The organism is Saccharothrix australiensis, from assembly GCF_003634935.1.
Classification (GTDB): Bacteria; Actinomycetota; Actinomycetes; order Mycobacteriales; family Pseudonocardiaceae; genus Actinosynnema; species Actinosynnema australiense.
Genome location: NZ_RBXO01000001.1, coordinates 6,846,005 through 6,961,347 on the forward strand (window position 1 = coordinate 6,846,005; position 115,343 = coordinate 6,961,347).

At 73.0% G+C, this 115,343-nt stretch carries 96 protein-coding genes, 2 tRNA genes and 1 CRISPR repeat array (2 of these 99 running past the window's edge); of the genes, 40 read left to right on the top strand and 58 right to left on the bottom strand.

The window, feature by feature from the left end; translation table 11 throughout:
• A protein-coding gene (locus tag C8E97_RS29070; RefSeq protein WP_121008592.1) for an RNA degradosome polyphosphate kinase crosses the window boundary here: on the top strand, nucleotides 1-2,259 show its 3' portion. It extends 9 nt beyond the left edge of the window; 2,259 of the gene's 2,268 nt are visible here — the last part of the coding sequence; its start codon lies beyond the left edge, outside the window; its stop codon occupies nucleotides 2,257-2,259.
• Nucleotides 2,259-3,170: an NUDIX hydrolase gene (locus C8E97_RS29075; RefSeq protein WP_170212170.1), complete on the top strand. Its 912-nt coding sequence runs from the start codon at nucleotides 2,259-2,261 to the stop codon at nucleotides 3,168-3,170. Before C8E97_RS29070 ends, C8E97_RS29075 begins: the two co-directional genes overlap by 1 nt.
• Nucleotides 3,171-4,296: 1,126 nt before the next feature.
• On the opposite strand, the gene C8E97_RS29080 is transcribed toward C8E97_RS29075, so the two are convergent.
• From C8E97_RS29080 to leuC, 3 genes are all read right to left on the bottom strand, one after another.
• Nucleotides 4,297-4,977 carry an HU family DNA-binding protein gene (locus tag C8E97_RS29080; protein ID WP_121008596.1) on the bottom strand — a complete coding sequence of 227 codons (681 nt, stop codon included), beginning with the start codon at nucleotides 4,975-4,977 and terminating at the stop codon, nucleotides 4,297-4,299.
• 207 nt (nucleotides 4,978-5,184) lie between these two features.
• Nucleotides 5,185-5,787 (bottom strand): 3-isopropylmalate dehydratase small subunit, encoded by a 603-nt coding sequence (leuD, locus tag C8E97_RS29085; protein WP_121008598.1) that lies wholly within the window; start codon nucleotides 5,785-5,787, stop codon nucleotides 5,185-5,187.
• Nucleotides 5,788-5,800: 13 nt separating this feature from the next.
• Nucleotides 5,801-7,204, bottom strand: a complete 1,404-nt coding sequence (leuC, locus tag C8E97_RS29090) for a 3-isopropylmalate dehydratase large subunit (RefSeq protein ID WP_121008600.1) — start codon at nucleotides 7,202-7,204, stop codon at nucleotides 5,801-5,803.
• A gap of 70 nt (nucleotides 7,205-7,274) precedes the next feature.
• Here leuC and C8E97_RS29095 point away from each other — a divergent pair, with 70 nt between their 5' ends.
• Nucleotides 7,275-7,976, top strand: a complete 702-nt coding sequence (locus tag C8E97_RS29095) for an IclR family transcriptional regulator (protein WP_170212023.1) — start codon at nucleotides 7,275-7,277, stop codon at nucleotides 7,974-7,976.
• A gap of 285 nt (nucleotides 7,977-8,261) precedes the next feature.
• On the opposite strand, the gene C8E97_RS29100 is transcribed toward C8E97_RS29095, so the two are convergent.
• The 4 genes from C8E97_RS29100 to gltX all read right to left on the bottom strand — a co-directional run bounded on the left by C8E97_RS29100 (nucleotide 8,262) and on the right by gltX (nucleotide 10,933).
• Nucleotides 8,262-8,334: transfer RNA gene (locus C8E97_RS29100), tRNA-Glu, on the bottom strand.
• Between the two features lie 95 nt (nucleotides 8,335-8,429).
• Nucleotides 8,430-8,501: transfer RNA gene (locus C8E97_RS29105), tRNA-Gln, on the bottom strand.
• 102 nt (nucleotides 8,502-8,603) lie between these two features.
• Complete coding sequence (locus C8E97_RS29110) at nucleotides 8,604-9,287, bottom strand: HAD family hydrolase (protein ID WP_121008602.1); 684 nt, start codon at nucleotides 9,285-9,287, stop codon at nucleotides 8,604-8,606.
• A gap of 158 nt (nucleotides 9,288-9,445) precedes the next feature.
• Nucleotides 9,446-10,933, bottom strand: coding sequence for a glutamate--tRNA ligase (gltX, locus tag C8E97_RS29115; protein ID WP_121008604.1), 1,488 nt, complete (start codon nucleotides 10,931-10,933; stop codon nucleotides 9,446-9,448).
• A gap of 87 nt (nucleotides 10,934-11,020) precedes the next feature.
• Here gltX and C8E97_RS29120 point away from each other — a divergent pair, with 87 nt between their 5' ends.
• A complete protein-coding gene (locus C8E97_RS29120; RefSeq protein WP_121008606.1) occupies nucleotides 11,021-12,265 on the top strand; it encodes an FAD-dependent oxidoreductase in 1,245 nt (414 codons plus the stop codon).
• A 113-nt stretch (nucleotides 12,266-12,378) separates the two neighbouring features.
• On the opposite strand, the gene C8E97_RS29125 is transcribed toward C8E97_RS29120, so the two are convergent.
• Complete coding sequence (locus C8E97_RS29125; protein WP_121008608.1) at nucleotides 12,379-13,149, bottom strand: fumarylacetoacetate hydrolase family protein; 771 nt, start codon at nucleotides 13,147-13,149, stop codon at nucleotides 12,379-12,381.
• Nucleotides 13,150-13,205: 56 nt separating this feature from the next.
• Here C8E97_RS29125 and C8E97_RS29130 point away from each other — a divergent pair, with 56 nt between their 5' ends.
• Nucleotides 13,206-13,859 carry a S1 family peptidase gene (locus C8E97_RS29130; protein ID WP_121008610.1) on the top strand — a complete coding sequence of 218 codons (654 nt, stop codon included), beginning with the start codon at nucleotides 13,206-13,208 and terminating at the stop codon, nucleotides 13,857-13,859.
• Here C8E97_RS29130 and cimA read toward each other — a convergent pair.
• The 8 genes from cimA to C8E97_RS29170 form a co-directional block, all read right to left on the bottom strand.
• On the bottom strand, nucleotides 13,840-15,450 hold the full coding sequence (gene cimA, locus C8E97_RS29135) for a citramalate synthase (protein WP_121008612.1): 1,611 nt from the start codon (nucleotides 15,448-15,450) through the stop codon (nucleotides 13,840-13,842). The genes C8E97_RS29130 and cimA overlap by 20 nt on opposite strands.
• 334 nt (nucleotides 15,451-15,784) lie before the next feature.
• A complete protein-coding gene (locus tag C8E97_RS29140) occupies nucleotides 15,785-16,768 on the bottom strand; it encodes an ABC transporter substrate-binding protein (protein ID WP_121008614.1) in 984 nt (327 codons plus the stop codon).
• Nucleotides 16,765-17,529, bottom strand: a complete 765-nt coding sequence (locus tag C8E97_RS29145) for a heme ABC transporter ATP-binding protein (protein WP_121008616.1) — start codon at nucleotides 17,527-17,529, stop codon at nucleotides 16,765-16,767. The genes C8E97_RS29140 and C8E97_RS29145 overlap by 4 nt, the downstream gene beginning before the upstream one ends.
• Nucleotides 17,529-18,605, bottom strand: coding sequence for a FecCD family ABC transporter permease (locus C8E97_RS29150; RefSeq protein WP_121008618.1), 1,077 nt, complete (start codon nucleotides 18,603-18,605; stop codon nucleotides 17,529-17,531). Before C8E97_RS29150 ends, C8E97_RS29145 begins: the two co-directional genes overlap by 1 nt.
• 445 nt (nucleotides 18,606-19,050) lie before the next feature.
• On the bottom strand, nucleotides 19,051-20,091 hold the full coding sequence (locus tag C8E97_RS29155; RefSeq protein ID WP_121008620.1) for a 3-isopropylmalate dehydrogenase: 1,041 nt from the start codon (nucleotides 20,089-20,091) through the stop codon (nucleotides 19,051-19,053).
• Nucleotides 20,092-20,318: 227 nt separating this feature from the next.
• Nucleotides 20,319-23,600, bottom strand: coding sequence for a S8 family peptidase (locus C8E97_RS29160; protein ID WP_121012654.1), 3,282 nt, complete (start codon nucleotides 23,598-23,600; stop codon nucleotides 20,319-20,321).
• A gap of 312 nt (nucleotides 23,601-23,912) precedes the next feature.
• Nucleotides 23,913-25,502 carry a phosphoglycerate dehydrogenase gene (gene serA, locus C8E97_RS29165; RefSeq protein ID WP_121008622.1) on the bottom strand — a complete coding sequence of 530 codons (1,590 nt, stop codon included), beginning with the start codon at nucleotides 25,500-25,502 and terminating at the stop codon, nucleotides 23,913-23,915.
• A gap of 207 nt (nucleotides 25,503-25,709) precedes the next feature.
• A complete protein-coding gene (locus C8E97_RS29170; RefSeq protein ID WP_121008624.1) occupies nucleotides 25,710-26,684 on the bottom strand; it encodes a helix-turn-helix transcriptional regulator in 975 nt (324 codons plus the stop codon).
• A 138-nt stretch (nucleotides 26,685-26,822) separates the two neighbouring features.
• On the opposite strand from C8E97_RS29170, the gene C8E97_RS29175 reads away from it, so the two are divergent.
• Entirely contained in the window at nucleotides 26,823-27,218 is a 396-nt protein-coding gene (locus tag C8E97_RS29175) for a RidA family protein (RefSeq protein WP_121008626.1), read from the top strand.
• A gap of 372 nt (nucleotides 27,219-27,590) precedes the next feature.
• Here the strand turns inward: C8E97_RS29175 and C8E97_RS29180 are convergent, their stop codons facing one another.
• From C8E97_RS29180 to C8E97_RS29195, 4 genes are all read right to left on the bottom strand, one after another.
• Nucleotides 27,591-27,860 (bottom strand): DUF397 domain-containing protein, encoded by a 270-nt coding sequence (locus tag C8E97_RS29180; RefSeq protein ID WP_121008628.1) that lies wholly within the window; start codon nucleotides 27,858-27,860, stop codon nucleotides 27,591-27,593.
• A gap of 63 nt (nucleotides 27,861-27,923) precedes the next feature.
• Entirely contained in the window at nucleotides 27,924-28,937 is a 1,014-nt protein-coding gene (ilvC, locus tag C8E97_RS29185) for a ketol-acid reductoisomerase (RefSeq protein WP_121008630.1), read from the bottom strand.
• Nucleotides 28,938-29,007: 70 nt separating this feature from the next.
• Nucleotides 29,008-29,514 (bottom strand): acetolactate synthase small subunit, encoded by a 507-nt coding sequence (gene ilvN / locus C8E97_RS29190; RefSeq protein WP_121008632.1) that lies wholly within the window; start codon nucleotides 29,512-29,514, stop codon nucleotides 29,008-29,010.
• 2 nt (nucleotides 29,515-29,516) lie between these two features.
• Complete coding sequence (locus C8E97_RS29195; protein ID WP_121008634.1) at nucleotides 29,517-31,355, bottom strand: acetolactate synthase large subunit; 1,839 nt, start codon at nucleotides 31,353-31,355, stop codon at nucleotides 29,517-29,519.
• Nucleotides 31,356-31,678: 323 nt separating this feature from the next.
• On the opposite strand from C8E97_RS29195, the gene C8E97_RS34990 reads away from it, so the two are divergent.
• From C8E97_RS34990 to ilvD, 3 genes are all read left to right on the top strand, one after another.
• Nucleotides 31,679-32,284 (top strand): PH domain-containing protein, encoded by a 606-nt coding sequence (locus C8E97_RS34990; protein ID WP_170212024.1) that lies wholly within the window; start codon nucleotides 31,679-31,681, stop codon nucleotides 32,282-32,284.
• Nucleotides 32,285-32,311: 27 nt separating this feature from the next.
• A complete protein-coding gene (locus tag C8E97_RS29205) occupies nucleotides 32,312-32,761 on the top strand; it encodes a vitamin K epoxide reductase family protein (protein ID WP_246019252.1) in 450 nt (149 codons plus the stop codon).
• A gap of 74 nt (nucleotides 32,762-32,835) precedes the next feature.
• A complete protein-coding gene (gene ilvD, locus C8E97_RS29210; protein ID WP_121008640.1) occupies nucleotides 32,836-34,680 on the top strand; it encodes a dihydroxy-acid dehydratase in 1,845 nt (614 codons plus the stop codon).
• 784 nt (nucleotides 34,681-35,464) lie between these two features.
• On the opposite strand, the gene C8E97_RS29215 is transcribed toward ilvD, so the two are convergent.
• Nucleotides 35,465-36,253 (bottom strand): DoxX family protein, encoded by a 789-nt coding sequence (locus C8E97_RS29215; RefSeq protein ID WP_170212025.1) that lies wholly within the window; start codon nucleotides 36,251-36,253, stop codon nucleotides 35,465-35,467.
• 269 nt (nucleotides 36,254-36,522) lie between these two features.
• The gene (locus tag C8E97_RS29220; RefSeq protein WP_170212026.1) at nucleotides 36,523-37,437 is read right to left on the bottom strand and encodes a 2-hydroxyacid dehydrogenase; all 915 of its coding nucleotides are present in this window, start codon (nucleotides 37,435-37,437) and stop codon (nucleotides 36,523-36,525) included.
• Between the two features lie 28 nt (nucleotides 37,438-37,465).
• Here C8E97_RS29220 and C8E97_RS29225 point away from each other — a divergent pair, with 28 nt between their 5' ends.
• Both C8E97_RS29225 and C8E97_RS29230 read left to right on the top strand, forming a co-directional pair.
• A complete protein-coding gene (locus tag C8E97_RS29225; protein WP_246019253.1) occupies nucleotides 37,466-38,335 on the top strand; it encodes an alpha/beta fold hydrolase in 870 nt (289 codons plus the stop codon).
• Between the two features lie 11 nt (nucleotides 38,336-38,346).
• Nucleotides 38,347-39,534 carry a PQQ-dependent sugar dehydrogenase gene (locus C8E97_RS29230; protein WP_121008648.1) on the top strand — a complete coding sequence of 396 codons (1,188 nt, stop codon included), beginning with the start codon at nucleotides 38,347-38,349 and terminating at the stop codon, nucleotides 39,532-39,534.
• A gap of 117 nt (nucleotides 39,535-39,651) precedes the next feature.
• On the opposite strand, the gene C8E97_RS29235 is transcribed toward C8E97_RS29230, so the two are convergent.
• A complete protein-coding gene (locus tag C8E97_RS29235; RefSeq protein WP_121008650.1) occupies nucleotides 39,652-42,177 on the bottom strand; it encodes a M14 family zinc carboxypeptidase in 2,526 nt (841 codons plus the stop codon).
• Nucleotides 42,178-42,800: 623 nt separating this feature from the next.
• Between C8E97_RS29235 and C8E97_RS29240 the strand changes: the two genes are divergently transcribed.
• Nucleotides 42,801-43,274 carry a carboxymuconolactone decarboxylase family protein gene (locus tag C8E97_RS29240; RefSeq protein WP_121008652.1) on the top strand — a complete coding sequence of 158 codons (474 nt, stop codon included), beginning with the start codon at nucleotides 42,801-42,803 and terminating at the stop codon, nucleotides 43,272-43,274.
• A gap of 247 nt (nucleotides 43,275-43,521) precedes the next feature.
• Here the strand turns inward: C8E97_RS29240 and C8E97_RS29245 are convergent, their stop codons facing one another.
• From C8E97_RS29245 to gatC, 6 genes are all read right to left on the bottom strand, one after another.
• Nucleotides 43,522-46,056: a CHAT domain-containing protein gene (locus C8E97_RS29245; protein WP_246019254.1), complete on the bottom strand. Its 2,535-nt coding sequence runs from the start codon at nucleotides 46,054-46,056 to the stop codon at nucleotides 43,522-43,524.
• A 186-nt stretch (nucleotides 46,057-46,242) separates the two neighbouring features.
• Nucleotides 46,243-46,662 carry a hypothetical protein gene (locus tag C8E97_RS29250; protein WP_121008656.1) on the bottom strand — a complete coding sequence of 140 codons (420 nt, stop codon included), beginning with the start codon at nucleotides 46,660-46,662 and terminating at the stop codon, nucleotides 46,243-46,245.
• Between the two features lie 609 nt (nucleotides 46,663-47,271).
• Nucleotides 47,272-48,774 carry an Asp-tRNA(Asn)/Glu-tRNA(Gln) amidotransferase subunit GatB gene (gene gatB / locus C8E97_RS29255; RefSeq protein ID WP_121008658.1) on the bottom strand — a complete coding sequence of 501 codons (1,503 nt, stop codon included), beginning with the start codon at nucleotides 48,772-48,774 and terminating at the stop codon, nucleotides 47,272-47,274.
• The gene (locus tag C8E97_RS29260; RefSeq protein WP_121008660.1) at nucleotides 48,771-48,962 is read right to left on the bottom strand and encodes a hypothetical protein; all 192 of its coding nucleotides are present in this window, start codon (nucleotides 48,960-48,962) and stop codon (nucleotides 48,771-48,773) included. Before C8E97_RS29260 ends, gatB begins: the two co-directional genes overlap by 4 nt.
• The gene (gene gatA / locus C8E97_RS29265) at nucleotides 48,959-50,458 is read right to left on the bottom strand and encodes an Asp-tRNA(Asn)/Glu-tRNA(Gln) amidotransferase subunit GatA (protein WP_121008662.1); all 1,500 of its coding nucleotides are present in this window, start codon (nucleotides 50,456-50,458) and stop codon (nucleotides 48,959-48,961) included. Before gatA ends, C8E97_RS29260 begins: the two co-directional genes overlap by 4 nt.
• A gap of 34 nt (nucleotides 50,459-50,492) precedes the next feature.
• Nucleotides 50,493-50,792 carry an Asp-tRNA(Asn)/Glu-tRNA(Gln) amidotransferase subunit GatC gene (gene gatC, locus C8E97_RS29270; protein ID WP_015804727.1) on the bottom strand — a complete coding sequence of 100 codons (300 nt, stop codon included), beginning with the start codon at nucleotides 50,790-50,792 and terminating at the stop codon, nucleotides 50,493-50,495.
• Nucleotides 50,793-51,189: 397 nt separating this feature from the next.
• On the opposite strand from gatC, the gene C8E97_RS29275 reads away from it, so the two are divergent.
• A complete protein-coding gene (locus C8E97_RS29275; RefSeq protein ID WP_211347300.1) occupies nucleotides 51,190-51,843 on the top strand; it encodes an ACT domain-containing protein in 654 nt (217 codons plus the stop codon).
• A 79-nt stretch (nucleotides 51,844-51,922) separates the two neighbouring features.
• Here C8E97_RS29275 and C8E97_RS29280 read toward each other — a convergent pair whose 3' ends face one another.
• Nucleotides 51,923-52,648 (bottom strand): 3-keto-5-aminohexanoate cleavage protein, encoded by a 726-nt coding sequence (locus tag C8E97_RS29280; protein WP_121008666.1) that lies wholly within the window; start codon nucleotides 52,646-52,648, stop codon nucleotides 51,923-51,925.
• Between the two features lie 365 nt (nucleotides 52,649-53,013).
• Between C8E97_RS29280 and C8E97_RS29285 the strand changes: the two genes are divergently transcribed.
• A complete protein-coding gene (locus C8E97_RS29285) occupies nucleotides 53,014-53,445 on the top strand; it encodes a phosphatase domain-containing protein (protein WP_121008668.1) in 432 nt (143 codons plus the stop codon).
• Between the two features lie 81 nt (nucleotides 53,446-53,526).
• Here the strand turns inward: C8E97_RS29285 and ligA are convergent, their stop codons facing one another.
• The 3 genes from ligA to C8E97_RS29300 are packed head-to-tail and all read right to left on the bottom strand — an operon-like array spanning nucleotide 53,527 to nucleotide 57,363.
• The gene (gene ligA / locus C8E97_RS29290) at nucleotides 53,527-55,791 is read right to left on the bottom strand and encodes an NAD-dependent DNA ligase LigA (protein WP_121008670.1); all 2,265 of its coding nucleotides are present in this window, start codon (nucleotides 55,789-55,791) and stop codon (nucleotides 53,527-53,529) included.
• A 31-nt stretch (nucleotides 55,792-55,822) separates the two neighbouring features.
• Nucleotides 55,823-56,473 (bottom strand): hypothetical protein, encoded by a 651-nt coding sequence (locus tag C8E97_RS29295; protein ID WP_121008672.1) that lies wholly within the window; start codon nucleotides 56,471-56,473, stop codon nucleotides 55,823-55,825.
• On the bottom strand, nucleotides 56,470-57,363 hold the full coding sequence (locus C8E97_RS29300) for a LysR family transcriptional regulator (protein ID WP_121008674.1): 894 nt from the start codon (nucleotides 57,361-57,363) through the stop codon (nucleotides 56,470-56,472). Before C8E97_RS29300 ends, C8E97_RS29295 begins: the two co-directional genes overlap by 4 nt.
• Nucleotides 57,364-57,382: 19 nt before the next feature.
• On the opposite strand from C8E97_RS29300, the gene C8E97_RS29305 reads away from it, so the two are divergent.
• Nucleotides 57,383-58,222 (top strand): YeiH family protein, encoded by an 840-nt coding sequence (locus C8E97_RS29305; protein ID WP_121012657.1) that lies wholly within the window; start codon nucleotides 57,383-57,385, stop codon nucleotides 58,220-58,222.
• On the opposite strand, the gene C8E97_RS29310 is transcribed toward C8E97_RS29305, so the two are convergent.
• Genes C8E97_RS29310 through C8E97_RS29320 form a run of 3 tightly spaced genes read right to left on the bottom strand, consistent with a single transcriptional unit; the run spans nucleotide 58,198 to nucleotide 61,482 of the window.
• A complete protein-coding gene (locus C8E97_RS29310) occupies nucleotides 58,198-58,944 on the bottom strand; it encodes a succinate dehydrogenase/fumarate reductase iron-sulfur subunit (protein ID WP_121008676.1) in 747 nt (248 codons plus the stop codon). The two genes, C8E97_RS29305 and C8E97_RS29310, sit on opposite strands and share 25 nt — an antisense overlap.
• Entirely contained in the window at nucleotides 58,941-60,851 is a 1,911-nt protein-coding gene (locus tag C8E97_RS29315; RefSeq protein ID WP_121008678.1) for a fumarate reductase/succinate dehydrogenase flavoprotein subunit, read from the bottom strand. The genes C8E97_RS29310 and C8E97_RS29315 overlap by 4 nt, the downstream gene beginning before the upstream one ends.
• A gap of 1 nt (nucleotide 60,852) precedes the next feature.
• Nucleotides 60,853-61,482, bottom strand: a complete 630-nt coding sequence (locus C8E97_RS29320; protein ID WP_281275482.1) for a succinate dehydrogenase cytochrome b subunit — start codon at nucleotides 61,480-61,482, stop codon at nucleotides 60,853-60,855.
• A 72-nt stretch (nucleotides 61,483-61,554) separates the two neighbouring features.
• Here C8E97_RS29320 and C8E97_RS29325 point away from each other — a divergent pair, with 72 nt between their 5' ends.
• Both C8E97_RS29325 and C8E97_RS29330 read left to right on the top strand, forming a co-directional pair.
• The gene (locus tag C8E97_RS29325) at nucleotides 61,555-62,460 is read left to right on the top strand and encodes a LysR family transcriptional regulator (protein WP_121008680.1); all 906 of its coding nucleotides are present in this window, start codon (nucleotides 61,555-61,557) and stop codon (nucleotides 62,458-62,460) included.
• Between the two features lie 157 nt (nucleotides 62,461-62,617).
• On the top strand, nucleotides 62,618-63,124 hold the full coding sequence (locus tag C8E97_RS29330; protein ID WP_121008682.1) for a GNAT family N-acetyltransferase: 507 nt from the start codon (nucleotides 62,618-62,620) through the stop codon (nucleotides 63,122-63,124).
• A 64-nt stretch (nucleotides 63,125-63,188) separates the two neighbouring features.
• Here the strand turns inward: C8E97_RS29330 and C8E97_RS29335 are convergent, their stop codons facing one another.
• Both C8E97_RS29335 and C8E97_RS29340 read right to left on the bottom strand, forming a co-directional pair.
• On the bottom strand, nucleotides 63,189-65,036 hold the full coding sequence (locus C8E97_RS29335) for a glycoside hydrolase family 9 protein (RefSeq protein WP_121008684.1): 1,848 nt from the start codon (nucleotides 65,034-65,036) through the stop codon (nucleotides 63,189-63,191).
• Between the two features lie 84 nt (nucleotides 65,037-65,120).
• Nucleotides 65,121-66,131, bottom strand: coding sequence for a methionine synthase (locus tag C8E97_RS29340; RefSeq protein WP_121008686.1), 1,011 nt, complete (start codon nucleotides 66,129-66,131; stop codon nucleotides 65,121-65,123).
• A gap of 205 nt (nucleotides 66,132-66,336) precedes the next feature.
• Between C8E97_RS29340 and C8E97_RS29345 the strand changes: the two genes are divergently transcribed.
• From C8E97_RS29345 to C8E97_RS29375, 7 genes are all read left to right on the top strand, one after another.
• Nucleotides 66,337-67,716: a cellulose binding domain-containing protein gene (locus C8E97_RS29345; RefSeq protein ID WP_121008688.1), complete on the top strand. Its 1,380-nt coding sequence runs from the start codon at nucleotides 66,337-66,339 to the stop codon at nucleotides 67,714-67,716.
• A 145-nt stretch (nucleotides 67,717-67,861) separates the two neighbouring features.
• The gene (locus tag C8E97_RS34995; RefSeq protein ID WP_246019255.1) at nucleotides 67,862-68,146 is read left to right on the top strand and encodes a DUF5919 domain-containing protein; all 285 of its coding nucleotides are present in this window, start codon (nucleotides 67,862-67,864) and stop codon (nucleotides 68,144-68,146) included.
• On the top strand, nucleotides 68,146-68,940 hold the full coding sequence (locus tag C8E97_RS29355; RefSeq protein WP_121008692.1) for an inositol monophosphatase family protein: 795 nt from the start codon (nucleotides 68,146-68,148) through the stop codon (nucleotides 68,938-68,940). Before C8E97_RS34995 ends, C8E97_RS29355 begins: the two co-directional genes overlap by 1 nt.
• Nucleotides 68,941-69,264: 324 nt before the next feature.
• A CRISPR array of direct repeats spans nucleotides 69,265-69,964; the repeat unit is 28 nt; unit sequence GGACCACCCCCGCGTGCGCGGGGAAGAC.
• 1,005 nt (nucleotides 69,965-70,969) lie between these two features.
• Entirely contained in the window at nucleotides 70,970-71,359 is a 390-nt protein-coding gene (gene paaI / locus C8E97_RS29360; protein WP_121008694.1) for a hydroxyphenylacetyl-CoA thioesterase PaaI, read from the top strand.
• 119 nt (nucleotides 71,360-71,478) lie between these two features.
• Nucleotides 71,479-71,979 (top strand): DUF6584 family protein, encoded by a 501-nt coding sequence (locus tag C8E97_RS29365; RefSeq protein ID WP_121008696.1) that lies wholly within the window; start codon nucleotides 71,479-71,481, stop codon nucleotides 71,977-71,979.
• A gap of 15 nt (nucleotides 71,980-71,994) precedes the next feature.
• On the top strand, nucleotides 71,995-72,864 hold the full coding sequence (locus C8E97_RS29370) for a serine/threonine dehydratase (protein WP_246019256.1): 870 nt from the start codon (nucleotides 71,995-71,997) through the stop codon (nucleotides 72,862-72,864).
• Between the two features lie 157 nt (nucleotides 72,865-73,021).
• Nucleotides 73,022-73,687, top strand: coding sequence for a hypothetical protein (locus C8E97_RS29375; RefSeq protein WP_121008700.1), 666 nt, complete (start codon nucleotides 73,022-73,024; stop codon nucleotides 73,685-73,687).
• Nucleotides 73,688-73,783: 96 nt separating this feature from the next.
• Here C8E97_RS29375 and mnmA read toward each other — a convergent pair whose 3' ends face one another.
• The 7 genes from mnmA to C8E97_RS29410 form a co-directional block, all read right to left on the bottom strand.
• Nucleotides 73,784-74,866, bottom strand: coding sequence for a tRNA 2-thiouridine(34) synthase MnmA (mnmA, locus tag C8E97_RS29380; RefSeq protein ID WP_121008702.1), 1,083 nt, complete (start codon nucleotides 74,864-74,866; stop codon nucleotides 73,784-73,786).
• A gap of 5 nt (nucleotides 74,867-74,871) precedes the next feature.
• Nucleotides 74,872-76,068, bottom strand: coding sequence for a cysteine desulfurase family protein (locus C8E97_RS29385; protein ID WP_121008704.1), 1,197 nt, complete (start codon nucleotides 76,066-76,068; stop codon nucleotides 74,872-74,874).
• Nucleotides 76,068-77,453 carry an MFS transporter gene (locus tag C8E97_RS29390; protein ID WP_121008706.1) on the bottom strand — a complete coding sequence of 462 codons (1,386 nt, stop codon included), beginning with the start codon at nucleotides 77,451-77,453 and terminating at the stop codon, nucleotides 76,068-76,070. The genes C8E97_RS29385 and C8E97_RS29390 overlap by 1 nt, the downstream gene beginning before the upstream one ends.
• Before the next feature lie 757 nt (nucleotides 77,454-78,210).
• Nucleotides 78,211-79,083 (bottom strand): lysophospholipid acyltransferase family protein, encoded by an 873-nt coding sequence (locus C8E97_RS29395; protein ID WP_121008709.1) that lies wholly within the window; start codon nucleotides 79,081-79,083, stop codon nucleotides 78,211-78,213.
• Nucleotides 79,080-79,850 carry a GNAT family N-acetyltransferase gene (locus tag C8E97_RS29400; protein ID WP_121008711.1) on the bottom strand — a complete coding sequence of 257 codons (771 nt, stop codon included), beginning with the start codon at nucleotides 79,848-79,850 and terminating at the stop codon, nucleotides 79,080-79,082. The genes C8E97_RS29395 and C8E97_RS29400 overlap by 4 nt, the downstream gene beginning before the upstream one ends.
• Before the next feature lie 146 nt (nucleotides 79,851-79,996).
• On the bottom strand, nucleotides 79,997-80,956 hold the full coding sequence (locus tag C8E97_RS29405) for an electron transfer flavoprotein subunit alpha/FixB family protein (RefSeq protein ID WP_121008713.1): 960 nt from the start codon (nucleotides 80,954-80,956) through the stop codon (nucleotides 79,997-79,999).
• Nucleotides 80,957-80,973: 17 nt separating this feature from the next.
• Entirely contained in the window at nucleotides 80,974-81,756 is a 783-nt protein-coding gene (locus tag C8E97_RS29410; RefSeq protein ID WP_121008716.1) for an electron transfer flavoprotein subunit beta/FixA family protein, read from the bottom strand.
• Nucleotides 81,757-82,045: 289 nt separating this feature from the next.
• Here C8E97_RS29410 and C8E97_RS29415 point away from each other — a divergent pair, with 289 nt between their 5' ends.
• Entirely contained in the window at nucleotides 82,046-82,888 is an 843-nt protein-coding gene (locus tag C8E97_RS29415) for a DegV family protein (RefSeq protein WP_121008718.1), read from the top strand.
• Nucleotides 82,889-82,937: 49 nt separating this feature from the next.
• A complete protein-coding gene (locus C8E97_RS35000; RefSeq protein ID WP_170212028.1) occupies nucleotides 82,938-83,081 on the top strand; it encodes a hypothetical protein in 144 nt (47 codons plus the stop codon).
• A 4-nt stretch (nucleotides 83,082-83,085) separates the two neighbouring features.
• On the opposite strand, the gene C8E97_RS29420 is transcribed toward C8E97_RS35000, so the two are convergent.
• The 3 genes from C8E97_RS29420 to C8E97_RS29430 are packed head-to-tail and all read right to left on the bottom strand — an operon-like array spanning nucleotide 83,086 to nucleotide 85,632.
• Entirely contained in the window at nucleotides 83,086-83,769 is a 684-nt protein-coding gene (locus C8E97_RS29420) for a hypothetical protein (protein ID WP_121008720.1), read from the bottom strand.
• Between the two features lie 7 nt (nucleotides 83,770-83,776).
• Nucleotides 83,777-84,367, bottom strand: a complete 591-nt coding sequence (locus C8E97_RS29425) for an OmpA family protein (protein ID WP_147455268.1) — start codon at nucleotides 84,365-84,367, stop codon at nucleotides 83,777-83,779.
• Nucleotides 84,367-85,632 (bottom strand): coiled-coil domain-containing protein, encoded by a 1,266-nt coding sequence (locus tag C8E97_RS29430; protein ID WP_147455269.1) that lies wholly within the window; start codon nucleotides 85,630-85,632, stop codon nucleotides 84,367-84,369. Before C8E97_RS29430 ends, C8E97_RS29425 begins: the two co-directional genes overlap by 1 nt.
• 316 nt (nucleotides 85,633-85,948) lie before the next feature.
• On the opposite strand from C8E97_RS29430, the gene C8E97_RS29435 reads away from it, so the two are divergent.
• Nucleotides 85,949-86,695 carry a class I SAM-dependent methyltransferase gene (locus tag C8E97_RS29435; protein ID WP_121008726.1) on the top strand — a complete coding sequence of 249 codons (747 nt, stop codon included), beginning with the start codon at nucleotides 85,949-85,951 and terminating at the stop codon, nucleotides 86,693-86,695.
• Nucleotides 86,692-88,161 carry a 1,4-alpha-glucan branching protein domain-containing protein gene (locus tag C8E97_RS29440; protein WP_121008728.1) on the top strand — a complete coding sequence of 490 codons (1,470 nt, stop codon included), beginning with the start codon at nucleotides 86,692-86,694 and terminating at the stop codon, nucleotides 88,159-88,161. Before C8E97_RS29435 ends, C8E97_RS29440 begins: the two co-directional genes overlap by 4 nt.
• A 125-nt stretch (nucleotides 88,162-88,286) precedes the next feature.
• Here C8E97_RS29440 and C8E97_RS35645 read toward each other — a convergent pair whose 3' ends face one another.
• Nucleotides 88,287-88,496 carry a hypothetical protein gene (locus C8E97_RS35645; protein ID WP_211347152.1) on the bottom strand — a complete coding sequence of 70 codons (210 nt, stop codon included), beginning with the start codon at nucleotides 88,494-88,496 and terminating at the stop codon, nucleotides 88,287-88,289.
• Nucleotides 88,497-88,547: 51 nt separating this feature from the next.
• Here C8E97_RS35645 and C8E97_RS29450 point away from each other — a divergent pair, with 51 nt between their 5' ends.
• Entirely contained in the window at nucleotides 88,548-89,798 is a 1,251-nt protein-coding gene (locus C8E97_RS29450) for a glycosyltransferase family 4 protein (RefSeq protein WP_121008730.1), read from the top strand.
• A gap of 220 nt (nucleotides 89,799-90,018) precedes the next feature.
• On the opposite strand, the gene C8E97_RS29455 is transcribed toward C8E97_RS29450, so the two are convergent.
• Together C8E97_RS29455 and C8E97_RS29460 are read right to left on the bottom strand one after the other, a co-directional pair.
• The gene (locus C8E97_RS29455) at nucleotides 90,019-90,765 is read right to left on the bottom strand and encodes an acyltransferase (protein WP_121008732.1); all 747 of its coding nucleotides are present in this window, start codon (nucleotides 90,763-90,765) and stop codon (nucleotides 90,019-90,021) included.
• The gene (locus C8E97_RS29460) at nucleotides 90,762-91,184 is read right to left on the bottom strand and encodes a GNAT family N-acetyltransferase (protein WP_121008734.1); all 423 of its coding nucleotides are present in this window, start codon (nucleotides 91,182-91,184) and stop codon (nucleotides 90,762-90,764) included. Before C8E97_RS29460 ends, C8E97_RS29455 begins: the two co-directional genes overlap by 4 nt.
• Before the next feature lie 177 nt (nucleotides 91,185-91,361).
• On the opposite strand from C8E97_RS29460, the gene C8E97_RS29465 reads away from it, so the two are divergent.
• Nucleotides 91,362-92,309 (top strand): nucleoside hydrolase, encoded by a 948-nt coding sequence (locus C8E97_RS29465; RefSeq protein ID WP_121012665.1) that lies wholly within the window; start codon nucleotides 91,362-91,364, stop codon nucleotides 92,307-92,309.
• Here C8E97_RS29465 and C8E97_RS29470 read toward each other — a convergent pair.
• The 4 genes from C8E97_RS29470 to C8E97_RS29485 all read right to left on the bottom strand — a co-directional run bounded on the left by C8E97_RS29470 (nucleotide 92,283) and on the right by C8E97_RS29485 (nucleotide 96,204).
• A complete protein-coding gene (locus C8E97_RS29470; protein WP_121008736.1) occupies nucleotides 92,283-93,437 on the bottom strand; it encodes a THUMP-like domain-containing protein in 1,155 nt (384 codons plus the stop codon). The two genes, C8E97_RS29465 and C8E97_RS29470, sit on opposite strands and share 27 nt — an antisense overlap.
• Nucleotide 93,438: 1 nt before the next feature.
• Entirely contained in the window at nucleotides 93,439-94,407 is a 969-nt protein-coding gene (locus C8E97_RS29475) for a class I SAM-dependent methyltransferase (RefSeq protein ID WP_246019257.1), read from the bottom strand.
• Nucleotides 94,397-95,176, bottom strand: a complete 780-nt coding sequence (locus C8E97_RS29480) for an enoyl-CoA hydratase/isomerase family protein (RefSeq protein WP_121008738.1) — start codon at nucleotides 95,174-95,176, stop codon at nucleotides 94,397-94,399. The genes C8E97_RS29475 and C8E97_RS29480 overlap by 11 nt, the downstream gene beginning before the upstream one ends.
• 251 nt (nucleotides 95,177-95,427) lie before the next feature.
• Entirely contained in the window at nucleotides 95,428-96,204 is a 777-nt protein-coding gene (locus tag C8E97_RS29485; protein WP_121008740.1) for an ABC transporter ATP-binding protein, read from the bottom strand.
• A 143-nt stretch (nucleotides 96,205-96,347) separates the two neighbouring features.
• On the opposite strand from C8E97_RS29485, the gene glgX reads away from it, so the two are divergent.
• From glgX to C8E97_RS29505, 4 genes are all read left to right on the top strand, one after another.
• Nucleotides 96,348-98,471, top strand: a complete 2,124-nt coding sequence (gene glgX / locus C8E97_RS29490) for a glycogen debranching protein GlgX (protein WP_121008742.1) — start codon at nucleotides 96,348-96,350, stop codon at nucleotides 98,469-98,471.
• 277 nt (nucleotides 98,472-98,748) lie between these two features.
• Complete coding sequence (locus C8E97_RS29495) at nucleotides 98,749-99,330, top strand: cysteine dioxygenase (protein ID WP_170212171.1); 582 nt, start codon at nucleotides 98,749-98,751, stop codon at nucleotides 99,328-99,330.
• A complete protein-coding gene (locus C8E97_RS29500) occupies nucleotides 99,327-99,713 on the top strand; it encodes a rhodanese-like domain-containing protein (RefSeq protein ID WP_121008746.1) in 387 nt (128 codons plus the stop codon). The genes C8E97_RS29495 and C8E97_RS29500 overlap by 4 nt, the downstream gene beginning before the upstream one ends.
• A gap of 89 nt (nucleotides 99,714-99,802) precedes the next feature.
• Entirely contained in the window at nucleotides 99,803-100,918 is a 1,116-nt protein-coding gene (locus tag C8E97_RS29505) for a tetratricopeptide repeat protein (RefSeq protein ID WP_121008748.1), read from the top strand.
• A 76-nt stretch (nucleotides 100,919-100,994) separates the two neighbouring features.
• On the opposite strand, the gene glgP is transcribed toward C8E97_RS29505, so the two are convergent.
• A complete protein-coding gene (glgP, locus tag C8E97_RS29510; RefSeq protein WP_121008750.1) occupies nucleotides 100,995-103,565 on the bottom strand; it encodes an alpha-glucan family phosphorylase in 2,571 nt (856 codons plus the stop codon).
• Between the two features lie 450 nt (nucleotides 103,566-104,015).
• Between glgP and C8E97_RS29515 the strand changes: the two genes are divergently transcribed.
• From C8E97_RS29515 to C8E97_RS29540, 6 genes are all read left to right on the top strand, one after another.
• A complete protein-coding gene (locus C8E97_RS29515; protein ID WP_121008752.1) occupies nucleotides 104,016-105,995 on the top strand; it encodes an alpha-1,4-glucan--maltose-1-phosphate maltosyltransferase in 1,980 nt (659 codons plus the stop codon).
• Nucleotides 105,996-106,087: 92 nt separating this feature from the next.
• Nucleotides 106,088-107,899 (top strand): maltose alpha-D-glucosyltransferase, encoded by a 1,812-nt coding sequence (gene treS, locus C8E97_RS29520; RefSeq protein ID WP_121012671.1) that lies wholly within the window; start codon nucleotides 106,088-106,090, stop codon nucleotides 107,897-107,899.
• A 5-nt stretch (nucleotides 107,900-107,904) separates the two neighbouring features.
• A complete protein-coding gene (locus C8E97_RS29525) occupies nucleotides 107,905-109,236 on the top strand; it encodes a maltokinase N-terminal cap-like domain-containing protein (RefSeq protein ID WP_121008754.1) in 1,332 nt (443 codons plus the stop codon).
• A complete protein-coding gene (gene glgB, locus C8E97_RS29530; RefSeq protein ID WP_121008756.1) occupies nucleotides 109,233-111,413 on the top strand; it encodes a 1,4-alpha-glucan branching protein GlgB in 2,181 nt (726 codons plus the stop codon). Before C8E97_RS29525 ends, glgB begins: the two co-directional genes overlap by 4 nt.
• Before the next feature lie 49 nt (nucleotides 111,414-111,462).
• Nucleotides 111,463-112,659, top strand: coding sequence for an RNA-binding domain-containing protein (locus C8E97_RS29535; protein WP_121008758.1), 1,197 nt, complete (start codon nucleotides 111,463-111,465; stop codon nucleotides 112,657-112,659).
• Nucleotides 112,656-113,651, top strand: coding sequence for a ParA family protein (locus C8E97_RS29540; RefSeq protein ID WP_211347153.1), 996 nt, complete (start codon nucleotides 112,656-112,658; stop codon nucleotides 113,649-113,651). Before C8E97_RS29535 ends, C8E97_RS29540 begins: the two co-directional genes overlap by 4 nt.
• Here C8E97_RS29540 and C8E97_RS29545 read toward each other — a convergent pair.
• Both C8E97_RS29545 and C8E97_RS29550 read right to left on the bottom strand, forming a co-directional pair.
• Nucleotides 113,604-114,398: a TolB-like translocation protein gene (locus C8E97_RS29545; protein ID WP_246019258.1), complete on the bottom strand. Its 795-nt coding sequence runs from the start codon at nucleotides 114,396-114,398 to the stop codon at nucleotides 113,604-113,606. The two genes, C8E97_RS29540 and C8E97_RS29545, sit on opposite strands and share 48 nt — an antisense overlap.
• On the bottom strand, nucleotides 114,395-115,343 hold the 3' portion of the coding sequence (locus C8E97_RS29550) for an MFS transporter (RefSeq protein ID WP_121008762.1). The gene runs 248 nt beyond the window's last position; the window shows 949 of its 1,197 coding nt (coding positions 249-1,197); its start codon lies off the right edge, out of view; the stop codon is at nucleotides 114,395-114,397. The genes C8E97_RS29545 and C8E97_RS29550 overlap by 4 nt, the downstream gene beginning before the upstream one ends.

Here is a 115,343-nt window from a genome sequence, read left to right on the forward strand (position 1 = left end):
GTGAGCACGGACAACACCCCCGAGAAGCCCGCGCCCAAGCGACGGACGAGGACGCCGCGGACGCAACCCTCCGCGAGCGCGCCCCGCCGTCGCCCACGTCCGGCCGTCCGACGCGGCGGAACCCGCGCCGCCACCCCGCCGGAGCCGCCGCAGCGCTCGTTCCCCAGCTCACCGCCCGCCGTCACGGCGACCGAGGCGCAGGCCGACCTGCCCGACGACCGGTACTTCAACCGGGAGCTGTCCTGGCTGGACTTCAACGCCAGGGTGCTCGCGCTCGCCGAGGACGCCTCCCAGCCGCTGCTGGAGCGGGCCAAGTTCCTCGCCATCTTCGCCTCGAACCTGGACGAGTTCTACATGGTCCGGGTGGCGGGCCTGAAGCGCCGCGACGAGACCGGCCTGTCCGTGCGCAGCGCCGACGGCCTCACCCCGCGCGAGCAGCTCGCCGCGATCGCCAAGCGCACCCAGGAGCTGGTCGAGCAGCACGCCCGCGCGTTCATCGACCACGTGCAGCCGGAGCTGGAGAAGCACGCGATCTCCATCGTCAACTGGGCCCAGTTGACCGAGTTCGAGCAGCTGCGGCTGTCCAACTACTTCACCGACCAGGTGTTCCCGGTGCTCACCCCGCTCGCGGTGGACGCGGCGCACCCGTTCCCCTACATCTCCGGCCTGTCGCTGAACCTGGCCGTGACCGTGCGCGACCCCGAAGGCGGCGCGGAGCGGTTCGCCCGCATCAAGGTCCCGGACAACGTGCCGCGCCTGGTGCGCGTCGAGCAGGACCGTTCCAGCCCGACGGCGACGTTCCTGCCGCTGGAGGAACTCATCGCCGCGCACCTCGGCGAGCTGTTCGCGGGCATGGAGGTCATCGAGTGCCACGCCTTCCGGGTCACCCGCAACGCGGACCTGGAGGTCGAGGAGGACCAGGACGAGGACCTGCTGAAGTCGCTGGAGCGGGAGCTGGTCCGCCGCCGGTTCGGCCCGCCGGTGCGGCTGGAGATCGCCGACGACATGACCGAGCACATGCTGGAGCGGCTGCTGCGCGAGCTGGAGGTCGACCCGCACGACGTCGTCCAGGTGCCGGGCCTGCTGGACCTGTCGTCGCTGTGGCAGCTCTACAGCGTCGACCGCAAGCAGCTCAAGGACGCGCCGTTCGTGCCCGCCACGCACCCGGCGTTCGGCGAGCGCGAGACGCCCAAGAGCATCTTCGCGACCCTTCGCGAGGGCGACGTGCTGGTGCACCACCCGTACGACTCGTTCTCCACCTCCGTGCAGCGGTTCATCGAGCAGGCGGCGGCCGACCCGCGCGTGCTCGCGATCAAGCAGACGCTGTACCGCACGTCGGGCGACTCCCCGATCGTGGACGCGCTGATCGACGCCGCCGAGGCGGGCAAGCAGGTCGTGGCGCTCGTGGAGATCAAGGCGCGGTTCGACGAGCAGGCGAACATCAAGTGGGCGCGTGCGCTGGAGAAGGCGGGCGTGCACGTCGTGTACGGCCTGATGGGCCTCAAGACGCACTGCAAGACGTCGCTCGTGGTGCGCCAGGAGGGCTCCCGCATCCAGCGGTACTGCCACATCGGCACCGGCAACTACAACCCGAAGACCGCGCGGCTGTACGAGGACATCGGGCTGCTGACCGCCGAGCCGACCATCGGCGCCGACCTGACCGACCTGTTCAACGTCCTCACCGGCTACGCCCGGCAGGACCACTACCGCAGCCTGCTGGTCGCGCCCTACGGCGTGCGGCGGGGCATCGTGGAGCGCATCGAGCGCGAGATCGAGCACGCGCGGGCCGGTGAGCGGGCCGGCGTGCGGATCAAGGTGAACTCGCTGGTGGACGAGCAGGTCATCGACTCGCTCTACCGGGCGTCGCAGGCGGGCGTGCGGGTGGACGTCGTGGTGCGCGGGGTGTGCGCGCTCAAGCCGGGCATCAAGGGCCTGTCGGAGAACATCCACGTGCGCTCCATCCTGGGCCGCTTCCTGGAGCACTCGCGGGTGTTCCACTTCGTCGGCTCCGGCGAGCGCTGGATCGGCAGCGCCGACATGATGCACCGCAACCTCGACCGCCGGGTGGAGGTGCAGGTGCGGGTGACCGACCCCAAGCTCGTCGCGCAGCTCGACGACGTCCTGGACTCGGCGCTGGAGCCGACCACGCGGTGCTGGGTGCTGCGGCCCGACGGGGAGTGGGAGGCGTCGCCGTCCGACGGGAGCCGGGTGCGCGACCACCAGACCGAGCTGCTGCGCGTGCACCGCGCACTCGGGTGATCCGCGCGGCGGGCGCGGTCCTGTGGCGCGACGGCTCCGTCGCCGTCGTGCACCGGCCGCGCTACGACGACTGGTCCCTGCCCAAGGGCAAGCTCGACCCCGGTGAGACCGCGCCGGCGGCGGCGGTGCGCGAGGTGCTGGAGGAGACCGGCTACCGGGCCGTGCTCGGGCGGCACCTGCGGACCGTGGAGTACCCGGCGTTCGGCGAGCGGAAGACCGTCGACTACTTCAGCGCCCGCGCCGAGGGCGGTTCGTTCACGCCCAACGACGAGGTCGACGAGCTGCGCTGGGTGCCGGTGGCGACGGCGTCCGACCTGGTGACCCGCGACGCGGACCGCGAGGTGCTGGCGGCGTTCGCGTCCGCGCCCGCCGACCTGGCGACCGTGCTGCTGGTGCGGCACGCGAAGGCGGGCAAGCGCGACCACTGGCCGGGCGACGACGACCTGCGGCCGTTGAGCTCGGCGGGTCGGCGGCAGGCGGAGGGGCTGCGGTCGATGCTGCCCCTGTGGGCGCCGTCGCGGGTCCACTCCGCGCCGCGCGTGCGGTGCGTGGACACCGTGCGGGGCGTGGCCGACGACGTCGGGGTGGGCGTGCTGCTGGAGCCGAGGCTGTCGGAGGAGGGCTACTGGCCCGACCGCGAGGCGGGGCTGGTCCGGCTGCTGGAGATCGCCGACGGCGTGGGCGTGCCGGTGGTGTGCAGCCAGGGCGGCGTCATCCCGGACGTGGTGTCGACCCTGGCGTCCCTGTCGGGGCTGCCGGTGGCCGAGGTGCCGTGCAAGAAGGGCAGCGTGTGGCTGCTGTCCTTCCGGCGGCCGGAGCCGGGCTGGTCCACATCGGACACGACCGGCAGCTGGCCCCGGCTGGTGTCGGCGCACTACCTCCCGAGCCCCCTGGCGACCCCGCGACCGTGAACCCCCGCCGCGCTGCACGGAGGCGCGGTTTTCCACGGGCACGCGGAATCACTGGGCCGAACGAGTGCCACCCACCCCGCCCGCGCACGGGAGGGACGAAGATGGGCCCCGGCCGGGACAGCGCCCTCCCGCCGGGGCCGACCACGCCCGCCGGCCCGCAACCACGCCCTCCGCCGCACGGCACGGTTCTCACGGCCCTCCCCCGGCGGCCCCTCGTGCCGCTTCGCGTCCTTCGCAGCCGCCACGGCCGGACCCGACGGCCTCCACGGCCTCCACGGCCTCCACGGCCTCCACGGCCAGGAACGCGACCTCTCAGCCACGATCGCGCGAGGCGGGCTGTCGGCCACCTGGGATTGTCGGTGACAAGTGGGAGGACGAGCCCCAGGGGCGCTCCGGACCGGATTGTCGGTAGGCCCGAATGCACGCCGGCGACCCACCCTCGCGGCGGTTCCGGAGGACAGGCCCGCGGGCGGTTCGGGAGCGGTTGGTCCGGGAGCGGTTGGTTCGGGACCCCGCGTCGGCGGTGCTCCGTTCGCTCGGCTTTCCGCGGCCTCACGGGCTCGCTTCGCACCACGCCTCCGCCGATGGCGATTCCGGCGCGCCGACCGATCCCGTTGAGACGCGTTTCCCGCCGGCGGTTCGGTCGTCCCGCCGGAACCCGTTCACCGGCTTTCCACCGACGGCTGTTCGGGTGACGGCATTGCGGCAGGCGGCGTTCCGCCCGGTGACACTCCGTCCCACGCGTGTCGCGCATCCGGCACGGCGCCTCCAATAACAAACCCGCCGGAAGAGGAGTCCGACCGCCAGGAGCCGCCTCAGGCCCGGCAACCCGCATCCCGAAGGCACGTTCCCACCCGAACCAAGCCCGCCACGCCACGAACCCCGAAATCCGCGCCTCAAACCACACTTCCGAAGGCACGCCGACCCCGGTCCTCACACCGAAGCCCACTCCTCGCCGCGCCCACTCCCCGCGCCCACTCCCCTCCGCGCCCATTCCGAAGGCGCAGCCGAACCGCAGGGGTGCGGACGGACACCCCGCGGACACGTCCAGGGCCCGGTACGCGTCCGCACCGGGCCCTGGGCATGGGTTACCGCTTCTCCCTCCGGGCACCGGCCCGGCCGGGACTCACTTCTTCGCCGCGGTCTTTCGCGCCGCCGGCTTCTTGGCCGGGGTGGCCTTCGCCGTGGTCGCCTTCGCGGCCGCCGGCTTCTTCGCCGCCGCCGCCTTCGGGGCGGCCGCCGCCTTCGCCGTCGACGCCTTGGCCGTGGTCGCCTTCGGCGTGGTGGCCTTGGCCGCGCCTGCCGCGGGCTTGGCGGCCGTCGTCGTCTTGGCCGCGGCCGCGGTCCGGCGGGTGGCCGGGGCCTTGGTCGCCGCCGCGGCGGTGCGCGCGGTGGTGGTGCGCGCCGTGCGCGTCGTCGTGGTGCGCGCGGTGGTGCTGCGCGTGGCCGGGGCCTTCGTGGACGCGGCGGACTTCGCGGCGGTGGTCGACTTCGCCGCCGCGGGCTTGGCGGCGGTGGCCTTCGGCAGCTTCTTCGTGCCGCTGATGACGTCCTTGAACGTCGAACCCGCGCGGAACGCGGGAACGTTGGTCTTCTTGACCTTCACGGTCTCACCGGTGCGCGGGTTGCGAGCGGTGCGGGCCGCGCGGGCACGCTTCTCGAAGACACCGAAACCGGTGATGTTGACCTTCTCGCCCTTGTGGACGCTGCGGACGATCACGTCGACGATGCCGTCGACAGCGGCAGCGGCGTTCTTCTTGTCGCCAAGGCGCTCGGCGAGCGCCTCGATGAGCTGGGCCTTGTTCACCTTCAGTCCCTCCCAGGACGCTCACGGCCCTAGTCGGGCCGACTGATGGCCACGGTAAGCCCATATGCAAGGAAATACCAATCGCCACGCCAGATTTTTCGTTGTGGCGTGGGCAATTACGACCTGTCGAGGGACACCGGAACGGCCCTCGCGGGCCCGGTCGGGGCCGGATTCCCGCTGGCAGAGGGGGAATCCGGCCCCTTCGGACTAGCGCACGGGGACCGGTTCGGTGGTGGGCAACCAACCGGGGCGGTTCCGCTCGAACGTGGTGATGTCGTCGGCGTGCCGCAGGGTCAGCGCGATGTCGTCCAAACCCTCCAGCAGCCGCCAGCGGGTGTACTCGTCGATCGAGAAGGGCGCGGTGAAGTCCTTCGCCACAACCGTGTTCCGGGTGAGGTCCACGGTCACCTCGGCGCCGGGGTCGTTCTCCAGGAGCTTCCACAGCAATTCGACATCGGACTGCGCGCACTGGGCGGCCACGAGGCCCTGCTTGCCCGCGTTGCCCCGGAAGATGTCGGCGAACCGGGAGGAGATGACCACCCGGAAGCCGTAGTCCAGCAACGCCCAGACGGCGTGCTCGCGGGAGGAGCCGGTGCCGAAGTCGGGCCCGGCGACCAGCACGCTGCCCGCCCGGAACGGTTCCCGGTTGAGCACGAACTGCTCGTCGCCGCGCCAGGCCGCGAACAGCCCGTCCTCGAAACCCGAGCGGGTGACGCGCTTGAGGTAGACGGCGGGGATGATCTGGTCGGTGTCCACGTTGGACCGGCGCAGGGGCACCCCGACCCCGGTGTGGGTGGTGAACGCTTCCATGGCGACTAGCTCCTCAGACCAGGTCGGCGGGCGACGACAGGGTGCCGCGCACGGCGGTGGCGGCGGCCACGAGTGGCGAGACCAGGTGGGTGCGGCCACCCTTGCCCTGCCTGCCCTCGAAGTTGCGGTTGGAGGTGGACGCGCTGCGCTCACCCGGCTTGAGCTGATCCGGGTTCATGCCCAGGCACATCGAGCACCCGGCCTGCCGCCACTCGGCGCCCGCCGCGAGGAACACCTCGTGCAGCCCCTCGGACTCGGCCTGGGCGCGCACCCGCATGGAGCCGGGCACCACCAGCATTCGGACGCCGTCGGCGACGCGGTGTCCGCGCAGGACGTCGGCGGCGGCGCGCAGGTCCTCGATGCGGCCGTTCGTGCACGAGCCGAGGAAGACGGTGTCGACGTGGATGTCGCGGAGCGGTGTGCCGGGCGCCAGCCCCATGTACGCCAGCGCCTTCTCGGCGGCCACGCGCTCGTTCTCGTCGGCGATGGCGGCCGGGTCGGGCACGCGGTCGGCCAGCGGCAGGCCCTGGCCGGGGTTGGTGCCCCACGTGACGAACGGCGTCAGCTCGTCGGCGTCCAGCCGCACCTCGGCGTCGAACTCGGCGCCTTCGTCGGTGCGCAGCGACTTCCAGTGCTCGACCGCGGCGTCCCAGTCCGCGCCGGTCGGGGCGTGCGGCCGGCCGCGCAGGTAGTCGAACGTGGTCTGGTCGGGCGCGATCATGCCGGCGCGCGCGCCCGCCTCGATGGACATGTTGCAGACGGTCATGCGGGCTTCCATCGACAGCGCCTCGATCGCGCTGCCCCGGTACTCCAGCACGTAGCCCTGGCCGCCGCCGGTGCCGATCCGGGCGATCACGGCGAGGATCACGTCCTTCGCCGTGACGCCCGGCCGCAGCGTGCCGTCGACCGTGATGGCCATCGTCTTGAACGGCTTGAGCGGCAGCGTCTGCGTCGCCATCACGTGCTCGACCTCGGACGTGCCGATGCCGAACGCCAGCGCGCCGAACGCGCCGTGCGTGGAGGTGTGGCTGTCACCGCAGACGACGGTCATGCCGGGCTGGGTGAGCCCGAGCTGCGGGCCGACCACGTGGACGATGCCCTGCTCGGCGTCGCCCATCGGGTGCAGCCGCACCCCGAACTCGGCGCAGTTCTTGCGCAGCGTCTCGACCTGGGTGCGCGACACCGGGTCGGCGATCGGCAGCTCGATGTCGAGCGTCGGGACGTTGTGGTCCTCGGTGGCGATGGTCAGGTCCGGGCGGCGGAGCCGCCTGCCCGACAGGCGCAGGCCGTCGAACGCCTGCGGGCTGGTCACTTCGTGCAGCAGGTGGAGGTCGATGTAGAGCAGATCGGGCTCCGCGCCACTGCCGTGGCGCACCACGTGCGCTTCCCACACCTTCTCCGCGAGCGTGCGGCTCATCGCTATCTCCCAGGATCTGGACAGTCGATAGATCTGGACTTCCCAGACAGTGGGAAGTTAGTATCGGCTTGTGGGACAGCATAGCGGGATCGGCGTGCTGGACAAGGCAGTGGCCGTCTTGAACGCCGTCGCAAAGGATCCGTGTGGGCTCGCCGAGCTGTGCAACCGGACGGGGTTGCCGCGCGCGACCGCGCACCGGTTGGCCGTGGGGCTAGAGGTGCACCGGTTGCTGCGACGGGGTTCCGACGGCCGGTGGCGTCCGGGCGCGGCACTGGCGGAATTGGCGGGCGGGGCCACGGACCCGTTGCTCGACGCGGCGTCCTCGGTGCTGCCGAGGCTCCGCGACATCACGGGCGAGAGCGTGCAGCTGTACCGCCGGGATGGAATGCAGCGCGTCTGCGTGTCGTCGGCGGAGCCGCCGAGCGGGCTGCGCGACACCGTCCCGGTGGGTGCGCGGCTGCCGATGACGGCGGGTTCGGGCGCGAAGGTGCTGGCGGCGTGGGCCGACCCTGGCACGCAGCGCGGCGTCCTGGCCGACGCGGTCTACGGCGAGCGCACCCTCCTGGAGGTCCGCCGCCGAGGCTGGGCGCAAAGCGTGGCGGAACGCGAGCCGGGCGTGGCCAGCGTCTCGGCCCCGGTCCGCGACAGCACCGGCGCCGTAGTGGCCGCGGTGTCCGTCTCGGGCCCCATCGACCGCATGGGCCGCCGCCCAGGGGCCCGCTGGGCAGCCGACCTGCTGGCCGCAGCGGAAGCCCTGCAATCCCGCCTATAACCCCGACCCGCCTTCGCCGCGCCCTGCCACACTCGCGCACCACCCGCCAGGCAGGGCGCGGCCCGGAACCTCCATACGAACACCGACCCGCGAAACACGCCCCGACCGGCCCCGAAACCGCGCACAGGCACCCCCAGCCAGACACCCCAGCCGGGGTCCGGGGCAGGCGCCCCGCCGGGGGTCCGGGGGCGGGAGCCCTCCGGCCGGGGTCCGGGGGTAGGACCCCCGGAACAAATGCGAAAGATCCCCGTGTCGCCGCAGCGACACAGGGATCTCCCCGATCTGTAGCCCCGATGGGATTCGAACCCACGCTACCGCCTTGAGAGGGCGGCGTCCTAGGCCGCTAGACGACGGGGCCCCAGGTGGTTCGACCTGGCCGACTGGCCCGATCTCGCCGGTATTCGGTTTATCTTGCTGCGGTAGCCTACCACATCTATTTCCTACCGCTAGCAGCTGGGGTACCAGGACTCGAACCTAGACTAACTGAACCAGAATCAGTCGTGCTGCCAATTACACCATACCCCATTGGCTTTCCGATCAACTTCCTCGCAACCGGGGCTGTCGAGGGGCTGTCCGTTCCGCCGGGAGGAATAGTAGACCAAGTACCCGGCGGAACGGAAATCGGGGTCAGGCCGAGGCCGCCGACAGCTCGCAGACCAGCAGTTCCGGCAGCTCAGCGAGGCTGCTGATGGCGGCGATGCCGGCGGGCAGCGCGCCCTCGCGCGGGCCCTGCCGGTTCAGCCACACGCCCTTCATGCCCGCGTCGCGCGCGCCGATGGCGTCGGCGTGGAGGCGGTCGCCGATGTGCACGGTGTCACCCTGCGGCACCCCGAGGTCGGCGCACGCGGTGTCGAAGATCACGCGGTCCGGTTTGGCCGCGCCCACTTCACCCGCGATGAGCACGGTGTCGAAATACTGCGCCAGGCCGAGGGCCGCGATCTTCACTCGTTGGTGTCTGCCGGACGCGTTGCTGACGGCCGCGAGCGGCAATCCGGTCGCGCGCAGCCATTCCAGGCACGGCACCACGTCCGGGAACAGCCGCCAGCCCGCCGCGAGCACTTCCTGCCGGAACAACTCGCGCCGGGTCGCCTCGGTCAGGTCGAGTTCCTCGCCCAGCGCGGCGAAGAAGGCGCGGGTGCGGATGTTGCGCATGGACTCGTATTCCAGCTCGCCCGCGAGCAGCCGGGAACAGTGTTCATCGGTGATGCGCTGCCACAGCGACCAGTTGTCGGCGTTGCCGACCATCGCGGCGAGCGCGGCCCGCGATGAGGTGCTGTAGTCGACGAGCGTGTCGTCCACATCGAGGCTCACCGCGCGGATCTCGCCGGTTCTCCGGGGGGTGAAAGTCGGGGCTGCGGTTGTCACCCAGTGAGGCTAGGTGCGCACGCCCCCCGTCCGACTCGACCAGAGAGGTGATATCTCGGGGTTCTTGCACGGTCAAGCACCCCTGAAGCCGCCGATCGAACCAGTCAGCTTGCCCCGAGCGCCCGCCGCAAGCGACCGATCGAGCGATCCCGGCCCACCAACTCCATCGATTCGTACAGCGGTGGCGAGACGGTACGGCCCGTCACGGCGACCCGGATCGGCGCGTACGCCTTGCGCGGCTTGAGGCCGAGTCCGTCCACAAGGGACGTCTTCAGCGCCTCCTCGATGGACGCCGCCGTCCAGTCCTCCAGCGACTCCAGAGCGGTGATACCCGCCGTCAGCACGGGACGCGCGTCCTCGCCCAGCGCCTTCGCCGCCGACTCCTCCTCCGGCGCGAACGACTCCTCGTCCGTGAAGAGGAAGCGCACCATGCCGGACGCCTCGGAGAGCACCACCAAGCGCTCCTGCACGAGGGGGGCCACCCCGCGCAGCGTGGCCAGCTCCTCCTCGGTGGGGTCCACCAGGAGGCCGTCGGCCGCCAGGTACGGCAGCACGCGGCTGACGAAGTCCTCCGCGGACAGCGCGCGCAGGTGCGTGGCGTTGATCGCCTCGGCCTTCTTCAGGTCGAACCGGGCCGGGTTGGCGCTGACCTTCTCCAGGCTGAACGCCTCGACCAGCTCGGCCACCGAGAACACGTCCCGGTCGTCCGCGATGGACCAGCCCAGCAGCGCGAGGTAGTTGAGCAGGCCCTCGGGCAGGAAGCCGCGTTCCCGGTAGTGGAACAGGTTCGACTGCGGGTCTCGCTTGGAGAGCTTCTTGTTGCCCTCGCCCATCACGTAGGGCATGTGCCCGAAGCGCGGGGTGAAGTCCGTCACGCCGATCCGCCTCAGCGCGGCGTAGAGGCCGAGCTGGCGCGGCGTGGACGGCAGCAGGTCTTCGCCGCGCAGCACGTGCGTCACGCGCATCAGGGCGTCGTCCACCGGGTTGGTGAACGTGTACAGCGGGTCCCCGTTGGCGCGCACGAGCACCGGGTCGGGCGTCGCGCCCGCCTTGAACGTGATCTCGCCGCGGATCAGGTCGTCCCAGGTGAAGTCCTCGTCGGGCAGCCGCAGGCGCAGCACCGGCTCCCGGCCCTCGGCGCGGAACGCGGCCTTCTGCTCGTCGGTGAGGTCGCGGTCGTACCCGTCGTAGCCGAGCTTGGGGTCCTGGCCGGCGGCCTTGCGCCGCTCCTCGACCTCGGCGGGCGTGGAGAACGACTCGTACAGCTCCCCCGCGTCGAGCAGCCTGCGCGCGATGTCGGCGTAGATGTCGCGGCGCTCGCTCTGGCGGTACGGGCCGTGCGGTCCGCCGACCTCGGGGCCCTCGTCCCAGTCGAGGCCGAGCCAGCGCATGGCGTCCAGCAGCTGCTCGTACGACTCCTGCGAGTCGCGGGCCGCGTCGGTGTCCTCGATGCGGAACACCATCGAACCGCCGGTGTGGCGTGCGTAGGCCCAGTTGAACAGTGCGGTGCGGATCATGCCCACGTGCGGCGTGCCGGTCGGCGACGGGCAGAAGCGGACGCGGACCTCTGGGGTGACTGCTGATGCGCTCATGACCCGATCAGCGTATCCGCCTTGACCGGCCTCGCCGACAGGAGCATCCTGAACTTATTCAACTACTGTTGAAAACGAGGTGGGGACATGGAGAAGACCACGGTCGCGGTCATCGGGGGAGGACCGGCGGGGATGGTGTTCGCGCTGCTCATGGCACGTGCGGGCGTCGAGGTCACGGTCCTGGAGAAGCACGGCGACTTCCTGCGCGACTTCCGCGGCGACACGGTGCACGCGTCCACGCTGACGCTGCTGGACGAGCTGGGGCTCGGCCCGTCGTTCGCCGAGGTGCCGCACCAGCTCGTGGACAAGGCGCAGGTGCTGCTGGACACGGGCCCGGTCACGATGGCCGACCTGTCGCGGCTGCGCGGGCCGCACAAGCACATCGCGTTCGTGCCGCAGTGGGACTTCCTCGACCTGCTCGCCGACGCGGGCAAGCGGGAGCCCGCGTTCACGCTCCGGATGAACGCCGAGTTCACCGGCCTGCGCCGCACCGGCGGGCGGGTCACGGGCGTCCGCTACCGCACGCCCGAGGGCGAGGCGACGCTGAGCGCCGACCTCGTGGTGGCGGCCGACGGCCGGCACTCGGCGGTGCGGCGGGAAGCCGGCCTGCCGGTGCGCTCGTTCGGCGCGCCGATGGACGTGTGGTGGTTCCGCGTGCCGCGGGTCGAGGGGGAGCACAGCGGCGGCCTGGCCCGGTTCGCGCGCGGCACGGCCCTGGTGATGATCCCGCGCGGCGACTACTACCAGTGCGCGTTCCTCATCCGGAAGGGGACGGACGAGCAGTTGCGCGCGGAGGGCGTCGAGGCGTTCCGCGCCCGCGTGGTGAAGCTCGTCCCGTGGCTGGCGGGGCGCATGGCGACCGTCGGGTCGCTGGACGACGTGAAGCTGCTCGACGTGAAGCTCGACCGGCTGGGGCGGTGGCACGCCGACGGCGTCCTGTGCATCGGCGACGCCGCGCACGCCATGTCGCCTATCGGCGGCGTCGGCATCAACCTGGCCGTGCAGGACGCGGTGGCCGCGGCGGCGATCGTGGCGGCGCCCGCCCGCCGGGGCCGGATCACGCCCGACGTGCTGGCGAAGGTGCGGCGCAGGCGGTGGCTGCCGACCGTGCTGACGCAGGCCGTCCAGCGGCGCATCCAGGACGCGTTCCTGCGGCCGACGCTGACCGGCGCGTCGGCGGGCACGACCGGGCGGGTGCCGCGGCCGGTGGCGCTGATGCAGCGGTTCCCGTGGTTGCAGGTGGTGCCGGCGTACCTGTTCGGGGTCGGGCTGCGGCCGGAGCACGCGCCGCCGTTCGCCCGCCGGGCGCCGGAGCGCATCGCGCGGAGCTGACGAGGGCCGGGTGACGCCGGGGCGGTCCCGCTGGGGGTGGGCCGCCCCGCGTCACGTCGGGGAGAACCGACTCCCCGGCCGATCCCCGTGCCGGCCGGCCGCGGGCACGGGGATCAGCGGCGGCCCACCGTATTGGTCAGCGTGCCGAGCCCCTCCACCGTCACCGAGACGGTCTGCCCGGCGGACAGCGGCCCGACGCCGGCGGGCGTGCCGGTGAGGATCACGTCCAGCGGCCGCAGGGTCATCACCGAGGAGATGTACTCGATCAGCTCCGGGACGTCGTGCAGCAGCGCCGAGGTCCGCGAGTCCTGCCGCACCTCGCCGTCCACCTCGGTCCGGATCGCCACGTCGGTCGGGTCGAACTCGGTCTCCACCCACGGCCCGAGCGGGCAGAAGGTGTCGAAGCCCTTGGCGCGCGTCCACTGCCCGTCGGACTGCTGGAGGTCGCGCGCCGTCACGTCGTTGGCGATTGTGCAGCCGAGGATCGACTGCCGGGCGCGGGACGCCGGGATGTCCCGCCCGCCCACGCCGACGACGACGGCCAGCTCGCCCTCGAAGTCGACCCGCTCGGACACCGCCGGGAGCTTGATCTCCGCGTTCGGCCCGATCACCGCGGTGTTGGGCTTGAGGAACAGCAGCGGCTCGCGCGGCGCGTCGTTGCCGAGTTCCGCGGCGTGCTCGGCGTAGTTCCGGCCGACGCCCACGATCTTGGGCGGCAGGAACGGCGCGAGCAGCCGGACCTCGGACAGCGGCCACCGGCGTCCGGTGAACTTGGGGTTCGCGAACGGGTCGTCGGCGATCTCGACGGCGGTCAGGTCGTCACCCTCGCCTTCGATCGCGGCGAAAGCGAGGCCATCCGGACGAGCGATACGGGCGATGCGCACGGGAATCACCCTAACCGGCGGCTTGTGCGGGCACCCGGCGTCCCTAGCGTCGAACCATGCGAACCCTGCTGCCAGTCCTCTTCGCGTTCCTCGCGCTCGTCGCGACGGCGATGCCCGCCTCGGCGACGCCCGCCTCAGCGACGCCCCCCTCGGCGACGCCCGCCTCGGCGGCGACACCGCTGGAGGCGGGCACCGCCCTCACCGGCCCCGGAGGCGGCCGGTGCGTCAACGGCTTCAACGTCCGGGGCCACCTGCTGGTCTCGGCGCGCTGCGCGGGCGCGGGCGGCGTCGTGCGCGGGCCGGGCGGTGGCGTCATCGGTCCCGTCACCGCCGTCCGCGACGTCTACGGCGTCGTGCGCGTCGCCGACCCCTCGGCCTGGGACCAGCTGCCCCGCGTGGCCGGCCTGTCGACGCCCGTCGCGGGCGCGGCGGAGGCCCCGGTCGGCGCGACGGTGTGCGCGGCGGGCCGCCGCACCGGCTGGCACTGCGGCACGGTGCAGGCGAAGAACCAGTCGGTCCACTACCCCGAGGGCACCATCACCGGGCTGACCCGCGCGAACCTGTGCGTCCAACCCGGTGACGACTGGCTGCCGGTGGTGAGCGGCGACCAGGCCCAGGGCCACCTCGTGGGCGGCTCCGGCTGCACGGCGTACTTCTACCCCGTCAATCGCATCCTGGCGGCGGAGGGCTTCACGCTCGTGACGGCGTGACGCGGCTCGCCTTGTGCGCCAGCGCGTCGCACAGGGCGAGCCAGCTCGCCTCCACGATGTTGCCGTGGACGCCGACGGTGGTCCACTCGCGCTCGCCGTCGGTGGACTCCACCAGCACGCGGGTGACGGCGTCGGTGCCGTGCTCGGCCGCCCGGTGCGGCCGGTTGAGGATGCGCACCTTGTAGTCGTTCAGCTGCACGCTGTCCAACCAGGACAGGTGCGGCAGCAGCGCCTTGCGCAGCGCCGCGTCCAGCGCGTGCACCGGCCCGTTGCCCTCGGCGGTGGCGATCACCCGCTCGCCCGCGACGTGCACCTTCACCGTCGCCTCGGACACGATCGTCCCGTCGTGGGTGTGGTCGAGCACCACGCGGTAGGACTCCAGCGCGAACGGCGGGCTGTCCAGTTCGGACAGCTGGTCCTTGAGCAGCAGCTCCAGCGACGCGTCGGCGGCCTCGAACGACCAGCCGCCCGCCTCCAGCTCCTTCACCCTGCGCACGGCGCTGGTCAGCGCCTCGGGCCGACGGGCCAGGTCAATCCCGAACTCACGTCCCTTGAGTTCGAGGCTGGCCCGGCCCGCCATCTCGGTGACCAGCACCCGCATGTCGTTGCCGACGGTGTCCGGATCGATGTGGTTGTACAGCTCCGGATCGACCTTGATCGCGCTCGCGTGCAGCCCCGCCTTGTGGGCGAAGGCCGACGACCCGACGTACGCCTGGTGGGTGTCGGGTGCGATGTTCGCGATCTCGGCAAGGGCATGGGAGACGCGGGTGAGCTCGGCCAGCGATTCGGGCGGTAGCACCGGCAGGCCGAGCTTGGTCACGAGGTTCCCGACGACGGCGAACAGGTCCGCGTTGCCCGCTCGCTCGCCGTAGCCGTTGGCGGTGCACTGGACGTGGGTCGCCCCCGCCTGCACCGCGGCGACGGTGTTGGCCACCGCGCAGGACGTGTCGTCCTGGCAGTGGATGCCGACGCGGAAACCCGTGCGGGCCACCACGTCGGACACGGTCTCGGCCAGCCCCAGCGGGAGTTGGCCGCCGTTGGTGTCGCAGAGGACGACGACGTCCGCGCCACCCTCCACAGCGGACTCCAGCGTGCGCAGCGCCGTGTCCGGGTCGAACGCGAACCCGTCGAAGAAGTGCTCGGCGTCGAGGAACACCCGGCGGCCCTCGTCGACCAGGAACCGGACGGTGTCGCGGACCATCGCGCGGTTCTCCGCCACGTCGGTCCGCAGCGCGCGCTCGACGTGCCGCCGGTCCGCCTTGGCGACCAGCGTGACGACCGGGGCCTGGCTGTCCAGCAGCGCCCTGACCTGCGGGTCCTGGTCGACCCTCACCCCGGCCTTGCGGGTCGCGCCGAACGCGACGAGCTGCGCGTGCTTCAGCGTCAGGTCGCCCGCGGCGGCCCGCGCGAAGAACTCGGTGTCCTTGGGCAGCGCGCCCGGCCAGCCGCCCTCGATGAAGCCGACGCCGAGCCCGTCCAGCAGCCGCGCGACCGCGAGCTTGTCCGTCACCGAGTAGGAGATGCCCTCGCGCTGGGCACCGTCCCGCAAGGTCGTGTCGTACACGTGGAAGGAATCGCCGAGCGTGGTCACGAGGGTCTCCTAGAAGAACTCGGAAAACAAAAAGACCCCCCGCAGGATGCGAGAGGTCGGCGCGCCGGGTGCGGTGGGACGCACTACCCGGCGCGCTGGGCAATAATGATCACGGCGTGGAGAGCCACGGGTCGGATACTGCCACACGCCGTCCGCGCTGTCCAAGCCACGGACGGGTCGTCCCACACCCTGAGCGGCGGGCAACGCTCGCGAACCCCCGACCGGGTGTCCCACGGGGAGCGCGGACCGGGGCGGGCGCGGCCACCGCGTGCGCCCGGTCCGCCGTGGACCGCTCCGCTCGGTGCCCGCGCGCCGCCGGCGCGGCCCGCCCCGCTCAGCCCCGCGCCAGGAACCGGGCGAACGACTCGATGGCGGCCGGGTTGCGCGGCCCCTCCACGAGCGCCGCGTACGGCAGCACGAAGAACCTCTTGTCCCGGATGGCGGGCACCTCGCGCAGCGGCGCGTGCGACTCCAGGAACGCCTGCTTCTGCGCGGGCGTGGTGGCGTCGCCGTCCGCGTAGTCGTTGATCAGGACGACGTCCGGCGCGCGCGACACCACGGCCTCCCACCCGACCGCGGTCCAGCTGTCGTCCAGGTCGCCGAAGATGTTGTCGCCGCCCGCCTTGCTGATGACGTCCTGCGGCGCGCCGTTCCTCCCCGACGTGAAAGGCTGGTCCAAACCGCTGTCGTACAGGAAGACCTTCGGCCGCGGCTTGCCCTGCAACAACTTCTCCGCGTCGGCGACCTGCTTCCGGTACCCGGCGATCAGCTCCTCGGCCCGGTCGGGCACCCGGAAGATCGCGCCCAGGTTCCGCAGGTCCGTGTAGAGCGCCTCCAGCGGCGGCATGATCCCGCGCTGCTTGCCCACGCCGTTCCGGCACGACTCGGTGAGCAGGTAACTGGCGATCCCCTGCTCCTTCAACACGTCCGGGGTGAAACCGGTGCTCTCGGAGAAGCCGTAGTTCCAGCCGGCGAACACCAGGTCCGCGCCCGCGCCCTGGACGACCTCCTTGTTGATCTTCTCGGCCAGCCGGGGGACCCTGGCGAAGTCCTCCTTCCACGGTGAACCGGCCACGTCGCCCGCCTTGTGGCCCTCCGAGACGACGTAGCCCGCCATCCGGTCGGCGAGCCCCAGCGCGAACATCAGCTCGGTGATGCCGGTGTCGTTCGTGACGACGCGGCTCGGCACCCGGTCGTACGTGACGTCCTGGCCGCAGTTGCGCACGGTGACCTTGGTCTCGCCGGGCTCCTGCTGCGCGATGGTCGCGCCGCAGCCGGTCGTCGACAGGACCAGGGCGAGGGCGACGAGCTTTCTCACGGGATGACCTCCTGGTGCTCGAACAGCAGTTGCGGCACGCCGCTGGTCGGGTGCGGCACGACGTGCGCCTCGACGTGGAACACGTCCCGCAGCACTTGCGGGACGAGCACGTCCGCGGGCTTGCCGCCGGCCACCACCCGGCCGCCGTCCAACACGTGGATGCGGTCGCAGTACGCGGCGGCCAGGTTCAGGTCGTGCAGGACGGTGAGGACGGTGACGCCCAGGCTCCGGGTCAGGGCGAGCACGGCCAGCTGGTGGCTGATGTCGAGGTGGTTGGTCGGCTCGTCCAGCAGCAGCACCTTCGGCTGCTGCGCCAGGGCCCGCGCGATCAGCACCCGCTGGCGCTCGCCGCCGGACAGGCTCAGGTAGCTGCGGTCGGCCAGGTGCGCGACGTCCATCCTGGACAGCGCGTCGGCGCAGATCGCCCGGTCCTCGTCCGTTTCCCGGTCGAACCCGGCCTGGTGGGGCAGCCGGCCCATCGCGACGACCTCGGTCACCGTGAAGTCGAACTCCACGTGGCTGTCCTGGGTGAGCGCGGCCAGCTCGCGCGCGGTGTCGCGGATCGGCACGGCGTGCAGGTCCCGGCCGCCGAGGCGGACCACTCCCCCGGTCGGCCGGAGCGCCCGGTAGAGGCACCGCAGCGTGGTGGACTTGCCGCTGCCGTTGGGCCCGACGATGCCGTGCACCTCGCCGCCGCGCGCGGTCAGCGTGATGTCGTGCAGGATGTGGCGCACGGCGAGCCCGTCCAGTTCGACGTCCATCACTTGCCCCCGAAGACGTAGCCGCGACCGCGCATGAGGAAGACGAAGCAGGGCACGCCCAGCGCCGCCGTGATGACGCCCAGCGGCAGCTCCTCCGGCGCGGCGAGGAGCCGGGCCGCGACGTCGACCCAGATCAGGAAGCACGCGCCGGCCAGGGGCGCGACGGCCAGCACCCGCCGGTGGTCCGCGCCCACGACCAGGCGGACCAGGTGCGGCAGCATCAGGCCGACGAACCCGACCGCGCCGCTGACCGCGACCAGCACGCCGGTCATGGCCGCGGTGACCACGAAGAGGACCTTGCGCAGGCCCGCCACGTCCACGCCCAGGGTGGTGGCGGTCTCGTCGCCCATCGACAGGGCGTTGAGCTGCTTGGCGCGCGTCTGGAGGTAGACCGTGCCCGCGACGACGGTCACCGCCGCCACCGGCAGCGAACCCCACGTCACCCCGCCCAGGCTGCCCAGCAGCCAGAAGATCGCGGCCTGGGCGGCTTCACCGCGCGGCGACTGGAAGATCAGCAGCGTGCTGACGGCGGAGAACCCGTACGCCATCGCGGTGCCGGTGAGCACGAGGCGCAGCGGCGTCAGCCCGCCCCGGCGCGCGGCCAGGTACACCAGGGTCATCGCCGCCAGCGCGGAGAGGAACGCGGCCGTGGACAGGGCGTAGATGCCCAGCGAGGCGAACAGCCCCAGCGTGGCCACCGCCGTGGCGCCGACGCTCGCGCCGGACGAGATGCCCAGCACGTACGGGTCGGCCAGCGCGTTGCGCACCATCGCCTGGATCGCGACGCCCACCACCGCCAGCCCCGCGCCGACGACGGCCGCCAGCAGCACGCGCGGCAGCCGGATGTCCCACACGATCCGGTACGGCCCGGCCTCCTCGGGCGCGATGACGCCGCCGACCGCGGCCTCCTTGAGCAGCCGCAGGACGTCGCCGAACGGGATGCTCACCGGTCCCAGGGCGACACCGCACACGATGGACAGGGCCAGGAGCGCGATCAGCCCGGCGCACAGCCGTTTGGTCACCGGTCGCCTTTCGGACGGGTGGCCGTCGGCACGCAGCCCGGTGGACCGGCGCATCCGTCCCGCAGACCACGGCAGGAGTTGTGCTCGTTTCCGCCGCCTGCGGGTGATCGGGCTCGCCCCCTCGCGGGGACCTACCGTTGCGGGTCAGCGCCGGACTTCGACCGGACTTCCCCCACAGGAGACGCGGGTGACACTACGGGTCATCCCCCGTTCGGGCCACCTCCGGGTGGTGGCTCCGGGCACTCGGGCCGCCGAGTGCCAGGTGACCGGCGCGCGGCAGGTCGGGAACCCGAACGGGGCGCGGGCGGCCGGGGTGTGGGCCGCGCCACCGCGCCGACCAGGGGACCTGGGCGGGGGTGCGTCGGGGACCTCCGCGATCCGCGCGCGTCCCACGGCCCGCGTTCCCGCGACCCCCCGGCGGCCGTGCCGGAAAGCCGGAAAAGCCCGGAGGCCGCCTCGGTCCGAGGCGGCCTCCGGGTGCGTGCGGTGCTGCGGGCGGTCAGGCCCCCGTGCGGACGTTGGAGCTGACCAGCGCGGCCAGGCGGTCGCCCACCGCGTAGGTCGCGCCGGGCGACGCGTGGTCCCTCGTCGCCAGGTCGAAGGCCACCGACGCCTCGATGCGGCGCGCCGCCTCCTGCTCGCCGAGGTGGTCGAGCATCAGGGCGACGGACAGCACGGCCGCCGTCGGGTCCGCGATGCCCTGCCCGGCGATGTCCGGCGCGCTGCCGTGCACCGGCTCGAACATGCTCGGGTTGCGGCGGGTCACGTCCAGGTTGCCGCTGGCCGCCAGCCCGATGCCGCCGGTCACGGCCGCCGCCAGGTCGGTCAGGATGTCGCCGAACAGGTTGTCGGTGACGATCACGTCGTACCGGGCCGGGTCGGTGACCAGGTGGATCGTCGCGGCGTCCACGTGCTGGTAGGCGACCGTCACGTCCGGGTGCTGGAGCGAGACCTCCTCCACCACCCGCGACCACAGCGAACCGGCGTGGGTCAGCACGTTGGTCTTGTGCACCAGCGTCAGGTGCCTGCGCGGCCGGTTGGCCGCCCGCGCGAACGCGTCGCGCACCACCCGCTCCACGCCGAAGCTGGTGTTGATGCTCACCTCGGTCGCGATCTCGTGCGGGGTGTCCTTGCGCAGGAGGCCGCCGTTGCCCGCGTACAGGCCCTCGGTGCCCTCCCGCACGACCACCATGTCGATCTCCGGCGGGTCGGCGATCGGGCTGCGCACGCCCGGGTACAGCCGGGCCGGGCGCAGGTTCACGTGGTGGTCCAGTTCGAACCGCAGGCGGAGCAGGAGGCCGCGTTCCAGGATGCCGCTGGGGACCGAGGGGTCGCCGACCGCACCGAGGAGGATGGCGTCGTGCTGGCGCAGCTCGCCCAGCACCGACTCCGGCAAGAGCTCACCTGTGGCGTGCCAGCGCGCCGCGCCGAGGTCGTAGCGGGTGATCTCCGCCGCCGGGACGACCTCACCGAGCACCTTCAGGGCCTCGGCGACGACCTCGGGCCCGATCCCGTCTCCTGGGATCACTGCGAGCCGCATCCACACACCTCCCAGGTATCAGTCCCATTGCGCGGGACTAGTTTCCTTTGCGAAAGGCTACCGGTCGCCGACCCGATCGCCGCACCCGGAACACCCTTCAGTGGCCATGTCTCCCGGACTGCGGGACACCCGAACGGTTCAGTGCCGCCGAATGGCGGTCACCCGATGCGCTTAAACGGCTCTGGCCGGCCGGGGTAGCCCCCGACCGGCCAGAGTGGCGTACGGCGTCAGTCCCCGGAACGACCGCCCCGGTTCGCCTTCACCTTGACCACGTCCGCCCGGTCACCGGTGGCGTTGTGGTGGTGGAGCACCAGCAGGCTGTCCGCGCCGTCGGCGGCCTGGGCCGCCGCGTCCCGGTTGACCACCAGCGCGGTGCCGGGGCGGGCCACGTAGGACAGCGCGGCGTCGCCGCCGCCCTGCACCCACAGGCCGGGCTTGAGCGGGTCGAACGACGACGGCGCGTCGATCGCGTCGATCAGGCCGTTCGTCGCGCCCGGCGCGACGTAGAAGCCGGACACGCCCGTCGTGTACGAGATGCGCGCCGTGTCGCCGGCCGGGTCGATCCCCAGCGCGGTCAGCAGCACCGGCAGGACGACCACGTTGGTGTCGGACACGTTGGTGTCCACGTCGCCGAACTGGCCGTTGACGGCCTGGACGTCGACCGTCGCGCCGGTGGCGAGGTTCACCGTGGTGGCCACCAGCAGGTCGGTGTCGGTCAGCTTGTTCGCGTACACCTCGAAGTCGGGCTTGCCGTCGCCCGTGGTGTCGATGTCGACGAACGGGATGGTGTTCTTGCCGAGGCTGTACCAGTTGCCCCAGGTCGCGATGCCGAACGCGAGCAGCGCGCTCTGCGGCTCGCCCTGGGCCTTGGCCAGCGGCGCGGTGGACGTGACGCCCACGTACCGGAGGTCGCCGCCCTTGGCGGTGTCGTTGAGCGTGCAGTCGGTCGTCACGTTGCGGCGGCACTCGCGCAGCTTCGGCGAGGACTTCTGCAGCTCCAGCACGCTGACGAGCGACCTGTACGCGCCCTGGTTGACGCCCCGGCCGGTCAGGTTGAGCACCGACTGGGCCGCGTCGCCGCGGAAGGTCACGCGGTCCGGCGTGGTGATGTCCGCCACCGGCTTGGGCGCGGAGTACACCGGTACGCGCAGGGCGACCGTCGAGCCGTTCCGCGGGGTGAGCACGACCCGGCCCGACGCGTCGGCCAGGAACTGGCGCGGCGTGCCGAGGTGCAGCGGCTCCACCGTCGGGTCGACGGTCTTGCGCAGCGCGGCCGGGTTGTCGATCCTCAGCGTCACCTTGACCTTCGCGACGCCGCGCGGGCTGAGGCGCACGGTGCTCTGCGACAGCTCGTAGCGGACGCCGGGGATCTCGGTCAGCGCCTGGTAGTCGACGGCGTAGTCGACCCACTTCGTGGACTTGTTGACCACCTTGATGGTCTTGGCGACCGCCACGGGCCGGGCGACCTCGACGACGCCGAAGGACGCGCTGACCGCGCCCGGGTCGTCCTGCACGTAGGCCAGCACCTGGTTGTCCAGCGCCGCCTTGCCGTCGATGCGGCCCGAGCCGACGCGGTTGGGCGCGTAGGTCTTCCCGCCCGCCTTCACGTCGGCCGACGCGCTGTTCATGATCGCGGCCTTGACCTCTTCCGGCGTCCAGTCCGGGTGGGCCTGGCGGACCAGCGCGGCGATGCCCGTGGTGTGCGGCGCGGCCATCGACGTGCCGCTGAGCACCGAGGTCTTGTTGCCCGAGCCGACCGACGCCGAGGCGATGGTGTCACCGGGCGCGGCGACGTCGGGCTTCACGACCGGGCCGCGCACGCCGCGCGAGGTGAACGTGCTCGGCGTGTCGGCGATGGACTGGTCCCTGGTCGGGAACACGGTCCGCAGGTCGCCCGCGAGGCGGACGGCGAGCGTGCCCGCCGCCAGGGCCGGGCGCAGCGCGGCGGTGGCGCCGCCGGTCAGCTGGATGACCGGGATGGCGGCGTTGCCCGAGATGCCCGCGCCGAAGTGCTCCAGGGTGGAGCTGAACACCGCGCCGGCCGCGCCCGCGGCGGTCACGTTGTTCGCCCGCGCGACCGAGCCGCAGCGCCGGCTCGCGTCGTTGTCGTCCCACTCCAGCCAGGCGATGTTGCCCCGCACGGCGGCCTGGTCGGCGGCCGACAGCGGGAGGCAGCCGTCCTTGTTGGCCGGGTCGCCCAGCGGCACGACCCGTCCCGTCACGGACTTGCCCTCGTAGTCGTAGCTCTGGCTGTACTGGCCGGGCTTGCGGCCCGCGGCGTCCGCGGGCGCGGTCACCTCGGCCGCGTCGCGCAGCACGTACGCGTCGCGGGTGGACGCCACGGTCAGCGCCTCGGGGGTGCTGCCCGGCGAGCCGCCGATGTCGTACAGGTCGCCGCCGTTGCCCGCGGAGAACACGGTCACCACGCCGGAGGCGTTGAGCTTGCGCACGAACAGCGAGTCGGGGTCGTCCGGCGCGCCGTAGTCGGAGCCCAGGGACAGGTTGACCACGTCGAGGTGGTCGGAGAAGTCGCCGTCGCCGTCCGGGTCGAGCGACCAGTCCAGCGCCTGCGCGGTGACGTTGGTCGAGCCGTCGCAGCCGAACACCTTCAGCGCGTACAGCAGGGCCTTCGGCGCGGTGCCGGGACCGATGCGCATCGCGTCGAGCGCGTCCGGGGTGAGCTTGGTGTAGTCGCCCTTGAAGGTGGAGCCGTCGGCGTTGACGCCGAAGCCCGCCGAGGTGCCGGCGACGTGCGAGCCGTGGCCGTTGCAGTCGATCGGGTTCGGGTCGGGCTTGGGGGTGTTGACCGCCGGGTCGGCGCTCGCGCCGTCGTAGGCGTTGCCCACGAAGTCGTAGCCGCCGACGACCTTGGCGGTCGGGAAGTAGGAGGGGTCGACCTTGGTCTCGTCGATCGCCCGGAACGCCTCGACCGTGCCCGGTCCGCCGAAGTCGGCGTGCGTGTAGTCGATGCCGGTGTCGATGATGCCGACGCGGGTGTCCTCGCCGAGCCTGCCGTACTGCTGCCACGCCTTGAGCGTGTTGGTCAGCTGCACGGCGGACGAGTTCTGCCGCGACTTCGGCACGACCGTCCGCACCGACTTGACGTCGCCGCGCCCGGCCAGTTCCCGCACCTTCGCGGCGTCGGCCGTGACGACCACGCCGGGCACGCCGTTGGCGGTGCGATACACCTCCGCGGTCGCGGAGTCCTTGCCCTTCAGGTCGCCCACCACGGCGTCGACGACCTTGGCGGTCTCGTCCCTGGTGGCCTTCGCGGCGGCCTTGGCCTGCTGCTTGGTCGCGCCCCGGCCGGTCTGCTCGGCGTAGGCGTCGACGGCCGGCTTGGCCTCCAGCTCCACGAACGCGGTGACCTTGCCCTGCGCGGCGGACAGCCGCTTGCCCACCTTGGGCTGCAACGCGCCCGCGTCCAGCCCGCGCGCGGCGGCGACGGACGGCGCCAACCGGTCTTCCGCGCCCAGCGCGGTGCCCGCGGTGGCGCCCGCGACGAGCATCGCGGTCACCACCGGTACGGCTGATCTGGCGAATACGCGAGATCGGCTCACAACGTGCCCCTACCGAGGCCGGATTCGACCCGGCGGGCAGCGCCGCAACAGTCCGGTAGGGGGAGCTGCCCACGTGGTGCCGTGCCCTCTACGGCACCGGGTCGACCTCGTGGGTGGAACCTAATCCGTTGGCCGAGCTGATCAATTAGTCCGAACGAGTGACGACGCCCACAGATTTGACAATCAACCGTCAACTGTTACGCCGCCGGGACCTGCGACGACATCCTCGGGAAGAGGTCCCGGCGGCACAGCGGGCCGCGCTCAGTCGAAGGTGACCGACCGGGCCGTGCGGGCGCCGACCGCGGCGCCGATCGGGTTCAGCACGGCGGTGTCCACCGGGCGGTCGACGCGCAGCAGCATGAACGCGTCCGCGCCGTCCTTGGTCTGGCTGATCTGCGCGGCCTCGACGTTCACGCCCGCCTCGCCCAGCAGGGTGCCGACGGTGCCCATCACGCCGGGGCGGTCCGGGTACTCCAGCAGCAGCACGTTCCCCTCGGCGCGCAGGTCGAAGCCGCGCCCGTTGACGCCCACGAGCTTCTCCACCTGGTCCAGGCCCGTCAGGGTGCCCGAGACGGTGATCACCGCGCCGTCGGCCTGCACCGCGCGCACCGTGACCAGGCTGCGGTGGTTCGCGCTCTCCGGCTCCTTCACCAGGTCGACGGACACGCCGAGGTTGGCCGCCAGGTTCGGCGCGTTGACGAAGGTGACCTGCTCCTCCACCACGCTGGAGAACACGCCGCGCAGCGCCGCCAGCGGCAGCACCGCCACGTCCTCGTTGGACAGCTCGCCGCGCACCTCGACCGTGACGCTCGTCGGGGCCTTCGCGGACAGCGCCGCGACGACCGCGCCCAGCTTCTGCACCAGCGGCAGGTAGGGGCGGACCTCCTCGCCGACCACGCCGCCGCCCTGCACGTTCACGGCGTCGGGCACGAAGTCGCCCCGCAGCGCGAGCAGCACCGACCGGGCGACGTCCGTGCCCGCGCGGTCCTGCGCCTCGGCGGTGGACGCGCCCAGGTGCGGCGTCACGACCACGTTCGGCAGGCCGAACAGCGGGCTCTCGGTGGTGGGCTCGGTGCTGAACACGTCGATGCCCGCGCCGCCGACCCGGCCCTCCTTGACGGCCTCCGCGAGCGCCTCCTCGTCGACCAGGCCGCCGCGCGCCGCGTTCACGATGATCACGCCCGGCTTGACCTTGGCGAGCTGCTCCGCGCCGATCAGGCCCTTGGTCTCGGGCGTCTTCGGCAGGTGGATGGAGATCGCGTCGGCGCGCTCCAGCAGCTCGTCCAGCGTCACCAGCTCGATGCCGAGCTGGGCGGCGCGCTGCTTGCTCACGTACGGGTCGTAGGCGATCAGCGTGGTGCCGAAGGCGGCCAGGCGCGCGGCGAACAGCTGCCCGATCTTGCCGAGGCCGACGACGCCGATCGTCTTGCCGTTGATCTCGACGCCGTTGAACTTCCCGCGCTTCCACTCGTGGTTCTGGAGGGTGGCGTGCGCGGCCGGGATCCGCCGCGCCGCGGCGAGCAGCAGCGCGACGGCGTGCTCGGCGGCGCTGACGATGTTCGACGTCGGCGCGTTCACCACCATGACGCCGCGCTCGGTGGCCGCGGGCACCTCGACGTTGTCCAGCCCGACGCCCGCGCGGGCGACGACCTTCAGCCGGGTGGTGGCGGCGAACACCTCGCGGTCCACCTTCGTCGCCGAGCGCACCAGCAGCGCGTCGGCGTCGGCCACGGCGGCCAGCAGGGCGGGGCGGTCGGTGCCGTCGACGTGGCGCACCTCGATGCCCTCGCCGAAGACGTCGAGAACGGACGGGGCTAGCTTCTCGGCGATCAGGACAACGGGCTTGGTCACGGACGTGCTCCCGGTGGTGTGCGAGGCGGGTGGGGAGCGCGGGGCCGTCTGAGCGAGTCGATACCCGCGCCGGCCGGCCACGGCGATGTGTCCGGGTGGTGGACGAGCATAGCCGGCGGCGCGGCGCGTCCCGACACCCGGGTGCGCTGTCCCACCTGCTGGTTTCCCGTACGGGTGTCCTACGCCCGTGCGCCGGGTCGGCGGCGGTCAGGGCGACCCGCCGTAGCGGGTGGCGATCGCCGCGGCCCGGTCGCGCAGGGAGGCGCGCAACCACCGCGGCGCCAGGACTTCCGCGTGCGTGGCGAGCTGCCACAGCGCCCACTCGGCGTGCCGCGCGTCCTGGAAGGCCACCTCCAGCCGCAGCCGGCCGTCCGGGTCGGCTCCCTCGGCGTGGACGGCCAGCGCGGTGCCCACCAGGTCCTCCCGCCGCGCCGGGTCCACCAGCGCCAGCACGACGACCTGGTCGCCGCCGGCCCGGAAGCGGGCGCCGCGCTCCCGCCAAGCCCGGTCCAGGTCGACCCGGTCCGGTCGCCGCGCGGGTTCGCCCAGCTCCTCGGCGGCGGAGATCCGGGACAGCCGGTAGGTGCGGTCCGCGCCGGACCGCGTGGCCAGCAGGTAGCCCACGTCGCGCACGGTGACCAGGCCGACCGGGTCGACCGTGCGCCACCGCGGCGCGCCACCCGCCGCCGCGTAGCGGATGCGCAGCCGGCGACCGGCGAACACCGCGCGCCGCACCTCGGCCACGACGGCGTCGGGTACCTCCTCGGCCGCCACGCGACGGGAGAGCAGGTCGGTCTCCGGGTCGATCAGCAGGCGCTCGGCCACGCCGGCCGCGGCGCCCCGGTGGCTCTCGGGCAGCGCGTCGACCACCTTGAGCATGGCGGAGGCGAGCGCCGAGCCGAGGCCGAACGCCTGCGCGCCGCGCCGCGACCCGGCGACCAGCAGGGCGAGGGCCTCGTCGTGGCTCAGCCCGGTCAGCTCGGTCCGGAAACCGGGCAGCAGCGCGAAGCCGCCGTGCCGGCCGCGTTCGGCGTGGACCGGGACGCCGGCCGCGGACAGCGCCTCGATGTCGCGCAGCACGGTCCGGGTGGACACCTCCAGCTCGCGGGCCAGCGTGGTCGCGGACAGCCGGCCCCGCTGGCGCAGCAGCAGCACCAGGGAGACCAGCCGGTCGGCGCGCACGCGGAGAAGTTATCGGAATACCCGACAGGGGGTGTCGTGATTCGTTGGGAGGCTTCCCTTCCGGCACGACGCCGACGATGAGCGGCTGCCGAGCCGACGGGCGTCGTGCTGTCGAGGGACGGATGGAGCTGCGTGGCTGTGGAACGAACGGCGGTCAACCCGTGGTCGTGGTCGGTGGAGCTGGGGTACAACCAGGGCGAGGTCGTGTCCGGGCACACCCGGACCCTGTACTGCTCGGGGCAGACCGCGATGAGCGGCGACGGCGAGCCCCTGCACGCCGGTGACCTGGCGGCGCAGCTGGCGCTGAGCCTGGACAACCTGGAGGCGGTGCTCGGCGAGGCGGACATGTCGCTGGCGAACCTCATCCGGCTCAACGTCTACACCACCGACGTCGACCTGCTCTTCCAGCACTACGGCGTGCTGGGCTCGCGACTGGCCGCCGCCGGGGTCGCGCCGCCCACCACGATGCTCGGGGTGACCCGGCTGGCGATACCTGCCCTGATGGTGGAACTGGAGGGCACCGCCGTCGCGTGACGTGCCTCCGCCGCTCGTGCCGGCCGGAACCGGCGCGAGCGGCGCGGGTCCCGCCGACGACTGACGCCCGGCGCCGATCGGGGTCCGGCCGCGCACCCCGGAACCACCGGCCCGACATGGGACCAGGTGGCGACCCCTGTGGTGCGGAGGAGGTAGGAGGACTGCCGCACGGGCGTGTTCACGTGCGAGGCGGACGGGAATGGGTTCGCGGCCGTCGTCGGGTAGCGGGTCGGCGTGGGGTAGCGGGCCGTCGTCGGGTAGCGGGTTGGTGTCGGGTAGCGGGTCGGCGTGGGGTTGCGGTCGGCGTGGGGTTGCGGACGTCCTCGCGTCGCGGTCGGCGTCGGTCCGGCCGACGGGCTCCCGCGGGTCGGCTCACCAGGGCTCGTCGAACTCCCCGTCCTTGACGCCCAGGATGAACGCCTCCCACTCGGCGGGCGTGAACACCAGCACCGGCCCCTCGGGGTGGGCGGAGTTGCGCATCGCCGTGTAGGTCACGCCGTCGGTGTGCTCGACGAACGCGATCTCGACGTGCTCCTCCTCGTCCTCCGCGCCCTCGTCGCTGCGAATCCACTCCGCCCCGGTGAGGTCGAGGTTGCCCCGCACGTGGGCCTTGTCGTCGTAGATCGGCGCGCTGTCGCTCATGGCCTAGATATACCGGAGCCCGCGGCGTGGGTGAACACCGCGGGCTCCGTCCCGGAAAAGGGCTCAGGCGGTCTCGGTGATCGGCCGGTCGACCCAGGACATCAGGCCGCGCAGCTTCTTCCCGACCTCCTCGATCGGGTGCTGCTCGCCCTCCTGCTGCAACTTCTTGTAGTTGCCGCGGCCGGCGTCGTCCTCGTTCACCCATTCGGTGGCGAACGTGCCGTCCTGGATCTCGCCGAGGATCCTGCGCATCTCCTCCTTCACGGCCGGCGTGATGACGCGCGGGCCGCGGGTGAGGTCGCCGTACTCGGCGGTGTCCGAGATCGAGTACCGCATCCGCGCGATGCCGCCCTCGTACATGAGGTCGACGATCAGCTTCAGCTCGTGCAGGCACTCGAAGTACGCCACCTCGGGCGCGTAGCCCGCCTCGGTGAGCACCTCGAAACCGGCCTGCACCAGCGCCGACGCGCCACCGCACAGCACCGCCTGCTCGCCGAACAGGTCGGTCTCGGTCTCCTCCTTGAACGTCGTCTTGATGACGCCCGCCCGCGTGCCGCCGATGGCCTTGGCGTAGGACAGGGCGAGCGCCTGCGCGGTGCCGGACGCGTCCTGCTCGACCGCGATCAGCGCGGGCACGCCCTTCCCGTCCACGAACTGCCTGCGCACCAGGTGGCCGGGGCCCTTCGGCGCGACCATCGCCACGTCCACGTTGGACGGGACCTGGATCAGGCCGTAGCGGATGTTGAAGCCGTGGCCGAAGAAGACCGCGTCGCCGTCCTTGAGGTTCGGCGCGATGTCCTGCGCGTAGATGTGCCGCTGCGCGGTGTCCGGCGCGAGGATCATGATCAGGTCGGCCTCGGCGGAGACCTCGGCGGGCGTGCCGACGGGCAGGCCCTCGTCCTCGGCCTTGGCCCGCGACTTGGAGCCCTCGGGGAGGCCGATCCGGACGTCGACGCCCGAGTCGCGCAGGCTCAGCGCGTGGGCGTGGCCCTGGCTGCCGTAGCCGATGACCGCGACCTTGCGACCCTGGATGACGCTCAGGTCGGCATCGTCGTCGTAGAAGATCTCGACGCTCACTGGTGGTACTTCCCTTCCTAGTGTCGATCGACGCCGGCCTGCGGTGGGCGGGCGCTCACTCGAACGGATCTCAGCGCACCGCGGTCGCGGTGATGGAGCGGGCGCCGCGGCCGATGGCGACCATGCCCGACTGGACGATCTCGCGGAGCCCGTAGGGCTCCAGCATCCGCAGCAGCGCGTCGAGCTTCTCGGACGTGCCGGTCGCCTCGACCGTGACCGCCTCGGGCGACACGTCGACGACCTTCGCGCGGAACAGCTGCACGGTCTCCAGGACCTGGCTGCGCACGGTCGCGTCGGCGCGGACCTTCACGAGCAGGAGCTGGCGCTGCACGGACGCGGTCGTCTCCAGCTCCACGATCTTGATGACGTTGACGAGCTTGTTGAGCTGCTTGGTGACCTGCTCCAGCGGCAGCTCCTCCACCGACACCACGATGGTCATCCGGGAGATGTCGGGGTGCTCGGTGCGGCCGACGGCGAGCGACTCGATGTTGAAGCCGCGGCGGGAGAACAGGCCCGCCACCCGCGCGAGGACGCCGGGCTTGTCCTCGACCAGAACGCTCAGGGTGTGCCTCGTCATCGTCACTCGTCCTCGTCGAACAGCGGGCGGATGCCCCGCGCGGCCATGATCTCGCTGTTGCCGGTGCCCGCCGCGACCATCGGCCACACCTGGGCGTCCTTGCCGACCACGAAGTCGATCACGACCGGGCGGTCGTCGATCGCCAGCGCCTGCTGGATGACCGCGTCGACCTCCTCGCGCGACTCGGCGCGCAGGCCGGCGCAGCCCATCGCCTCGGCCAGCAGCTTGAAGTCCGGGATGCGGTGCTTGTGCGTGCCCAGGTCGGTGCTGGAGTACCGCTCACCGTAGAACAGGGTCTGCCACTGCCGGACCATGCCCAGGTTGCCGTTGTTGATCACCGCGACCTTGATCGGGATGTTCTCGATGGCGCAGGTGGCGAGTTCCTGGTTGGTCATCTGGAAGCAGCCGTCGCCGTCGATCGCCCACACCTGGACGTCGGGCCTGCCCGCCTTCGCGCCCATCGCCGCGGGCACCGCGAACCCCATCGTGCCCAGCCCGCCGGAGTTGATCCACGTGCGCGGCGACTCGTACTTGACGAACTGCGCCGCCCACATCTGGTGCTGCCCGACGCCGGCCGTGTACAGGGCGTCCGCCGGCGACAGCGCGCCGATGCGCTCGATCACGTACTGCGGGGACAGCGTGCCGTCGTCCGGCCAGTCGTAGCCCAGCGGGAACGTCGTGCGCAGCGCGTCGAGCTGCTCCCACCACGGTGCGAGGTCGACCGCGCGCGCGCCGTTCGCCCGCTCGGCGCGCAGCGCCTCGATCAGCTCGGCGATGATCTCCTTGCAGTCGCCCACGATCGGGACGTCCGCGCGCCGGTTCTTGGAGATCTCCGCCGGATCGATGTCGGCGTGCACGACCCGCGCGTCCGGCGCGAACGTGGACAGCTGCCCGGTCACCCGGTCGTCGAACCGCGCGCCGAGGGCCACCAGCAGGTCGGCCTTCTGCATCGCCGCGACCGCCGCGACCGTGCCGTGCATGCCGGGCATGCCCAGGTGCTGGCGGTGCGAGTCGGGGAACGCGCCGCGGGCCATCAGCGTCGTGACGACCGGGATGCCGGTCGACTCCGCCAGCTCCAGCAGCTCGGGCGAGGCGTCCGCCTTGATCACGCCGCCGCCGACGTAGAGCACGGGCCGCTTGGCCGCCGCGATCAGCTTCGCCGCCTCGCGCACCTGCTTGCCGTGCGGGCGGGTGGTCGGGCGGTAGCCGGGCAGGCGCAGCTCCGGCGGCCAGGAGAACGACGTCATCTCCTGGAGCACGTCCTTGGGTATGTCCACCAGGACCGGGCCGGGGCGGCCGGTCGAGGCCAGGTGGAACGCCTCGGCGATGGCGCGCGGGATGTCCGCCGCGTCCGTGACGAGGAAGTTGTGCTTGGTGATCGGCATCGTGATACCGCAGATGTCGGCTTCCTGGAACGCGTCCGTGCCGATCAGGGGCCGCGACTGCTGGCCGGTGATGGCGACCACGGGCACCGAGTCCATGTTCGCGTCGGCCAAGGGCGTGACCAGGTTCGTCGCGCCGGGGCCGGACGTGGCCATGCACACCCCGACCCGGCCGGTGGCCTGCGCGTACCCCGTCGCGGCGTGCCCCGCGCCCTGCTCGTGGCGCACCAGGACGTGGCGCACCTTCGTGGAGTCGAGCAACGGGTCGTAGGCGGGCAGGATCGTGCCGCCGGGAATGCCGAACACCACCTCGCAGCCGACCGATTCGAGCGAGCGGACGAGGGACTGGGCGCCGGTCACGCGGAGGGGGGCGCCGCTCGGCGGGGCCGGCTTCGGCCGCGGTCCAGGGCGGGGCGACGGCGGCTCGCCGGGAGCCGGTCGCGAGGTTGCGCTGGTCATCTGTCTGCCTCGTGGGTAAAGGAGAATGCACGGTCCGGGCACGAAAAAACCCTCGCCAACCCGGACGGGTGGGACGAGGGTCGCGCGTCGACGCAAGCTCGATAAGCCTAGGCGGCGACGCGCCTGGGAAGTACGAGAACGAGGTTGCGCTGCATGGCGGTGACGTTAACCGTCAACCACGACGGGCGTCAACTCTGCGGGACGGCTCTCCCGGATCGTGGACGCTCGCCGAAGGCCCGCCGGTGGCCCGCCGTGCCTCGGCGGGCGGGGCGGCGGGGGCTGCCGTCACCCGGCCGGTGGAGGAGGTGGCAGCATCCCGTGGTGTGCAGAAGCTCGTGTTCCGGATTCCCGCGCCTGCCCTGATCGCGGCGGCCTCCATCGCCATCTGCGTGACCCCGTTCGCGTGGGCCGCGCCCGGTCTCCAGGCCATCTACCTGCTGCCCGCCGGGTTCGCGTGGTGGGTGCTGCGCAACCGGACCACGGTCGACCCGGAGCGGCTGGTGGCGCGCGGCACGTTCGCCAAGCGGGTGGTCGCGTGGGACGAGGTGAAGGCCATCAAGGTCGTGCCGCGGGGCTGGCTGAGCGCCGTGCTGGCGGACGACACGCAGGTACGCCTGCCCGCCGTCCGGGCGGGTCACCTGCCCGCGATCGCCGCGGTGAGCGGTGGGCGCGTCGCCGACCCGACCGACCGGTCGGACGCGGCACCGGGGGAAACCGAGCAGGCGGGGACCGAGCAGGCGGAACCCGGCCCCGCGCAGCCCGTACCGGCGGGTTCCGCACCGCCGCAGGGCGAACCGACCGGGGCTGGACCTTCGGACGCCGGACCGTCTCAGGCGGAACCGTCCGAGCCGGAACCATCGGGGGCCGACGCGTCGGAGGCCGGTACCGCCCGTCGCGCGGACCGCCCCGAGGCCCGGCCGGAGCCCTGACCGGAACGCAACACCGGCGCACGTAAAATGCCGGAAGTGACGTCGAACACGCAGGCGCGCTGGGTCGTGCCGGTCAGCCTCGCACTGTCCCTCGCCGGGCTCGCCGTGTCGGCCTACCTGACCGTGGCGCACTACTCGAAGGACGCGCTGCTGTGCGCCGAGGGCGCGGTCATCGACTGCGGCACGGTGACCACGAGCGAGCAGTCCGAGTTCTTCGGCATCCCCGTCGCGGTGCTGGGCCTGGCGTTCTTCGCGTTCGTCACCGTGCTGTGCCTGCCGGTCGCGTGGCGTGACCAGCGGCTGCACTGGCCTCGGCTCGCGGCGGTCGGCGTCGGCGTGCTGTTCGTGGTCTACCTCGTGGCCGCCGAGTTCATCCTGATCGGCAAGGTCTGCCTGTGGTGCACCGCCGTGCACGTGATCACACTCGCGCTCGCGGGCGTGCTGGTCGCGGCGGCGCTGCGGCGGAGTAGCCTCTGAGTCACCGCTCCCGGACTCCGGCGCCCACCCCGCGCCTTTCGCGACACCGCTTTTGAGCAGACTCTGGAGGAGCCGTGCCACCGCTCCGTTCCCGCACCACGACCCACGGCCGCAACGCCGCGGGCGCCCGCGCGCTGTGGCGCGCGACCGGCATGACCGACAGCGACTTCGGCAAGCCGATCGTGGCCATCGCCAACTCGTACACGCAGTTCGTGCCGGGCCACGTGCACCTCCGCGATCTCGGCGACATCGTGGCCGAGGCGGTCCGCGAGGCGGGCGGCGTGCCGCGCGAGTTCCACACCATCGCGGTGGACGACGGCATCGCGATGGGCCACGGCGGGATGCTGTACTCGCTGCCGTCGCGCGAGATCATCGCCGACTCGGTCGAGTACATGGTGAACGCGCACCAGGCCGACGCGATCGTCTGCATCTCCAACTGCGACAAGATCACGCCGGGGATGCTGAACGCGGCGATGCGCCTCAACATCCCGGTCGTGTTCGTGTCCGGCGGGCCGATGGAGGCGGGCAAGGCCGTCGTCGTGGACGGGGTCGCGGTCGCGCCGACCGACCTGATCACGGCGATCGCGGCGTCCGCGTCGCCCGACGTCGACGACGCGGGGCTGACCGAGGTCGAGCGCTCGGCGTGCCCGACGTGCGGCTCGTGCTCGGGGATGTTCACGGCCAACTCGATGAACTGCCTCACCGAGGCGCTGGGCCTGGCCCTGCCCGGCAACGGCTCCACCCTGGCGACGCACGCGGCGCGGCGCGAGCTGTTCGCGGAGGCCGGCCGCACCGTGGTCGAGCTGTGCCGCCGCTACTACGGCTCCGACGACGAGTCCGTGCTGCCGCGCTCCATCGCGTCGCGGGCGGCGTTCGAGAACGCGATGGCGCTGGACATGGCGATGGGCGGCTCGACCAACACGGTGCTGCACATCCTCGCCGCCGCGCAGGAGGGCGAGATCGACTTCACGCTCGCCGACATCGACGCGCTGAGCAGGCGCGTGCCGTGCCTGTCGAAGGTGTCGCCTAACTCCGACTACCACATGGAGGACGTGCACCGGGCGGGCGGCATCCCGGCGCTGCTCGGCGAGCTGTGGCGGGCGGGGCTGCTCAACGAGGACGTGCGCTCGGTCCACTCCCCCGACCTGGCGTCGTGGCTGTCGAGGTGGGACGTCCGCGCGGAGGCGCCGTCCGAGGAGGCGGTGGAGCTGTTCCACGCCGCGCCGGGCGGTGTCCGGACGACGCAGGCGTTCTCCACGACCAACCGCTGGTCGAAGCTCGACACGGACGCGGCGGGCGGGTGCATCCGCGATGTCGCGCACGCCTACACCAAGGACGGCGGCCTGGCCGTGCTGCGCGGGAACCTGGCCGAGAACGGGGCGGTGATCAAGGCGGCGGGCATCGACGAGGAGCTGTGGCGCTTCGAGGGGCCGGCGCGGGTCGTGGAGTCGCAGGAGCAGGCCGTGTCGGTGATCCTGAACAAGGAGATCCAGGCGGGTGACGTGCTCGTGGTCCGCTACGAGGGTCCCGCGGGCGGTCCGGGGATGCAGGAGATGCTGCACCCGACCGCGTTCCTGAAGGGCGCCGGGCTGGGCAGGAAGTGCGCGCTGATCACCGATGGCAGGTTCTCGGGCGGGACGTCCGGGTTGTCGATCGGCCACGTGTCGCCGGAGGCGGCGGGCGGCGGGGCGATCGGCCTGGTGGAGGACGGGGACCGGATCCTGATCGACGTGCACGAGCGGCGGTTGGAGCTGCTGGTGCCGGATGAGGTGCTGGCGGAGCGGCGGGCGAAGATGGAGGCGTCGGAGCGGCCTTGGCAGCCGGTGGACCGGGTTCGGCCGGTGACGGCGGCGTTGCGGGCTTATGCTCTGCTGACGACGGACGCGGCAAGGGGCGCGGTGCGCGACGTGAACCGCTGAGCCTTTCCCGGTTCTCGTTTCCGACTTCCCCCTTCCTTTCGCCGACCCGTTCGGGTGCCATTGTGCGGTGCCCGAACGGGTCGCGCATGTGCGGAGGGTGCACTGATCGGGCGTTTCGGTCGACTCCAAGACCACTCGGATGAGTGCTGCGGATTCGGGCACTAATCGGTCGGCGCTTTCGTTGCCGTAAACAAGGAGCGCGGCACGGCGGGCAGACATGCACACCACGGGGGCGCACGACACGGGGCTCACGACGCAAGTTCGACGGTTGGGTTGAGTTCGTTCGGCGGAGAGGCGGACGTTCACGACGGAAAGGCGCAGCGACTCACGACGGTGACTCACGACGGTGAGGACCGAGGCGGACAGGGAACAGCGGACGCGCCAGGGACCAGCGGACGCAGGGCCCAGCGGACACAGGGCGGAGAGCGCAGGGCGGAGAGGCGGAGCGAGGCACGGCGGCGAGGCCCGCACAGGCCACGTCAGCCGAACACGCCACCCCAGCACCCACCTCCCGCCGCCACCAGCCACCAGCGAGCACCTGCGGCGCTGCCGGCCCCCACGCAGCGCACACCACGCAGCAGGTCGGGCGAGCGGACACGCGGCCCGCGTCCCAGCCCGCGTCGCCATCGCTGACCACCCAGCCGCGAGCCGGCCTGCCGACCGCCACCAGGCCCCAGCCCCGGCCTGCCGACGCCCCGGCCTGCCGACCGCCCCCAGCCGACCTGGCAACCGCCACCAGGCCCCCAGCCGGCCTGCCGACCGCCACCAGCCCAGGAAGGCGGGATCAGTCGCGGAAGACGAGCAGGGTCACGGCCGTCGCCCCGGCCGCCAGGAGGAAGCACAGGATGCCCGTCAGCAGCGGGTGGCGGAACCAGCCGCGGTTGTAGTCGATCGCCGCCCGGCCCGGACCCGCGAAGACGAGGGCGAACGCCATCGCCGCGTAGGCCACCTCCTGCTCGACCCCGTTCGGGTTGAGGAAGCGGCGCAGGCCGTCGGGTGGGAAGAGTTGGCCGCCGTACCTGAACGCGATCACGTTGGCCATCACGCCGAGGATGCCCGCCGCCGCGAGCGGCGTGAACAGGCCCAGCACGAGGAGGCCGCCGCCGACCAGTTCGGTGAGCCCGGTGACCCACGCGAGGATTCGTTCCTCGCGGTAGCCCAGGTCGGCCAGGGTGCGCGCGAAACCGTCGATGCCCGGTCCGCCGAGCACGCCGAAGACCTTCTGCGCCCCGTGGCCGAGGAACGCGCCGCCCAGCGCCAGGCGCAGCACCAGCAGGCCCAGGTCGGCGCTGCCCGTCCACCCGAACGGCTTGCGCCGGTCGTCCTCGTCGTAGTGCGCGGCCTCGTCGTACGGCCCGCCGCGGGCACCCGGCGCGAAGTCGTCGACCGGGGTGTAGCCGGAGGTGTCGAAGGTGCTCGTGTCCTTGTCGAACCTGCTCGTGTCCCCGCCGAACGCCCGCGTGCCGTCGTCGAAGTGATGTGCTCCCCCGCCCGCGCCACTCGTCGAAGTCGAATAGAAACCGTCGTCGGAATAGCCGCCCGAAGACCTCGGGCCGTCGTCGTGAGTCGCCACGCACCCGCACGTTAGGAGGTTCGGAGCACGTCCGCGAGCGTCCGTTGTGCGGCCGATATTGACCCGTTCAGGCTAATTTGCCCACTTCATCGGGGTCTGAAAGCGCCGATCGGCCCCGAACCGCGAGTTCCGGGCCGTTCGGCACGCACGGCTCCGGGCGGCCGATCGCGACAGCGGGCGGCCGTCGCGGACCGGTACCGGCCGTCACAGACACAGACACAGACACAGACCGGTACCGACCGTCACAGACCGGTACCGGCCGTCGCAGGTCAGTAGTCGCCCCGCACCAGGTTGTGCGGCTCCTCACCCCGAGCGAACCGCGCCACCTCGGCCGCCACCACGGCATAGGCCCGCGCCGCGTGCCCGGTGCACGACCCGGCCACGTGGGGCGTCAGGAACAGCCCCGGAGCGGTCCACAGTGGATGGTCCTCGGGCAGCGGCTCAGGGTCCGTCACGTCCAGCGCCGCCCGCAACCGCCCCGACACCAGCTCGGCCACCAGCGCGTCGGTGTCCACCACGGCACCGCGCGCCGCGTTGACCAGGATCGCGCCGTCCTTCATCCGCGCCAGGAAATCGGCGTCCACCATCCCCGTCGTCTCGGGCGTCAGCGGCACCACCACCAGCACGATGTCGTACTCGCCGAGCAGGCCCGGCAGCTCGTCCATCCCGTGCACGCCGTCCCGCGCGGTACGCCCCACCAGGGTCGCGGTCGCGTCGAACGGCTCCAGCCGGCGCCGGAACTGCCGCCCCAGGTCACCCGCGCCGACGACGAGCGCCTTCTTCCCCTGCAACGTCTCAGTCAGGTGGTAGTCCCACCGCCGCTCCAGCCGCGCCCGCTCGAACACCGGGAAGTCCCGGTAGATCGCCAGCAGCGCCCCGACCGCCCACTCCGCCGTGCTCCCGCCGTGCGCGCCCCGGCACGTGGAAAGCAGCACCCCGTCGGGCACCGTGCCGATGAACCGCTCCGCGCCCGCGCTCAGCAACTGCACGAGCCGCAGGTTCGGCAGCTTGCCGAAGAAGTCGCGCGGATCGGTGTGCTGGAGGAACTTCGGCACCAGCACCTCGGCGTCGGCCGCCTCGGGCGGCAACTCCTCGTCCACCGAGTACCGGACCGCCCGGACACCCTCCACGTCGGACAGGACAGCGAGGCCAAGGTCGTCGGGGACCAACACGGTAAGCGTCACACCCGCACGCTACGGCACACTGTCGGCCATGCGGGAACATGACGTGTTCTCCAGCGACGGCACGCGCATCAGGCTGTGGCGCACCGACACGGCGGGCCCGGACGTGCTCCTGAGCCCCGGCCTGGGCGCCGCGCCGACCACGTGGCCGGCGCTGCCCGCCGCGCGCGTCCACAGCTGGCACCACCGCGGCACGATGGGGTCGCGACGCCCGGACGACCCGACGCGGATCACGCTGCGGGACCACGTCGCCGACGCGCTGGCCGTGCTGGACGACGGCGGTGTCGAGCGGTGCGTGGTGATGGGCTGGTCGATGGGCGTCACGGTGGCCGCCGGGTTGGCGCTCCGGCACCCGGAGCGGGTGTCGGGGCTGATGCTGGTGGCGGGCGCGCCGGGCGACTCGTTCGGGAGCGCCCTGGGCTTGCCGGGCGTGCCGGAGGGGCTGCGCAGGTTCGTCGGCGTGTCGTCGGCGAGGGCGCTCCGGGTCGCCGGCCCGCTGCTGGACTCAGTGCTGCACCGGGTGCCGGTGCCGGACCTGTCGTCGCCGGCGGTCGGGTCGCTGCGGCGGTTCCTCCAGCACGACTGGGGCTGGTACTTCACGTTGGCGCTCGCGCTGGGCCGCACGCCGCGGCTGGACCTGACGGGCGTGACGTGCCCCACGACGGTGCTGGCCGGCCGGTACGACCTGCTGGCGTCGCCGGACAGCGTGGTCGGGCCGGTGGCGGGGCTGCCGCAGGCGCGGGTGCGGGTGCTGCCGAACACGCACTTCCTGCCGCTGGAGAACCCGCGGGTCGTGGTGGAGGAGCTGGAGCTGCTGCTGGAGCGCGCGGCGGCCGTCGACGAGGCGGTGGAGCGGTCCGCGGACGGCCCGCTCACCTCACGTTCACGGCCGCGCGCCTAGCCTTGGCGCTTGTGTCACGACTCCGTGGGTTGCTGATCGGCTCCGCTGTCGGCCTGCTGGCCGTCGGCTGCGCGAGCTTCCCGGAGCAGCCGGCGCCGTCCGGGTGGAGTCCCGCGCCGCAGCTCACGCCGCAGGCGGGGCCGAAGCCCGAGCTGCCCGGCGAGCTGCCGAAGAGCCCCGGTCAGGGGCAGCAGCCCGGCCAGCAGCCGAGCCCGGTCCCGCCGCCGCAGGGCTGCAAGGACTTCAGCCCGGCCGTGCTGGGCACGTGCTTGTCGCCCGTGTCGGCGGTGGCGTTGACGGACGTGAACCAGTCGACGGGCGTGGCGACGGCGCTGGCGGCCGAGCGGACCACGGGACGGCTGCTCAAGGTCACCAAGGACGTGGACCCGGTGGTGCTGCACACCTTCGAGGTGGACGCCTCGTCGGACGGCGGGCTGACCGGGCTGACGCTGTCGCCGGCGTATCCCGAGGACCAGCTGGCTTACGTCTACGTGACGACGGCCACCGACAACCGCGTGCTGCGGATCGCCCCGAACGACGTGCCGAAGCCGGTGCTGACGGGCATACCGAAGGGGCCGTCGGGCAACCGGGGCGTGCTGTCCTACGACCGGTCGGGTGCCCTGCTGGTGGCGACCGGTGACGCGGGCAACCCGGCGCTGGCCGCCGACGCCGGCTCGTTGGCGGGCAAGGTGCTCCGGATCGACGGCTCGGGCCAGCCCGCGCGCGGCAACCCGGCGGCGGGGTCGCGGGTGCTGGCGTCGGGGCTGCGGTCGCCGGCGGGGTTGTGCGTGTCGGGTGACGGTTCGAAGACGTGGGTGACGGACGCGGGCGCGTCCGCCGACCTGCTGTACCGGGTGGAGTCGGGCAAGCCGCTGGGCAACCCGGCGTGGTCGTGGCCGGACAAGCCCGGTGTGAACGGGTGCGCGTCGCTGTCGAACGCGATGTGGCTGGGCACGGCGAACACGCCCGGCACGCTGGTGATGCCGATGAGCCCGGACGGGAGCTTCACCGGCAAGCCGGAGCCGTACCTGGACAAGGAGGGCGGGTTCGGGCGGCTCGGGGCGCTGGTGGCGATCGACGACAACACCGCGCTGGTCGGCACGGTGAACAAGAACGCCGGTGGCGCCCCGGTGTCCAGCGACGACCGCGTGGCGATCATCGTGCGGCAGCAGGACGCCAACGGCGGGGGCAAGGACTAGCGGCGCAGCGTTGGCAGCCGGCGGTCGGTCCGGTCGGCGGGCGGTCCGGTGGGCGGGCGGTCCGGTCGACGGGTGGTCCGGTCGGCGGTCGAGCGGCCCCGTCCGGCTTGGCCGCGGTCAGCCGGTCGGAACCGGTGCCGAGGTCGGTATCCGGGCCGGGACCGGTGCTGTTCGGTAGAGGGCGTCGGCGACCTCCCGGTACAGGCCCTTGGGGTGGTCGCGGAACAGCGGCTCGGTGCCGAACAGGACGGCCTTGCCGCCGTGGGGCGACGTGCCGGAGACGACCGCCGCCTGGCCCGCCGCCGAGTCCTGCCCGCCGGAACCGTCGGCGCGGGTGGTCCAGTGGCCGGCGACCAGTTCCCCGTAGCGCTGCTCGGCGGTGACGCCCGTGCCCGGGTCGGTGAACCACAGGGGCGCGTAGACGAACGAGTGGCCGGTCCGCCCGGCGTGGTCGGTCACGGTGACGATGCCGTTCGCGTCCTCCTTGCCCGCCACCGCGCGGGCCGGGAGCACGCCCGCGTCGGCGTTGAACCGCGCACCGGTCGCGCCCCGGGTGACGACACCGCCGCCGCGCGCGAGGAACGCGTCGAGCGACGCCTTCGCGCCGGGCGTCAACTGGTCGAGGTCCAGGCCGGACGACACGAACAGCACGTCGACGCGTGACCAGTCGAATCCAGCGCCCAGCGCCGCCGTGGACACCGGGTGGACCTCGAAACCCATGTCGCGCAACGCTTTCAGCTCGTCTGCGGCCACCGCTGCCGCCACCACGGGCCGGCGCATCGGCGTCCCGCCGGGTGCGTCGGCGGCCGTGAACCGCACGCCGTGGCGGTCGGCCACCTCGGCGGCGGCCGATCGCGCGGCGGCGGGGACGACGACGGTGTCGTCGTCCTGCCGGTGCAGTGGCAGACCGCGTCCGAGCAGGTCGTTGACGGCGCTGACGTCCTTCGGGTCGACGAGCCGCAGCGCGAGGTCACGGCCGGGCGCGGCGTCCACCGCGCCGGTGGGGTATGCGGCCGTGACGTGCCGGCCCCGCACGTCGAGCGGTCCGTCGCGGACGACGTCCACGGAAGCACCCCACAGCAGGCGGTGGCTCCAGGCGGAGATGTCGTACATGACGGGCACCCGGTCGGACAGGTCGCGCCCGGCTTCCAGCAGCACGTTCGCCATGCCGCGCTTGGGTTGGCGCATGTCCACGACGTACGAGCCGGCCTGGTACCTCCGCCCGGCGGCGGTGAAGGGCCGTTCGGCGCGTTGCACCCTGACGTCGTTGGCGACCAGGTGGTCGACCAGGCGAGCGGCGGCGGGGCCGGAGCGCTGGTCCGGGCCGGTCGGGATGACGTACGCGCGCGGGAACTCGGTGGTGTAGCGGTCCTCCGGCCCGAAGCCGGGCACGAAGCCGTCGGGGATGTGGCGTTGCGGCTCACCGGCCGCGCCGCGGCGGAACATCTCGATCTGGTTGTCCAGCAAGGAAGTCCGGTGCCGGTGGACGTAGTCGAGGGTGCTGCGGATGGTCGCTTCGACGACGTCGGTGTTGATCCTCGACCGCCGCCGCAGTTCCGGCACGGGCAGCGTCACGTATTCGGCGTGGTTCACGCGCATGGGTACCTCGACCGTGTACGACACGGCACCGTGGTACATCGAGTACTGGGCGGTGTAGATGGGCGCCCAACCGTCCCAGACGCCGGGTTCGTAGTCGCGGAACGGGATCACCGGTGCGGCGGCCTCCGGGTGGCCGAGGGCGCGGACGGCTTCCGCCATGCGCAGCGCGCCCTCGTAGCCGTGCTTGAGGTAGAGGTCGAAGTCGTAGTTCTGGCCGTGCGGCGGGGTGGTCGGTTCGATGAGGGTGTCCTCGACGTAGCCGTGTTCGTCGAGCACCATCAGCGGCTGGGTGCGCCGCACCAGGTCGCGCATGGCGCGTGACTCGGGCTGGGAGGCGGTGACGAAGTCCCGGTTCAGGTCGAACCCGGCGGCGTTGGAGCGGGTGCCGGCGACCCGGCCGTCCGGGTTCGCGGTGAGGTTGATGTGGACGCGGTTGCGCCGCAACAACTCCAGCGCGGCGCGGTCCGACGTGGTGGCGAGGTGGTCGATGACGCGCAGCGCGCCGTCCGTGCCCTCCCACTCGTCGCCGTGGATGTTGGCGTTGATCCAGATCGGCGCCTTGTAGGCGGTGTGCAGGAACGGATCGCGGCGGGCGGCGGCGGGGTCGTTCCCGATCCGGTCGCGCCACGTCTCCTGGCGGCGGGTCTCGGCGGGGCTCTCCGGTGCGGTGAGCGTGACGAGGTACAGGTCGCGGCCCGCCGTCGACTGGCCGATGACCTCGACGGAGATGCGGTCGCTGCGCCGTTGCAGGTCGTTGAGCTTCGGTGCGAGCGAGTGGTAGGGGGCGAGGTCGAGCTTGATCGCCTTGTCGGTGGGGTCTTCGGGGTAGGTGCGGAGGTGCGTGCGGCGGGGATAGCCGCGGCCGCCGTCGGGACGGTTGTCGCCGCGGGCGGTGGCTCGGGCGGAGGGTGGCGGGTCCTGGGCGGCGACGGCGTTGCGCTCGGGGCCGTTGCCGGGCTCCGCACCACGACCCCGGTCCGGGGAGGCGGAGACCGGGGTGGCGACGGCGACCAACAGTGACAGGACCAGCAACGCCGACCGCATCGAAACCCCTCTCACCGGTGCCCCCTTGTGCCTAGTGGGTCGGATGCTCGCTGGTCAACCGGCCTTTTGGTTGGCGGGTCGGGGGTATGATCGAACGTGGTGGCGGGGCGCCCAGGTGTTGATCACTCCATCGGGGGAACCTGACGCGGGTCGCGGCGTTTCGGGCACTTTCGGCTCGGCGATTTCGTTGCCGTAAACAAGGAGCGCGGCACACGGCGGGAACTCGTTCCGGCGGCCTCGCCTCGGGCTGCCCTCGGGCTGCCCGGCTCGGAATGGTCCCGGTTCCGGGGTCCGGGATTCTGCGGGGTCGTCCGGGTTCGGGGTTCCTCGTCGGGTGTTCGGGGTCCTCGCGGGTCTCGCTGTGCGGTGTGCAGGTCTCGTGGGGCGCGGGCGGCCATGTCTCATGCGGCGCGGGCACGGCGTGGGCGGCGTGGGCGGGGATTGTGTCGGCTGGGCGGTGCAGGTCGTGGGTGGGCAGGCAGGCAGGTCGTGGGTGGGCAGGTCGTGGGCGGTGCATGTCACAGGCGTCCGGGCGCGGCGCGTCACAGGCGGCGCTGTCACAACTGGCCGAGCTGATGCGTCATAGAGGTGTACCCACCGACAACGGCAAGGAGTGCACCATCGTGGAAGCTCGCTTGAACCTCCTCGGCAACCAGGTCGCGGCCAAGGCCGTGAAGCACTTCGTCGCGGCGAACAGGGCGGTGGCGGACTCGGCGTTGCCGGCTGCCACGCAGGAGCTGGTGAAGATCCGCGCCAGCCAGATCAACGGCTGCGCCTTCTGCACCGACATGCACACCAAGGAGGCCGCGCACGCCGGGGAGACCTCGACGCGGCTCAACCTGATCGCGACGTGGCGGGAGGCCAAGGTGTTCACCGAGGCCGAGCGTGCCGCCCTGGAGCTGGCGGAGCAGGGCACTCGCATCGCGGACGCGGCGGGTGGCGTGTCGGACGACGTGTGGGCGAACGCCGCCAAGCACTACGACGAGGACCAGCTCGCCGCGTTGGTGTCGCTCATCGCGGTCATCAACGCCTTCAACCGGGTGAACGTGCTGGTCCAGCAGCCCGCCGGGGACTACCAGGTCGGCCAGTTCGCTTAACGCGACGGGCGCGACCTGGGACGGTCGGGTCGCGCGGCCTCGGACGCGGTCGGGTCGTGGGCGGCCTGGGGCGGTCGGGGCGTGGGCGGGTGGCAGGTCGGGTCGTGGGGTGCGGGTGGCACGCGCCCCGGCCGGGTGTCCGGCACGCGCCCCGGCCGGGTGTCCGGGGGAGCCGGGTGTCTGGTCGGGGGGCCAGGTGCCTGGGCGTCCGGGAGGCCGGGTGTCTGGGGACGGCCCGTCGGCGGGGTCAGCCTGAGCCCAGGCACACGAACGGTCGGCGTAGGGGGTCTGTCGCGATCGCGTCGGCCAGTGCCACTGCCGGTGAGGCGCCGTTCGCCAGGTTGCGGTGGAAGTCGGCCATCGCCGCCGCCGACGGTTCGTCGCCGACCTTGCTCGACGCCGCGATGACCGTCCTCGTGCCGCCCGCCAGCAGCGCTCCCGCGAACCCCAGCGGCTCGTCGCCCGGCCGCACCCGGTTGAGCGCGAGTTCGCACGCCGCCAGCACCACCCGGCGCGGCGGCCGGCGCATCTGGCCCACCTCGTGCGCGAACAGCGCGCCGTCGACGAGTTCCAGCTTGGAGAACAGCGCGTTCTCGGGCTCGTGCTCGCCGTGCGCGGCGACGTGCGCGAGCGCCACCCCGTCCAACGCCTCCAGCACCGTGACGACCTTCGCGTCGGACACGCCGAGCAGCCGCGCGTCGGCGTGGTAGCCGGCGAGTCGGTCGATCTCGCCCTGCGCCGCCTGCAGCCCCGGCCCGCGCACGAGGAGCACCCCGCTACCCGGCTCGGTGTCCGACCGGCTGCTGGACAGCCACGCCGTGGCCGACGGCGTGACCACGGTCGGCCGGTTGACGCACGTCGGCAGCACGCCCCACGGCACGACGTAGAGCGCACCGGTCGGCACGACCACGAGTTCCCGGTCGCCGATCATCGCGGCCAGGGGTGCGAGCAGCGCCCGGTCCAGGCGTTCGGCTTCCCGGCGGGCCGACGCGGAGATGACCTCCACCAGCGGTGGGGGCTGGTGGTCGGGCGCGAGGGCGTTGAGGTCGGCGTGCAGGCGGCGCGCGGCTTCGGTGATCGGGTCGGCCGCGCCCAGCCGCACCATGCGGACGCGTCCGCCGGCCAGCACCACGGCGATCATCTCGTCGTCCGACGACGCGAACGTGACGAGCGCGCGGTCGCCGAGGCGGGGCAGGATGTCGTCGGCGGTGGCGACCGGGCGCGGTCTGCCCCACGGGCTGGCGCTCCAGCCGAGGCGCATCGCGTCGCGCTGGCTGGCCGCGAGCCTGCTGACCAGCTTGGCGGTGGGCAGCCCGTCGAGCCTGGCCCGCAGCAGCGCGCGGCTGAGCTGGCGCACCTCGGTGATCCGCTCGGCGAGCACCGGGTCGGCCGCGGACTCGAACCGCTCGTACCGGTAGAGCTGCGCCTTGGTGCGTTCGAGCCAGGTGAACAGGCGGCGCGCGACGGCGGGCGAGTCGCCCCCGGCGAGCACGAGCCGCACCGCCAGTTCGCCGAGTTCGCGGCCGTGCAGCGCGGTACCGGACACGAGGTCGAGGCCGCCGAGCCGGTCGCGCATCCGGCCGAGCTCGTCCAGGCCCGCTTTCGCCTGGGCGAGGGCGACGCGCTGGTTGCCGCGGGCGAGTGCCAGCTCCGCCCGGCACAGGCGCAGCAGCATCCGGTGGTCGATGGGCGCGATGCGGCGGAACTTGGGTATGTCGCGCAGCAGCCGCCCGGCGTGCTCGGTGTTGCCGCGGCGTACTTCCAGGCGTGCGGCGAGGACTTGGGCGAACGCCGCCTGGTCGTACAGCTTCAGCTCGGCCAGTTCGGCGGCCAGCGCCAAGGCCCGGTGGACGACGGTGGCGGACGGGCGCGGGCCGTCGAGGGCTTTGAGGGCGTCGACGCGGAGCGCGATGAGGCTGGCGACCGCCGCCCAGGCCGGGCTGCCGCGCCGGGCGAGCTTGCGCCGCGCCGCGTTGGCCATCCGCTTGGCGAGCACCAGGTCGTTGTCGAGCAGGGCGGCGGCGGCGCGGAGCAGTTCGGCTTCGGCGACGTCCTGCCCGATGCGCTGGCGGCGCAGTTCGGGCAGCACGTCGTCGAGCAGGGTGCCCGCCTCGTCCGCGAGGCCGACGCTGATCAGCGCCTCGGCCTGGTCGATGCGCAGCCGCATCAGCAGGCCGGGTTCGAGTTCCTGGAACGCCCGCTGCGCCTCGCTGTAGCGGCGCAGCGCGGCAGGCACGTCGCCGGCGCGCTGGAGGACGTTGCCGAGCGCGTGGGTGGCGATGGCGGCGCGGATCTGGAACCCGTACCGCTCGGCGAGCGCGGCGGCCCGGTCGAGGTCGGCGATGGCGCGGTCCGGGCCCTGGTCGGTGCGGTAGGCGTGCGCCATGCCCCGGTTGGACAGGCCGGTGATGAGCAGTTCCGCGATGACGCGCGGGTCTCCGGTCGTGCCGGCGCGGGTGGCTTCGGCGAGCCGTCGTTCGTTGAACGCGATGTCGGCGTCGAGTTGCGCGATGCCCTCGTCGATGCGGCCGACGCGGCAGAGCAGGACGCCGCGGTTGCCGTCGACGAGGCTGTACAGCTCGTCGCGCAGCGCCTGGTCGGAGATGCCGTCCGGCGCGGCGCGCGCGGCGGCCATCTGCGCCAGCCCGTCTTCGAGGCTGCCGGTTTCGGCGAGGCAGAACGCGAGGGTGTTGAGCAGCCGGGTGCGGACTTCCAGCCGCTCGTCGACGCCGCCGGGCGGGTCGACCAATGCCAGTCCTTCGCGGAGGAGCCGGATCGCCATCAGGTACCGATCGGCCGTGGCGGCTTCCAAGGCTTTCTTGTGGAGGGCCCTCGCCACCGCCACGGCATCCGGTCGACCGGGTTTTCCGCCGTGATCGGGCACGCTCATATGAGAGCACACGACGTGCGGGTCGCACTGGCGGCCGTCCGGGGAATGCGGCCGGCCGCCGGCGCGTCCGCGATCGGATCAGTTGGCGGGGACGGGGTCGTCGGTCGTCTTGAACGGGCCCCCGTCGGGGTCGACCGGGTCGTCGGTCGTCTTGAACGGGCCGCCTTCGGTCCCGGTGGCGTCCGCGACCAGCGTCACGGGGTCGCCGGTGGTCTTGAAGGGACCGCCTTCGGGCGACACGACCGGGTCGGACGTGGTCTTGAACGGACCGCCCTCCGGGGTGACGACGGGGTCGGACGTGGTCTTGAAGGGTCCGCCCTCCGGGGTGACCGGTGGTTCCTCGGTGGTCTTGAACGGACCGCCGGTGGGCACGACGCCGCCGCGCCTGCCGTTGGTCTTCCCGTTGCCGTTCACGTGGCCGTTCGCGGTGTCGTCCACCAACTCGCGTTCGATGGCGTCGATCTCTTCGACGAGTTTGGGATCGGTTTCAGCAGACATGCGTTGTCCTCCCCTACAACGGACCCCGGACAATCGGGATCTTCGGCTGGTCGCGTTGATCATTCGGCGGCCCCCCGGCCCGCCCGAACGAGCACAAGCCTGACACAGATGGACGCACCTTTGCGGGGGAAATTCACCGAGCGCAATCACTTCGGGGATACAGGTGCGGCCTGACCAGGACGGAAGCCCCTTTCGGGGCGACGCTACCACTCGAATGGGGGAATGTGTTAACACAGTGAAGGCGGTGGGGCGCCCGCAATAAGGGGAGAAACCGACCGACCGGTCGCCTGGAATACCGCCACTCGCGGCAATCCCGCGGTCACCGTTCGCAATATCCGGGATAGGTCTGGACGCGCGCCCGGCGAACGCTGTTCCACCGGAGGCGCATCTCCGCGGAAGGGCGCCGAACAAAGACCGCGACGACCCCGGACGCGCGGCAGGCCCGGCCGGAGTGGCCGGGCCTGCCGGGTGGCGCCGATCAGCGGCCCGCCGATCACCGGGTGACCGACAGCCGGGCCGCCGATCACCGGGTGACCGAGCAGCGGGCCGCCGTTCAGCGCGTGACCGATCAGCCGCGCCGACCGGGCGGCGCGCTACCCGAGCAGCGGGTCACGAGCAGCGCGCGATGACGAGGTCCCGGACCTTCTTCGCGTCCGCCTGGCCCTTCGTCGCCTTCATGACCGCGCCGACGATCGCACCGGCCGCCGCCACCTTGCCGTCGCGGATCTTCGCCGCCACGTCCGGCTGCGCGGCCAGCGCCTCGTCGACCGCCTTCTCCAGCGCCGAGTCGTCGGACACGACCTTCAGGCCGCGCGCCTCGACCACGGCCTCCGGCTCGCCCTCGCCCGCCAGGACGCCGGTGACGACCTCGCGGGCCAGCTTGTTGGTCAGCTCGCCCGCGTTGACCAGGGCCACCACGCGCGCGATCTGCGCCGGCGTGATGGGCAGCTCGACCAGCTCCACGCCGCGCGTGTTGGCCTCCTTGGTCAGGTAGGACACCCACCAGGACCGGGCCTCGGCCTGGGTCGCGCCCGCCTCCACCGTGGCCGCCACGAGGTCCACCGCACCGGCGTTCACCAGGTCGCGCAGCTCCGCGTCGGTCAGGCCCCACTCCTGCTGGACGCGCTTGCGGCGCTCCCACGGCAGTTCCGGCAGGGTGCCGCGCAGCTCCTCCACCCACTCGCGGGACGGCGCGACGGGCACCAGGTCGGGCTCCGGGAAGTACCGGTAGTCCTCCGCGGTCTCCTTGGTGCGCCCGGACGACGTGCCGCCGGTCGACTCGTCGAAGTGCCGGGTCTCCTGGGTCACCTTGCCGCCGCCGACGAGCACCGCCGCCTGGCGGGTCATCTCGAACCGCACCGCGCGCTCGACGCTGCGCAGCGAGTTGACGTTCTTGGTCTCGGTGCGGGTGCCGAACTCCGCGGCGTCCTTGGCCATCAGGGACACGTTGGCGTCGCAGCGCAGCGAGCCCTGGTCCATGCGGACGTCGGACACGTCCAGCGCCTTGAGCAGGTCGCGCAGCGCCGTCACGTAGGCGCGGGCCACCTCGGGCGCGCGCGCGCCGGTGCCGGTGATCGGCTTGGTGACGATCTCGATCAGCGGCACGCCCGCCCGGTTGTAGTCCAGCAGCGAGTGCTCCGCGCCGTGGATGCGGCCCGTCGCGCCGCCGACGTGGAGGGACTTGCCGGTGTCCTCCTCCATGTGCGCGCGCTCGATCTCCACGCGCACCACGGAGCCGTCGTCCAGGGTGACGTCGAGCCAGCCGTCGAAGGCGATCGGCTCGTCGTACTGGGACGTCTGGAAGTTCTTCGGCATGTCCGGGTAGAAGTAGTTCTTCCGCGCGAACCGGCACCACTCCGCGATGGAGCAGTTGAGCGCCAGGCCGATGCGGATCGCCGACTCCACCGCCTTGCCGTTCACCACCGGCAGCGCGCCCGGCAGGCCGAGGCACGTCGGGCAGACGTGCGTGTTGGGCTCGCCGCCGAACAGGTTCGCGCAGCCGCAGAACATCTTGGTGTTCGTGTGCAGCTCGACGTGCACCTCAAGGCCCAGCACCGGGTCGAACCGCTCGATGACCTCGGCGTAGTCCATCAGCTCGTCCACGGAGGTCATGCCCTACCGCCCTTCCGGAGCCCGCGCACGGCCAGCGCCGCGCCGGTGATCGCGACCAGGATGCTCGCCGCCGCGTTGACGAGCGCCAGCCCGTCCTTCTCGCCGCGCGCCGACTTCAGGGTGGAGAACGCGCTCGTCGCCGCTCCCACCGCGCCCACGAGGGCCAACACCGCGCGTGCCTTCTTCATCGGGCACCCGCCAGCACCGGCACCTCGGCGATGACCGGGCCGCGCGCCGCCTCGTAGGCCGCCGCCACCCGGTACATGCGGTGCTCCTGCAGCGCGGGCGCCATGAGCTGGAGGCCCACCGGCAGGCCGTCCTCATCGGACAGTCCGCTCGGGACGCTCATGGCCGGCGTGCCCGCCAGGTTCGCCGGGATGGTGCACAGGTCGGCCCTGTACATGGCCATCGGGTCGTCGACGCGCTCGCCGATGCGGAACGCCGTCGTCGGGGTGGTCGGGGAGACCAGCACGTCGACCGCGCCGAACGCCTGCTCGAAGTCGCGGGTGATGAGCGTGCGCACCTTCTGCGCCGAGCCGTAGTAGGCGTCGTAGTAGCCCGACGACAGGGCGTAGGTGCCGATCATGATGCGCCGCTTGACCTCGGGGCCGAACCCGGCTTCCCGCGTCAGCGACATGACCTCCTCGGCGCTGCGCGTGCCGTCGTCGCCGACCCGGATGCCGTAGCGCATGGAGTCGAACCGGGCCAGGTTGGACGACGCCTCGCTCGGCGCGATCAGGTAGTAGGCGGGCAGCGCGTAGTCGAAGCTCGGGCACGACACCTCGACGACCTCCGCGCCCAACTGCTTGAGCTGCGCGACGGCCGCCTCGAACGAGCGCAGCACACCCGGCTGGTAGCCCTCGCCGCTGAACTGCGTGACCACGCCGACCCGCACGCCGGACAGGTCGCCGCGCGCGCCCTCGCGGGCCGCCGCGACCACCGGCGGGACGGGCGCGTCGATGGACGTCGAGTCCAGCGGGTCGTGGCCCGCGATGACCTCGTGCAGCAGCGCGGCGTCGAGCACCGTGCGCGCGCACGGGCCGGCCTGGTCCAGCGACGACGAGAACGCCACCAGCCCGTAGCGCGACACGCCGCCGTAGGTGGGCTTCACGCCGACGGTGCCGGTGACCGCGCCGGGCTGGCGGATCGAGCCGCCGGTGTCCGTGCCGATCGCCAGGGGCGCCTCGAACGCGGCGAGCGACGCCGACGAGCCGCCGCCCGAGCCGCCGGGGATGCGGTCCAGGTCCCACGGGTTGCGGGTCGGGCCGAAGGCGGAGTTCTCGGTGGACGAGCCCATCGCGAACTCGTCCATGTTGGTCTTGCCGAGGATCACGACGCCCGCCTCGCGCAGCCGGCGGGTGACCGTGGCGTCGTAGGGCGGCATCCAGTCGCGGAGCATCTGCGACCCGCACGTGGTCGGCATGCCCTGCGCGGTGAGGACGTCCTTGAGGGCCAGCGGGACGCCGGCCAGCGGGCCGACCGGCTTGCCCGCGGCGATGTCGTCGTCGACCGCGCGGGCGGCCCGGAGCGCGCCCTCGGTGTCGACGTGCAGGAACGCGTGCACCGCGCCGTCGACCTCGGCGATCCGGTCGAGGTGGGCCTGCGCGACCTCGACGGCGGAGACCTCGCGGCTCGCGATCTTGGTGGCGAGTTCGTCGGCGGTGCTGCGGATCAGGTCGCTCATGATTCCGCCTCCGCGGAGAGAAGTACGTCGGCGGTCATGCTTCCTCGCCCAGGATTCGGGGAACGCGGAAGCGGCCTTCCTCGGCGGCGGGGGCGCCCGCGAGCGCCTGCTGCTGACCGAGGCTGGGACGCACCACGTCCTCGCGGAACACGTTGGTCAGCGGAACGGCGTGCGAAGTGGGTGGGATGTCCGCGGTGGCGATATCGCCCACCGTGGCCACCGACTGGAGGATCACGTCCAACTGGCCGGCGAACAGGTCAAGCTCGTCGTCGGTGACGGCGAGCCTGGCCAGGCGGGCCAGGTGCGCGACCTCGTCGCGGGAGATGCTGGGCACCTCGTCAACCCCCGTGGGTCGGTTTTCTCGGATTGGACCCGCCGAGTCTATTGGCAGGTCAGGCGGGAGCCCGACGGGGTTCCTCGGGCTCGCGCGGGCACGGGCGCGGGGCGGGCGCGGCGGGCAGGCACGGGCAAGGGCGGGCGCAGGACGGGTGTGGGGGCGGGACAGGCGCGGGGCAGGCGTGGGGCGAGTGCGGGGCAGGCTCAGGATGGGTGTGGGCGCGGGTGCGGGACGGTCGGGCCGGCCCGCCAGCCACGCTCCCTCGGCCGGTCCCCCGCGCGCGGGTGCGGGATGGTACCGCCGGGCCACGCGGCCGGTGGGTCGGAAACCGCGGCCGCGTCTGCGAGAATCATCGGCCGGAATGCCCGATCCCAGCCCCTTGGAGGCGTGCACCGTGTCCTTCCTGCTCCGGGTCCAGCTCCCGGACCGTCCCGGCACCCTGGGCGCGGTCGCCTCCGCGCTCGGCGAGGTCGGGGCCGACATCCTCAGCGTGGACGTGGTGGAGCGCGGGGCCGGTCTGGCCATCGACGACCTCGTGGTGGAGCTGCCCTCCGGCCGGCTGCCGGACGTGCTGATCACCGCCGCGGAGTCCATCGACGGCGTCGAGGTGGACGCGGTGCGCCCGTACGCGGGCGTGCTGGACACGCACCGCGAGCTGGAGCTGGTGGAGGAGGTCGCGGAGGAGCCCGCGCGCGGCCTTGAGGTGTTCACCGAGGGCGTGCCCAAGATCATCCGTGCCGGGTGGGCGGTCGTGCTGACCCACGACAGCGCGGGCGTGCACCGGGTGACGGCGTCGACGGCCGCGCCGGAGACCCGCATGGCCGAGCCGCCGTGGATGCCGCTGGCGCGGGCCACCGTGCTGGACGGCGAGGAGGAGTGGGTGCCCGCGACGCTGCGCGAGCTGGGCACCGAACTGGCCGCGACGCCGCTGGGCAAGCCCGACCGGGTGCTGCTGGTCGGACGTCCGGGCGGGCCGATGTTCCGGGCGGCGGAGGTGGCCAGGCTCGCGCACCTGGCCGGGATCGTGTCCGTGGTGCTGCCGGACTGACCGCGGGGTGGGCGCCGGCGGGCGCGGTCTGCCCCGGCGCGTCCGGACGGCCTCCGGCGGGTTCGGCCCGGTGTCCCGGTCAGCGCACGGCGTTGGCGCGGACGACCCGTTGGGCGTGCGTGACGAGCTGGACGTTGTCCCTGGTCAGCGTGCCGTCCGGGTTGTGGAGGGTGTCCTCCAGGCCGATGCGCGTGTCCAGTCCCAGCCGCACGGCGTGGTCCAGGACGGACCAGGCGTTGTCGTCCTCGCCGTGCAGCAGGATCGGCGCGCCCAGCGGGGCCAGCAGGCGCAGCAGGGCGTCCGCCTCGGCGGTGGTGCCGCCGGGCTGGACCTCGGCCAGGACGCGGCGCGTGCCGTCGGGCAGGCCCGCCGCGACCAGGGTGCGGGCGGCGTCCTCGTGGAACACGCCCAGTTCGAGGCCGACGCCGGCGGCCCGCAGCGCGTGCGCGACGTCCAGCCAGCCGTCCTCGTGGACGTTGACCGAGGCCACGTCGGGACGCCCGGCGGCCAGCCCCGCCCAGCCCGCGACCAGTTCCGCGCGGCGCACCGGGTCGGGCTGGACCCAGGCCGCGGTGGTGACGCCCAGCTCGGCGTGCGGCACGGCGGCGCGGATCACGGCGACGGCGGTCGCGACCTCGGGGCCGGCCAGGACCTCCCGCCCGGCCACGTCCCTCGGGTGCAGGTGGAAGTGCTTGACGCCGAGTTCGTGGAGGACGGCGGCGTCGGCCGCCAGCTGCTGCGGGGTCACCGGGAGCGCGGGGTGGCTCTCGGGCGCGCGGGCACCGTTCAGGCAGACCTGGATCACGCGGACCAGCGTCGCACGGCAGGAGGGGCGGGGCGAACCGCGCGCACGGCGGCCGCCCCGGTCGGTGGCGCGCTGATCAGGCGGGGTGCGGCGGTCGGGCGGAGTCGACGGCCTGGTGGGTCACGCGGTCGGGCGGGGTTCGGCGGTCAGCAGGGGTCCGGCGGCCGGGCAGGTGCGGCGTCCGGGCAGAGGTGCGGCGTCCGGGCGCGGACGGGGCGGCCGGGCGCGGGCGGGGGCTGCTTCCGGCGGGCGTGGGCGGGGCCGGCACCCCGCCACGCGCCGGCCGAGGTGGCCTCAGTAGCCCGGACGGGTGAACCGCGCGGCCTCGTGGATCACTCGATCGTGTGGTTATTAGCATCGGTCGGATGTTGACCGGCGCGCTCGAACTCCCCGACGGCTCCCGAGTCCGCGGCCGCGGCCTGCGGAACCCCGCGCCCGACGACGCGCCGTCGTACGGGCTCTACCTCGGCGGCTCGCGGTTGCGGCGCGGCCGGGAGTTCGACTGGGACCACGACTGGGTCGACTGGCCCGACTTCCTGCTGCCCCGGTCCACCCCGGACGCCGTCCGGTTGATCCGCGGCCTGCACGCGCGGGCCGTCGCGGGCGAGGACGTCGAGGTCGCGTGCGGCGGCGGGGTCGGTCGGACGGGGACGGTCATCTCGTGCCTGGCCGTGCTGGCGGGCGTGCCGTCCGACGCGGCGGTGGCGTGGACGCGGGCCCACTACCACCACCGCGCGGTGGAGACGCCCTGGCAGAAGTCCTGGGTCCGGCGGTTCCCCCGGCCGGGCGTCGGCTGAGCGGCCCGCGGAGCCCGCCTCGCCGGCCGCCGCGCTCGCCGATCACCGCGATCACCTCGTCAGTCCACCGCACTCGCCTCGTCAGTCCACCGCGCCCTCCCCGCCCACGGCGCCCTCCCCGCTTCCCTCGCCCACGGCGCCCTCCCCGCCGGCCGTGCCCGACCCCTCGGTCGCGCTCCCCTCGCCGGCCGTGCCCTGCTCCCCGGGCGTGGCCGACTCGTCGGCGGCGATGGTCGCCACCGCGGTCGCCGCCTTCGGCCCCTCCTGGAGCAGCACCCGGAACCCGGCCTCGTCCAGCACCGGCACCTTCAGCTGCAAAGCCTTGTCCGCCTTGGCCCCCGGCGCGTCGCCGACCACCACGAACGCCGTCTTCTTCGACACCGCGCCCACCGCCTTGCCGCCCCGCGCCAGGATCGCCTCCTTCGCCTCGTCCCGCGAGAAGCCCTCCAGCGACCCCGTCACCACGATCGACAGGCCCTCCAGGGTGCGCGGCACCGAGTCGTCGCGCTCCTCCGCCATGCGCACCCCGGCCTCGGCCCACTTGCGCACGACCTCCTGCCGCCACGGCGTCCCGACCCACTCGCGCACGGCCGACGCGATGGTCGGCCCGACGCCCTCGGCCGCCGCCAGCTCCTCCTCCGACGCCGCCCGGATGCGCTCCAGCGAGCCGAACTCCCGCGCCAGCGCCCGCGCCGCCGTCGGACCCACGTGCCGGATCGACAGCGCCACCAGCACCCTCCACAGGGGACGCCGCTTGACCGCCTCCAGGTTGTCCAGCAGCTTCACCGCGTTCGCCGTCAGCTCGCCGGACTGGGTGCGGAACAGCGGCACCTCGGCCAGCTTCGCCGCGTCCAGCCGGAACAGGTCGCCCTCGTCGCCGTACACCGGCGACTCGACCAGGGCCGCCGCGCCCTCGAACCCCAGCACCTCGATGTCCAGGGCCGACCGGGACGCCAGGTAGGCCAGGCGCTCGCGCAGCTGGCCGGGGCAGCCCGCCGCGTTCGGGCACCGGATGTCGACGTCGCCCTCCTTCATCGGGCGCAGCGCGTGGCCGCACTCCGGGCAGGTGGCGGGCATCTCGAACGGGCGGGCGTCGGCGGGGCGGGCGTCGACCACCGGGCCCAGCACCTCCGGGATCACGTCGCCCGCCTTGCGGATGACGATGCGGTCGCCGATGAGGACGCCCTTGCGCGCGACCTCGCTCGCGTTGTGCAGGGTCGCCCGCGCCACCGTGGAGCCGGCCACCTTCACCGGCTCCATCACGGCGAACGGCGTGACCCGGCCGGTGCGCCCCACCTGCACCTGGATGTCGAGCAGGGTGGTCGTCGCCTCCTCCGGCGGGTACTTGAAGGCGATCGCCCAGCGGGGCGCGCGGGACGTCGAGCCCAGCCTGCGCTGGAGCGGCACCGCGTCGACCTTCACCACCACGCCGTCGATCTCGTGCACGGCGTCGTGGCGGTGCGCGCCCCAGTGCGCGACGTGCGCGTCGATCTCCTCGAAGCTCGTCAGCACCCTGGTGTGCTCGGACACCGGCAGGCCCCAGGCCCGCAGCGCCTCGTACGCCTGCGACTGCGCGGCCGGTTCGAAACCCTCCCGCTTGCCCAGGCCGTGGCAGATCATCCGCAGCCGCCGCGACGCCGTGACCTTCGGGTCCTTCTGGCGCAGCGAGCCGGCGGCGGTGTTGCGCGGGTTCGCGAACGGCGGCTTGCCCGCCGCCACGAGCTTCGCGTTCAGCTCCAGGAAGTCCTCCACGGCGAAGAACACCTCGCCGCGCACCTCCACCAGCTCCGGCACCGGGTACTCGGCGGTGCCCGTCAGCGCCTCGGGCACGTCGCCCAGGGTGCGGGCGTTCAGCGTCACGTCCTCGCCGGTGCGCCCGTCGCCCCTGGTCAGCGCCCGCTCCAGGCGGCCGCGCCGGTAGAGCAGGTTGACCGCCAGGCCGTCGATCTTCAGCTCGCACAGGTACCGCGCGCCCGCGCCGACCTCCTTCTCCACCCGCTCGACCCACGCGCGCAGCTCGTCGCGCGAGAACACGTTGTCGAGGCTGAGCATCCGCTCCAGGTGGTCGACGGCGCGGAACTCGGTGGAGAACGTGCCGCCGACGAGCTGGGTCGGCGAGTCGGGCGTCGCCAGGCCGGGGTGCCGCTCCTCCAGCGCCTCCAGCTCGCGCAGCAGCGCGTCGAACTCACCGTCACTGACCGTCGGCGCGTCGAGGACGTAGTAGCGGAACTGGTGGCCGCGCACCTCCTCCGCGAGGGCCGCGTGGCGCTCCCGCGCGGCGGCGGGCACGTCCTCGACGCCCTCGGCGGCAACGCTGGTCTGATCGGGTGAGTCGCTGCTGGTCACGGGGTGAGCCTAACCAGGGGGCACGACAATTTCAGGAGGAGTCCCCACCCAGGCCGCGCACGAGTTCCCGCAGCTCCAGCAGGCTGATCGTGCCCTCCGGTTCGGCGGTGGCGGTTTCGACGCGGCCGAGCCGCTCGCCCGCCAGGCGCTCACCGAGGGTGACGTCCAGCGGGAGGAACGTCATCGTCCGCCGCTGCGCGTCGTCGAGTTCGGCGAACAGCGGGTGGAACACGGCGACGTCCACCAGGCCGTCGTCGACCTGCGCGACGACCCGCACGTCGGCCAGCCGGACGCGCCGCGCGCCCAGGTTGACGGTGACCCCGGTCGGGTCCGGCACGGGCGGCACCGAGTCGTGGTACTCCCAGATCATGTCCTCGGGCGGCGCGGCGGCGCGCCACGCGTCGGTGTAGGGGCGCAGGCGCGGGTCCTCCTGGCCGCTGACGACCAGCGCGTAGATCGCGCGGTGGCCGCGTTCGAGGGAGAAGTGCAGGTCGGGGTGGACGGCGGCGACCAGCTCGCACAGCTCGTTCTCGACGCGGTGCGGCTCGCCGTCGCCGAGCGCCGCGCTCACGGTGGGCAGCAGGTCGGACCACCGCCGCCAGAACGCGTCCGCCGCCTCGGCCGGGTTCGGCAGGTGCGCGGGCGGCGGGACGGGCTCGGTGCGTCGGCGGAACCAGCTCATGCGCCCATTGAACTACGGCGGGTCGCCACCGCGAGGAGTTCCGCGGCGGGTCCCACGAGCCGCCGGCCGCCCGGCCACACGGCCCGCAGCACGCGCCGCAGGTCCAGGCCCTCCACCGGGACCTCCACCAGCCTGCCGTCGGCGAGGTCCAGGGCGACCGCCAGCACGCTCAGCACGGCGGGCGCGACACCGGCGACGACCGCGCCGCGCACGGCCGTCGTGGAGCCCAGTTCGAGGGCGGGCGGGCAGGCGTCGGGCAGGGCCCGGTCGAGGGTGTCGCGGGTGCCCGAGCCCCGTTCCCGGACCACGAGCGGGGTCCGGGCGAGTTCGTCGGCGGTGATCGGGCGGCGCGCCCAGCGGTGCCCCGGCGGCACGACCACGGCGAGCCGGTCCGCGGCGACCTCGCGCGCCGACAGCCGGGCCAGCGGGCCGGGCGCCTCCACGAAGCCGAGGTCCACCGCGCCCTCGCGGACCAGCCTGGCCACCGTCACCGAGTTCGTGACGCGCAGGCCCACGTGCAGGTCGGGCCGGGTGCGGCGGAGTTCGGCGAGCCAGCCGGGCGCGAGGTGCTCGGCGACGGTCATGCTCGCCGCGACCCGCAGCTCGGCCTCGCGGGACGCGCGCAGCGCCGCCGCGCCCGCGAGCAGCCCGGCCATCTCGTCCAGCACGCGCCGCGCCCGCTCGGTGACCACCACGCCCGCCGGCGTCAGCACCGAGCCGCGCCGGCCGCGGTCCACCAGCACGAGCCCGAGGCGGCGCTCCAGGGTGGCGAGCCGCTTGCTCGCCGACGGCTGCGCGACGCCCAGCTCCTGCGCGGCCCGGCCGAGGCTGCCCAGCTCGCCCACGAGCACCAGCAGCCGCAGGGACGCCAGGTCGGGCGGATCGGTCATAGTGCGAGGGTATGACTTCATCGCCGATGTCCGCCTACCGGCGCGCGAGCGGGCGGCACAGGCTGGGGTGGTGCTGATCGCCGCGCTCGTCCTCGGTGTCCTGGTGGGTGGCCGGTTGCCGGACCTGGCCCCGATCACGCGGCGGCTGCTGCGCGCCGGGGTGGTGCTGCTGGGGTTGCAGCTGTCGCTGCCGCAGCTGCTGGCGCTGGGGCCGGGCATCCTGCTGGCGGCGGTGGTCACGGTGGGCGTGACGTTCGCCGGCACCGTGTGGCTCGGCCGGTGCCTGGGTCTGCCGCGCGGGCTGTGCGTGCTGGTCGCCGGCGGGTTCTCGATCTGCGGCGCGTCGGCCATCGCCGCGGTCGCGTCGGAGCGGGACGAGGAGCACGTCGCCACCGGTGTCGCGCTGGTGACGCTGTTCGGCACCCTGACCATGATCGCCCTGCCGCTGCTGGGCGCGTCGCCGGAGTGGATCGGGCTGAGCGTGCACGAGGTGGCCCAGGTGGCCGCCGCCGCGCCCGCGGGCGGCCTGGCGACGGCGATGGCGGTGAAGCTGAGCCGGGTGGCGCTGCTCGCGCCGGTGGCGGCGCTGGCGAACCGGCGGCGCGGACCGGTCGTGCCGCTGTTCCTGCTGGGTTTCCTGGCGATGGTGGCGGTCCGGTCGGCGGACCTGCTGCCGCCGGCCGCGGTGGACGTGGCCCGGACGTCCACCACCGTGCTGTTCGCGGCGGCCATGTTCGGGCTGGGCACGGCGGTCCGGCCGAAGAGCCTGCTGGCGACCGGACCGCGCGCCCTGCTGCTGGGGCTGCTGGCGACGCTGCTGGTGTGCTCGGTGGGCTACCTCTCGCTGCGGGTGGTGTGAGCGCGCAGCAGGTCGGCGTTGAGCCGGGTGATGGTGCTCAGCGGGATGCCCTTGGGGCACACCGCGGTGCACTCCCCCGTGTTGGTGCAGCCGCCGAAGCCCAGCGCGTCGTGCTCGGCCACCATGTCGCGCGCCCGCGAGTACCGCTCGGGCTGCCCCTGCGGCAGGACGCCGAGGTGGGTGGCCTTGGCGGCGGTGAACAGCATCGCCGACCCGTTCGGGCAGGCCGCGACGCACGCTCCGCAGCCGATGCACGCCGCCGCCTCGAACGCCGTGTCGGCGTCCGGTTTCGGCACGGGCGTGGCGTGGGCCTCGGGCGCGCTGCCCGTCGGCACGCTGACGTACCCGCCGGCGGCCACGATGCGGTCGAACGCCGACCGGTCCACCACCAGGTCGCGCACCACCGGGAACGGCTCGGCGCGCCACGGCTCGACGGTGAGCACGTCGCCGTCGGAGAAGTGCCGCAGGTGCAGCTGGCACGCCGTGGTCGCCTTCTGCGGCCCGTGCGCGACACCGTTGATCATCACGCCGCACATGCCGCAGATGCCCTCGCGGCAGTCGTGGTCGAACGCGACCGGTTCCTCGCCGGCCAGCACGAGCCGCTCGTTGAGCACGTCGAGGGCTTCCAGGAACGACATGTCCGGCGACAGGCCGTCCACCGGGTACTCGACCAGCCGTCCGGTCGCCCCGTGCTGCCGCCAGATCCGCAGGGTGAGTTTCACGTGTAGCTCCGGGTGGTCGGCTTGACGTGTTCGAAAACGAGTTCTTCCTTGTGCAGCACGGGTTCCGCGCCGGTGAACTCCCACGCCGCGACGTAGGAGAAGCGGTCGTCGTCGCGCAGCGCCTCGCCGTCCGGCGTCTGGCTCTCGGACCGGAAGTGGCCGCCGCAGGACTCCTCGCGGTGCAGGGCGTCGACGCACATCAGCTCGGCCAGCTCGAAGAAGTCCGCGACCCGGCCCGCCTTCTCCAGCTCCTGGTTGAGCCGCGCGCCCGTGCCGGGCACCTTCACCCGCGCCCAGAACTCCTCGCGCAGCTCCGGGATGCGCTCCAGCGCCTTGCGCAGCCCGGCTTCGCCGCGCTCCATGCCGCACTGGTCCCACATCAGGCGCCCCAGCTCGCGGTGGAACGACTCGACCGTGCGGTCGCCGTCCACCGCGAGCAGGGTCTTCACCCGGCCGCGCACCTCGGACACGGTGTCCGCCACGGCCGGGTGGTCCTCGGCGAGCGGTGCGAAGGGCGCGTCGGCGAGGTAGTCGCCGATCACGCCGGGCAGCACGAAGTAGCCGTCGGCCAGGCCCTGCATGAGGGCGCTCGCGCCGAGCCGGTTCGCGCCGTGGTCGGAGAAGTTCGCCTCCCCGATGACGTACAGGCCGGGGATGTTGGACCGCAGGTCGTAGTCCACCCACAGGCCGCCCATCGTGTAGTGCACGGCCGGGTAGATGCGCATCGGCACCCGGTACGGGTCGTCGCCGGTGATGCGCTGGTACATCTCGAAGAGGTTGCCGTAGCGCTGCTCCACCGCGGGCGCGCCCAGGCGCGCGATGGCGTCGGCGAAGTCCAGGTAGACGCCGCGCTTCTCGTCGGAGATGTTCTTCGCGGCGCGGGACGCGATGTCGCGCGGGACGAGGTTGCCGAAGCTGGGGTACATGCGCTCCAGGAAGTAGTCGCGCTCGGCGTCCGGGATGTCGTTGGGCGGCCGGGTGTCGGTCGGGTTCGCGGGCACCCACACGCGGCCGTCGTTGCGCAGCGACTCGCTCATCAGCGTCAGCTTCGACTGGTGGTCGCCGCTGATCGGGATGCACGTAGGGTGGATCTGGGTGAAGCAGGGGTTCGCGAACAGCGCGCCCCGGCGGTGCGCCCGCCAGATGGCGGTGGCGTTGCAGCCCTTGGCGTTCGTGGACAGGTGGAACACGTTGCCGTAGCCGCCGGTGGCGAGGACGACGGCGTCGGCGAAGTGCGTGGACACCGCGCCCGACACCAGGTCACGCACGACGATCCCGCGGGCGCGGCCGTCGACGACGACCAGGTCCAGCATCTCCGTTCGCGGGTGCACCTCCACCCGGCCGGCGTCGACCTGCCGCTGCATCGCCTGGTAAGCGCCGAGGAGGAGTTGCTGCCCGGTCTGGCCGCGGGCGTAGAACGTGCGGGACACCTGGGCGCCGCCGAAGGACCTCGTGTCCAGCAGGCCGCCGTACTCGCGGGCGAACGGCACGCCCTGCGCCACGCACTGGTCGATGATCTCGACGCTGAGCTGCGCCAGGCGGTGGACGTTCGACTCGCGCGAGCGGAAGTCGCCGCCCTTCACCGTGTCGTAGAACAGGCGGTGCACGCTGTCGCCGTCGTTGCGGTAGTTCTTGGCGGCGTTGATGCCGCCCTGGGCGGCGATGCTGTGCGCGCGGCGCGGGCTGTCCTGGTAGCAGAACGACTTCACGCGGTACCCCAGCTCGCCCAGCGTCGCGGCGGCGGCGCCGCCCGCCAGGCCGGTGCCGACCACGATGACGGTGCGGTTGCGCCGGTTCGCCGGGTTGACCAGGCGGGCGGAGAACCTCCTGCGGTCCCAGCGGGACTCGATCGGACCGGCCGGCGCGCGCTGGTCGGAGATCGGCGGACCTTCGGTGTACAAGGGCATGTCAGCTCACCAATCCGGTGAAGACGGCGAAGGGGACGGAGAGGAAACCGGCGCAGATCACGACCGCCACGCCCAGGCCGAGGACGCGCGACGTGGTGACGCCCAGCGTGCGGGTGGCGCTCCACACGCCGTGCCGGAGGTGGAAGCCCAGGGCCAGCACGGCGACCGCGTAGGCCAGCACCACGTACCAGCGCTGGAAGTCGGCGACGACGTTGGCGTGGATCGCGCCCTCCACACCGTGCGGGTTGAGCACACCGACGGTGAGGTCGAGCAGGTGGTAGACCACGAACAGCGCGATGATCACGCCGCCCCACCGCATGGTGCGCGCGGCGTAGGAGCCCTGCACGACCCGCCGGTGCTCGTACCGGCCGCGGGCCCGGCGCGCCCGCGCGGTGAGCTGGTAGGCGGCGACGAAGTGCAGCACGACGCACGCGAGCAGCCCGACCCGCACCGGCCAGACCACCCCGATGGCCCGCAGCCACCGCCCGTACGCGTCCAGCGCGCCCGGCCCGGCGAACACGGCGAGGTTGCCGATCATGTGCGCCACGACGTAGAGGAACAACGCGGCACCGGTGACCGCCATGACCGCCTTCTTGCCGATCGTGCTGCGGTAAAGCCGAATCGTGTCCACGTCTCCGACGCTAGGAACCGGTGTGACGAGTCGTCCAATACATCGTTAACTGCCTGACGATAGCCTGGGGCTATGACGCTCCAGCAGCTCGCGTACTTCCTGGCAGTGGCCCGGACACGGCACTTCACGAAGGCCGCCGAGGAGGCGCGTGTGGCGCAGCCCTCACTGTCCAAGCAGATCCAGGCGCTGGAGAAGGAGCTCGGCGCGGAGCTGTTCAGCCGGGCGCGCGGCAACATCACGCTCACGCCGGCGGGCGAGGCGCTGTTGCCCGTCGCCGGCCGCATCCTGTCCGATGTGGACACCGCCCGGCTGGAGGTCGCCGAGCTGGTCGGCCTGCGGCGCGGCCGGGTGCGGGTCGGCGCGACGCCGAGCCTGTGCGGCAGCCTGTTCGCCGACGTCATCAAGCGCTACCACGACGCGTACCCCGGCATCCGGGTGGCGGTCACCGAGGGCGGGTCGCGGGACCTGGTGCGGGCGCTGGAGGCGGGCGAGCTGGACCTGGCGCTGGTCATCGTCTCACCGGCGGACGCCAACCGGGCGCTCACCGTCGCGCCGGTCCTGCGGGAGGAACTGGTCGTCGCGTCCGCGCGACCCCTCGGCGTGGAGCGGATGCGCCTGACCGACCTGGAGGACCACCCGCTGGTGATGTTCCGACCGGGGTACGACCTGCGGGAGACGACGCTCGCGGCGTGCCGCGGCGCCGGGTTCGAGCCGCAGTTCGCCGTGGAGGGCGGCGAGATGGACGCCGTGCTGCGGTTCGTCGAGGTGGGCTTGGGCGTGGCGATCGTGCCCAGCACCGTGCTCGCGGCGCGGTCCCTGCACGGCACGCCGCTCGCGCCCAGCACCACCCGGACGGTGGGCCTGGCGCACCGGACGGACGTCGCGCCGACCACCGCCGCGCGGGCGTTCCAGAACGTCCTGCTGGGCTTCCTGCGCGGGGCGGAGATGCCCGCGGGCGTCCACCTGGCGACGTCCTGAGCAGGTGGCCACGAGCCGTGGACCGGGGGTGAGCGCCCCTCGTGCGCGGTGGGGAGGAAGAGGTCGTGCCCCGCGGTCCTTCCGGTCGCCTGGCCCGACCGGCGCGACGGCGAGGCCGGGGATCGCGCGCGGGAGCGGTGATCCTAGGCTGGACCGGGTGTTGATCAGACGCGAGACACCCGATGACGTCAGAGCCATCACGGAGGTCACCGACGCGGCGTTCGCCGAGCGACCCGGCGGCGAGTCCTGGCTGGTGACCGAGCTGCGCGCCGACGCGGGCTGGCTGCCCGCCCTCTCCCTCGTCGCCGAGGACGGGTCCGGCGAGGTCGTCGGGCACGTGGTGGCCACCAGGGGCACCGTGAACGGCGCGCCCGCGCTCGGCCTCGGGCCGCTCAGCGTGCGACCGGACCACCAGGGGCGGGGTGTCGGGAAGGCGCTCATGCACACCGTGCTGGGCGCGGCCGACGCCCTCGGCGAACCGCTGGTGGCGCTGCTCGGCGAACCGCGCTACTACGCCCGGTTCGGCTTCCGGCCGGCGCAGGAGCACGGCGTGCTGCCGCCGAACCCGGAGTGGGGGCCGTACTTCCAGGTCCGGACCCTGCACGCGTACAGCCCGAACCTGCGCGGGCCGTTCCGCTACGCCGAGCCGTTCGAACGGCTGTGACGGGCTCGACCGGGTGAGGTCCGGCGGGGCGGCGGGCGGGTGGTCCCGCCGCCCCGCCGGGCGGTCAGGAGAGGGAGAACGCCAGCGCGGCCGTCGCGGTGAAGTCGATCGCCGGTTCGGAGCTCGGCCACGACCTCAGCTCGTCCACGAACCGGGACGTCGCCGAGTCGAACTGCGTCGGGTAGGGCTTGGCGCACGGGATCGCGCCCTCGGGCATCTCGCCGAGGCCGTCGAACAGCGCCGCCGCGTTCGGGCCGTTGATCACCGCGCCGACCAGGACGCGGTGGCCGCCGTCCGGGTCGCCGGACAGGTTCGCCGCCTGGTGGTGCGGGCACTCCGGGAACCGGCTGCCGACACCGACGACGAGCGTGGTGCCCCACGCGTTCGCGCCCAGCGCGAAGTTGCGCTGCTGCACGCCGAACGCGTCGAACGACCGGTCGCCGGTCACCTCGCGGTACAGGCGCGCGGTCGCCGCGAACCCGAAGCTGCGGGTGGCGGCGTCGAACGCGGCCACGTCGGCGGCCGTGCGGAACGGGCTGCGCGCGGCGCTGTCCACACCGGACTGGAGCTGCCGCCGCAGGTCGCCGACGAGCTGCGCCTCCGTCACCTCCGCGCCCGGCACGCCCGCGCGCAGCAGCCGGACCAGGTCGCGGTGGCCCAGCGCGCTGGTGTTGTAGACGTTGAGCGTGTCGGTGTCGCCACTGGCCAGGTACACCGACGCCCAGTGGGTCGCCGCACGCGCCCAGCCCGCCGCGCGCGGGTCGCGGAGCGCCTTGCCGGCCAGGGCCAGCTGGGTCGCGCCGAACTCCAGGTCGTCCGCCCACGAGTCCTCGGGGTAGTAGGCGTGCGGGAACGCCGTCACCAGCTCGCCCACGTCCGCCGTCTTGGCCCGCGCGAACAGCGACGCCGCCTGCTCCAGCAGGGCGCGGGCGCGCTTCGGGTCGCGCCGGGCCTCGACCTGCGCGGCCAGCGCGAAGGACGCGGTCACGCGGCCGACCAGGTTGGGGCTGATCCGCTCGCCCGGCTCGTTGGCCGCGAACACGGGGCGGTGCTTGATGAAGTACTTCGCGTCGCCGGGCCGCACGTCGAGCCGGTCGTCGTCCTCCGGCAGCCGCCACACGTCGTGGTCGCCGAGGAAGCCGTGCTCGGTGCTGCCGGTGCCGATGCCGACCTGGGCGTAGAGGACGCCGCGGTCGGCGTCCCAGACCTTGTCCAGCCACCGCAGCCCGAACCGGGTCTCGGCGGACAGCGCCGGATTCGACCGGTCGCGCTGCGCGAACAGCAGCGACGCCGTCGCGTACGCCGAGGCGTGCGTGAACTTCACGAAGTCGCCCGCGTCGAACCAGCCGCCCTCCACGTCGACGGTGCGGCCCGTGGGGCGCAGCGGCTCGGCGAGCTGGTCGCCGCCGTCGCCGCGGAACACCGGCGTGGCGTAGACGGTCGCCGCCCGGTCGGTCAGGTGCGCGGGCTTGCGGCCGAGCCTGCCCGGCACGACGTCCCGACCGTCCCGCTGCGCCTGGAAGAACTCGACAGTGCGGTCGGCGACCGGGTCGAACAGGTCGCCGCCGACCCGGAACGGCGGCGACGTCACGCCCGCCGCCCGGACCCGGTAGGTGCCCGCCTCGGTCAGGCCGGAGAAGTCGATCGGCTGCACCGCGCCGTACCTCGCGCTCCACCCGCCCAGCGACGCGCCGAGCCGGCCCGACCACGCGGTGCGGCCCTTCGCGTCGACCACGGAGAAGCGGCCGGACACCGCCGACGGCGTCATCAGGTACGCCTGCTTCGACTCGCCCGCGCCGTAGCCGACCTGGTCCACCCGCACCTGCCCGACCGGGGCGGCCTGGGCCGGCACGGCGGTCACCGAACCGATCAAGGCCAGCACCGACGCCAACGCCCACCGTGGGAACCGCATGGAACCTCCGCTCCGGCCGGCGGCGGTGGCCTATGTAAAGAGACCTCACTAATTGCGGAGGAGACTAACCGCCGGCCGACCCGGTTACCAGCCCTCCGGCGGCTCGGTGAACGCCCGGCCCGCGTCGCGCGTCAGGGACAGCGCGCGCCGCACCCACGAGGCGCTCGCGCCGGCCAGGCCGCAGGACGGCGTCGGCACGGCGTGCGAGGCGAGCAGGGACCTCGGGAAGCCCAGCCGGTCCACCAGGTCCAGCGCGGGCTTCGCCACCTCGCGCAGCTCCAGCGGGCGGCCGGGGTCGGTGCTCGGCGTCAGGCCGAGGAACAGCGTCGCGCGCTCCTCCCACGCCTCGCCCACCTCGTCCCACAGGTCGGCGTCGAGCACGGACACGTCGAACGCGACCGCCTTCGCGCCGGCCGCGCGCAACATCGTGATCGGCGGCCGGGGCGCGCAGCAGTGCACGACCACGTCGGTCCCGACGCCCTCGATGACGCCCTGGAGCAGCGCCCGCGCCTCGGGCTCCGGCACCGCCGCCACCGTGCCGAGCTTCGACGGCGTGGGCAGCAGGCCGCGCAGCACGGCGGGCAGGGACGGCTCGTCCAGCTGCACGACCACGCGCGCGCCGGTCCGCTTCGCGACCTCCGCCACGTGCCGGGCCAGGCCCTCGGTCAGCGAGGCGGCGAACTCGCGCAGCGCGCCCCGGTCGGTCAGCACACGGTGCCCGCGCGCCAACTCGACGCCCGCGGTCAGCGTCCACGGGCCGGCCGCCTGGACCTTCACCACCGACGGGGTCAGGCCGTCCGCCGCCTCCTCGAACGCGTCGAGGTCGCGGCGCAGCAGGTCCACCGCCCGCCGGTGGTCCCGACCGGGGTGCGCCGCGGTCCGGTACCCGGACGCCACCACCTCGACCGGCAGGTCGACCAGCAGCGCGGCGGTGCGGCCGATGACGTCCGCGCCGACGCCGCGCGCGGGCAGCTCCGGCAGGTGGGGCAGGTCGGGCAGCTCGCCGAGGACGACGCGCGCGGCCTCCAACGGGTCGGTTCCGGGCAACGAGCCGATGCCGGTAGCGGCGCCGGCGGACCAAGGGGCAGCATCCACGGCGCACAGTCTCCCACCTCCGGAACCGCACCGGTTGAGAGTGAAAAGGTCTAGACCCATTGACGAGGTGGTCTAGGCCACCTACCGTCACTGTGTCGGTGCCGACAGTTGCGAAGGCGCCGCACAGACGTGGTGTGGGGGCGTGCCGCGCCCCGCGCTCCCGCACCACTCCCAACCCCCGTCCCCTGCCACGGGAGCAAGTGCCATGTCGAACAAGCGCAAGGCCCTGGCCGCGCTGGCGGCCGGTGTCGCGGCGGTGACGGCGGCCGGTCTGCTGCTGACGGCGCCCGCGGGCGCCTCGGCCGCGCCCACGGCCGGCTTCACCCAGGACTCCACGTGGGGTTCGGGCTACCAGGGCAAGTTCACGATCACCGCCGGCAGCGCGCCGCTGACCGGGTGGAAGCTGGAGTTCGACCTGCCGTCGGGCACGACGCCCGGCTCCTACTGGGACGCGACGCTCACCAGCGCCGGCACCCGCCACACGTTCACCAACCGCGAGTACAACGGCGCGGTCGCGGCGGGTGCGTCGACCTCGTTCGGTTTCCTCGCCAACGGGACCGGCCTGCCGGCCAACTGCAAGCTCAACGGGCAGCCGTGCGCGGGCGGTGGCACGACCACGTCCGCCCCCACGTCGACGTCCACTTCGACTTCGACGTCGACCTCCACGTCGACTTCGACCTCCACGTCGACCTCGACCACGACTCCGCCGGCGGGCGCCATCAAGTCCGCGCCGTACGTGGACATCACGATGCCCACGCCGTCCCTGGAGTCGGTGGCCCGCGCGACCGGCCAGAAGGTGTTCACGCTCGCGTTCGCGCTCGCCGACAGCTCCGGCTGCAACCCGTCGTGGGGCGGCACCATCCCGATCGGCGACAGCCGGATCGTCAACGACGTCAAGGCGCTGAAGGCGCTGGGCGGCGACGTGATCGTGGCGACCGGCGGCGCGGCCGGGCCGTACCTGGAGTACTCGTGCTCCACAGCGGACGCCCTGCTCGGCGCGTACAAGAAGGCGTTGGACGCGGTCGGCAGCAACCACCTGGACGTCGACGTGGAGGCGTCCATCCCGCACGACATGGTCAACACGGCGCTGAAGAAGCTCCAGACCGAACGCGGCACGTCCATCAGCTACACGATGCGCGTGCAGGGCGACGACTACGGCATGGACCCGTACTCGGTGCAGATCCTGCAGAACGCGGCGTCCAAGGGCCTGACCGTGCTGGTCAACCCGATGACGATGGAGTTCGGCTCGTCGCGGGCGGACTGGGGTGACGCGGTGATCGCGGCGGCGGAGAGTTCGCTGCGGCAGATGAAGACGATCTGGCCGGGCAAGTCGGACGCGGAGCTCAAGCGCCTGCTCGGCGTGACCCCGATGATCGGCCGCAACTTCAACGGCAAGGTCTTCACGCAGGCGCACGCGAACAAGCTCGTGGCGTGGGCGAACACCAACAGGATCGGCCTGCTCGGGTTCTGGTCGGTGGGCCGGGACAACGGCTCGTGTCCCGGCGGCGGGATCTCCCCGACGTGCAGCAGCATCAACCAGTCGCTCTACGAGTTCACCAACATCTTCCAACGATTCACCGCATGACCTGGGCAAATGACGACGGTTGATCTTGTCGGGCCGTCGTCAGGCCGTCCGGGGTTCCCCTGCCCGCTGCGGACGGAACACCCGATCCACCGCCGACCGAGCCCGAGCGTGGCTCGACGGCAGGAGATGGGTGTACGTCCGCAGCGTGAACCCCGGATCGGCGTGCTCCACCAGGCTCAACATCGAGGCCCTGCGCCGAGTCGCGTCCAAGGTCAGCCCTTACGCACGGGGCCAGCCGGCTCTCCGCCTCTATGACGAGCCGATCCGCACCGACCAGGTGAAGTGCGTGGTCCAGCCCTACCTGCCGGACGCGCGAGGCGTCCAGTCGCCCACCCTCGTCATCGAGCGGGACGACGCCCTGCCCGGCCTGTTCGGTACCTTCTCGCAGGTCTTCGACTCGATGTGGAACCGCGCGAAGGAGATCGATTGATGCGACCGCTCGACCAGCTGGTCGAGATCGCGCAGAAGGCCGTCCGCATCGGGAACGACCTGATCAGGACCAGCCGCCCGCAGACCGTCATCGAGAAGACCGACCGCGACACCTACACCGACGTGGACGTGCGCATCGAACAGGAGATCCGGGCCCACCTCGCCGAGGCGACCCCCGAGATCGGGTTCATCGGAGAAGAGGAAGGCCGCAGCGACCAGGCCGCCGACAGCGAGTACGTGTGGGGCCTCGACCCCATCGACGGCACCGCCAACTTCGTGCACGGCGTGCCACTCTCCGGGGTGTCCGTGGCCCTCTTGCGGGGAGACCGCGCCGTCGTGGCCGCGATCTCGCTGCCGTACTCGGACCTGCACTACACAGCGGCTGAAGGCAGAGGCGCGTACGTCAACGGCAGGCAGATCCGCACCAGCACCACGACCGAGCTGCCGAAGTCCATGATCGCCATAGGCGACTACGCCCTCGGCGACCACGCTGCCGAGGAGAACAGGCAGCGAATCGCCCTGACCGCCGCCCTGGCCGCCGAAGTCGAACGCATCCGCATGTTCGGCTCCGCCGCCCACGATCTCGTGTGGCTGGCGGAAGGCCGCATTGATGGAGCGGTGATCCTGTCGAACAAGACACTCGACCTCGCGGCAGGCATCCTCATCGCCAGGGAAGCCGGCGCACTCGTGCTGGACAGCTCAGGAGACGACCACACCGCGTCCTCCCGCCACACGATCGCAGCAACCAGCGGTCTCGCCCGCCCACTGCTCTCACTTGTCCAAACCGCGCTCTGAAGCGCTACCAACCCGACCCGACACGAAGGCGTCGCCGACGCAGCAAGCACCTTCGCTGACCGGGCCGGCTGGATGACCATCTGCCGAACTTGGCTCTAGAGGATCAAGGCGCTCCGCCTGCGGCGGCGCGCTGGGCGGTCACGTCGCGCCGGCACCGACTCGCGTTGGCACCGACTCCCCGCATCACGGCCCCGCCGGGCCCCCCGCTCCGCTCCGCCCGGCGGCCGTGCGCGGAGTCGATGCACGCGGCCAGGTCCAGCACGCCACCGCAGGCGCAGTTCCTGCGTCGAAGCCCCGCCAACTTGCGTACCACCACACGCCCCGAACCCACCCCCGCATGCGAGGGGAAGACGTCTCCATGCCCTCCTTCGAGAGGTTTTCCTCCGGACCACCCCCGCGTGCGCGGGGAAGACATCTCGGTCATGACGATCAGCGCGCCATGGCTCGGACCACCCCCGCGTGCGCGGGGAAGACTCTACGTGCAACCGCCGCAGCCGTGCCTCCGCCGGACCACCCCCGCGTGCGCGGGGAAGACTGCTTCTCCGCCTTCGCGGCGGCGAACGCCTCGGGACCACCCCCGCGTGCGCGGGGAAGACGCCTTGTGGTCGTGGTCTTCCATGCACCGGTACGGACCACCCCCGCGTGCGCGGGGAAGACCACGGACCATCGCAAGGTCGTCAACTTGATCGCGGGACCACTCCCGCGTGCGCGGGGAAGACCGAATTGCAGGGGGTCGAATTGGTGTCGAAGTGGGACCACCCCCGCGTGCGCGGGGAAGACCCCGCCGGCGGGCGCGTCCCCTACGCGTCGTGCGGACCACCCCCGCGTGCGCGGGGAAGACACCGCCAGCGCCACAGGCAGCGACACTTCAGGCGGACCACCCCCGCGTGCGCGGGGAAGACTCCGTACCGTCCAAGAGGATGTCGTAGTGCAGCGGACCACCCCCGCGTGCGCGGGGAAGACGCGGGAGGGGTGCGCGTCCCGTTTCGTCACGCCGGACCACCCCCGCGTGCGCGGGGAAGACACTTCCCGACCAGGGGCGTTGTGTCGGCATCGCCTCGTTTTCATTCGGTGCGCCTCGGTCTCGAAATCGCAGCGCGGCAGCATCTCCTGGCCACTCTGGTCATCCGCAAGGACCCGCCGCCTGGATGACCGAACTTCCAACAACACGAACGGCTCAAGCGGGCTGTCCCCACGGAGGCCCTGGGATTCTTTAGCACCGGGCCGACGGCATCAAGGGCGCTTCGCGTCGCTGCGCGATGGCCTACGGCCACCCTTGACACCGCCGACCCGGCGCTAACTGCGGCAAGGGCCGAGGGACAGGGGGCGAGTAGCCCACCGAAGTTCACCGGACCCGTTGTCGGCCGGCGGTAGCAGGAGGCAGCAATGCGAGGCACCAGGACCAGGACGCCCGGACAGCTCGCACTCTGGGGACGCTACGGACTGGAAGACCAGGCCGTCAGCCACGCCAACCGCCGGCACACCCAACCAACACCCCCACCGACCGCCCACGCCGATCACCACCAGATCCCGGTCATCCCTGCGCGACGTACCAGACTGTCCCCGGCGTTCCGCCCACCCTGCCACCTGGCACCCGTCTTCCGAGTCGCCGGCCGAGCGACCGACAGCCCCTCAGTCCGCGTGCCGACGCCGAGCCGAGGACGCACCATGATCGTCTTCCGGGCCGTCTCCGGGCCGTCGGACGTCGGAAACCAGCGAAACGCAACGGAACACGACCAGACATGTCTGCCCAGGTCAGCGGCGTTCACAGCCGTAAGTCGGCTGATCCCGTTTGGACAGGTGGAAGAACACCAACATCTTCAAGGGCTTCACCCGGTAATCCCTGCACGGCGGCGGGGGTGGTGTCGTTGCGGACGACACCACCCCCGCCGCCGGTTTCCGGCCCTGTTGAGGGGCACACGGCCGAGCGCTTCACGGCCCGGACGACCACCCCGCGCGTGCGGGGGGCGGCCGGACGCCGCCACCCGACGCTCCGCGCCGGGCACCGCACCCCCTATGGTGCGAAAGCATGGACGGACCCGCGGAGATGCTCGCCAAGGACGCCGCCTCGACCGCGCTCGGCATGAGGGCGGTCGAGCTGGGCGACGGTTCCGCCACGATCGCCATGACGGTCACCGAGAGCATGATCAACGGCCACGGCATCGCCCACGGCGGGTACCTCTTCCTGCTCGCCGACACCGCCTTCGCCTGCGCCTGCAACCGCGCCGGGTCCGTCACGGTGGCCGCGCAGGCGGAGATCGACTTCCTCGCGCCCGCGCACCTGGGCGACGAGCTGGTGGCCACCGCCGCCGAGCGGGTCCGGTTCGGGCGGAGCGGCATCTACGACATCACCGTCCGCCGGGGCGACGAGGTCGTGGCCGAGTTCCGGGGCCGCAGCCGGACCCTCCGCGCCCGCTAGGCCGACCGGCACGGGCCAGCGCCGGTTACCCGCGGGTCCGCCGATCGCGTCCGAGGCCGTCACCGCCGCCCCGATCACCGGGCGATCCCATGGTTGCGCGGGCTGGGACGATGTGCCTCATGCCTGTCGAGCGGACGCTGCGGAAGGCCGCCGAAGAGCTCGAACGTGGCGATCTGGCGAGCGTGCTGCGCGCGCGGCAGCGGCTCGTCGGCCTCGTCACCAGCTTCCCGGACCGGCTGGACCTGCGGGAACGGCTCGCCGACGTCTACCGGGTGCTGGGCGACGCGCCGCAGGCGGGCCGCTGGGGTTACCTGTCCGAGCACCGCGACCCGGCGGAGACGGCGGCCTTCGAACGCGCCTACCGCACCCCGGAGGCCCGGCTCGCGGCGCTGCACTGGGCGGGCGGCGACGCCGCCACCGAGACCGCGCGCATCCGGCTGGCCGCGTTGCGGGCCGAGGTGTCCGAGCAGCTGCGCGACCAGCTCGCCGCGACCGACGACCGGGACTCCTCGTGGCACGCGAACATCCTCGTCCTGCTCGGCCTGGTGCTGGTCCTGCTGTGCTTCGTGGTCGGCGTGGTGACCCTGGCCGGGAAGGTGTACGGCTGGCTGACGGGCTGACGCATGCTGGACGGCATGACTCCTGACGTCCTCGCCGCCGCCGATCGCATCCGCCCGCACGTCCGCCGCACGCCGCTGTGGCGGGTGGAGGTCGACGGCCGCCCGCTGGCGCTCAAGCTCGAACACCTCCAGCTGACCGGCTCGTTCAAGCTCCGGGGCGCGGTGAACACGCTGCTCGCCGCGGACGTGCCCGACCGGGTGGTCACGGCGTCCGGCGGCAACCACGGCCTGGGCGTGGCCGCCGCCGCGCGGCTGCTCGGCGCGCAGGCCACCGTGTACGTCCCGGAGAGCGTCCCCGAGGGCAAGGCGCGGCGCATCGAGGCCGCGGGCGCGAAGCTGATCCGCACCGGCTCGACGTACGCGGAGGCCGTGCTGGCGGCCCGTGCAGCACCCGGCTTCTACGTGGAGGCGTACAACGACCCGTTCGTGGTGGCCGGGCAGGGCACGGTGGCGGCGGAGGTCGTCGCTGACGCGCCGGACGTGGACGTGATCGCGGTGGCCGTCGGCGGTGGCGGGCTCGCGGCGGGCACGGCGCTCGCCGGGCGGCACGTCGCGGCGGTGGAGCCCGAGCGCTGCCGCTGCCTGCACGACGCGCTGGCCGCGGGTGAGCCGGTCGACTCGGCCGTGGACTCCGTCGCGGCGTCCGCGTTGGGCGCGACGCGGGTGGGCGCGGTGCCGTTCGAGCTGCTGCGGGCGGCGTCGGTGTCGTCGGTGCTGGTCGGCGACGACGAGCTGCTGGCGGCGCGGGACCGGCTGTGGGAGGAGTTCCGGCTGGCCGTGGAACCGGCGGCGGCCGTGCCGTTCGCGGCGTGGCTGCACGACCGCGTGCCGGGCGAGTCGGTGTGCGTCGTGCTGTGCGGCGCGAACACGGACTGGACGCCGTAGCCGCAAGCCGCGAGCCACGAGCCACGAGCCACGAGCCACGAGCCACGAGCGTCGCAAGCCGCAGGAGCAGGGAGCCGCCGTACGCGTCCGGACGTATCCCCCGATACCGCTCGGGGCACGACGACGCCGGGCCGCGCGACGAGCACCATCGGGTCGCATGACTTCGCGTGTCGCGTACCGGGTGGCGGCGGTGCTGTTCCTCTCCGGGCTGTTCCACCTCGTGGTGTTCCTCGTGGCCGGCGGCCCCTGGGAGGGACCGGTGTCGTGGCGCAAACCGGTGACGTTCGGCCTGTCGTTCGGGCTCACGCTGGCCACCTACGCGTGGGTCGGCGGGTTCCTGCGGTTGCGGGCGTTCTGGGTCGGGCTGTTCACCGCCGCGTCCGTGCTGGAGGTGGCGCTGATCAGCCTCCAGGCGTGGCGCGGGGTGCCCTCGCACTTCAACGAGGCCACGACGTTCGACACGCTGGTCACCCGCGCGCTGACCGGCGGCGGGGTGACGATCGTGGTGGCGGTGGTGGCGTTGGCGGTGGCCGCCCTCCGCGCCGCGCACCTCACCCGCAGCACGCGGCTGGCGGCGCTGGTCGGGACGCTGAGCCTGGTGGTCGCGCTCGCGTTCGGCGGGCTGATGGTCGCCGAGCGCGGCGGGTCGTGGAAGCTGTCGCACGGCGTGGCCATGCACGGGGTGCTGCTGCTGCCGCTGCTGGCGTGGGTGCTCGGCTTCACGACGTGGGACGAGCGGCGGCGCACCAGGGCGGTGGGCGCGGCGTCGGCCGGGTACGCGGTGCTGCTCGGCGGCGCGGTGGCGGTCAACGCGCTCGGGTGACCGCGCGGGCGGCCATGCTGAGGGTGACCGCACGCGGGTGGCCGCACGCGGGACCGCGCTCGGGTGGATCGCTCGCGGGCGAGCCACCCGGACCGGTCAGCGCGTGGTGCCGATCGTCGCGCTGGCCAGCACGAGGTCGCCCGCCGGGTCCGGCCGGTACACCGCCACCGCCTGGCCGGGCGCCACGCCGCTGAGCGGTTCGCGCAGGTGCACCAGCAGCTCCCCGTCCACCAGCTCGGCCACAGCCGGCGCGAGGCCGCCGTGCGCCCGGACCTGCGCCACGCACTCCACCGGGCCGTCGAAGTCGACCCGCGTCACCGGCCGGTGCGCCACGATCTCGGTCACGGCCAGCTTCTCCGCCGACCCGACCCGCACCGTGCCGCTCACCGGCTCCAGCGACAGCACGTAGCGCGGGCGGCCGTCCGGCGCGGGCGCGTCGATGCCCAGGCCCTTGCGCTGCCCCACGGTGAACTCGTGCACGCCGACGTGCCTGCCCAGCACCGCGCCGGTCTCGTCGTCCACCAGCAGTCCGGGCTGCTCGCCCAGCCGCCGGGTGAGGAACCCGCGGGTGTCGCCGTCCGGGATGAAGCAGATGTCGTGGCTGTCCGGCTTCTCCGCCACCTGGAGGCCGCGCTCGGCCGCCTCCGCCCGGACCGCGGCCTTGGTCGAGTCGCCCAGCGGGAACATGGCGTGCGCCAGCTGCTCGCGCGTCAACGAGGCCAGCACGTAGGACTGGTCCTTGCCGTCGTCGGCGCTGCGCCGCAGCTCCACCCGCCCGCCCGCGGTGGACAGCCGGGCGTAGTGCCCGGTGCACACCGCGTCGAACCCGAGCGCGATCGCCTTGTCCAGCAACGCCTCGAACTTGATCCGCTCGTTGCACCGCAGGCACGGGTTGGGCGTGCGACCGGCCGCGTACTCCGCGACGAAGTCCTCCACCACGTCCTCGGTGAACCGCTCCGCGAAGTCCCACACGTAGAACGGGATGCCCAGCACGTCGGCGGCCCGGCGCGCGTCCCGCGCGTCCTCCACCGTGCAGCAGCCCCGCGCGCCGGTGCGCAGCGTGCCGGGTTTGGCCGACAGCGCCAGGTGCACACCCGTCACGTCGTGCCCGGCCGCCACCGCCCGCGCCGCGGCCACGGCGGAGTCCACGCCGCCGCTCATCGCCGCCAGCACCCGCATCCCGCTCACACCCCCGCTGTAGTCCGGTCGGCGGCCCCGGCGAGCCGCCGCATCCCCGCGATGCCCGCCGCGCGGGCCCGCGCCACCACCGGCCCGATCACCTCGGCCAGCTCGCGCACCTCGGCCGCGGTCGACGTGTGCCCCAGCGAGAACCGCAGCGAGCCGCGCGCCAGCACCGGGTCGACGCCCATCGCCAGCAGCACGTGGCTCGGCTCCGCGACACCCGCCGTGCACGCCGATCCGGTCGAGCACTCGACGCCCTTGGCGTCCAGCAGCATCAGCAGGCTGTCGCCCTCGCAGCCGGGGAACGCCAGGTGCGCGTTGCCCGGCAGCCGGTGCTCAGGGTCGCCGCTGAGCACCACGTCCGGCACCGCGCGCCGCACCGCGGCCACCAGCTCGTCCCGCAGGGCGGCGACCTCGCCGACCCGCGCGAGCTGCTCGGTCACCGCGTGCCGCACGGCCGCGGCCAGCGCGACGATCGCCGGCACGTCCAGCGTGCCCGACCGCACGTCCCGCTCCTGGCCGCCGCCGTGCAGCAGCGGCGTCGTCGCCACGTCCCGCCCGAGCAGGAGCACGCCCACGCCGTACGGGCCGCCGAGTTTGTGCCCGGTCAGCGTCAGCGCGCTCGCGCCGGACCCCGCGAAGTCCACCGGCACCGCGCCGACCGCCTGCACGGCGTCGGTGTGGAACGGGACGCCCCGCTCGGCGGCCACGGCGGCCAGCTCGCGCACCGGGTTGATCGTGCCGACCTCGTTGTTCGCCCACATGGTCGTGACCACGGCGACGTCGTCGTCCAGCGCGTCGCGCAGCGCCTCGGGCACGATGCGCCCCAGGCGGTCCGGCTCCAGCCAGGTGACCTCCGCGTCCTCGTGCTCGACCAGCCACTCCACGGTGTCCAGCACGGCGTGGTGCTCGACGCTCGACGCCACGACCCGCCGCCGCCCGTCGGCGCGCCGGGCCCAGTAGACGCCCTTGACGGCGAGGTTGTCGCTCTCCGTGCCGCCGCTGGTGAAGATGACTTCGGAGGGCCGCGCGCCGAGGGCGTCCGCGATGTCCTCGCGCGCCTCCTCGACCGCCCGCCGCGCACGCCGGCCCGACGTGTGCAGCGACGAGGCGTTGCCCGTGCTGGACAACGCCTTGGTCATCGCCTCGATCGCCTCGGGGAGCATGGGGGTCGTGGCGGCATGGTCGAAGTAGGCCATCAGTCTCCCAGGGTAGCCCTGCCCAGCCGTCGCGTGAGCACGGCACCGAGCACGGCCACGCCCACCATCAGCAGGTCGAACGGCACGATCGCGGCCGTCGGCGCCTGCGCCGAGGCGAACGTGGCGACCAGCACACCGCCCAGGCCCACCAGCAGCGCCGACCCGAGCATGTCGCTGATCTGCAGCGCCGACGAGTTGAAACCCCGGTCCACGTCGCTGGACGCCCCCAGGGTGAGCACGCTCAGGCTCGACATGGCGAGCCCCATGCCCGCGCCCGCCACCGCCCACAGCACCGGCGTGAGCCACGCCGGACCCCACGGCGGTGCGATGAGCGTCACCCCGGCGATGCCCACGGCGTTGAGCACGAACCCCCAGCGGACGAGCTTCTCGCGCGGGATGTCCGACTTGCGCGACTGCCACCACGCGCCCGTCGACCAACCGAGGGCCGACAGCGTCAACGGGATGCCGGAGGCGATGGCCGAGTACCCGTGCACGGAGGTGAGCGTGAGCGGGATGAACGCCTCGGCCGCGAAGAACGACCCGGCGAGCAGGCCGCGCGCCAGGATCGTCACCGGCAGCCCCCGACGCGCCAGCAGCGTGCCCTTGGGCAGCAACACGCGCAACGCCGGCACCAGCACGACCAGCGCGGCCAGGCCGATCAGCAGGTTCACGCCGGTGGGGTGCTGCGCGGCCCAGCTCAGCCCCACGACACCCCCGCCGGCCGCCAACGCGGCCAACGGCAGACCGCGTCGCTGGTTCGGGTCGGGCCGGTGCTCGGGCAGCTTCCGCAGGACCGGGACGAGCAGCAGCACCCCGAGCAGCACCAGCGGCGCGAGCCCGAGGAACACCCAGCGCCACGACAGCGCCTCGGTCAGCCACCCCGACACGGCGGGCCCGACCAGCGACGGCACCACCCAGGCGCTGGCCACCAGGCCGAACACGGCCGGCCGGTCCTCTTCCTCGTACACCAGGCCGATCAGGACGTAGAGCGCGACCACCTGCGCGCCGCCGCCCAGTCCCTGGAGCACCCGGCCCAGCAGCAACTGCGCCATGTCCTGCGCCGCGCCCGCGACCAACAGCCCGACCAGGAACAAGGCGGGCCCGGCCAACAGGCTCGGCCGGGGCCCGCGCAGGTCGCTGAACCGACCGGAGAGCACCGTGGCGATCACGCTGGCGGCGAGGAAGGCGAGGAACGGCCAGGCGTACAGGTCGTTGCCGTCCAACTCGGCGACCATGCGGGGCATCGCCGTACTGACACCCATGTTCTCGAAGGCGAGCAAGGTGACGAGCAGGATGATCCCGGCCGTGGGCCCCCTCCGCTCGGGGGTCCACAACCTGCTCTTGGCTGACTGCCCGGTCTCTCGTCCCGCATCGGTCGTGGTCACGGCTTCATGTTTCAACCTCGACCCAGGTGGAGGTCAAGGTGATATGACGCAGACCGGCACACCCCACCCGTCCGCCCGACCCCGGCCGCCCACCCGCTGGGCACACCACGGCCGGCTGCGTGTCATCCCCGTACGGCCTGCCCGCAGGGCGACCACATTTTTCACAGGGGCGCAAGCACGCTTTTCGCTTGCGCCCCTGTGAAAAATGTGGTGGTCTTTGACAGGTCGTACGGGGATGACACGCAGCCAAAGCTTTTCAAGCTTCGAAGAAGCTTGAAAAGCCTGCAAAGCTTCGAAGAAGCTTTGCCCTCATCCTCGGTGGCCTGCCCAGCGGCGAGCGCCCTTCTTTAAGCTTTGACCCGCTAAAACCGAAGAACTTCCGCACGGAAGGCGCCCGCACAAGCTTTAAAGAAGCGCTCGCCGCTGGGCAGACCTCCGGGGAGGAAAAACAAAAGCCAAGGCGTCGTGTTCTCCCCGCATGACCTGTCAAAGACCACCACAGTCGGTCAGGGGGCGCAAGCGGTGAAGCGTGCTTGCGCCCCCTGACCGACTGTGGTCGCCCTCCGGGCAGGCCATACGGGGAGAACACGAGACCAGAAGTCTGTGCTGCGCGGTGCAGTGGGTCCGGGTCGGTGCTGCGCGTGCAGGGGTCGGAGCCTGTGCGGGGTGATCAGGGTCTAGGTCTGGGTCCGGGCCGGGGAGGCGTTGGGCACGGCGGGGGCGCGTAGGCGACCGCGGCCCCCGCCGAAGTCTCGGGTCACACCGACTGGCGTTGTGCGCTGCCCCCGTGCGCGCGCTGAGCGGGTACCAGCACGTCGCCGTAGAGCGTTCGCTCGGTCTCCCGCTGCACCAGCGCGGCCAGTTCGCGCCGGGAAGCGGCCCGGCCCGGTGCGACCTCGTCCAGCACGCGCACCTCGACCACGAGGTCACGCAGCCGCAGCACGCGGCGCAGGGAGTCGACCAGCGTGTCCGAGCCGACGAACGCCGCGCGGGTCGTCGGGGCGCCGCCCACCAGGTACCGCAGGACGACGGGCTGGACGGGCACGCCGGCGTCCAGGGCCGCCTGGAACAGGGCCGGGCGGTACCGGCCGGAGGCCAGGCCGCACCACGTCGTGCCCTCGGCGTGGATGCCGACCGCCGCGCCGTCCCGCAGCGCGGCGGTCAGTTCGGCCACGGTGCCGGGCAGCAGGGACAGCCGCTCGCGGTCCAGGTAGACGGTCCTGGCCGCGGTGATCAGCCCGCCGAGCACGGGCCAGTCCTTGATGTCCCGCTTCGCGACCATCCTGATCGGCTGGACCGCGTCGATGGCCAGCTCGTCCAGCCACGACACGTGGTTGCTGACGACGAGCACCCCGCGGCCGGGTGTCGCCTGGAACACCGGCGCGCCGACCACCGACAGCCGTGCGCCGAACGCCCGCACGAGGAGCCGGAACCAGCGGCGCAGCAGCGCTTCGCGGGTCCGCCCGCGCGTGGCCAGCGCCGCCAGGGCGACCGGCGCGCCGCAGGCGAGGACGGCCAGCGCCGCGCAGACCCGCCACGCCACCCGGACGACGCCCACCTCGGCGGCCGTGCGGTCCACGCACCCGTCGCCGCACGGCGAGGACGGCATCCACGCGTGGGCGGCGGTCATGACGTCTCGCCCAGGAAGAACTTCAGGTAGCGCTGGTCGACGTGCTCCATCCCGAGCAGCACGAACAGGTCGGCGACACCGAAGTCCGGGTCCAGGGCCGGCCGCCCGCAAACCCACGCCCCGAGCCGCAGGTAGCCCTTGAGCAGCGGCGGGAGGACGGTCTTGGCGGGGCGCTCCACCGCGTCCACGTCCCACGGGTTGAGCGGCGTGACGCGGTACCGCTCGGGCGCGTAGTGCTTGGCCCGCACCTGGTCCCACACGCCCGCCGCGTGCGAGCCGCCGTCGTGCAGCGGCACGGACGCGCACCCCACCAGCCAGGAGTGGCCGGACAGGAGCATGTAGCGGGCGATGCCCGCCCACACCAGCGACACGACGGCGCCGGTGCGGTGGTCGGGGTGGACGCACGAGCGGCCCGTCTCGACGACGGAGGGCCGCAGGTCGGCGAGGTTCGTCAGGTCGAACTCGGTGTCGGAGTACAGCCGGCCCGCGTCGGCGGCGCGTTCCGGCGGCAGCATCCGGTAGGTGCCGACGATCTCGCCGGTCCGGTCGTCGCGCACCACGAGGTGGTCGCAGTGCTCGTCGAACGGGTCGACGTCGTGGCCCGCGACCGGCGAGTGCAGGGTCGCGCCCATCTCACCGGCGAAGACCTGGTGCCGCAGTCTCTGCGCGGCCACGACCTCGGCGCTGTCGCGGGCGACGAGCAGCGAGTAGCGCGGCGCGCCGGCGGTGGTGTCCCCGGTGCTGACAAGCAGTTGAGGCTGCGTCATGGGTCTGGTGTACCTACCCGATGGCGACCGACAGCAGGTCGTTCCGATGACGCATTAGTGGCAGGTCGGTTAAACCCTGGTGTGCTGGAATGCGCCGAGGGCCGCACCCGCGTGATCGGGTACGGCCCTCGGCGCCGGAAAAATGATCAGCCCTTGCGCTTCTCGACCTCTTCGGTGAGCTGCGGCGCGACCTTGAACAGGTCGCCCACCACGCCGAAGTCGGCGATCTCGAAGATCGGCGCCTCGGCGTCCTTGTTCACCGCGATGATCGTCTTCGACGTCTGCATGCCGGCGCGGTGCTGAATTGCGCCGGAGATGCCCAGCGCGATGTAGAGCTGCGGCGAAACCGTCTTGCCGGTCTGACCGACCTGGAACTGGTGCGGGTAGTAGCCGGAGTCCACCGCGGCGCGCGACGCGCCCACGGCCGCGCCGAGGCTGTCGGCGAGCTTCTCCACGACCTCGAAGCTCTCCGCCGAGCCGACGCCGCGCCCACCGGACACGACGACCGACGCCTCGGTCAGCTCGGGGCGGTCGCCGCCGACGACCGGCTCGCGGCCGGTCACGCGGGTCACCTTGGCGGGGTCCGCGGCGGGCAGCTCCACGGCCTGCTCGACCGCGTCGCCGGGCGCCTCCTCGGCCTCCACGCCGCCGGGGCGCACGGCGATGACGGGCACGCCGCCGGTCACCTCGGACTTCACGATGTACGCGCCGCCGAAGACCGACTGCGTGCCGACGCCCTCGCCGTCGAGGTCGACCACGTCGTAGAGCAGGCCGGAGCCGAGGCGCGCCGCGAGCCTGCCCGCGACCTCCTTGCCCTCCAGCGTCGCCGCCACGAGGACGGCGGCCGGGGAGGCGGTGCCCGCGATGGTCGCCAGCGCGTCCACCTTCGGCGTGACGAGGTGCTGCACGGCGTCCTCGGACTCCACCGCGTACACCTTGGCCGCGCCGTAGCGGGCCAGGGACTCCCTCACCTTGCCCGCGGTGCCGGGCGATCCGACCACCACCGCGGACGGCTCGCCGAGACGGCGCGCGGCGGATAGAAGCTCATGGGTGACCTTCTTGACCTCGCCGTCGACGTGGTCGACGAGGACCAGGACCTCAGACATTTGTTCCCTCCTCGCCTTCAGATGAGCTTCTGGCCGACCAGGTACTCGGCGATCTTCGATCCGCCGTCACCCGAGTCCTCGACGCGCTGACCGGCGCTGCGCGGCGGCTTGGGCGCCGCCTCCAGCACCCGCGACCGGGCCGCGCCGAGGCCGACCTCGCCCGCGTCCAGCCCGAGGTCCGCCACGGTGAGCGTGGTCACGGGCTTCTTCTTCGCCGCCATGATGCCCTTGAAGGACGGGTAGCGCGGCTCGTTGATCTTCTCGGTCACGCTGACCACGGCGGGCAGGTTCGCCTCCAGGAACGCCAGGCCCTCGTCGGTCTCCCGCTCGGCCTTGATCACGCCGCCCTCGACGGTCAGCTTGCGCACCTGGGTGACCTGCGGCAGGCCCAGCAGTTCGGCCAGGATCGCGGGCACCGCGCCCGCGCGGCCGTCGGTCGCCTCGTTGCCCGCGATGACGAGGTCGAAGCCCTCCACCGTGCCGATGGCCTTGGCGAGCACCTTGGCGGTGGCCAGCACGTCGGAGCCGTGCAGCGCCTCGTCGGAGACGTGGACCGCCTTGTCCGCGCCCATCGACAGCGCCTTGCGGATCGCGTCGGTGGCGCGGTCGGGACCCATCGCGACGACGGTCACCTCGCCGCCGTGCGCCTCCTGGAGCAGCAGCGCTTCCTCCACCGCGCGCTCGTTGATCTCGTCGAGCACGGCGTCCGCGGATTCGCGGTCGAGGGTGTGGTCGGCGTCGGTGAGCTTGCGCTCGGACCAGGTGTCGGGCACCTGCTTGACCAGGACGACAATGTTCATGGGTCCTCTTCGACCTCCTGCGGACGGGCGGCGATGTTCGGGCGAAGCGGTGGCCTGCGACCGGTCGCCGGGTGTTCCAGTGTGAATCGTGACCCTGCCATGTCATCACCGCATTGGCATGGTGGTGTCGGCCACCCGAATGTTACCCACCAGTAGCGGCGGGTGGAACGGCGGCCCCGGCCATAGCGCGTGACGATCCCCACAAGCGTTATGAGGCCGATTGAGCGACATCGTGCGTGCCCCCGGCGGCGTTACAGCGGACGCCGCTGCTCGGCTAGGGTCCGAACACATGCACCGTCGAGTAGCGATCGTCACCGACTCCACCGCGTGCCTGCCGGACCAGCTGGCCGAGAAGCTCGGCGTCACGGTCGCGCAGATCCAGGTCCGCATCGGTGACTGGGTGGACGACGAGGCCCGCGTGCCGCTGCCCAAGCTCGTGGACGCACTGCGCGACCGGCTCGACGTGGCCACCGCGCCACCCGACCCCGGCGCGTTCTTCTGGGCCTACTCCGACGCGGCGGCGGCCGGGGTGGAGGCGATCGTGTCGCTGCACGTGTCGACCGGGCTGTCGAAGACCGCCGAGGCCGCGCGGGACGCGGCGACGCAGGTGAAGGTGCCGGTGCACGTGGTGGACACGCGGACGTGCGGCATGAGCCTCGGGTACGCGGTCGTGGCCGCGGCGACGGCCGCGGCGGCGGGCGCCGACGTGCAGCGCGTGCTCTCCCACGCGCAGCGCAGCTTCCACCGCAGCACCGAGCTGATCTACGTGGACACGCTGGAGTTCCTGCGGCGCGGCGGGCGGATCGGCGCGGCGGCGGCGCTGCTCGGGTCGGCGCTGGCCGTGAAGCCGCTGCTGACGTTGGCCGACGGGCGGATCACGCCGCTGGACCGGGCGCTCGGGTCGGAACGCGCGCTGCGCAAGCTGGTCGACCTGGCGGTGCGGCGGGCCGGCACCGGGCAGGTCGACATCGCGGTCGAGCACTTCGACGCGCCGGAACGGGCGCAATCCGTGCTGGACCAGTTGCGCGCCAAGCTGCCCGACGTGCGGCGATTCCTGCTGACGCGGGTGAGCCCGGCGATCGGGGCGCACATCGGTCCGGGCGCGCTCGGGGTGACCGTTTCGCCGGTTTAGGAACTCCGCACGAGGTTTCTTCGTTGGCCCGGTGGGGAAAGGAGAGGACATGGCATCCCTGTTCAGCAGGATCACCGCGTTCACTCGCAGCCCGCAGGGCCGGCGGATCACCGAACAGCTCAAGCACGCCGCCCGCGACCCGCGCAACCGGGCCAGGGCGCAGCAGCTGCTGCGGAAGCTGCGCAAGCGCTGAGCCGTCAGCCCGGTCCTCGGCGCGTGGTGTCGCGGGCGTTCCGGAGCACCGCGCCGTCGACCGGGCCGCGCACCTCGGCGGGCTCGACCGGACGACCGTCCGCGTGATCGACGTCCGCGCCGTCGACAACCGGGCAAGCGACGTCCGGGCCGTCGGCGTCCGGGCGGGTGCCGTTCAGGCGCTCGACATCCGGGTGGTCGACGTCCACGAGGTCGGCGTCCGGGTGACCGGCGTCCGCACGGTCGGCGTCCGGGTGGTCGACGTCCGACCGCGGCACGAGCCCGACGTCGTCGAGTTCCGGGCTGTCGGAGTGGGGTGCGGCGGCTCCGGCTGCCGCGGGTTCCGGTACTGCGGGTTCCGGTGCCGCGGGTTCCGGTGCCGCGGGCAACACCGCCTCCGGGACGAATCGACCCACCGGGTCCAGCGACGGCACCAGCGTCAGCGCCGGACGGGTCGGCTCCTCCGGCGGAGCGGTGATCGGCAGCCCCACGACCGGGTTGCGGTGGATGGGCCTGGTCGCGTACTCCTCCCGAGGGAGGCGGAGGTCGAGCTTCGGTTCCGCGCGCCACACCGGCGGCGGGGTCGGCTCCGGTTCCGGCTCGCGTCTGAGCATGTACGCCGTGAGCACGCACCCCGCCGCGAACGACAGGGCGCACAACCCGAAGACGAAGGCGATCGCGCCTGACATAACGCTCCTACCCGACGAGCACGTCGACCTGGGGACCGCTCTCGGACGGCGCGCCCCAGACCGCGTCCACGACGACCCGCGTGCTGATGACCTCGGCCGGCACGCCGCGTGCGACGAGGGAGTCGCGCACCAGCTCCGCCCGCCGCTGGGCGAGGTCGGCGAGGCGGTGGTCGGGCGTCTCGCCCTGCCACGCGTGCGCGACCAGCGCCACCGCCGCGCCGGACGTCCCCGCCAACAGGTCGCCGACGCCCCGCTGCACCTCCGCGCCCCGGCCCGCGTGCTCGGTGCCGCCGGGCGCGAAGGTGATGCCCTTGACCCCGTTGGCGGCGAACAGGCTCGCCACGTTCTGCCGCACCGACTCGGCCGACGGCGCGAGCGACGCGGGCAGCGCCGGCGACCCGCTGACGCCCAGCGGCTCGGCGGTGGGGCGCACCGGCACCGGGCGGCGGGTCGGGTGGGCCAGGACGTGGCCGGTCGGCCCGACCACCGTCGCGCCGGACAGCTCTTCGCCGTACACCGTGAAGCCGAACGCCGTGAGCGCCGCGGACACCACGACCGCGCCCACGACCAACGGCGTGAGCGGCAGTCCAGGGGGCATCAGGCGCCGACCCTTTCCTCGTCCGACACGACATCCGACGCGGGGCCCGGCCCGGCGCCGGCCTTGGCGGCCGACCCGGAGCCCGACTCGGAGCCCCGCTTGGCACCCGACTCGGCATTCGACGCGGAACCCGCCTCGGCACCCGGCTTGGCACTCGGCTTGGCACCCGGCTCGGAACCGGACTCCGCACCGGAGGTCGTACCCGACTTGGCGGCCGACTTGGCGGCCGAGGCGCCGCCCACCCCCGCGCCGGCTCCCGCGCCGACCTCGGCGCTCGACCCGGCACCCGACCCGGCGTCGGCGACCGCGTCCAGCGCGCCCTCCGGCACGGTCTGCTCCGGGATCAGGTTCGGCACCCGGTCCACCGCCGCCGCCAGCACGGAGCGCGCGGCCGCCAGCTGGTCCGCGACGTTCCGGCGCAGCTCCTCCAGCTCGTCCGTGCGCCGCTGGATCTCCGCGATCCGGCGCTGCGCCTCCCGGCACGCCATCTTCACCACGAACGAGGCCCGCGCGTTCGCCAGCGCCTCCTGCTCGGCGAGGCGCTGCGCGACCTCCTTGCGCCGCCGCTTCACGATCAGGTCGAAGTACTTCTTGGCCTTCTCCCGCTTCTGCGCGGCCTCGGCGGCGAGCCGCTCGCACTGCTCGGTGGCGTCCTGCACGAGGGCGTCCGCCTTCTGCTGGGCGAGCGAGACCATCGCCGCGCACTGCGCCTCGACCCGCTCGGTGCGCTTCTGGAGGTGGGTCTCGGTCTCGGCGCGGCGGCGTTCGAGGTCGACCTCGCGCTGCTCCAGCTCGGCGGTCCGGCGGGCGGCGACGTCCCGCTGCTCGCGGGCGTGCGCCTCGACGGCGGCGCGCAGCACCGCGACCTCCTCGTCGGCCTTCCGGCGCTGCTCGGCCAGCTCGACCTGGGTGCGCTTGCGCAGCGCCTCGACGTCGCGCTCGGCGCGCAGCCTCAGGTCCGCGGCCTCCTCCTCCGCGAGCAGCAGCATCCGGTGCAGGCGCTCGGTGGCGCCCGCCGTGGTGTTCGGCGCCATCTCCAGCCGCTCGACCCGCGCCCGCGCCTCCTCCAGGTCGTGCCGGGTCATCTCCAGGATCTTGCGGAGGTCGGCCGCCTGCGCCAACGCCTCGGCGCGGTCCACGCTGGTGAACCGGAGCTGTTCCTCCAGGTTCTCGACGTGCTCGATCACCTGTCGTCGGTGGAATCCGCGGTAGACGACGTCGAAATCCGCGTGCAGCGGAACAATCTCGGGATCTTTCGCACTCATGGCCGCCCCACTCGTTCGAAGATTGTCCGAGGATACCCAGCGTGAGAGGACTGAACCAGCAGGTGACCGGCCGGGAAAGCGCCGGTGGGGTACCGCCCGCCGAGCCGCCTGGCAGGGCAAACAATGGACTCGAAGATCAACTGACTCGAACGCCACGTCACCCGATGGTGTCATTTCAGCCAAAAGGAGGGGCATCGCGACAATGCCGGTTCCACTCGACCTCTGGTAACTAGTCCGAACAACTTCACACGGAATAGTGACACCCGATGTGGCGGGCGATGGCTACCCGCGAGTAACGAGCAACTAGGCTGGGCCGGTGACCGTCGAGCCGCTGCCCCTCACCGGCGAGCGCACCGTGCCGGGTATCGCCGTCGAGAACTACTGGTTCCGCCGCCACGAGGCGGCCTACCTCGACCTCGTGCGGCACTGCGCGGGCGCGGTCGTGCTGGAGGCGGGCTGCGGCGAGGGCTACGGCGCGGCGCTGATCGCCCGGCACGCCGCGCGCGTCGTCGCCCTGGACTACGACGAGCCGACCGCGGCGCACGCGGCGCGGGCGTACCCGGGGCTGGACGTGGTGCGCGGCAACCTGGCCGCGCTGCCGCTGCGGGACGCGAGCGTCGACGTGGTGGCGAACCTCCAGGTCCTCGAACACCTGTGGGACCAGGAGGGCTTCCTGGCGGAGTGCGCGCGGGTCCTGCGGCCCGGCGGTCGGCTGCTGCTGACGACGCCGAACCGGATCACCTTCTCCCCCGGCCGGGACACGCCGCTGAACCCGTTCCACACCAGGGAACTCGCGGCCGACGAGCTGGCCGGCCTGCTCACCGGCGCGGGCCTGGCGGTCGAGCTGCTCGCCGGGCTGCGGCACGGGCCCCGGCTGCGGGCGCTGGACGCGCGGTTCGGCGGGTCGCTCATCGACGCCCAGGTGGCGGTGGCGGTGGCCGGCGGGCCGTGGCCGCCCGACCTGCTGGCCGCGGTGGGCGGGGTCCGCAGCGACGACTTCGAGCTGGCCACCGACGACGTGGACGCGTCGCTGGACCTGGTGGCCGTGGCGGTCCGGCCATGACCGAGGGCACGTTCTGCCTCGTCCTGCACAGCCACCTGCCGTGGCTGGCGCACCACGGCGCCTGGCCGGTCGGCGAGGAGTGGCTGTACCAGGCGTGGGCGCACTCCTACCTGCCCGTGGTCGACCTGCTGGAGCGGTTCGCGGCCGAGGGGCGCGAGGACGTGCTGACGCTGGGCGTGACGCCCGTGCTGGCCGCCCAGCTCGACGACCCGTACTGCCTGCGCGGCGTGCACGACTGGCTGGGCGACTGGCAGTTGCGCGCGCACGGCGCGAGCCGCCGGCTGCCGGACCTGTCGGCCCGCGAGCACCGGGCGTCGCGGTGGGCGCTGGAGCGGTTCGAGACCCGCTGGCGGCACGGGTTCTCGCCGGTGCTGCGGTCCCTCGTGGACAGTCGGGTGATCGAGCTGCTGGGCGGGCCCGCGGCGCACCCGTTCCAGCCGTTGCTCGACCCGCGGCTGCGCGCGTTCTCGCTGCGCACCGGCCTGGCCGACGCGCGGCGGCGGATCGGCGGCGCGCCCGAGGGCATCTGGGCGCCCGAGTGCGCCTACGCGCCGGGCATGGAGCACGGGTACGCGGCGGCGGGCGTGCGGCGGTTCCTGGTGGACGGTCCGTCGCTGCGCGGCGACACGGCGGCGGCCCGCCCGGTGGGCGGCTCGGACGTGCTGTGCTTCGGCCGCGACCTGGAGGTGTCCTACCGGGTGTGGTCGCCCAGGGCCGGCTACCCCGGCGACCCCGCCTACCGCGACTTCCACACCTACGACCACCCGAGCGGGCTCAAGCCGGCGCGGGTGACGGGCGTGCGGGTCGCCCCGGAGGACAAGGCGCCCTACGAGCCGGCGGCAGCGGCGGCGGCCGTCGCGCGGCACGCCGCGGACTTCGTGGACACGGTGGTGCGGCGGCTGCGGTCGCTGCGCGAGCGGCACGGCCGGCCGTCGCTGGTCGTCGCGGCGTACGACACCGAGCTGTACGGGCACTGGTGGCACGAGGGCCCGGCGTGGCTGGAGGCCGTGCTGCGGGCGCTGCCCGGGGCCGGGGTGCGGGTGACGACGCTGCGCGGGGCGGTGGAGGCGGGCCACGTGGGCACGCCGGTGGAGATCCACCCGTCGTCGTGGGGCGCGGGCAAGGACTGGCACGTGTGGAACGGGCCGCAGGTCGCCGACGTGGTCGACCTCAACGCGGGCGTCCAGCGCGAACTGCTCGACCTGGACCTGTCCGGCCGCACGCGGGACCCGGTCGCCGACCAGGCCGTGCGCGAGGCGCTGCTGGCGCTGTCCAGCGACTGGGCGTTCATGGTCACCAAGGACTCCGCCGCGGACTACGCCCGGTACCGCGCCAAGGTGCACGCCGACCGGTTCGCCGAGCTGGCCGCCCTGCTGCGCCGCGGGCGGGGGCGGGCGCGAGCGGCCGAACTCCGCCTGGTCGACGGGCCGTTCGGGCACCTGGACGCGCGGGAGCTGGCCGGATGACCGGCGGCGCGGGTAGCGCGAGACCCCGTGCCGAACCCACCCCCGATCACGTCGACGGGGGGCGCGACCGACCCGGGGGCAGGCGACCCGGGGGCAGGCGGGCCGGGGGCAGGCGGGCCGGGGGCTCAGGGCGTGCGGCCGTCCACGCGCTCGGTGATCCCGGCCGCGCCGGGGTGGTCGATCCGCGCCTGCGCGACGGGCTCGGCCCTCGACCGGCCCGCGGTGTCGGCGGGGCGGACCAGGCCGGCCCGCTCCGCCCGCGCCCGGCGGTCCACGACGACGCCGATCGCCAGGAGCAGCGCGCAGAACAGCACGGCGTACAGCCAAGGCTGCATGACGACCCCCTCAGTCACTTCGAGGGTAGCGAGGCAATGGGAGGATGCGCCATGCGTGTGCTGATGTTGTCGTGGGAGTACCCGCCGGTCGTCGTGGGCGGGCTCGGCCGCCACGTGCACGCGCTGGCCACCGAGCTGGCCGCGCAGGGGCACGAGGTCGTGGTGCTGTGCCGGCAGCCGACCGGGTCGGACGCGCTCACCCACCCCACGTCGGACGCGGTGGTGGAGGGCGTGCGGCTGGTGCGCGTCGCCGAGGACCCCGCGCACCTGGTGTTCGAGCGGGACCTCGTGGCGTGGACGCTGGCCCTGGGCCACGCGCTGACGCGGGCCGGCCTGGCGCTGCTGCGGGGGTGGCGGCCGGACGTCGTGCACGCCCACGACTGGCTGGTGACGCACGCGGCGGTCGCGCTGGCCGAGGAGGCGGGCGTCCCGCTGGTGGCGACCGTGCACGCGACGGAGGCCGGGCGGCACAGCGGGTGGCTGTCGCAGACGCTGAACCAGCAGGTGCACTCGGTGGAGTGGTGGCTGGCGAACCGGGCGGACGCCCTGATCACGTGCTCGTCGGCGATGCGGACCGAGGTGGCGCACCTCTTCGAGGTCGACCCGGACGGCATCACCGTGATCCACAACGGGATCGAGCCGCGGCGGTGGCGGGTCCGGCCGGCGGACGTGGCCGCGGCGCGGGCGGCGCACTCCCCCGACGGCGCGCCGCTGCTGCTGTTCTTCGGGCGGCTGGAGTGGGAGAAGGGCGTGCAGGACCTGATCGCCGCCCTGCCCCGCGTCCGCCGCGCGCACCGGGGCGCACGCCTGGTGGTGGCCGGCGAGGGCACGCACGGCGAGTGGCTGGTGGAGCAGGCGCGCAAGCACAAGGTGCGGCGGGCGGTGGACTTCGCGGGCCACCTGCCGGACCGGTCCCTGGCGGCCCTGCTGGCGGCGGCGGACGCGGTGGTGCTGCCGAGCCGCTACGAGCCGTTCGGGATCGTGGCGCTGGAGGCCGCCGCCGCCGGCGCGCCGCTGGTGGCGTCGACGGCGGGCGGGCTGGGCGAGGTCGTGCTGAACGGCGTGACGGGCCTGTCGTTCGCGCCGGGCGACGTCGACGCGCTGGCGGCCGCGGTCCGCTCGGTGCTGGCCGACCGGGCGTCGGCGGCGCGGCGGGCCAAGGCGGCCAAGGCACGCCTGGGCACCGATTTCGACTGGTCCCGCATCGCGGAGGCCACCGCCGGGGTCTACCGCTCGACCCCGATCCGGAGCCACCCGCCCCTCGGCCGCCCGAAGATCGCGACCGGCAACGCCTTCCTCTGAGTTGCGCCCTTCGCTCTTCGACGCGACGGGACCACAGCAGCGGGACCACGGACTCGACGCGCCCGGAGGCGAGCCGGTCTTGGGCGGTCGTCGGGAACGCCACGCAAAAACGACCACCCCTTCGCCCGAGCACGAATCCGCGGCCGCGATCCCCCTTCCGTCGGCCAGGGCCCCGAAGCGCTCTGATTCGCACCAGGGCCCCGAACCGCCCCCTACCCGGTCACTCGCCGTTCTGTGAGCGCTCCAGCGCCTCACGGGCCTTGCGCGCCATGTCCGCGACCGCCGCGCGGCGCACCGCGTCCGCCTCGTAGTCCTCGCGGCGGTCCTTCACCACCCGCGCCGGGATGCCGACCGCGATCTTGTAGTCCGGCACGTCGCCCCGCACGACGGCGTGCGCGCCCAGCACGCAGCCGCGCCCGACGCGCGTGCCCCGCGTGACGGTGACCTTCGTGCCCAGCCAGCAGTCCGGGCCGATGCGCACCGGGGACTTCACGATGCCCTGGTCCTTGATCGGCAGGTGGACGTCGGCCGTCACGTGGTCGAAGTCGCAGATGTAGACCCAGTCCGCGATCAGGGTCGCCGCCCCGATCTCGACGTCCAGGTAGCAGTTGACCGTGTTGTCCTTGCCGAACACGGCCTTGTCGCCGATCCGCAGCGAACCCTCGTGGCACCGGATGGCGTTGCCGTCGCCGATGTGCACCCAGCGCCCGATCTCCAGCCGCCCGTACCCCGGACGGCAGTGCAGCTCGACCTTCCGGCCCAGGAACACCATGCCGCGCAGCACCACGTGCGGGTTCGCCAGCCGGAACCGCAGCAGCCGCCAGTACCGGACCAGGTACCACGGCGTGTACGCGCGGTGGCGGATCACCCACTTCAGGGACGCCAGGGTGAGGAACCGGGCTTGCGCCGGATCGCGCCGCGACTTGCGCCACCTGGTCCACACGGGCGCACCCCACATGCTCGTCACCGGGGCACTCTAACCAGCGCACCACCCGGTTCCACGACGAACCCGTGCCGCAGGTAGAGGGCCAGGGCGTGGGCGTTGCCCGCCGCGACCCGCAGCCGGACGGGACGCGGGTCGGCCCACCGGGCGACCCCGTCGACCAGCGCGTCGCCGACGCCCCGGCCGCGGGCGGCGGGCGCGACCCAGAGCGAGATCAGCTCGACCGGGTCACCCGGCATCCCGCTGACCATGCCGACGTCCGCGCCGTCCAGGCGGGCGACGAGGTCGAGGGAGCCGGCCAGCCGCCGCCGCCAGCGCTCCTCGGGCGCGTGCGCCCACTTCTCGTACGCCGACTCGAACGCGTCCGGGGCGTCCCGCAACGCCGCCAGCCTCAGCCGTCGCCACACCTGCCAGTCGTCGGGGCCCACCGCGCGCACGTCCACCGCTCCAGGATGACCCCCGGCGCACCGACGACCGAGGCGACCCCGACGGCGAGCCACCCGACCGGCGACCACGACAGCCACCACGACGGCCACCCCGACCGCGACCCGCCCGGCACCGCACCGACCCCGCACCCCGGCACCTCGCCCGCCCCGGCGGGTCGGGCAGGATCGACGCACGTGACGACCCCTCTCATCATCGACACCGACCCCGGCGTGGACGACGCGTTCGCCCTCGCGCTGGCTGCGGCGAGCCCCGAAGTCGACCTGATCGGCGTGACGACCGTGTTCGGCAACGTGTCACCCGAGCTGACGACGCGGAACGCGCTGCGGGTCCTGGCGCTGCTCGGCCGGGAGGACGTGCCGGTCGCCGCGGGCGCGGCCCGCCCCCTGGTGCACCCCCAGCCGCACGTGTCCCTGGCGCACGGCCCGGACGGGCTGTCCGGGTTCGCCGACACCCTCCCCGAACCCACCAGGGGACCGGACGCGCGGGACGCCGTGACGCTGCTCAAGGACCTGCTGGAAGCCGCCGAGCGACCGGTGACCATCGCGCCCATCGGCCCGCTGACCAACATCGCGCTGCTGCTGGCCGCGCACCCCGGCCTGCGCAACCGGATCGAGCGCCTGGTGGTCATGGGCGGCGGCGTGCGGGGCGGGAACATCACGGCCGCGGCCGAGTTCAACCTGTGGAGCGACCCGGAGGCGGCCCGGCGGGTGCTGGTGGCCGCCGAGGTGCCGGTGACGCTGGTGCCGCTGGACCTCACGCGGCGGTGCGCGGTGAGCACGGCGTGGCTGGCGGAGCTGGCCGGGTCGTCGGCGGTGGGCGCCAAGCTGGTCGGGCTGACGCCGGACTACCTCGCCGCCTACCGGAAGTCCCTCGGGTGGGACGGGATGGCGCTGCACGACGCCGTCGCGGTCGCCGAGGCCATCCGGCCGGGTGTGCTCCAGGTCCGCCGGCACCCGGTGGAGGTCGAGTGCTCGTTCGGGCCGGGCCGGGGCGGGCTGCTCGTGGACGAGCGGTTGAGGTCGGCGGACGCCGGCGGGATCGACATCGCGGTGGACACCGACGTCGACGGCCTGCGCGGGTTCGTCCTGGACCGGCTACGTGCGCTCGGCGCGGGCCAGTAGGTAGGTGGGCGTCCGGCCGATCCGGGTGAGCACGGCGGTCGCCTCGGCCGCGCCGGCGGGCTTCAGCCTGCGGCGCAGGGTGTTCGGGTCGACGTCCAGGCCGCGCACCAGGATCTCCAGGCGGCCGACGTCGTGCGCCCGCAACACCGACCGCAGCGCCTTCTCGCTGTAGTGGCCGTGCTCGACCACGCGGAACGCGCGGATGCCCGGCGGCGGCACGGGCCCGGTCAGGTAGGCGATCCGCTCGTCGAGCTGCGCCAGGCCGTGCCGGGCCGCGTAGTGCCGCACCAGGCCGGCCCGCACCACCGCGCCGTCCGGGTCGACCAGCCACTCGGCGGGCGGCGTCACCGGGCAGTCGTCCGGCTCGGCGTCGGTGATCGTCCACCCGGGGCCGCCGGTGCGCAGGACGGACGCCCGGCGCGTGACGCCCGGCGTGGCCAGCCCCCTGGTCCACAGGCACGCCTCGCGCACCTGGCCGTCCAGGGACACCAGTTCGACCTCGTCCGCCCACGGGGCGACCGCGAAGTCCACGCCCGGCGCGCACTTCACCGCCAGGTCGCGGTCGGCGTAGGCGGCGGCGAGCCCGTCCAGCGGCGGCGCGAAGTCCGCCGGCCGCCACGTGCGCCTGCCCGTGGCGTCCCGGCGGGCCGGGTCCGCGACGACCGGGACGCCCCGCGACACCGGGCGCAGCGCGTCGGCCCGGAGCACGGTCCGGGAGCCGCCCAGGTTGTGGCGGGCCATCGCCAGCCGCACCGGGTCCAGGTCGGAGCCGACGGAGCCCTCCGGCAGCGCCGCGAGGTCCGCGCCGATCGAGCACGTCACGTCGTGCACCACGCGGCCCGCGAACCGCGCGGCGCGGTGCTCGGCGACCGGCCGGGGCGTGGCCTGCTGGAGCGCGGCGTCGGTGAACAGGCCGTCCCGGAACGGGACCTTGGCCGCCGCGCCGCGCCGGAGCAGCAGGGTCTCCAGCACCGCCGCGAAGTGCCGCGGCGCAACCCGGCGCGCCCGCGCCACGTCGGACAGCCGGGACGCCGGGGTCAGCGGCAGGTCGGCCAGCTCCGCCAACGCGGCGCACCCGGCGTCGGAGCGCAGGTACGCCACGTCGTCGAGGCCGAACGCGTACCCCATCTCAGCCGGCCCGCTTGCGGCCCGTCACGGAGACGTTGTAGAAGACCTCCCGCGGCAGGAGCTTGGCCAGCACGTTCTCGTCCACCCAGGAGAGCCGCTGCCACGTCCGGTAGGCGAACATCGCCCACCCGAACCCGAGCTTCCCGCGCGGCACGGCCGCCTCGAACGTCCGCACCGGCCACCCGAACAGCGCGGCGGACAGCTCCTCCGTCACCGCCCGGACCTCCGTCGCGCCCGCGGCCCGCGCGGTGCGCTCCAGGTCGGACGGGTCGAAGGTGTGCAGGTCCACCACGGCCTCCAGGGCCGCCGCGCGGGACGACTCGTCCAGCTCGGCCTGCGGGCGTCGCCAGCCGTTCAGCGGGCCCAGCCTGGTCACGTTGGTGGTGAGCCACCAGGTCAGCCGACCCAGCTTGCGCGCGTAGAAGTCGCCGATGCTCGTGGGGTCACCCGCGAACACGAACCGCCCGCCGGGCTTGAGCACCCGCAGCACCTCGCGCATCGCGGCCGGGACGTCCGGGATGTGGTGCAGCACCGCGTGGCCGACGACCAGGTCGAACGTGTCGTCGTCGTAGGGGATGCGCTCCGCGTCGGCCACCCGGCCGTCCACCGGCAGGTCCAGCCCCGCCGCGTTGCGCAGCGCCACCTCGACCATGCCGGGCGACAGGTCGGTGACCGAGCCCCGCTCGATCACGCCGCCCTGCATCAGGTTGAGCAGGAAGAAGCCCGTGCCGCAGCCCAGTTCCAGGGCGTGCCCGTACGGGCCGGCGTCGCCCGCCACGGCCCGGAACCGGTCCGTCGCGTAGGTGATGCAGCGCTCGTCGTAGGAGATCGACCACTTCTCGTCGTACGTGTCGGCTTCCCAGTCGTGGTAGAGCACGTTGGCGAGCTTGGGGTCCGAGTACGCCGCCCGCACCTCCTCGGCCGTGGCGCGGGGGTTCGGCCTGGGGTCCCGCACCGGGTCAGCGGCCACTGAACTTCGCCTTCCCCGGCCCGTTCTCGATGAACGACGCCATGCCGGTCTTCTGGTCCTCGGTCGCGAACATGGCCGCGAACAGCTGGCTCTCCAGGTTCAGGCCGCTGCCGAGGTCGGTGTCCAGGCCGCCGTCGATCGCGGCCTTCGCGGCGGCGTACGCGCGCACCGGGCCGTTGACGAACTGCGCCGCCCAGCGGCGGGCCGCCGCGTAGACCTCGTCCGGCGCGACGACCTCGTCCACCATGCCGATCCGCAGCGCCTCCTCCGCGCCGACGAACCGGCCGGTGTAGATGAGGTCCTTCGCGCGGGACGGTCCGATCAGGCGCGGCAGGCGCTGGGTGCCGCCCATGCCGGGGATGACGCCCAGCAGGATCTCCGGCTGGCCGACCTTGGCGTTGTCGCCCGCGACGCGCCGGTCCGCGCACAGCGCCAGCTCGAACCCGCCGCCCAGGGCGTACCCGGTGATCGCGGCCACCGTCGGCTTCGGGATCTCCGCCACGGCGCGCAGCGCCGACTGGAACTCGCCGGCGCGGGCCGCCATCTCGGCGTAGGTCAGCTCCGCCATCTCCTTGATGTCCGCGCCCGCGGCGAACACCTTCGGGCCGCCGTGGACGATCACGGAGTACACGTCGTCGCGACGCGCGGCCTCCTGCGCGGCGGCCCGGATCTCCTCCTGGACCTGCCGGTTCAACGCGTTGATCGGCGGACGGTCCAGCCGGATGGTGCCGATGCCGCCCTCGACTTCCAGCTTCACGAACTCAGCCACAAGAACCTCTGTGTTGGATTGCCTCGGCTTCGCCTCGGCGGCTCGGCCGCCCTGTGGTCGGGCCGTCGCGCCTGATTTCCCGCCGATCGAAAAGCGTGATCGGCGGGAAATGAGGCGCGACAACCCGACGGCGGCCTCGCGGGGTGGACCGTGAGGCGTCGCGGGTGGCGCGGCCTCGCGGGATGGGTGCCGCTGCCCCCTGGACGGGTGGTGCCGTCATCAAGGTGCGCGGTGTGGTCACGGGTAGGAGGTTACCCCTGGGTAGGTTTGCGGCGGGCGAAGTAGCGGGCGCCGGCTCGTTGTAGTTCGAGGGGCTGGTCGAAGGTCTTGGAGAGGTTCTCCTCGGTCAGCACGTCGTCGAGGAGGCCCTGCGCCACGATCGCGCCCTCGCGCAGCAGCAGCGCGTGCGTGAAGCCCGGCGGGATCTCCTCGACGTGGTGCGTCACCAGCACGGACGCCGGCGCGTCCGGGTCGAGCGCCAGCTCCGACAGCCGCGCGACCAGGTCCTCGCGGCCACCCAGGTCCAGGCCGGCCGCGGGCTCGTCGAGCAGCAGCAGCTCCGGGTCGGTCATCAGCGCCCGCGCGATCATCGTCCGCTTGCGCTCGCCCTCCGACAGCGTGCCGTAGGCGCGGTCGGCCAGGTGCCCCGCGCCCAGCTGGGCGAGCAGCTGCTTCGCCCGGCCGGTGTCCAGCCGGTCGTACTCCTCGCGCCACCGGCCCACCACCGCGTACCCGGCGCTGACCACCACGTCGACCACCTTCTCGTCGGCCGGCACGCGCCCGTTCAGCGCCGCCGAGCACAACCCGATGCGCGGTCGCAGCTCGAACACGTCGGTCCGGCCGATGCGCTCGCCGAGCAGCTCCAGCCGGCCCTTGGTCGGGTGCAACTCGGCCGCGGCCAGTCGGAGCAGCGTCGTCTTGCCCGCGCCGTTCGGGCCGAGCACCACCCAGCGCTCGTCCAGCTCGACGCTCCAGTCGACGTCCCCGACCAGCGTGGTCTTGCCCCGTCGAACCGAAACACCCTGCATGTGGATGACCAGATCTTCGTTTTCCACGCCTGCCCTCGCCCCGTCGGTGCCTCGCCTCGGCCATTCTCGTGCAACGCCCGACGCGCGGGGGCGGCAGGTCTCCCATCCCCAACGCGGGGGCGGATGCTGGGAAGATCCCCGGTATGGCTGTCGACTCGTCCCCGCTCGCAGGCAGGCCCTTCCCGCTGGGCGCGCACCCCGAGGCCGGTGGCGTGCGGTTCGCGGTGTCCGCCGCACCCGCCGACGCGGTCGAGGTGTGCCTGATCAGCGAGGACGGCACGGAGGAACGGGTCGAGCTGACCGAGCGGACGTTCGGCGTCTGGCACGGCACGGTGACCGGCATCACGCCCGGCCAGCGGTACGGCTACCGCGTGCACGGCCCGTACGACCCGTCGCGGGGCCTGCGGTGCAACCCGGCGAAACTGCTCATCGACCCCTATGCGAGGCAGATCACGGGGACGTTCTCCGACCTGGACGCCGCGCTGGGCTACGTGGACGACCCGATGCTGGGCCCGCCGTCGCCGGTCGACTCGCTGGGCAGCGTGCCGCTCTCGGTGGTCGCGTCGCCGGGCGGGCCGGACACCGGCGTCAAGCCCGAGGTGCCGTTCCAGGAGACGGTGATCCACGAGCTGCACGTCAAGGGCTTCACGCGGCGGCACCCGGCCGTGCCGCCGCACCTGCGCGGCACCTACCTCGGCCTGGCGCACCCGGCGGTGATCGACCACCTCGTGCGGTTGGGCGTGACGGCGGTCGAGCTGCTGCCGGTGCACGCGTTCGTGGACGAGCCGGCGCTGATCCGGGGCGGGCGGCACAACTACTGGGGCTACTCGCCGCTGAGCTACTTCGCGCCGCACCCCGCCTACGCCGCCGAGCCCGGCCGCGAGGTGGAGGAGTTCCGGACGATGGTCGCCGCGATGCACGCGGCCGGCGTCGAGGTGCTGATCGACGTGGTCTTCAACCACACCTGCGAGGGCGGGCCGGAGGGGCCGACGCTGTGCTACCGGGGCTTCGACGCGCCGGGGTACTACCTGCACATCGAGGGCGGCGGCACCCTGGACATCACCGGCTGCGGCAACACGCTGGAGGCCGGTTCGCCGCAGGTCGTGCGCCTGGTGACGGACTCGCTGCGGTACTGGGCGACCGAGCTGGGGGTCGACGGGTTCCGGTTCGACCTCGCGTCCACGCTGGGCAGGCCGGGCGGCGGCCGGTTCGACCGGGCCTCGGCGATGCTGACGGCGATCACGTCCGACCCGGTGCTGTCGCGGTGCAAGCTGATCGCCGAGCCGTGGGACGCCACCGGCGACGGGTACCGGGTGGGCGACTTCGGCGTGCAGTGGGCCGAGTGGAACGGGCGCTACCGCGACACCGTCCGGGACTTCTGGCGCGGCCACACCGGCGTGCGCGACCTCGCCTACCGGCTGTCCGGTTCCTCCGACCTGTACGCCGACGACCTGCGGCGGCCGTGGCAGTCGATCAACTTCGTGACCGCGCACGACGGCTTCACGCTGCGCGACCTGGTCTCCTACAACGACAAGCACAACGAGGCCAACGGCGAGGACAACCGGGACGGCACCAACGACAACCGCTCCTGGAACTGCGGCGTCGAGGGCGAGACCACCGACCCCGACGTGCTCGCGCTGCGGCGGCGGCAGGCGCGCAACCTGCTGGCGACGCTGCTGCTGTCCACCGGGACGCCGATGCTGACCGCGGGCGACGAGCTGTGGCGCACGCAGGGCGGCAACAACAACGCCTACTGCCTGGACGACGAGACGTCGTGGGTGCGGTGGAAGCTCGACGGCGAGGGCGAGGCCATGCTCGCGTTCGCCCGGCGGGTGATCGGCGTGCGGGCGGACAGCCCCGCGCTGCGCCAGCCGGAGTTCTTCGACGGGCGCACCACGCCGTCGGGCGCGCCCGACCTGGTGTGGTTCCGGTCCGACGGCGAGGAGATGGCCGAGACCGACTGGTTCGACGAGGGCAGGCGGTTCCTCGGCATGTGGATCGACGGTTCGACGTCGTTGTCGCGGACCCGCGAGGGTGAACTGGTGTCCGACGACTCGTGGCTGCTGCTGCTGCACTCCGGCGGCGAGGAGTTGTCGGTCACCCTGCCGGGACCCGATTACGGGACCGGGTTCGAACCGGTGGTCGATTCCACCACCCCGGACGGCGCACCGGCGTCGCCGGGAATTCTGGCACCCGGTTCGGTGGTGGTGCTGACGGCCCGGTCACTGCTTTTGCTGCGCATTCCCGAAACGGGTGCACCCGCCTGAGCGAAGTGCGCCGGAGAGGGGAACCGACTCGGGGGCAGAGGCAATCCTGACTGGTGGGAGGACGTGCGGTGGCGCTGCGGCCCGTGGCACCATGCCGGGGTGGCCACTACCTTGCTGACCTGGTGCGACCGCACGATCGACCTCCTGCTCGTGGCGTCGTGCGGGTGTAGCCGGACGCGGCGGGACGGCTGGGTGATCGCGGGTTCCCGCGGTCGGTGAATTCCGCCCGTCGCGTCTTGATCGCTACCCCCGCACCGCCTCGTAGCCATCAGGAGCGATTGTGACCTCTCTGCTGCCCGGTGCCGACGTGCACCCCGCGCTGGACGTCCCGCTGTTGCGGGACCTCATCCACCCGGAACGCGAATTGTGGACGCCGCGCGAACTCCGGGAACTGACCTCGTTCGTCGCGAGCGAATTGACCACGCCGCTGCTGGACATCCTCGAATTCGACACCGCGCGCCGGTGGTGGACCCGGCTCGGCCTCACCGAGGGCGTCGAGCTGTGGCTGCTGTCGTGGCTGCCCGGACAGGGCACCGAGCCGCACGACCACGGCGGCGCGGCCGGCTCCTTCGCGGTGCTCACCGGCGAGCTGACCGAGGACTACCGCTACCCCGGCGGCCCGGTGCGGACCGCCGTCCGCGAGGTCGGTTCGGCCATCGGGTTCGGCGCGGGCCGCGCGCACCAGGTGGCCAACCGCGGCGGCATCGGCGCGTCGAGCGTGCACGCCTACTCGCCGCCGCTGGTGCCCACGCGGGAGTACCCCGACCTCGCCGACATCCCGGACGAGATCCAGCCGCTGCCCGCCCGGCGGCTGCCGCTGGAGCGGTTGCGCGAACTCGCCGACCAGGAGGGCCCGTGAGCGCCGAGCGGTTGCTGGCGGAGGCGCGCCGCGACCTCCGCCGGGTCACGCCCGCCGAGCTGGCCGGGCTGGCCGACGCGCTCGTCGTGGACATCCGGCCGCACCACGACCGGCTGGCCGAGGGCGAGATCCCCGGCTCGGTGCCGGTCGAGCGGATCGTGCTGGAGTGGCGGCTGGACCCCCGCGGCGAGCACCGGATGGGCGGTTTCGACGCCGGCACCACCGTCGTCGTGCTGTGCAACGAGGGCTACGCGTCGAGCCTCGCCGCGCGCGACCTCCAGCGGGTCGGGCTGCCCAACGCCACGGACCTGGTCGGCGGGTTCCGGGCCTACGCGGCGGCCGGGCTGCCGGTGCGGCCGGGCGGCACACCGGCCGTGACGTAACCGGGCGCGGGCGTCACCGGGCGCGGGCCGCGCGGTTCCCGGCCGGCCCGACCGGGAACCGCGGCCGGGCCGGTAGCGTCTTCAGCCTTGTGTGGAAGGTGCTGACGGCGCTCGCCGTGGTCGTCCTCGTGGTGTGGGAACCGGGCTCCTGGGCGCTCGGCCTGGCGGGTGCCGCGTGCGGGCTGGTCGCCGCCCAGCTGCTGCTTCAGCTCGGGCTGCTGGTCGGCGCGCTGCTGTGCCGGGTGCGGGTGTCGCTGGTGGTCATCGGCGTCGGCGGCGAGGTGGGCACCTGGAACCGGCCGCACCTGCGCGTGGTGCTGCGGACCCTGCCGCTGGTCATGTCGGTGGGGCTCACGTCCGTGCGCGCGCCCGTGCGGCCGAGGCTGTGGCTGACGTCGCTGGTCTCCGTGCTGCTGACGGCCGCCGCGGTGGCGCTGTGCTGGGTCTTCGCGGGCGGCGCGCCGTTCGGTCGCGGCCTGGCCGTCGCCGGGACCGCCGTGCTGCTCAACGGGCTCGTGCCGCGCCGGGGCGCGGGCACCACGTCGCCGGGCTGGTTCCTGTGCCGGCTGCCCCGGCTGACCGGGCGCGTGGTCGAGGAGCTGGAGGCCACGCCGCTGGTCAACCAGGTGTCCGACGCGCTCGCCACCGGCGACGTGGACCGGGCCGAGGAGATCGCCGACCGGCTGGTCGCCGCGCACCCGACGCTGCTCGTCGCGATCGGCTCGCGGATCGCCGTGCTCACCATGCGCACCCGGTACGCCGAGGCGCTGCACACCGTCAGCAAGCTGGTCGGCCGGACCGACCTGGACCAGCGGGACATGGCGTTCGTGATGGCCGAGATGGCCAGTTCCACGGCGAACGCGATGGAGGCCGGGCAGCTGCCGGTCGAGGTCGGCCTCGGCGCGGCCAAGCGGGCGTCCGACGGCGCGGTGCAGCTGGGCTACCCGAGGCACCGGTGCGCGGGGACGCTGGCGCAGCTCGCGCTGCTGGAGCACGACACCGACCTGGCCATCGAGCTGGCGGGGCAGGCCAAGCGGACCAGCGAGAGCGCGCTGGGCCGGGCGGACGCCCTCGCCACCCTGGCCCGCGCGCAGATGGCCGCGGGCGACAACGCGGCGGCCCGGCGGACCCTGGTGGAGGCCGACGAGCTGGCGGGCTGGCTGCCGCGCGTCGCCGAGACGGCCGCCCGGCTCAACGTGACCTGACCGGGCGCGGCGCGGGGTTCGGCGCCGACCCACCGGGTCCCGGCCTCCTGGGACCCGGTGCCCGTCCCGGTGCCGCCTACCCGGCCAGGACCACCCGCCCCAGCTCGGCGGGCGACGCCAGCAGGTCGTGCCGGGGCAGCACGCGCACCGTGTAGCCGACCGCGCCCGCGTGCGGCAGCGGCACCTCGACCTCGTAGTTCCCGTTGCCCGCGTACCGCATGGTGTGCGTGACGACGTCGTACAGCTCGTCCGAGTCGCCGACCTTGCCCAGCACGACCTGCACCTCGACCTCGGACGGCTCCAGCCCCGCCGGCTCGACGCGCGCCCGCACCGCCACCGGCGTGCCCAGCAGCGGCGCGGTGGAGCCGTTGAGCGTCAGGTCCGACTCCAGCACGCGCACCCGCGTCCACGACGCCCGCAGCCGCTGCCGGTACGCCGCCAGCTCCTTCGCGCCCCGGAAGCCCTCGCCCACCACCGACGCGGCCGACGACGCGGCGGGCGCGTACAGCCTCTCCACGTATTCCCGCACCATCCGCGACGCCTGCACGGCCGGGCCGAGCGACGCCAGCGTGTGCCGCACCATCGCGAGCCAGCGGGTCGGCACGCCGTTGTCGGAGCGGTCGTAGAACAGCGGCGCGACCTGGCTGCCCAGCAGGTCGTACAGGGCGGCGGCCTCCAGGTCGTCCCGGCGGGTCGGGTCGGTGACGCCGTCGGCGGTCGGGATCGCCCAGCCGTTGCTGCCGTCGTACAGCTCGTCCCACCAACCGTCCCGGATCGACAGGTTCAGGCCGCCGTTGAGCGCCGACTTCATGCCGGACGTGCCGCACGCCTCCAGCGGGCGCATCGGGTTGTTCAGCCACACGTCGCAGCCCCAGTACAGGTAGCGGGCCATCGACATGTCGTAGTCGGGCAGGAACACGATCCGGTGCCGCACGCCCGCGTCGTCCGCGAACCGCACGATCTGCTGGATCAGCGCCTTGCCGCCGTCGTCCGCCGGGTGCGACTTGCCGGCGACCACGAGCTGCACGGGGCGCTCGGGGTGCAGCAGGAGCGCCCGGAGGCGTTCCGGGTCGCGCAGCATCAGCGTGAGCCGCTTGTAGGTGGGCACGCGACGGGCGAAACCGACGGTCAGCACGTCGGGGTCGAACACCGAGTCCGTCCAGCCCAGCTCCAGGGCCGACGCGCCGCGCTGGAGCCACGACAGGCGGGTGCGGCGGCGGACCTCGTCGACGAGCTTGCGGCGGAGGTCGTTGCGCAGCTCCCACAGCCGCTGGTCGGTGACCGGCTCGAACCCGCGCAGGCCGACGCCGCTGTCGTCCGACTCGCCGAGCAGGCGGCTCATCTCGGTGGCCGCCCACGTCGGGCCGTGCACGCCGTTGGTGACCGAGCCGATCGGCACCTCGGTGACGTCGAAGCCCGGCCACAGGCCGCGGAACATGTCGCGGCTGACCTCGCCGTGCAGCCGGGACACGCCGTTCGCGCGCTGGGCGAGCCGCAGGCCCATGTGCGCCATGTTGAACAGGCCGGGGTTCTCCTCCGCGCCGAGCGCCAGCACGCGCTGGGTGCTCACGCCGGGCAGCAGCGCCTCGGAGCCGAAGTAGTGCTGCACCAGGTCGACGGGGAACCGGTCGATGCCCGCCGGCACGGGGGTGTGCGTGGTGAACACCGTGCCCGCGCGGACCGCCGCCAGCGCCTGGTCGAAGTCCAGGCCCTCGGCGGTGACCAGCTCGCGGATGCGCTCCAGGCCGAGGAAGCCCGCGTGTCCCTCGTTCGTGTGGAAGACGTCGGGGCTCGGGTGCCCCGTGAGGTCACAGAACGTGCGCACCGCCCGCACCCCACCGACACCGGCCAGGATCTCCTGCCGGATGCGGTGGTCCTGGTCGCCGCCGTAGAGCCGGTCGGTGACGCCACGCAGGTCCTCGTCGTTCTCCTCGACGTCGGAGTCGAGCAGCAGCAGCGGGATCCGGCCGACCTGCGCCTTCCAGACCTTGGCGCGCAGCACGCGGTCGCCCGGCATGGCCACGTGCACCAGGATCGGCGCGCCGGACGGCTCGGCGAGCAGCTCCAGCGGCAGGCCGCGCGGGTCCAGGACCGGGTAGTGCTCGATCTGCCAGCCGTCCAGGGACAGCGCTTGGCGGAAGTAGCCGGAGCGGTACAGCAGGCCGACCGCGATCAGCGGCACGCCCAGGTCCGAGGCCGCCTTCAGGTGGTCGCCGGCGAGCACGCCGAGGCCGCCCGAGTAGTTGGGCAGCGCCTCGGTGACGCCGAACTCCATCGAGAAGTAGGCGACGGCGGCGGGCAGCGGGTGCTGGTCGTGGTCGCCCTGCTCGCGCCGCAGCCGCACCTCCTCCTGCCGCCGCTGGAACCAGCGCGGACCGGTCGTGTAGCGGGTGAGGTCGTCGGACAGCGCGCGCGTGTGGGCGAGGAACTGCTCGTCGCGGGCGAGTGCCTCCAGCCGTTCCGGGTCGACGGTGGAGAGCAGTCGCAGGGGGTCGGGGCTCTCGGACCACAGCGCGGGGTCGACCGACGCGAACAGGTCCTGTGTCGGCTGGTGCCAGGTCCAGCGCAGGTTCGTGGCGAGCGTGCCCAGTGCGGACAGCGGCTCGGGCAGGCTGGCTCGGACGGTGAACCGGCGGAGTGCTCGCATGGCGTCGGACCTTATCCCCCATCCAGCGGTGTCGAGCAAGGGTCGCCCGAACCGATGCAGGGACCGATCCAGCCCGAGCTGGGCGGACGCCCCCGCGCGTGTTCTTTCGTACACGGCGGCGGACGCCGCCGCGACACACCGGCCCGGATTCGCCCGTTGGGCCGATCGGGGCCGGGCGCGCTGCACCGGTCGGCCCCGCCGGGCCGCCGGTGCGCGGGTCGGCGACCGCCCGTTCCGAGATCGCCCGTTCAGGCATCACCCACCGGGGGGATCGAGATCACCATCCCCCATGCCGAGATCGAAGTCACCGCCAAGTGTGCGATCCGATCGAACGGGGTAGGAAAAGCGGGTGGCAGCTTTGTGGCGCGGGGCCCCGGTGGCGCCGCGCCCGACCAGTGCGGGCGAAACTCGCCCGTGCGAGCGGCACACCAGGCGAGAGAGGCGTTGCCGATGAGCGGACGACTCGGTATCGACGACGTCTCGCCGACCGTGAGCGGCGGCCGGTACCCGGCCAAAGCGGTGGTCGGCGAGCACGTCCCCGTCACGGCGACGGTGTGGCGCGAGGGCCACGACGCCGTCGCGGCCACCGTGACGTGGCGGGGTCCCTCGGACCGGGTCGCGAGACAGACTCGCATGGCGCCGGAGGGCGTCGGGCTGGACCGGTGGGCGGCGACGATCGTCCCCGACGCCGTTGGCGCGTGGACGTTCCGGGTCGACGCCTGGTCGGACCCGTGGGCCACCTGGCTGCACGCCGTCGAGGTCAAGATCGCCGCCGGCCAGGGCGCCGACGAGCTGTACAACGACCTGGAGTCCGGCGCGCTGCTGCTGGACCGGGTGTCGCGCAGGCCGGACCGCCGCCGCGACAAGCCGCTGCTGGTCAACGCCGCCCGCGCGCTGCGCGACGAGGACCGGCCGCTGGCCGAGCGGGTCGCGCCGGCCCTCGCGCGGGACGTCCGGCAGGTCATGCACGACCACCCCGTGCGCGAGCTGATCACCAAGGGCAGGCCGCACAAGGTCTGGGTGGACCGCGAGCGCGCCGCGTTCGGCTCCTGGTACGAGTTCTTCCCGCGCTCCACGGGCGGCGTGGACGAGTCCGGCGTCCCGGTGCACGGCACGTTCGCCACCGCGGCCAAGGAACTCGACCGCATCGCGGCGATGGGCTTCGACGTGGCCTACCTGCCGCCGATCCACCCCATCGGCCGGGTGAACCGCAAGGGCCCGAACAACTCGCTCGTCGCCACCGAGGACGACCCCGGCTCGACCTGGGCCATCGGCGCGGACGAGGGCGGGCACGACGCGATCCACCCCGAGCTGGGCACGATCGAGGACTTCGACGCCTTCGTGGCCCGTGCGCGGGAGCTGGACCTGGAGGTGGCGCTCGACCTGGCGCTCCAGTGCGCGCCGGACCACCCGTGGGTGCTCAAGCACCCGGAGTGGTTCACCACCCGCCCGGACGGCACGATCGCCTATGCCGAGAACCCGCCGAAGAAGTACCAGGACATCTACCCGGTCAACTTCGACAACGACCCGCAGGGCCTCTACAACGAGGTGCTGCGCGTCGTCCTGCACTGGGTGGAGCACGGCGTCCGGATCTTCCGGGTCGACAACCCGCACACCAAGCCGCCGGACTTCTGGGCGTGGCTGATCTGGGCGGTGAAGGACTCCCACCCGGACGTGTTGTTCCTGTCCGAGGCGTTCACCCGCCCGGCGCGGCTGTACGGGTTGGCGAAGCTGGGGTTCACCCAGAGCTACACGTACTTCACCTGGCGGACGACCAAGGAGGAGCTGACCGAGTTCGGCGTCGAGCTGGTGCGGCACTGGGACGAGGCCCGCCCGAACCTGTTCGTCAACACCCCGGACATCCTGCACGAGTCGTTGCAGCACGGCGGTCCGGGCATGTTCGCCCTGCGCGCCGCGCTGGCCGCGACGCTGAGCCCCACCTGGGGCGTCTACTCGGGCTACGAGCTGTACGAGCACCAGGCGGTGCGCGAGGGCAGCGAGGAGTACCTGAACTCCGAGAAGTACCAGCTGCGCCCGCGCGACTTCCAGCAGGCGGTCGCGGAGGGCCGCTCGCTGGAGCCCTGGCTGCGCAAGCTGAACACCATCCGCCGCGCCCACCCGGCCCTGCGGCAGATGCGCACGCTGCGCTTCCACCACATCGACAACCCGGCGCTGATCGCCTACTCCAAGCAGGACCCCGGCAGCGGCGACACCGTGGTCGTGGTCGTGAACCTCGACCCGCACGACGGGCAGGAGGGCACGGTCTGGCTCGACCTGCCCGCGCTCGGGTTCGACTGGCACGAACGCCTGATCGCGCACGACGAGGTGACCGGCGAGACCTGGGACTGGGGCCAGGCCAACTACGTCCGCCTGGAGCCGTGGCGCGCGTCCGCGCACGTGGTCGGCGTGCAGCGCAGGTTCAGCAGCTAACCGGGACCGCCCGGATCACACGCACCGTCCCCGCGCCGCGGCGCGAGGGACGGTCGAACCTACCCCCGACGAGGTGGGACGAGGTGGAGCACATGGCAGAAGAAGCCCGACCCGACGCCGCCCTGACCGGCCTGGAAGGCGTGCCGCACACCGGCGAGGCCATCGGCGCGGACGGCCTGCTGGTCGAACCGCAGGCCGAGGACTTCCGGTCGGCGAAGCTCGCGCCGCGCGAGCCCGGCTGGTTCAAGGGCGCGGTGTTCTACGAGGTGCTCGTGCGCGCGTTCACCGACTCCAACGGCGACGGCACCGGCGACCTGCGCGGGCTGGCGTCCCGGTTGGACTACCTGGAGTGGCTCGGCGTCGACTGCCTCTGGCTCCCGCCGTTCTACGCGTCGCCCCTGCGGGACGGCGGTTACGACATCTCCGACTTCCGCGCGGTGCTGCCGGAGTTCGGCTCGGTCGAGGACTTCGTCTACCTGCTGGACGAGGCGCACCGGCGCGGCATCCGGGTGATCACCGACCTGGTGCTCAACCACACGAGTGACGCGCACCCGTGGTTCCAGCAGTCGCGCGCCGAGCCGGACGGCCCGTACGGCAACTTCTACGTGTGGAGCGACGACGACCAGCGCTACCCCGACGCGCGCGTGATCTTCGTCGACACCGAGTCGTCGAACTGGACCTACGACCCCGTGCGCGGCCAGTTCTACTGGCACCGCTTCTTCTCCCACCAGCCCGACCTCAACTTCGAGAACCCCGACGTGCAGGAGGCGATGCTGGACACCCTGCGGTTCTGGCTCGACCTGGGCATCGACGGGTTCCGCCTGGACGCCGTGCCGTACCTGTTCGAGCAGGAGGGCACGAACTGCGAGAATTTGCCGCGCACGCACGACTTCCTCAAGCGCTGCCGCAAGGTGGTGGACGACGAGTACCCCGGTCGGGTGCTGCTGGCGGAGGCCAACCAGTGGCCGAGCGACGTCGTGGAGTACTTCGGCGACCCCGAGGTGGGCGGCGACGAGTGCCACATGGCGTTCCACTTCCCGCTCATGCCGCGCATCTTCATGGCGGTGCGGCGCGAGTCGCGGTTCCCCATCTCGGAGATCCTGGCGCAGACGCCGCAGATCCCCGACGGCTGCCAGTGGGGGATCTTCCTGCGCAACCACGACGAGTTGACGCTGGAGATGGTGACCGACGAAGAGCGCGACTACATGTACGCCGAGTACGCCAAGGACCCGCGCATGAAGGCGAACATCGGCATCAGACGACGGCTGGCGCCGCTGCTGGAGAACGACCGGAACCAGCAGGAGCTGTTCACCGCCATGCTGCTGTCCCTGCCCGGATCGCCGGTTCTCTACTACGGTGACGAGATCGGCATGGGCGACAACATCTGGTTGGGCGACCGGGACGCCGTCCGCACACCGATGCAGTGGACCCCGGACCGCAACGCGGGGTTCTCCTCCTGCGACCCCGGTCGGATCTACCTGCCGGTGATCATGGACCCGGTCTACGGCTACCAGGGACTGAACGTGGAGGCGCAGCTGAACAACCAGTCGTCGCTGCTGAACTGGACGCGCCGGATGATCGAGGTGCGCAAGCAGCACCACGCGTTCGCCGAGGGCGACTTCACGGACCTGGGCGGCTCCAACCCGAGCGTGCTGGCCTACCGGCGCCGGTGGTGCCGCCCGGACGGGCACGAGGACGTCGTGCTGTGCGTGAACAACCTGTCCCGGTTCCCGCAGCCGGTCGAGCTGGACCTGTCCGAGCACCGGGGCAGCCGTCCGGTGGAGCTGACCGGCGGGGTGCACTTCCCGGCCATCGGCGACCTGTCCTACCTGTTGACGCTGCCCGGCCACGGCTTCTACTGGTTCCAGCTGGTGGAGGCGGGCGACGAGGGCGAGACGAGGTGAACGCAGTGACCGAACCGCACGACCTGGTCGACAAAGTCGTGACCGAACTGCCCGAGTGGCTGCCCGCGCAACGGTGGTTCGGCGGCAAGGACCGGCCGGTCACGTCGGTCCGTCCACTCCGGACCAGCGTGCTGAGCGCGCGGCCGCTGCTGGTGCACCTGGTGGTGGAGGTGGCGCAGGCGGACCGGCGCGAGCCGTACCAGCTGCTGGCGACCGACCAGGTGGACCACTACGACGCGACGGCCGACCCCGAGCTGGCCGGCCTCCTGCTGGACCTGATCGCGGAGAACACCGCCGTGGACGGGCTGGTGTTCGAGCACGAGCCGGACGTGGAGTTGCAGACCGGCCTGCGCGGCAGGCCCATCACGTCCGAGCAGAGCAACACGTCGCTGGTGTTCGGCAGCCAGTACATCCTCAAGCTGTTCCGCAAGCTCACCGCGGGCGAGAACCCGGACCTGGTGCTGCACCGCGCCCTGCACCGGGTGGGCTGCGAGCACATCGCGCAGCCGCTGGGCTCGATCACCGGCGCGCTGGGCGACGACGCCGCCACCGTCGGGATGCTCCAGCAGTTCCTGCCGGACGCGGTGGACGGCTGGGCGATGGCCACGACCAGCGTGCGCGACCTGATGGCCGAGGGCGACCTGCACGCCGACGAGGTCGGCGGCGACTTCGCGGGCGAGGCGCAGCGGCTGGGCCAGGCCGTCGCGACCGTGCACGCCGACCTGGAGCGGGCGCTGGGCACCGAGCACGCCGACGCGGGCGACATCGACCGCACGGTGCGGGCGATGGTGGCGCGGCTGGACTCCGTGGTCGAGTCGGTGCCCGAGCTGCGCCCGTACGTGCCCGCGCTGCGCGAGGCGTTCGAGCAGGCGCGGGACACCCCCGGCGCGGTCGCCATCCAGCACATCCACGGCGACCTGCACCTGGGCCAGGTGCTGCGGACCGTGCACGGCTGGCTGCTGATCGACTTCGAGGGCGAGCCGGGCGCGCCGATCGCCGAGCGGACCGCGCTGCGCTCGCCGCTGCGCGACGTGGCCGGGATGCTGCGATCCTTCGACTACGCGGCGCACCAGCTGCTCGTCGGCCGGCCGGAGGACCACCAGCTGACCACACGGGCGCTGGAGTGGTCGCGGCGCAACCGCGCGGCGTTCACCGAGGGCTACGCGGAGGCGGCGGCGTCCTCGGTGGGCGACCCGCGCGGGCGCGGCTACCTGCTGCGGGCGTTCGAGCTGGACAAGGCGGTGTACGAGGTGGCCTACGAGTACGCGAACCGGCCGGAGTGGTTGACGGTGCCGCTGTCGTCGATCGCCCGGATCACGGGAGAGGGAGCGCGATGACCGAGGACGTGGACCGGCTGCTGTCGGGGTCGCACCACGACCCGCACTCGGTGCTCGGCGTGCACCACCTGCCCACGGGCGAGGTGGTCGCGCGTGCGCTGCGGCCCGGCGCGTCCGCGGTGGCGGTGCTGGCGGGTGACAAGCGGTTCGAGCTGGACCGGGTGACCGACGGCCTGTTCGAGGGCGAGCTGCCCGAGCACCCCGGCGACTACCGGCTGGAGGTGGCCTACCCCGGCGCGACCGTCGAGGTGGACGACCCGTACCGGTGGCTGCCCACCGTCGGCGAGCTGGACCTGCACCTGATCGGCGAGGGGCGGCACGAGCGGCTGTGGGACGTGCTCGGCGCGCACGTCCGCTCCTACGACACGGTGTCGGGCACGGTCACCGGGGTGTCGTTCGCGGTGTGGGCGCCGACCGCGCGCGGCGTGCGGGTGTGCGGCGACTTCGACGGCTGGGACGGCCGGGCGAACCCGATGCGCTCGCTGGGCTCCTCGGGCGTGTGGGAGGTGTTCGTCCCCGGCGTGCCGGTGGGCAGCCGGTACAAGTTCCGCATCCTCGGGCGCGACGGCGGCTGGCACGAGAAGGCCGACCCGATGGCGTTCGCCACCGAGCAGCCGCCCGCGACGGCGTCGGTCGTCACCGCGTCGTCGCACGAGTGGACCGACGCCGAGTGGCAGGCCAGGCGCGACGCCACCCAGTGGGTCAACGCGCCGATGAGCGTCTACGAGGTGCACCTGGGTTCGTGGCGGCCGGAGCGGGACGGGCGGCCCCTCGGCTACCGCGAGCTGGCCGAGGAGCTGGCCGCGTACGTCGTGGAGGCCGGGTTCACGCACGTCGAGCTGATGCCGGTCGCCGAACACCCGTTCGGCGGGTCGTGGGGCTACCAGGTGACGTCGTACTACGCGCCCACGTCCCGGTTCGGGTCGCCGGACGACTTCCGCCACTTCGTCGACGTGCTGCACGGCCACGGCATCGGCGTGATCATGGACTGGGTGCCCGCGCACTTCCCGAAGGACGCGTGGGCGCTGGCCCGGTTCGACGGGACGGCGCTGTACGAGCACGCCGACCCGCGGCGCGGCGAGCACCCCGATTGGGGCACCCTGGTGTTCGACTTCGGCCGCAACGAGGTCCGCAACTTCCTGGTCGCCAACGCCCTGTACTGGATCGAGGAGTTCCACATCGACGGCCTGCGGGTCGACGCGGTCGCCTCCATGCTGTACCTGGACTACTCGCGCGAAGAGGGCCAGTGGCTGCCCAACCAGTACGGCGGCCGGGAGAACCTGGACGCGGTGCGGTTCCTCCAGGAGCTGAACGCGACCGTCTACAAGCGGCACCCCGGCGTGGTGATGGTGGCCGAGGAGTCGACGGCGTGGCCGGGCGTGACGCGGCCGACGCACCTGGGCGGCCTCGGTTTCGGGTTCAAGTGGAACATGGGCTGGATGCACGACACGCTGCACTACCTGTCGCGCGAGCCGGTGCACCGGTCGTTCCACCACAACGAGATCACGTTCTCGCTGGTGTACGCGTGGAGCGAGAACTTCGTGCTGCCGCTGTCGCACGACGAGGTGGTGCACGGGAAGGGCTCGCTGTGGCAGCGGATGCCCGGCGACGACTGGAACAAGGCCGCGGGCCTGCGGTCGCTGCTGGCGTTCATGTGGGCGCACCCCGGAAAGCAGCTGCTGTTCATGGGCGGCGAGTTCGGCCAGCAGGGCGAGTGGTCGGAGTCCCGGCCGCTGGACTGGCACCTGCTGGAGTCGCCGTTCCACGCGGGCATCCGGTCGCTGGTCGGCGACCTCAACGCGGTGTACCGGGCGACGCCCGCGCTCTACAGCGCCGACGCCCGGCCCGAGGGGTTCTCGTGGATCGACGCGAACGACTCGGCGGGCAACGTGCTCAGCTTCCTGCGCATCGGCGAGGACGGCTCGGTGCTGGCGTGCGTGGCGAACTTCTCGGGGATGCCGCACCACGACTACCGGGTCGGGCTGCCGTCGGCGGGGCACTGGCGCGAGGTGGTCAACACCGACTCGGGGGTCTACGGCGGTTCCGGGGTGGGCAACCTCGGCGGGGTGGAGGCGGAGGAGGTGCCGTGGCACGGCCGGCCGGCGTCGGCCGTGTTGCAGCTCCCGCCGGCCGGCGTGCTGTGGCTCATCCCCGATCCGGCCTCGGAGCCGCGCTGAGCTGCGGGTGTGCAACTTGACGTGGGCAACCTGACACTAGGATCGCGTTATGGCGCTGTCCGACGGAGAGTTGCACACCTTGCTCGCCGACCTGGAGTCGGACCGGGTGGAGCGGAAGGAGTCTGCCTCCAACTCCAACTCGGACCGCATTGCCCAGGCCATCTGCGCCTTCGCGAACGACTTGGCGGATCATCGGCAGCCGGGTGTGTTGTTCATCGGTGTCCGTGACAACGGCACGCTGTCCGGAGTTCCGGTCACCGACCAACTCCTGCAGAACTTGGCCTCGTTCCGCGACCAGGGGAACATCCTGCCCCCGCCCTCGCTCACGGTACGCAAGCTGTGCACACCCGATGGCGAGGTCGCGGTCGTCGAGGTGCAACCGAGCAATACACCGCCGGTGAGGTACAAAGGACAAATCTGGGTGCGCGTGGGTCCACGCCGGGCGGTGGCGAATTCCGAGGACGAGCGCAGGTCGAACGAGCGGAGGCGGTCGCTCGACCTGCCTTTCGACAGCCGGCCCGTGCTCGGTGCCACGAAGGGCGACCTCGATCTCGGGCTGTTCGAGGAGTTGATGATCCCCTCCCTCGTACCGCCCGCGGTACTGGCCGCGAACGGCCGCACGACGGACCAGAGACTGGCCGCGCTTCGGCTGACCTCGCCGGACGGCGTCCCGACCACGGCCGGGCTGATCACCATCGGCCGTGATCCGATCTCCTGGGTACCGGGGGCCTGGGTGCAGTTCCTGCGCGTCGACGGCACGACGCTGGCCGACCCGTTGAACGACGACAAGCGTTTCGACGGGCCGTTGCCGGAAGTGCTGCGCCAACTGGATGAGATCCTCGTGCTGAACATCCGCTCGGCGGTCGACTTCACCTCCGGCACGACCGAGGCCCGCGTTCCCGATTACCCGATCGTGGCGTTGCAGCAGGTGGTCCGCAACGCGCTCATGCACCGCAGCTACGAGCACACCAACGCCCCGGTGCGCATCACCTGGTACCGCGACCGGGTGGAGGTGGTCAGTCCCGGCGGGCCGTTCGGCGTGGTCACCACCGAAACCTTCGGCCAGGGCCTCACCGACTACCGCAATCCGACCCTGGCAGAGGTGATGCGCGGATTGGGGTACGTGCAGCGTTTCGGCGCGGGCATCCCGGTGACCATCAGCAGCCTGGCCGCCAACGGCAACCCGAAGGCGGAATTCACCCCGACGCAATCGCACGTCGCGGTCACACTGAGGAGTCGCACGTGAACGTGCCCGTGATCGCCTTCTTCAACAACAAGGGCGGGGTGGGGAAGACCTCGCTGGTCTACCACCTGGCCTGGATGCTGGCCGACACCGGTCACCGTGTGCTCGCCGCCGACCTCGACCCGCAGGCCAACCTCACCTCCGCCTTCCTCGACGAGGAAGACCTGGAAGTGCTGTGGTCGACCGACGGTCGCCGGGAGACGATCTGGGGTGCCATCCGACCCTTCCACACCGGCGAAGGCGGGTTCTCCGAGATCGCCCTGACGCCCACCGCGGAGGAACGGCTCGCGGTGCTCCCCGGTGATCTGGCGCTCTCCGCCTTCGAGGACGAGCTGAGCAGCGCGTGGCCCAAGTGCCTGGATCGCGATGCCAGGTCGTTCCGGGTGATCTCCGCATTCTGGACGATCATCAACCGCGCCGCCGAGAAGCACTCGGCCGACCTCGTCCTGGTCGACGTGGGGCCCAGCCTGGGCGCGATCAACCGCGCGGCCCTGGTGAGTTCGGACCACGTCGTCATACCCGTGGCTCCGGACCTGTTCAGCTTCCAAGGGTTGCGCAACCTCGGCCCCGCCCTGCGTGACTGGCGCGCCGGCTGGCACAACCGGTTGCGGGTGCGCCCGGCTTCCATCAGCGAATCACCGGACGGCCGGATGAACGCGCTGGGCTATGTCGTGCTCCAGCACGGCGTTCGACTCGACCGTCCGGTGAAGGCGTATCAGCGGTGGATGGACCGGATCCCGGGGGAGTTCCGGTCATCCGTGCTGGCGAGTGAGGAGCCGGCTCTCCCGGTCGGCACCGACCCGTACTGCCTCGGGCAACTCAAGCACTACCACGGCCTCATGTCGCTCGCGCAGGAAGCACGCAAGCCGATCTTCGCCCTGACCAGCGCTGATGGCGCTTTCGGCGGTCACTTCCAGGCCGCCAAGGACGCGTACGGCCACTTCCACTCACTTGCCGGGAGAATCCTCTCCAGGATGGGGTCCGGCATCGCTTGACGCCGGGCTCGGCGTGCCCGTGCCGTCCGCGGGCACGGTCCACCGCTGCTTGTCCAGGCCGTAGCCCACGGTGTGGGCGTCCGGCCACACGGCCTGGTCGTCGACGCTGCGGGCCTCGGCCAGCGGCGTCTCCGCCATCGTCGCGAGGTCGAGCACGTGCAGCCGCCACGGACCCGGTGTGACGCGCTTCTTGAACGCCAGCCTCGTCCCGTCCGGGGACAACGACGGGCACTCCACGTTGTCGCGCAGCGCCGTCGCCTCCCACGTCCGGTAGTCCGCCTGGATCAGGTGGGTGCGGCCCCGGCTCGCGGCCGTGGCGTAGAACCGCGTGTCGTCGGCGGCGAACGTGACGCCCCAGAAGTTGACGTCCGGCGCGAAGTACCGCTTGCCCTCGACGGTCAGCGGGATGTCCTCGATCGACTTCCGCAGGTCGTCGGTCTTCGTGTCGAGGATGCCGGTCCGGGTGGAGAAGCCGGACGTGTTGTAGGAGTCACCGGACACGAACACCGTCCAGGACACCATCCGCCCGCTCGGCGACACCTGCAACCGGCTCGGGATGCCGGGCAGGGCGTGCCGCTGCTCCCGCCCGTCGCGGGTGACGACGAGGTCCACCATCGGCGGCAGCCCCGGCCGCGCCGCGAGGCACGCCCTGGTGCCCGCGGCCTCGGAGACCCGCGCGCACCCCGGTTCCGCCTCGGCGGCCCGGCCGCGGGCGTGCAGCACGTACGCCGTGGCCGCCAGGATCACGACGACAAAGGCCGCAACACCGCCGCGCCACCCAATACGACCACCAACGCGGCCAGCGACACCAGCAGTGCCGTCGGCACTCCCCAGAACGTCCACATCGCTCCAAACAGGACAGAGGAAACCAGTTTCGCCAACGCCTGGCCGGTCTGCAGCACGGCCATCCCGCTGGTCCGCAGCTCGGCGGGCAGCAGCGGGCCGGCGGCGGCCATCAGCACGCCGTCGGTGGCCGCGTAGAACGCGCCGTGCAGGGCGAGCACGACGAAGGCGTTCACGAACGGGGTCAGCAGCAGCCCGAACGCCAGCGCCAGCGCCACGTGACCGGCGAGGAACACCGGCCAGCGGCCCACCCGGTCGGCCAGCCTGCCCAGCGGCACGGCCAGCAGCAGGTACACCGCCGCCGTGCCCAGCGCCAGCAGGGGGAAGTGGACGGCGTCCAGCCGCAGCTCCTGCTGGAGCAGCAGGTACAGGAACGCGTCGCCCACCGTGACCAGGCCCAGCAGCGAAGCCCAGCCGACGACCCGGCGGAACTCGCCGCGCCACAACGCCTTCAGCCGGGGCCGCGCGGGCAGCGGCGACCGCTTGTCCCGCACCAGCATGGCCAGCAGCAGGACGCCCAGCACCGCGAAGCAGAAGCTGGTGACGAACACCGCGTCGTACGAGCCGAGGCTGGCCCACAGCACGAAGATCGCCACCAGCGGCCCGAGGAACGCGCCGACGGTGTCCATCGCCCGGTGCACGCCGAACGCCCGCCCGAGCGCGTCCGGCGCGCTGCTCAACGAGATCAGCGCGTCCCGCGGCGCGGTGCGGAGCCCCTTGCCGGTGCGGTCGACGGCCAGCACACCGCCCAGCGCGCCCACCGAGGAGCCCGCGGCGAGGAACCCGAGCTTGGCCACCGCGGACATCCCGTACCCGGCCAGCGCGACGGCCTTGCGCCGCTGCCACCGG

Coding starts and splice junctions, on each gene's coding strand:
- leuD (WP_121008598.1), bottom strand. CDS start 5,787: ATGGAAGCGTTCACCACCCACACCGGGGTCGGGGTGCCCCTGCGCCGG.
- leuC (WP_121008600.1), bottom strand. CDS start 7,204: ATGAGCCGCACGCTCGCGGAGAAGGTGTGGGAAGCGCACGTGGTGCGC.
- gltX (WP_121008604.1), bottom strand. CDS start 10,933: ATGAGCGCATCAGCAGTCACCCCAGAGGTCCGCGTCCGCTTCTGCCCG.
- C8E97_RS29120 (WP_121008606.1), top strand. CDS start 11,021: ATGGAGAAGACCACGGTCGCGGTCATCGGGGGAGGACCGGCGGGGATG.
- C8E97_RS29130 (WP_121008610.1), top strand. CDS start 13,206: ATGCGAACCCTGCTGCCAGTCCTCTTCGCGTTCCTCGCGCTCGTCGCG.
- C8E97_RS29145 (WP_121008616.1), bottom strand. CDS start 17,529: ATGGACGTCGAACTGGACGGGCTCGCCGTGCGCCACATCCTGCACGAC.
- C8E97_RS29150 (WP_121008618.1), bottom strand. CDS start 18,605: ATGCGCCGGTCCACCGGGCTGCGTGCCGACGGCCACCCGTCCGAAAGG.
- C8E97_RS29155 (WP_121008620.1), bottom strand. CDS start 20,091: ATGCGGCTCGCAGTGATCCCAGGAGACGGGATCGGGCCCGAGGTCGTC.
- C8E97_RS29160 (WP_121012654.1), bottom strand. CDS start 23,600: ATGCTCGTCGCGGGCGCCACCGCGGGCACCGCGCTGGGCGCGGAAGAC.
- C8E97_RS29180 (WP_121008628.1), bottom strand. CDS start 27,860: ATGAGCGACAGCGCGCCGATCTACGACGACAAGGCCCACGTGCGGGGC.
- ilvN (WP_121008632.1), bottom strand. CDS start 29,514: ATGACGAGGCACACCCTGAGCGTTCTGGTCGAGGACAAGCCCGGCGTC.
- C8E97_RS29195 (WP_121008634.1), bottom strand. CDS start 31,355: ATGACCAGCGCAACCTCGCGACCGGCTCCCGGCGAGCCGCCGTCGCCC.
- C8E97_RS29205 (WP_246019252.1), top strand. CDS start 32,312: ATGCCGGAAGTGACGTCGAACACGCAGGCGCGCTGGGTCGTGCCGGTC.
- C8E97_RS29225 (WP_246019253.1), top strand. CDS start 37,466: ATGCGGGAACATGACGTGTTCTCCAGCGACGGCACGCGCATCAGGCTG.
- C8E97_RS29235 (WP_121008650.1), bottom strand. CDS start 42,177: ATGCGGTCGGCGTTGCTGGTCCTGTCACTGTTGGTCGCCGTCGCCACC.
- C8E97_RS29245 (WP_246019254.1), bottom strand. CDS start 46,056: ATGGCGATCCGGCTCCTCCGCGAAGGACTGGCATTGGTCGACCCGCCC.
- C8E97_RS29250 (WP_121008656.1), bottom strand. CDS start 46,662: ATGTCTGCTGAAACCGATCCCAAACTCGTCGAAGAGATCGACGCCATC.
- gatB (WP_121008658.1), bottom strand. CDS start 48,774: ATGACCTCCGTGGACGAGCTGATGGACTACGCCGAGGTCATCGAGCGG.
- C8E97_RS29260 (WP_121008660.1), bottom strand. CDS start 48,962: ATGAAGAAGGCACGCGCGGTGTTGGCCCTCGTGGGCGCGGTGGGAGCG.
- gatA (WP_121008662.1), bottom strand. CDS start 50,458: ATGAGCGACCTGATCCGCAGCACCGCCGACGAACTCGCCACCAAGATC.
- C8E97_RS29285 (WP_121008668.1), top strand. CDS start 53,014: ATGTTGACCGGCGCGCTCGAACTCCCCGACGGCTCCCGAGTCCGCGGC.
- C8E97_RS29295 (WP_121008672.1), bottom strand. CDS start 56,473: ATGAGCTGGTTCCGCCGACGCACCGAGCCCGTCCCGCCGCCCGCGCAC.
- C8E97_RS29300 (WP_121008674.1), bottom strand. CDS start 57,363: ATGACCGATCCGCCCGACCTGGCGTCCCTGCGGCTGCTGGTGCTCGTG.
- C8E97_RS29315 (WP_121008678.1), bottom strand. CDS start 60,851: ATGCCCTTGTACACCGAAGGTCCGCCGATCTCCGACCAGCGCGCGCCG.
- C8E97_RS29325 (WP_121008680.1), top strand. CDS start 61,555: ATGACGCTCCAGCAGCTCGCGTACTTCCTGGCAGTGGCCCGGACACGG.
- C8E97_RS29335 (WP_121008684.1), bottom strand. CDS start 65,036: ATGCGGTTCCCACGGTGGGCGTTGGCGTCGGTGCTGGCCTTGATCGGT.
- C8E97_RS29345 (WP_121008688.1), top strand. CDS start 66,337: ATGTCGAACAAGCGCAAGGCCCTGGCCGCGCTGGCGGCCGGTGTCGCG.
- C8E97_RS29355 (WP_121008692.1), top strand. CDS start 68,146: ATGCGACCGCTCGACCAGCTGGTCGAGATCGCGCAGAAGGCCGTCCGC.
- paaI (WP_121008694.1), top strand. CDS start 70,970: ATGGACGGACCCGCGGAGATGCTCGCCAAGGACGCCGCCTCGACCGCG.
- C8E97_RS29365 (WP_121008696.1), top strand. CDS start 71,479: ATGCCTGTCGAGCGGACGCTGCGGAAGGCCGCCGAAGAGCTCGAACGT.
- C8E97_RS29370 (WP_246019256.1), top strand. CDS start 71,995: ATGACTCCTGACGTCCTCGCCGCCGCCGATCGCATCCGCCCGCACGTC.
- C8E97_RS29375 (WP_121008700.1), top strand. CDS start 73,022: ATGACTTCGCGTGTCGCGTACCGGGTGGCGGCGGTGCTGTTCCTCTCC.
- mnmA (WP_121008702.1), bottom strand. CDS start 74,866: ATGCGGGTGCTGGCGGCGATGAGCGGCGGCGTGGACTCCGCCGTGGCC.
- C8E97_RS29385 (WP_121008704.1), bottom strand. CDS start 76,068: ATGGCCTACTTCGACCATGCCGCCACGACCCCCATGCTCCCCGAGGCG.
- C8E97_RS29395 (WP_121008709.1), bottom strand. CDS start 79,083: ATGACCGCCGCCCACGCGTGGATGCCGTCCTCGCCGTGCGGCGACGGG.
- C8E97_RS29400 (WP_121008711.1), bottom strand. CDS start 79,850: ATGACGCAGCCTCAACTGCTTGTCAGCACCGGGGACACCACCGCCGGC.
- C8E97_RS29405 (WP_121008713.1), bottom strand. CDS start 80,956: ATGTCTGAGGTCCTGGTCCTCGTCGACCACGTCGACGGCGAGGTCAAG.
- C8E97_RS29410 (WP_121008716.1), bottom strand. CDS start 81,756: ATGAACATTGTCGTCCTGGTCAAGCAGGTGCCCGACACCTGGTCCGAG.
- C8E97_RS29415 (WP_121008718.1), top strand. CDS start 82,046: ATGCACCGTCGAGTAGCGATCGTCACCGACTCCACCGCGTGCCTGCCG.
- C8E97_RS35000 (WP_170212028.1), top strand. CDS start 82,938: ATGGCATCCCTGTTCAGCAGGATCACCGCGTTCACTCGCAGCCCGCAG.
- C8E97_RS29420 (WP_121008720.1), bottom strand. CDS start 83,769: ATGTCAGGCGCGATCGCCTTCGTCTTCGGGTTGTGCGCCCTGTCGTTC.
- C8E97_RS29425 (WP_147455268.1), bottom strand. CDS start 84,367: ATGCCCCCTGGACTGCCGCTCACGCCGTTGGTCGTGGGCGCGGTCGTG.
- C8E97_RS29430 (WP_147455269.1), bottom strand. CDS start 85,632: ATGAGTGCGAAAGATCCCGAGATTGTTCCGCTGCACGCGGATTTCGAC.
- C8E97_RS29440 (WP_121008728.1), top strand. CDS start 86,692: ATGACCGAGGGCACGTTCTGCCTCGTCCTGCACAGCCACCTGCCGTGG.
- C8E97_RS35645 (WP_211347152.1), bottom strand. CDS start 88,496: ATGCAGCCTTGGCTGTACGCCGTGCTGTTCTGCGCGCTGCTCCTGGCG.
- C8E97_RS29450 (WP_121008730.1), top strand. CDS start 88,548: ATGCGTGTGCTGATGTTGTCGTGGGAGTACCCGCCGGTCGTCGTGGGC.
- C8E97_RS29470 (WP_121008736.1), bottom strand. CDS start 93,437: ATGGGGTACGCGTTCGGCCTCGACGACGTGGCGTACCTGCGCTCCGAC.
- C8E97_RS29485 (WP_121008740.1), bottom strand. CDS start 96,204: ATGCAGGGTGTTTCGGTTCGACGGGGCAAGACCACGCTGGTCGGGGAC.
- glgX (WP_121008742.1), top strand. CDS start 96,348: ATGGCTGTCGACTCGTCCCCGCTCGCAGGCAGGCCCTTCCCGCTGGGC.
- glgP (WP_121008750.1), bottom strand. CDS start 103,565: ATGCGAGCACTCCGCCGGTTCACCGTCCGAGCCAGCCTGCCCGAGCCG.
- C8E97_RS29515 (WP_121008752.1), top strand. CDS start 104,016: ATGAGCGGACGACTCGGTATCGACGACGTCTCGCCGACCGTGAGCGGC.
- treS (WP_121012671.1), top strand. CDS start 106,088: ATGGCAGAAGAAGCCCGACCCGACGCCGCCCTGACCGGCCTGGAAGGC.
- glgB (WP_121008756.1), top strand. CDS start 109,233: ATGACCGAGGACGTGGACCGGCTGCTGTCGGGGTCGCACCACGACCCG.
- C8E97_RS29535 (WP_121008758.1), top strand. CDS start 111,463: ATGGCGCTGTCCGACGGAGAGTTGCACACCTTGCTCGCCGACCTGGAG.